This window comes from Limosilactobacillus caviae (assembly GCF_014635905.1).
GTDB lineage: Bacteria > Bacillota > Bacilli > Lactobacillales > Lactobacillaceae > Limosilactobacillus > Limosilactobacillus caviae.
Map to the genome: position 1 here is coordinate 1 of NZ_BMDS01000003.1, position 115,343 is coordinate 115,343.

General features: G+C 38.8%; 103 protein-coding genes, 1 tRNA gene, 1 other RNA gene, 3 pseudogenes and 1 other annotated feature (1 of these 109 running past the window's edge). Of the genes and pseudogenes, 86 read left to right on the forward strand and 22 right to left on the reverse strand.

The window, feature by feature from the left end; genetic code table 11:
• Window positions 1-522 (reverse strand): annotated as a pseudogene (locus tag IEU90_RS04825) (transposase family protein); the annotation flags it as partial.
• A 483-nt stretch (window positions 523-1,005) separates the two neighbouring features.
• Between IEU90_RS04825 and IEU90_RS04830 the strand changes: the two are divergent.
• The 4 genes and pseudogenes from IEU90_RS04830 to tsaD all read left to right on the forward strand — a co-directional run.
• Window positions 1,006-1,416: pseudogene (locus tag IEU90_RS04830) on the forward strand (TPM domain-containing protein); the annotation flags it as partial.
• Window positions 1,417-1,769: 353 nt separating this feature from the next.
• On the forward strand, window positions 1,770-2,495 hold the full coding sequence (gene tsaB, locus IEU90_RS04835; RefSeq protein ID WP_153710043.1) for a tRNA (adenosine(37)-N6)-threonylcarbamoyltransferase complex dimerization subunit type 1 TsaB: 726 nt from the start codon (window positions 1,770-1,772) through the stop codon (window positions 2,493-2,495).
• The gene (rimI, locus tag IEU90_RS04840; RefSeq protein ID WP_188357811.1) at window positions 2,479-3,033 is read left to right on the forward strand and encodes a ribosomal protein S18-alanine N-acetyltransferase; all 555 of its coding nucleotides are present in this window, start codon (window positions 2,479-2,481) and stop codon (window positions 3,031-3,033) included. Before tsaB ends, rimI begins: the two co-directional genes overlap by 17 nt.
• A gap of 18 nt (window positions 3,034-3,051) precedes the next feature.
• Window positions 3,052-4,086 carry a tRNA (adenosine(37)-N6)-threonylcarbamoyltransferase complex transferase subunit TsaD gene (gene tsaD, locus IEU90_RS04845; RefSeq protein ID WP_188357812.1) on the forward strand — a complete coding sequence of 345 codons (1,035 nt, stop codon included), beginning with the start codon at window positions 3,052-3,054 and terminating at the stop codon, window positions 4,084-4,086.
• Between the two features lie 71 nt (window positions 4,087-4,157).
• Here tsaD and proC read toward each other — a convergent pair whose 3' ends face one another.
• The 3 genes from proC to proB are packed head-to-tail and all read right to left on the reverse strand — an operon-like array spanning window position 4,158 to window position 6,994.
• Entirely contained in the window at window positions 4,158-4,931 is a 774-nt protein-coding gene (proC, locus tag IEU90_RS04850; RefSeq protein WP_153710046.1) for a pyrroline-5-carboxylate reductase, read from the reverse strand.
• Window positions 4,932-4,948: 17 nt separating this feature from the next.
• The gene (locus tag IEU90_RS04855) at window positions 4,949-6,193 is read right to left on the reverse strand and encodes a glutamate-5-semialdehyde dehydrogenase (RefSeq protein WP_153710047.1); all 1,245 of its coding nucleotides are present in this window, start codon (window positions 6,191-6,193) and stop codon (window positions 4,949-4,951) included.
• A gap of 12 nt (window positions 6,194-6,205) precedes the next feature.
• Entirely contained in the window at window positions 6,206-6,994 is a 789-nt protein-coding gene (proB, locus tag IEU90_RS04860; RefSeq protein WP_153710048.1) for a glutamate 5-kinase, read from the reverse strand.
• Window positions 6,995-7,311: 317 nt separating this feature from the next.
• Window positions 7,312-7,547 (forward strand) — a binding site (T-box leader).
• A gap of 38 nt (window positions 7,548-7,585) precedes the next feature.
• On the opposite strand from proB, the gene IEU90_RS04865 reads away from it, so the two are divergent.
• Genes IEU90_RS04865 through IEU90_RS04875 form a run of 3 tightly spaced genes read left to right on the forward strand, consistent with a single transcriptional unit; the run spans window position 7,586 to window position 10,546 of the window.
• Window positions 7,586-8,371, forward strand: coding sequence for a carbon-nitrogen family hydrolase (locus tag IEU90_RS04865; protein ID WP_188357813.1), 786 nt, complete (start codon window positions 7,586-7,588; stop codon window positions 8,369-8,371).
• 16 nt (window positions 8,372-8,387) lie between these two features.
• Complete coding sequence (locus tag IEU90_RS04870) at window positions 8,388-9,566, forward strand: pyridoxal phosphate-dependent aminotransferase (protein WP_153710050.1); 1,179 nt, start codon at window positions 8,388-8,390, stop codon at window positions 9,564-9,566.
• A gap of 14 nt (window positions 9,567-9,580) precedes the next feature.
• On the forward strand, window positions 9,581-10,546 hold the full coding sequence (locus IEU90_RS04875; protein WP_153710051.1) for a ketopantoate reductase family protein: 966 nt from the start codon (window positions 9,581-9,583) through the stop codon (window positions 10,544-10,546).
• Window positions 10,547-10,654: 108 nt separating this feature from the next.
• Here the strand turns inward: IEU90_RS04875 and IEU90_RS04880 are convergent, their stop codons facing one another.
• Window positions 10,655-12,592 (reverse strand): ABC-F family ATP-binding cassette domain-containing protein, encoded by a 1,938-nt coding sequence (locus tag IEU90_RS04880; protein ID WP_153710052.1) that lies wholly within the window; start codon window positions 12,590-12,592, stop codon window positions 10,655-10,657.
• 238 nt (window positions 12,593-12,830) lie between these two features.
• On the opposite strand from IEU90_RS04880, the gene IEU90_RS04885 reads away from it, so the two are divergent.
• The 9 genes from IEU90_RS04885 to IEU90_RS04925 all read left to right on the forward strand — a co-directional run bounded on the left by IEU90_RS04885 (window position 12,831) and on the right by IEU90_RS04925 (window position 22,183).
• Window positions 12,831-13,475 (forward strand): redox-sensing transcriptional repressor Rex, encoded by a 645-nt coding sequence (locus IEU90_RS04885; protein WP_153710053.1) that lies wholly within the window; start codon window positions 12,831-12,833, stop codon window positions 13,473-13,475.
• A 233-nt stretch (window positions 13,476-13,708) separates the two neighbouring features.
• Entirely contained in the window at window positions 13,709-13,993 is a 285-nt protein-coding gene (groES, locus tag IEU90_RS04890; RefSeq protein WP_163705040.1) for a co-chaperone GroES, read from the forward strand.
• 92 nt (window positions 13,994-14,085) lie between these two features.
• Complete coding sequence (groL, locus tag IEU90_RS04895) at window positions 14,086-15,714, forward strand: chaperonin GroEL (protein WP_153710054.1); 1,629 nt, start codon at window positions 14,086-14,088, stop codon at window positions 15,712-15,714.
• Window positions 15,715-15,812: 98 nt separating this feature from the next.
• Entirely contained in the window at window positions 15,813-16,301 is a 489-nt protein-coding gene (locus IEU90_RS04900; RefSeq protein ID WP_188357814.1) for a prolyl-tRNA synthetase associated domain-containing protein, read from the forward strand.
• A gap of 81 nt (window positions 16,302-16,382) precedes the next feature.
• Window positions 16,383-17,990, forward strand: coding sequence for an APC family permease (locus IEU90_RS04905; protein ID WP_153710056.1), 1,608 nt, complete (start codon window positions 16,383-16,385; stop codon window positions 17,988-17,990).
• 88 nt (window positions 17,991-18,078) lie between these two features.
• Window positions 18,079-19,917 (forward strand): potassium transporter KimA, encoded by a 1,839-nt coding sequence (gene kimA / locus IEU90_RS04910; protein WP_153710057.1) that lies wholly within the window; start codon window positions 18,079-18,081, stop codon window positions 19,915-19,917.
• A gap of 27 nt (window positions 19,918-19,944) precedes the next feature.
• On the forward strand, window positions 19,945-20,205 hold the full coding sequence (locus IEU90_RS04915) for a hypothetical protein (RefSeq protein WP_153710058.1): 261 nt from the start codon (window positions 19,945-19,947) through the stop codon (window positions 20,203-20,205).
• Between the two features lie 198 nt (window positions 20,206-20,403).
• On the forward strand, window positions 20,404-20,814 hold the full coding sequence (locus tag IEU90_RS04920) for a MarR family winged helix-turn-helix transcriptional regulator (protein WP_229723595.1): 411 nt from the start codon (window positions 20,404-20,406) through the stop codon (window positions 20,812-20,814).
• Window positions 20,807-22,183, forward strand: coding sequence for an MFS transporter (locus IEU90_RS04925; protein WP_153710060.1), 1,377 nt, complete (start codon window positions 20,807-20,809; stop codon window positions 22,181-22,183). Before IEU90_RS04920 ends, IEU90_RS04925 begins: the two co-directional genes overlap by 8 nt.
• Window positions 22,184-22,240: 57 nt before the next feature.
• Here IEU90_RS04925 and IEU90_RS04930 read toward each other — a convergent pair whose 3' ends face one another.
• Window positions 22,241-22,879 carry a YigZ family protein gene (locus tag IEU90_RS04930; protein WP_153710061.1) on the reverse strand — a complete coding sequence of 213 codons (639 nt, stop codon included), beginning with the start codon at window positions 22,877-22,879 and terminating at the stop codon, window positions 22,241-22,243.
• A 62-nt stretch (window positions 22,880-22,941) separates the two neighbouring features.
• Here IEU90_RS04930 and IEU90_RS04935 point away from each other — a divergent pair, with 62 nt between their 5' ends.
• The 11 genes from IEU90_RS04935 (at window position 22,942) to galU (ending at window position 33,956) form a co-directional block, all read left to right on the forward strand.
• The gene (locus tag IEU90_RS04935) at window positions 22,942-24,273 is read left to right on the forward strand and encodes an ATP-dependent helicase ComFA (protein ID WP_153710062.1); all 1,332 of its coding nucleotides are present in this window, start codon (window positions 22,942-22,944) and stop codon (window positions 24,271-24,273) included.
• Window positions 24,274-24,433: 160 nt separating this feature from the next.
• Window positions 24,434-24,937 carry a ComF family protein gene (locus tag IEU90_RS04940; RefSeq protein WP_225431291.1) on the forward strand — a complete coding sequence of 168 codons (504 nt, stop codon included), beginning with the start codon at window positions 24,434-24,436 and terminating at the stop codon, window positions 24,935-24,937.
• Window positions 24,938-25,068: 131 nt separating this feature from the next.
• The gene (gene hpf / locus IEU90_RS04945) at window positions 25,069-25,617 is read left to right on the forward strand and encodes a ribosome hibernation-promoting factor, HPF/YfiA family (RefSeq protein ID WP_153710064.1); all 549 of its coding nucleotides are present in this window, start codon (window positions 25,069-25,071) and stop codon (window positions 25,615-25,617) included.
• A gap of 221 nt (window positions 25,618-25,838) precedes the next feature.
• Window positions 25,839-28,202, forward strand: coding sequence for a preprotein translocase subunit SecA (secA, locus tag IEU90_RS04950; RefSeq protein WP_188357815.1), 2,364 nt, complete (start codon window positions 25,839-25,841; stop codon window positions 28,200-28,202).
• A gap of 83 nt (window positions 28,203-28,285) precedes the next feature.
• Window positions 28,286-29,402, forward strand: a protein-coding gene (prfB, locus tag IEU90_RS04955) for a peptide chain release factor 2 (RefSeq protein ID WP_188357816.1) whose coding sequence is annotated in 2 segments (ribosomal slippage) — window positions 28,286-28,357 and window positions 28,359-29,402 — 1,116 coding nt in all. Because the reading frame shifts where the segments join, the coding sequence is not laid out codon by codon here.
• A 33-nt stretch (window positions 29,403-29,435) separates the two neighbouring features.
• Window positions 29,436-29,771, forward strand: a complete 336-nt coding sequence (locus IEU90_RS04960; RefSeq protein ID WP_153710067.1) for a PspC domain-containing protein — start codon at window positions 29,436-29,438, stop codon at window positions 29,769-29,771.
• Entirely contained in the window at window positions 29,771-30,127 is a 357-nt protein-coding gene (locus IEU90_RS04965) for a phage holin family protein (protein ID WP_153710068.1), read from the forward strand. Before IEU90_RS04960 ends, IEU90_RS04965 begins: the two co-directional genes overlap by 1 nt.
• Before the next feature lie 14 nt (window positions 30,128-30,141).
• Complete coding sequence (gene hprK / locus IEU90_RS04970; protein WP_153710069.1) at window positions 30,142-31,104, forward strand: HPr(Ser) kinase/phosphatase; 963 nt, start codon at window positions 30,142-30,144, stop codon at window positions 31,102-31,104.
• Window positions 31,105-31,935: a prolipoprotein diacylglyceryl transferase gene (gene lgt / locus IEU90_RS04975; protein ID WP_153710070.1), complete on the forward strand. Its 831-nt coding sequence runs from the start codon at window positions 31,105-31,107 to the stop codon at window positions 31,933-31,935. It begins immediately after the preceding gene.
• Between the two features lie 24 nt (window positions 31,936-31,959).
• Window positions 31,960-32,976, forward strand: coding sequence for an NAD(P)H-dependent glycerol-3-phosphate dehydrogenase (locus IEU90_RS04980; protein WP_153710071.1), 1,017 nt, complete (start codon window positions 31,960-31,962; stop codon window positions 32,974-32,976).
• A gap of 65 nt (window positions 32,977-33,041) precedes the next feature.
• Window positions 33,042-33,956 (forward strand): UTP--glucose-1-phosphate uridylyltransferase GalU, encoded by a 915-nt coding sequence (gene galU / locus IEU90_RS04985; protein ID WP_153710072.1) that lies wholly within the window; start codon window positions 33,042-33,044, stop codon window positions 33,954-33,956.
• Window positions 33,957-34,011: 55 nt separating this feature from the next.
• Here the strand turns inward: galU and IEU90_RS04990 are convergent, their stop codons facing one another.
• From IEU90_RS04990 to IEU90_RS05000, 3 genes are read right to left on the reverse strand one after another with little or no spacing between them, the layout of a single operon-like run.
• Window positions 34,012-34,746 (reverse strand): LutC/YkgG family protein, encoded by a 735-nt coding sequence (locus tag IEU90_RS04990; RefSeq protein ID WP_153710073.1) that lies wholly within the window; start codon window positions 34,744-34,746, stop codon window positions 34,012-34,014.
• Window positions 34,739-36,226: a LutB/LldF family L-lactate oxidation iron-sulfur protein gene (locus IEU90_RS04995; protein ID WP_153710074.1), complete on the reverse strand. Its 1,488-nt coding sequence runs from the start codon at window positions 36,224-36,226 to the stop codon at window positions 34,739-34,741. Before IEU90_RS04995 ends, IEU90_RS04990 begins: the two co-directional genes overlap by 8 nt.
• Window positions 36,227-37,030, reverse strand: a complete 804-nt coding sequence (locus IEU90_RS05000; protein ID WP_182599214.1) for a (Fe-S)-binding protein — start codon at window positions 37,028-37,030, stop codon at window positions 36,227-36,229.
• A gap of 269 nt (window positions 37,031-37,299) precedes the next feature.
• Here IEU90_RS05000 and trxB point away from each other — a divergent pair, with 269 nt between their 5' ends.
• The 12 genes from trxB to clpP all read left to right on the forward strand — a co-directional run bounded on the left by trxB (window position 37,300) and on the right by clpP (window position 52,514).
• Complete coding sequence (gene trxB, locus IEU90_RS05005) at window positions 37,300-38,232, forward strand: thioredoxin-disulfide reductase (protein WP_153710076.1); 933 nt, start codon at window positions 37,300-37,302, stop codon at window positions 38,230-38,232.
• Window positions 38,233-38,497: 265 nt separating this feature from the next.
• Window positions 38,498-40,225 (forward strand): phospho-sugar mutase, encoded by a 1,728-nt coding sequence (locus tag IEU90_RS05010; RefSeq protein WP_188357817.1) that lies wholly within the window; start codon window positions 38,498-38,500, stop codon window positions 40,223-40,225.
• A 116-nt stretch (window positions 40,226-40,341) separates the two neighbouring features.
• Window positions 40,342-40,980 carry an HD domain-containing protein gene (locus tag IEU90_RS05015; protein ID WP_153710077.1) on the forward strand — a complete coding sequence of 213 codons (639 nt, stop codon included), beginning with the start codon at window positions 40,342-40,344 and terminating at the stop codon, window positions 40,978-40,980.
• A 104-nt stretch (window positions 40,981-41,084) separates the two neighbouring features.
• Window positions 41,085-41,357, forward strand: a complete 273-nt coding sequence (locus IEU90_RS05020) for a hypothetical protein (protein WP_153710078.1) — start codon at window positions 41,085-41,087, stop codon at window positions 41,355-41,357.
• Between the two features lie 217 nt (window positions 41,358-41,574).
• Window positions 41,575-43,590 (forward strand): excinuclease ABC subunit UvrB, encoded by a 2,016-nt coding sequence (gene uvrB, locus IEU90_RS05025; protein WP_188357818.1) that lies wholly within the window; start codon window positions 41,575-41,577, stop codon window positions 43,588-43,590.
• 14 nt (window positions 43,591-43,604) lie between these two features.
• Window positions 43,605-46,469 carry an excinuclease ABC subunit UvrA gene (uvrA, locus tag IEU90_RS05030; RefSeq protein ID WP_188357819.1) on the forward strand — a complete coding sequence of 955 codons (2,865 nt, stop codon included), beginning with the start codon at window positions 43,605-43,607 and terminating at the stop codon, window positions 46,467-46,469.
• Between the two features lie 278 nt (window positions 46,470-46,747).
• Entirely contained in the window at window positions 46,748-48,079 is a 1,332-nt protein-coding gene (locus tag IEU90_RS05035; protein WP_188357820.1) for an APC family permease, read from the forward strand.
• A 212-nt stretch (window positions 48,080-48,291) separates the two neighbouring features.
• Window positions 48,292-49,164, forward strand: a complete 873-nt coding sequence (gene rapZ, locus IEU90_RS05040) for an RNase adapter RapZ (protein WP_153710080.1) — start codon at window positions 48,292-48,294, stop codon at window positions 49,162-49,164.
• Between the two features lie 15 nt (window positions 49,165-49,179).
• The gene (mgfK, locus tag IEU90_RS05045) at window positions 49,180-50,166 is read left to right on the forward strand and encodes a gluconeogenesis morphogenetic factor MgfK (protein WP_153710081.1); all 987 of its coding nucleotides are present in this window, start codon (window positions 49,180-49,182) and stop codon (window positions 50,164-50,166) included.
• 18 nt (window positions 50,167-50,184) lie between these two features.
• Complete coding sequence (gene whiA, locus IEU90_RS05050; protein ID WP_182599221.1) at window positions 50,185-51,123, forward strand: DNA-binding protein WhiA; 939 nt, start codon at window positions 50,185-50,187, stop codon at window positions 51,121-51,123.
• A 504-nt stretch (window positions 51,124-51,627) separates the two neighbouring features.
• On the forward strand, window positions 51,628-51,759 hold the full coding sequence (locus tag IEU90_RS11410) for a hypothetical protein (protein ID WP_003666430.1): 132 nt from the start codon (window positions 51,628-51,630) through the stop codon (window positions 51,757-51,759).
• 161 nt (window positions 51,760-51,920) lie between these two features.
• Window positions 51,921-52,514 (forward strand): ATP-dependent Clp endopeptidase proteolytic subunit ClpP, encoded by a 594-nt coding sequence (gene clpP / locus IEU90_RS05055; protein ID WP_003666435.1) that lies wholly within the window; start codon window positions 51,921-51,923, stop codon window positions 52,512-52,514.
• 118 nt (window positions 52,515-52,632) lie between these two features.
• Here clpP and IEU90_RS05060 read toward each other — a convergent pair.
• A tRNA-Arg gene (locus tag IEU90_RS05060) sits at window positions 52,633-52,704 on the reverse strand.
• A gap of 267 nt (window positions 52,705-52,971) precedes the next feature.
• On the opposite strand from IEU90_RS05060, the gene gap reads away from it, so the two are divergent.
• The 10 genes from gap (at window position 52,972) to smpB (ending at window position 64,943) form a co-directional block, all read left to right on the forward strand.
• Window positions 52,972-53,979: a type I glyceraldehyde-3-phosphate dehydrogenase gene (gap, locus tag IEU90_RS05065; protein ID WP_153710082.1), complete on the forward strand. Its 1,008-nt coding sequence runs from the start codon at window positions 52,972-52,974 to the stop codon at window positions 53,977-53,979.
• An 86-nt stretch (window positions 53,980-54,065) separates the two neighbouring features.
• Entirely contained in the window at window positions 54,066-55,271 is a 1,206-nt protein-coding gene (locus IEU90_RS05070; RefSeq protein WP_153710083.1) for a phosphoglycerate kinase, read from the forward strand.
• Between the two features lie 81 nt (window positions 55,272-55,352).
• A complete protein-coding gene (gene tpiA / locus IEU90_RS05075; protein WP_153710084.1) occupies window positions 55,353-56,102 on the forward strand; it encodes a triose-phosphate isomerase in 750 nt (249 codons plus the stop codon).
• A 90-nt stretch (window positions 56,103-56,192) separates the two neighbouring features.
• On the forward strand, window positions 56,193-57,515 hold the full coding sequence (gene eno / locus IEU90_RS05080) for a phosphopyruvate hydratase (RefSeq protein WP_153710085.1): 1,323 nt from the start codon (window positions 56,193-56,195) through the stop codon (window positions 57,513-57,515).
• 314 nt (window positions 57,516-57,829) lie between these two features.
• Window positions 57,830-59,215, forward strand: a complete 1,386-nt coding sequence (locus IEU90_RS05085) for an amino acid permease (RefSeq protein ID WP_153710086.1) — start codon at window positions 57,830-57,832, stop codon at window positions 59,213-59,215.
• Between the two features lie 135 nt (window positions 59,216-59,350).
• Window positions 59,351-60,901 (forward strand): ClC family H(+)/Cl(-) exchange transporter, encoded by a 1,551-nt coding sequence (locus IEU90_RS05090; RefSeq protein ID WP_153710087.1) that lies wholly within the window; start codon window positions 59,351-59,353, stop codon window positions 60,899-60,901.
• Between the two features lie 66 nt (window positions 60,902-60,967).
• Window positions 60,968-61,207, forward strand: coding sequence for a preprotein translocase subunit SecG (secG, locus tag IEU90_RS05095; RefSeq protein ID WP_188357821.1), 240 nt, complete (start codon window positions 60,968-60,970; stop codon window positions 61,205-61,207).
• A 78-nt stretch (window positions 61,208-61,285) separates the two neighbouring features.
• Window positions 61,286-62,053: an alpha/beta hydrolase gene (locus tag IEU90_RS05100; protein ID WP_188357822.1), complete on the forward strand. Its 768-nt coding sequence runs from the start codon at window positions 61,286-61,288 to the stop codon at window positions 62,051-62,053.
• Entirely contained in the window at window positions 62,050-64,452 is a 2,403-nt protein-coding gene (gene rnr / locus IEU90_RS05105) for a ribonuclease R (protein WP_153710088.1), read from the forward strand. The genes IEU90_RS05100 and rnr overlap by 4 nt, the downstream gene beginning before the upstream one ends.
• Before the next feature lie 17 nt (window positions 64,453-64,469).
• Window positions 64,470-64,943, forward strand: coding sequence for an SsrA-binding protein SmpB (smpB, locus tag IEU90_RS05110; protein ID WP_153710089.1), 474 nt, complete (start codon window positions 64,470-64,472; stop codon window positions 64,941-64,943).
• Window positions 64,944-64,994: 51 nt separating this feature from the next.
• On the opposite strand, the gene IEU90_RS05115 is transcribed toward smpB, so the two are convergent.
• Window positions 64,995-65,579, reverse strand: coding sequence for an LURP-one-related/scramblase family protein (locus IEU90_RS05115; protein WP_188357823.1), 585 nt, complete (start codon window positions 65,577-65,579; stop codon window positions 64,995-64,997).
• A 150-nt stretch (window positions 65,580-65,729) separates the two neighbouring features.
• Here IEU90_RS05115 and IEU90_RS05120 point away from each other — a divergent pair, with 150 nt between their 5' ends.
• The 4 genes from IEU90_RS05120 (at window position 65,730) to IEU90_RS05135 (ending at window position 68,566) form a co-directional block, all read left to right on the forward strand.
• Window positions 65,730-66,419, forward strand: coding sequence for a uracil-DNA glycosylase (locus tag IEU90_RS05120; RefSeq protein ID WP_163705072.1), 690 nt, complete (start codon window positions 65,730-65,732; stop codon window positions 66,417-66,419).
• A 60-nt stretch (window positions 66,420-66,479) separates the two neighbouring features.
• Window positions 66,480-67,454, forward strand: a complete 975-nt coding sequence (pta, locus tag IEU90_RS05125; RefSeq protein WP_188357824.1) for a phosphate acetyltransferase — start codon at window positions 66,480-66,482, stop codon at window positions 67,452-67,454.
• A 156-nt stretch (window positions 67,455-67,610) separates the two neighbouring features.
• A complete protein-coding gene (tsaE, locus tag IEU90_RS05130) occupies window positions 67,611-68,069 on the forward strand; it encodes a tRNA (adenosine(37)-N6)-threonylcarbamoyltransferase complex ATPase subunit type 1 TsaE (RefSeq protein WP_153710092.1) in 459 nt (152 codons plus the stop codon).
• Window positions 68,069-68,566: a GNAT family N-acetyltransferase gene (locus tag IEU90_RS05135; protein ID WP_153710093.1), complete on the forward strand. Its 498-nt coding sequence runs from the start codon at window positions 68,069-68,071 to the stop codon at window positions 68,564-68,566. Before tsaE ends, IEU90_RS05135 begins: the two co-directional genes overlap by 1 nt.
• A gap of 65 nt (window positions 68,567-68,631) precedes the next feature.
• On the opposite strand, the gene IEU90_RS05140 is transcribed toward IEU90_RS05135, so the two are convergent.
• Together IEU90_RS05140 and IEU90_RS05145 are read right to left on the reverse strand one after the other, a co-directional pair.
• Complete coding sequence (locus IEU90_RS05140; protein ID WP_153710094.1) at window positions 68,632-69,054, reverse strand: PAS domain-containing protein; 423 nt, start codon at window positions 69,052-69,054, stop codon at window positions 68,632-68,634.
• Between the two features lie 14 nt (window positions 69,055-69,068).
• Entirely contained in the window at window positions 69,069-69,605 is a 537-nt protein-coding gene (locus IEU90_RS05145; protein WP_153710095.1) for a 3'-5' exonuclease, read from the reverse strand.
• 127 nt (window positions 69,606-69,732) lie between these two features.
• Between IEU90_RS05145 and murB the strand changes: the two genes are divergently transcribed.
• The 22 genes from murB to IEU90_RS05250 all read left to right on the forward strand — a co-directional run bounded on the left by murB (window position 69,733) and on the right by IEU90_RS05250 (window position 90,257).
• The gene (gene murB, locus IEU90_RS05150) at window positions 69,733-70,629 is read left to right on the forward strand and encodes a UDP-N-acetylmuramate dehydrogenase (RefSeq protein WP_153710096.1); all 897 of its coding nucleotides are present in this window, start codon (window positions 69,733-69,735) and stop codon (window positions 70,627-70,629) included.
• Window positions 70,630-70,976: 347 nt separating this feature from the next.
• The gene (gene rbsK / locus IEU90_RS05155; RefSeq protein WP_188357825.1) at window positions 70,977-71,900 is read left to right on the forward strand and encodes a ribokinase; all 924 of its coding nucleotides are present in this window, start codon (window positions 70,977-70,979) and stop codon (window positions 71,898-71,900) included.
• An 11-nt stretch (window positions 71,901-71,911) separates the two neighbouring features.
• Entirely contained in the window at window positions 71,912-72,307 is a 396-nt protein-coding gene (gene rbsD, locus IEU90_RS05160) for a D-ribose pyranase (RefSeq protein WP_003666460.1), read from the forward strand.
• An 18-nt stretch (window positions 72,308-72,325) separates the two neighbouring features.
• The gene (fucP, locus tag IEU90_RS05165) at window positions 72,326-73,681 is read left to right on the forward strand and encodes an L-fucose:H+ symporter permease (protein ID WP_153710098.1); all 1,356 of its coding nucleotides are present in this window, start codon (window positions 72,326-72,328) and stop codon (window positions 73,679-73,681) included.
• A gap of 221 nt (window positions 73,682-73,902) precedes the next feature.
• Window positions 73,903-74,754 (forward strand): diadenylate cyclase CdaA, encoded by an 852-nt coding sequence (gene cdaA / locus IEU90_RS05170; protein ID WP_153710099.1) that lies wholly within the window; start codon window positions 73,903-73,905, stop codon window positions 74,752-74,754.
• Window positions 74,738-75,628: a CdaR family protein gene (locus tag IEU90_RS05175; RefSeq protein WP_153710100.1), complete on the forward strand. Its 891-nt coding sequence runs from the start codon at window positions 74,738-74,740 to the stop codon at window positions 75,626-75,628. The genes cdaA and IEU90_RS05175 overlap by 17 nt, the downstream gene beginning before the upstream one ends.
• A 29-nt stretch (window positions 75,629-75,657) precedes the next feature.
• Entirely contained in the window at window positions 75,658-77,013 is a 1,356-nt protein-coding gene (gene glmM, locus IEU90_RS05180; protein ID WP_153710101.1) for a phosphoglucosamine mutase, read from the forward strand.
• A gap of 199 nt (window positions 77,014-77,212) precedes the next feature.
• Window positions 77,213-79,033 carry a glutamine--fructose-6-phosphate transaminase (isomerizing) gene (glmS, locus tag IEU90_RS05185; protein ID WP_153710102.1) on the forward strand — a complete coding sequence of 607 codons (1,821 nt, stop codon included), beginning with the start codon at window positions 77,213-77,215 and terminating at the stop codon, window positions 79,031-79,033.
• Window positions 79,034-79,303: 270 nt separating this feature from the next.
• Window positions 79,304-79,615, forward strand: a complete 312-nt coding sequence (locus IEU90_RS05190) for a hypothetical protein (protein WP_182599241.1) — start codon at window positions 79,304-79,306, stop codon at window positions 79,613-79,615.
• A gap of 89 nt (window positions 79,616-79,704) precedes the next feature.
• Window positions 79,705-81,567 carry an acyltransferase family protein gene (locus IEU90_RS05195; RefSeq protein ID WP_188357826.1) on the forward strand — a complete coding sequence of 621 codons (1,863 nt, stop codon included), beginning with the start codon at window positions 79,705-79,707 and terminating at the stop codon, window positions 81,565-81,567.
• A 13-nt stretch (window positions 81,568-81,580) separates the two neighbouring features.
• The gene (locus IEU90_RS05200; protein ID WP_153710104.1) at window positions 81,581-82,048 is read left to right on the forward strand and encodes a MarR family winged helix-turn-helix transcriptional regulator; all 468 of its coding nucleotides are present in this window, start codon (window positions 81,581-81,583) and stop codon (window positions 82,046-82,048) included.
• Window positions 82,041-82,847 (forward strand): Cof-type HAD-IIB family hydrolase, encoded by an 807-nt coding sequence (locus tag IEU90_RS05205; protein ID WP_153710105.1) that lies wholly within the window; start codon window positions 82,041-82,043, stop codon window positions 82,845-82,847. Before IEU90_RS05200 ends, IEU90_RS05205 begins: the two co-directional genes overlap by 8 nt.
• A gap of 310 nt (window positions 82,848-83,157) precedes the next feature.
• A complete protein-coding gene (gene apf, locus IEU90_RS05210; RefSeq protein WP_188357827.1) occupies window positions 83,158-83,775 on the forward strand; it encodes an aggregation-promoting factor in 618 nt (205 codons plus the stop codon).
• 101 nt (window positions 83,776-83,876) lie between these two features.
• Window positions 83,877-84,250: a transfer-messenger RNA gene (ssrA, locus tag IEU90_RS05215) on the forward strand.
• 342 nt (window positions 84,251-84,592) lie between these two features.
• Window positions 84,593-84,754, forward strand: a complete 162-nt coding sequence (locus tag IEU90_RS05220; RefSeq protein ID WP_371868159.1) for a damage-inducible protein J — start codon at window positions 84,593-84,595, stop codon at window positions 84,752-84,754.
• 316 nt (window positions 84,755-85,070) lie between these two features.
• On the forward strand, window positions 85,071-85,352 hold the full coding sequence (locus IEU90_RS05225) for a type II toxin-antitoxin system RelB/DinJ family antitoxin (protein WP_153710107.1): 282 nt from the start codon (window positions 85,071-85,073) through the stop codon (window positions 85,350-85,352).
• A complete protein-coding gene (locus tag IEU90_RS05230; RefSeq protein ID WP_153710108.1) occupies window positions 85,342-85,662 on the forward strand; it encodes a MazF family toxin-antitoxin system in 321 nt (106 codons plus the stop codon). Before IEU90_RS05225 ends, IEU90_RS05230 begins: the two co-directional genes overlap by 11 nt.
• Before the next feature lie 306 nt (window positions 85,663-85,968).
• Window positions 85,969-86,328, forward strand: a complete 360-nt coding sequence (locus IEU90_RS11290) for a hypothetical protein (RefSeq protein ID WP_229723599.1) — start codon at window positions 85,969-85,971, stop codon at window positions 86,326-86,328.
• Between the two features lie 9 nt (window positions 86,329-86,337).
• Window positions 86,338-86,883, forward strand: a complete 546-nt coding sequence (locus IEU90_RS11295) for a hypothetical protein (protein WP_229723601.1) — start codon at window positions 86,338-86,340, stop codon at window positions 86,881-86,883.
• A gap of 138 nt (window positions 86,884-87,021) precedes the next feature.
• Window positions 87,022-87,741 (forward strand): response regulator transcription factor, encoded by a 720-nt coding sequence (locus IEU90_RS05240; protein WP_153710110.1) that lies wholly within the window; start codon window positions 87,022-87,024, stop codon window positions 87,739-87,741.
• Window positions 87,741-89,228, forward strand: coding sequence for a sensor histidine kinase (locus IEU90_RS05245; RefSeq protein WP_153710111.1), 1,488 nt, complete (start codon window positions 87,741-87,743; stop codon window positions 89,226-89,228). Before IEU90_RS05240 ends, IEU90_RS05245 begins: the two co-directional genes overlap by 1 nt.
• Before the next feature lie 168 nt (window positions 89,229-89,396).
• Entirely contained in the window at window positions 89,397-90,257 is an 861-nt protein-coding gene (locus IEU90_RS05250) for a GRP family sugar transporter (protein WP_153710112.1), read from the forward strand.
• Window positions 90,258-90,294: 37 nt separating this feature from the next.
• On the opposite strand, the gene IEU90_RS05255 is transcribed toward IEU90_RS05250, so the two are convergent.
• Window positions 90,295-90,903, reverse strand: a complete 609-nt coding sequence (locus IEU90_RS05255) for a sugar O-acetyltransferase (protein WP_188357828.1) — start codon at window positions 90,901-90,903, stop codon at window positions 90,295-90,297.
• Between the two features lie 177 nt (window positions 90,904-91,080).
• Between IEU90_RS05255 and IEU90_RS05260 the strand changes: the two genes are divergently transcribed.
• The 3 genes from IEU90_RS05260 (at window position 91,081) to IEU90_RS05270 (ending at window position 93,995) form a co-directional block, all read left to right on the forward strand.
• The gene (locus IEU90_RS05260) at window positions 91,081-92,439 is read left to right on the forward strand and encodes a glucose-6-phosphate isomerase (protein ID WP_153710114.1); all 1,359 of its coding nucleotides are present in this window, start codon (window positions 91,081-91,083) and stop codon (window positions 92,437-92,439) included.
• A gap of 67 nt (window positions 92,440-92,506) precedes the next feature.
• Window positions 92,507-92,716, forward strand: coding sequence for a hypothetical protein (locus tag IEU90_RS05265; RefSeq protein WP_163705096.1), 210 nt, complete (start codon window positions 92,507-92,509; stop codon window positions 92,714-92,716).
• 97 nt (window positions 92,717-92,813) lie between these two features.
• Window positions 92,814-93,995 carry an ROK family transcriptional regulator gene (locus tag IEU90_RS05270; RefSeq protein WP_153710116.1) on the forward strand — a complete coding sequence of 394 codons (1,182 nt, stop codon included), beginning with the start codon at window positions 92,814-92,816 and terminating at the stop codon, window positions 93,993-93,995.
• A gap of 121 nt (window positions 93,996-94,116) precedes the next feature.
• On the opposite strand, the gene IEU90_RS05275 is transcribed toward IEU90_RS05270, so the two are convergent.
• Both IEU90_RS05275 and IEU90_RS05280 read right to left on the reverse strand, forming a co-directional pair.
• Complete coding sequence (locus tag IEU90_RS05275) at window positions 94,117-94,422, reverse strand: hypothetical protein (RefSeq protein WP_225431292.1); 306 nt, start codon at window positions 94,420-94,422, stop codon at window positions 94,117-94,119.
• Between the two features lie 98 nt (window positions 94,423-94,520).
• On the reverse strand, window positions 94,521-95,918 hold the full coding sequence (locus IEU90_RS05280; RefSeq protein WP_153710117.1) for a sugar porter family MFS transporter: 1,398 nt from the start codon (window positions 95,916-95,918) through the stop codon (window positions 94,521-94,523).
• A gap of 298 nt (window positions 95,919-96,216) precedes the next feature.
• Here IEU90_RS05280 and IEU90_RS05285 point away from each other — a divergent pair, with 298 nt between their 5' ends.
• The 6 genes and pseudogenes from IEU90_RS05285 (at window position 96,217) to IEU90_RS05315 (ending at window position 105,988) form a co-directional block, all read left to right on the forward strand.
• On the forward strand, window positions 96,217-97,125 hold the full coding sequence (locus tag IEU90_RS05285; RefSeq protein ID WP_188357829.1) for an AraC family transcriptional regulator: 909 nt from the start codon (window positions 96,217-96,219) through the stop codon (window positions 97,123-97,125).
• A 183-nt stretch (window positions 97,126-97,308) separates the two neighbouring features.
• Window positions 97,309-99,336 carry an alpha-glucuronidase gene (locus tag IEU90_RS05290; protein WP_153710118.1) on the forward strand — a complete coding sequence of 676 codons (2,028 nt, stop codon included), beginning with the start codon at window positions 97,309-97,311 and terminating at the stop codon, window positions 99,334-99,336.
• Between the two features lie 30 nt (window positions 99,337-99,366).
• Window positions 99,367-101,265, forward strand: a complete 1,899-nt coding sequence (locus tag IEU90_RS05295) for a sialate O-acetylesterase (protein ID WP_188357830.1) — start codon at window positions 99,367-99,369, stop codon at window positions 101,263-101,265.
• A gap of 30 nt (window positions 101,266-101,295) precedes the next feature.
• Entirely contained in the window at window positions 101,296-102,849 is a 1,554-nt protein-coding gene (locus IEU90_RS05300) for an MFS transporter (RefSeq protein WP_153710121.1), read from the forward strand.
• Window positions 102,839-104,476: a glycoside hydrolase family 43 protein gene (locus tag IEU90_RS05305; RefSeq protein WP_153710122.1), complete on the forward strand. Its 1,638-nt coding sequence runs from the start codon at window positions 102,839-102,841 to the stop codon at window positions 104,474-104,476. The genes IEU90_RS05300 and IEU90_RS05305 overlap by 11 nt, the downstream gene beginning before the upstream one ends.
• 66 nt (window positions 104,477-104,542) lie before the next feature.
• A pseudogene (locus IEU90_RS05315) lies at window positions 104,543-105,988 on the forward strand (GH39 family glycosyl hydrolase).
• Window positions 105,989-106,403: 415 nt separating this feature from the next.
• Here IEU90_RS05315 and IEU90_RS05320 read toward each other — a convergent pair.
• A complete protein-coding gene (locus IEU90_RS05320; RefSeq protein ID WP_229723603.1) occupies window positions 106,404-107,105 on the reverse strand; it encodes an Rpn family recombination-promoting nuclease/putative transposase in 702 nt (233 codons plus the stop codon).
• 275 nt (window positions 107,106-107,380) lie between these two features.
• Between IEU90_RS05320 and xylA the strand changes: the two genes are divergently transcribed.
• Both xylA and xylB read left to right on the forward strand, forming a co-directional pair.
• Complete coding sequence (gene xylA / locus IEU90_RS05325) at window positions 107,381-108,730, forward strand: xylose isomerase (protein WP_188357832.1); 1,350 nt, start codon at window positions 107,381-107,383, stop codon at window positions 108,728-108,730.
• Window positions 108,731-108,853: 123 nt separating this feature from the next.
• The gene (gene xylB, locus IEU90_RS05330) at window positions 108,854-110,362 is read left to right on the forward strand and encodes a xylulokinase (protein WP_153710126.1); all 1,509 of its coding nucleotides are present in this window, start codon (window positions 108,854-108,856) and stop codon (window positions 110,360-110,362) included.
• A 92-nt stretch (window positions 110,363-110,454) separates the two neighbouring features.
• Here the strand turns inward: xylB and IEU90_RS05335 are convergent, their stop codons facing one another.
• The 5 genes in view from IEU90_RS05335 to IEU90_RS05355 are tightly spaced (at most 10 nt apart) and all read right to left on the reverse strand, a layout consistent with a single transcriptional unit that may run on beyond the window.
• Entirely contained in the window at window positions 110,455-111,216 is a 762-nt protein-coding gene (locus IEU90_RS05335; protein ID WP_153710127.1) for an ABC transporter ATP-binding protein, read from the reverse strand.
• Window positions 111,203-112,150 (reverse strand): FecCD family ABC transporter permease, encoded by a 948-nt coding sequence (locus IEU90_RS05340; RefSeq protein WP_153710128.1) that lies wholly within the window; start codon window positions 112,148-112,150, stop codon window positions 111,203-111,205. Before IEU90_RS05340 ends, IEU90_RS05335 begins: the two co-directional genes overlap by 14 nt.
• 2 nt (window positions 112,151-112,152) lie before the next feature.
• On the reverse strand, window positions 112,153-113,037 hold the full coding sequence (gene isdE, locus IEU90_RS05345; RefSeq protein WP_153710129.1) for a heme ABC transporter substrate-binding protein IsdE: 885 nt from the start codon (window positions 113,035-113,037) through the stop codon (window positions 112,153-112,155).
• A 10-nt stretch (window positions 113,038-113,047) separates the two neighbouring features.
• Window positions 113,048-113,833 carry an NEAT domain-containing protein gene (locus IEU90_RS05350; RefSeq protein ID WP_153710130.1) on the reverse strand — a complete coding sequence of 262 codons (786 nt, stop codon included), beginning with the start codon at window positions 113,831-113,833 and terminating at the stop codon, window positions 113,048-113,050.
• Window positions 113,820-115,343, reverse strand: the 3' portion of a protein-coding gene (locus IEU90_RS05355) for an NEAT domain-containing protein (protein WP_188357833.1). 285 nt of this gene lie beyond the right edge of the window; the window shows 1,524 of its 1,809 coding nt (coding positions 286-1,809); its start codon lies off the right edge, out of view; its stop codon occupies window positions 113,820-113,822. The genes IEU90_RS05350 and IEU90_RS05355 overlap by 14 nt, the downstream gene beginning before the upstream one ends.

The window sequence follows — 115,343 nt, forward strand, 5'->3', positions numbered from 1 at the left end:
TGTGGATTTAACCGAACGAAATTCATCAAAGCACAGGTTGTGCGGCAGCTTAGCCATTCGATAATGCGGTTTGACGCGTTCTTTAATCGTACGGCGAACACTGCTTGGTGAGCAGTGACAGACGCGGGCAATTAGTTTACCGTTTAAGCCTTCTTTGGCAAATTCCATGATTTGGTTTTTCAATTGACCGGATAAGGTTTGATTATTAGCAGTTAAATTGGTTGTAGCGCCAAAAGTAGTCTGACATTGGCGACAATAGTAACGCTGTTTCCACAATTCAAGTTCATAGTGAATACCATTTAAACTTGGAAGGCGAACATAGGCTTTACGGAAGCCGTTTTTAACAACCGCCGCAAATCCACAATGTCTGCATTGCTTAATAGGATAAGAAAGCTGAGCTTTAATCAACTTAGTATGTTCTTGATCTGCCGGACTAGAGGCTGGCAAGTCAATCACATCAATTATTCGAATATTAGGGCCTTTAATTTCAAGGAGACTTAAGATAAAATTGTTTTGGGACATCTACATAACCTTCTTTACATGATTTTTGTGGTGAATTGATTGTAAAACATAAGGGCAGCAGTTGTCCTTTTTGCGTATAGAAAAGCTGGCATTGATTTTATATTAATACTAGAAAGTGTATACCCATATTTTTAAAAGTTTAGATGGATAATTATACTTACTGTGACTATTTATTAAAGAATAAATTAACAAAATGTATTGATTAGTGAATTACTGGCATGGCATAGTTAGAAAAAGAGCTTGACGTATTAACGAAAAAAGCAGAAAATACTAGTAATTGAAATAACACATCGGGGGATGTACTAACAGAGAATATTCTGTTAGTACATCCTTTTTGCGTGGGAGGAAAAAATGAAAATATACCATTTAGTAAAGAAACTATTGTTAGCTACAGTAGTTTTAATAGTAGGTTGGGTAGCTTTTACTGCTAGTAGTACAGCAAGTGCTGCTATGTGAAATCAAGGCCAAAATGTTGATGACCAGGCTGATGTTTTATCACAGAAAACGATTGATCGGATAAATAATAAAAATCACCATTTGAAGCAAGGCCGAATCTTTGTTTTGACGATTGATACGACTGATGGCAAGTCGATCGGTTCGGTTGCTCACCGCTACTACGCTAACCATCGTTTTCGAACTAAAACAGTCTTGTTAGTAATTGCTGTTGATGATCGGAAGGTTCGGTTACAGACTGGCTCTAGTTTAAAAACTATCTTTCCCCGAGGATATTTAGATACAATTTTAACTACTGATGTTAAAAACAATTTCCGTGATGAGGACTTTGATACTGGAGTCATGGCAATGGTATCGTCAATGAGTAATAAATTGAATAATAGTACAGGGCAAAAAAGCAAAGCACAAGATCGTATATCATATATGCAATTATCGGTATAGTAATTGCCCTAATTTTAATTTTTATCAGCATTAGGATTGCACAAAATGATGAATCTAAAGCGCAAGCAGTTAAGCTTTTAAAGCGGACTGGTAAAATTTTATTAGGCATTCTATTTGCATTAGTTGCAATTTTAGCTTTCTTTGGCAATAACGATGATTCAGATGGTGACAGTTATGATGGTGGTGATAGCGGTGAAAACGGGAGCTGGTAAGCTAAATACATTGCGGGACGTATTGGCAGGGAATATCTGCTAATGCGTCTTTTTATTTTTAGAATAGCAAAATAAAAGCAAAAAGCAGTCATAACGTACCTAGTATGATAAGATGTAAGATGATTGAAAGGATTGATTGAAATGAAGATACTTGCCATTGATACATCTAACCACCCGATGAGCGTGGCGTTGGTTGAGGATAAGCAGTTACTGGCAACAACAACGCTAAACATGGTTCGAAATCACAGTATTTATTTGATGCCGGCAATTAGTAAGCTATTTAAATTAGTTCAATGGCAGCCAACGGATATTGACCGAGTAGTGGTCGCACAGGGGCCTGGTTCTTATACTGGAGTACGGATTGCAGTTACGACTGCCAAGGTGTTGGCTGATACAGAAGAAATTGACTTAGTTGGGGTGTCGAGTTTAGCAGTGTTAGCACGTAATGTTGTTCCGACATCCACAGCTATTATTGTTCCTTTCTTTGATGCACGGCGAGGAAATGTGTTTGCTGGTACTTACCAATGGGAGAATGGCAAGCTAGTAAATAAAATAGAAGATCAGCACTTGGGAATTGATGTTTTACTTGACCAACTTGCCCAGTTAAATCAGCAGATTGTTTTAGTTGGTCACATGACTGATAAAATTCGAGCAAAGTATGATCAATTACCGCCAAATGTGACTTTATTACCACGTCCTTATAGTATTCCATCAACTTACCAATTAGCTCTTGCAGGTCAACTAGAAGAACCGGTTAAAGAAATTGATCCGTTTGTTCCTCATTATTTGCGGATTACCGAAGCAGAAGCTAATTGGCAGAAACTTCATCCTGGAGAAACAAGAAAGAATTATGTTCGAGAAGTTTAAAGAATGGTTTGTCAATACGACGAACCCTAATAAGCGGCCAATCCTTGACTTTACACGCCGGGTTGTAATGGTATCTGGTCATCAGTATGTAGTGCGAATGGCATCGGAACCTGATATACAGTCCTTAGTGGAGATAGAGGAAAAAATATACGGCAAGGCTCCTTGGAGTTATGCTGCTTTTCGGATTGAGCTGCAACGTCCGTGTGATCGGCTTTATTTAGTAATTGAGGATGACCAGCGAATTGTTGGTTTTATTGGCACGGCCGTTGATTGGTATCATTATGACCTTCATATTACTAATATTGGTATCACACCGAGTTATCAAAATAAGGGGATCGGCACGTACCTTATTTTGACTGCAAAAAATTATGCCCGCCATCTAAAACTGCATTCGATGAGCCTTGAAGTGCGGGTAAATAATATCTCGGCTCGTCGTTTATATGAAAATTTAGGATTTTGCAACCAGCACATTAAACCGCGTTATTACCTGGATAACCATGAAGATGCAGTTGATATGCAAGCAAATTTACTTAGGTAGAGGAGAAAGTAATTTATTATGACTGAACGCACATTAATCTTAGCGTTTGAATCAAGCTGTGATGAAACAAGTGTTGCAGTAATTGAAAACGGCACGAAAATTCTTTCAAATATTGTAGCAACGCAAATTGATAGCCACCAGCGTTTTGGCGGAGTAGTACCTGAAGTAGCTAGTCGCTATCATATTGAGCAGATTACCAAGTGTACAGATGAAGCCTTGGAACAGGCAGCTGTAGACTATGATGACTTAGACGCTGTTGCAGTAACGTATGGTCCGGGATTAGTCGGCTCATTGTTAATTGGTGTGACGGCAGCTAAGGTAATTGCGTGGGCTCATGACTTACCGTTAGTTCCGGTTAACCATATGGCAGGACATATTTATGCTGCTCGGTATGTTGGTGAATTTAAATATCCACAAATGGCCTTACTGGTTTCTGGTGGGCATACGGAACTAGTTTATATGCCAGCAGAACACGAATACCAAATCATTGGCGAGACGCGCGATGATGCGGCTGGTGAAGCTTATGATAAGATTGGCCGTGTACTAGGCGTCAATTATCCAGCAGGAAAAACAATTGACGAATGGGCAGCGAAAGGTGAGGACAGCTTCCATTTTCCACGTGCAATGGAAAAAGAGGAAAACTATGACTTTAGTTTTAGCGGGCTGAAAAGTGCTTTTATCAATACGGTTCATAATGCTGATCAACGCGGTGAAGAGTTAAATAAATATGATCTTGCTGCTAGTTTTCAACAAAGCGTAATCGATGTTCTTGCTGAAAAGACGATGCGGGCATTGGATGATTATCCAGTAAAACAACTGATTCTAGCGGGGGGAGTAGCCGCAAATCATGGACTGCGGGCCCGTTTAGACCATGATATGAAAAAGTATCATCCTGATGTAACGATGCTCCAAGCACCGCTAAAATTGTGTGGTGACAATGCGGCGATGATTGGGGCCGCTGGTTATGTTAACTATCAACATGGCGATCGCGCGGGATTAGACCTAAATGCAGTACCAGGTTTGATGTTTGAACGGATTAACGATAATAATTAAACAGTTTTTTTTACAAAAATAGGAGAGAAATAATAGGTCCCAAGTTGGCTTTTATTTCTCTCCTAAATTTTTTATTTTTCACTGTTTGCTTTATTTACAGCATCCATAATGGCATAACGGAAACCATGTTTTTCTAAGGCTTCGACACCCTTGATTGTTGTTCCTGCTGGTGATGTTACCTGGTCACGTAAGAGGGATGGGGCAATTTTACTATCATAAGCAAGTGCTCCAGTTCCTTTTACCATACTAGCGATAACTTGATATGCCGTTTGGCGGTCAAGACCGTGCTTTACGGCCGCATCACTCATCGCATCCATCATGACATCAACAAATGCTGGGCCACAACCACCGACAACTCCGATTATATCTAGTTGCCGTTCTGGAACCTCAATTACATCGCCAAGGCTATCTAAAACGGTCATAACCTTTGAAAGTGCCTCAGTTGGAATCTCGGCAGGCAAAGCAAGACCAATTGTTCCGGCATTAACTTCGACTGGCGTATTAGGGATGATATTAGCAATTACTTTATTAGGAAGTGCCTTTGCTAGTGTTTCGTGAGTGATACCAGCCGCAGCAGAGATAAAGATAGTATCGTCATTAAGAACGGCTAAGTCTTTTGCGACGGCTGCTGTGACTGGCGCAGGCGTTGTTAGAATCACAACATCAGGTGAGAGGTTAACAACTTCACTACTCGTATTGACAAGTTTAAAATTAAGCGTTTCTGCAAGTCTAGTAACACGTGGGTTAACCGGATTCATTGCACTAAGAGTAAAACTTTGAGTGTGGGTTAATCCCTTAATAATTGCGCTTCCCATGTTGCCAACGCCAATGATTGTAACTTTCATTATAAAAACCTCCAAAATTATTTGCGGACTTGACCGGTACCGGTAATCTCATATTTAATTGTTGTCAATTGTTGCAGCCCCATTGGTCCCCGTGCATGAAGCTTTTGCGTGCTAATGCCAATTTCAGCGCCAAAGCCAAATTCACCACCATCAGTAAAACGAGTAGAAGCATTGACATAAACGCAGGCAGAGTTAATCGCTTGCTGGAAGTAACGTCCCCGAGTGATGTCATTGGTGATAATCGCCTCGGAATGGTGGGTACTATAGTGATTAATATGGTTAATTGCATCGTTAAGCGAATCAACAATTTTAACCGTCATGATCAAGTCATTATATTCCGTTGCCCAATCCTCATCAGTTGCGGGATGAATAGCCGGTACTAATTTGCAAGCGTCGGTATCTCCCCGTAATTGTACTCCGTGATCAATTAAAGCTTGGGCAATAGTAGGCAGAAATTTAGCTGCAACGTCGCGGTGAATGAGCAACTTTTCGGCGGCATTGCAAACAGAGGGACGCTGCACTTTTGCATTGACGGTAATATCGGTTGCCATTGTTAAATCAGCATCTTTATCAATATAGATATGACAGTTACCCGCCCCGGTTTCGATAACTGGAACGGTCGCAGTTGTTACGACCCGTTGAATCAGATTACGACCACCCCGCGGAATTAAAACATCAATGTAGTCGGTAAGTTTCATCATCTCATCAGCAACCGCATGACTGGTATCGGTAATAAGCTGTACGGCATCAACCGGTAATGCTTGTTTTTGTAAAGACTCGCGAAGAATTTTTATTAAGGCCGTATTAGTCTGTAAAGCTTCTTTTCCGCCACGCAAAATAACAGCATTACCGCTTTTAAATGTTAATCCGGTGGAATCTACGGTTACATTTGGCCGTGCTTCAAAGATAATCCCGATTACACCTAATGGTACCCGGCGTTGAAGAATTTGTAAGCCATCCTTGGTAACCCAGCCCTTATCAATTTGTGCAGTTGGGTCGTTTAAGTCCGCAATTGAGCGAAGACCGTTAGCCATGTCTTCAATCCGCTTGGCATTGACCATTAAACGATCGGTAAATTTAGCAGGCATTGTTGTAGCATTAGCTAGGTCCTGCTGGTTTGCGGCAATGACCGTATCCTTATTTTTGATTAAGTCATCAGCAAGTTGGAGCAATGCTTTATTCTTTGTCGCTGTGTCCATTAAAGCTAGTTTATTTGCTGCATTTTGGGCTTTTTTTCCAATAGTAATTAAATTCTGATTCATTATAATGACCTCCTATTTGCCAAAACAGGTTCCGATAGTCTGTCCGTCAAAGATATCAAAGAGAATTTTCGGGTCGCGACCGTTGCACAAAATCATTTGTTTGCCTGCTTTCATCATCGTCGCTGCTGCCCGTAATTTAGTTACCATTCCACCTGTGCCGAATCTGGTACTGCTTCCGCTTGCGGCACTTTTAATTTCTGGGGTTAGGATAGGAACCCTATTGATAATTTTAGCATCACTAAATTTATGTGGATCTTTATCATAGAGGGCGTCGATATCGGAAAGAACAATTAACCGGTCCGCGTCAATTGCAACGGCTACCTGTGAAGAAAGCTCATCGTTATCACTAAAGGTAGTATGGTGGTCAAGCTCATCAACCGAAACGGGGTCGTTTTCATTGACGATTGGAATAACATTTTGCTTAAGCAGGGTAGTGATTGTATTAAGCGTATGTTGACGGCTAACAGGATAAGCAAGGACGTCGCGGGTAAGGAGAAGCTGTGCCACATGAGTTTGATAATCTAAAAATCGTTGTGAGTAGATTCTCATTAAAGCTGCTTGACCGATAGATGCTAGGGCCTGTTGTTCTTCTATTGCTGCAGGGCGTTCTTTTAATCCTAAACTGGCGAGACCGACCCCGATTGCCCCTGAAGAAACAAGGATAAGTTGGTAACCCTGGTTGTTGAGGGTCGCGAGGGTAAATGAAAGTTGATCAATCGTTCGAAGGTTAATTTTTCCGTTGGGAAGGACAAGGCTGCTGGTCCCAATTTTGACAACTACTTTTTGAATTTTATGAGTCATGGCAAACTCCTTTCAGAAAACAAAAAGCGTCCTTAACCGAGACACCAATTATGGCGGTACCATTCTCGTTTAAAGACGCACTTTACACTTTTAAATTATTTTATTATTAGAAATTATTAAAGTCGTAGCAGGGCTTCGGTACTGGCGATAGCTTGCAGTCGATGGCTATCGTTCCTGGACTGACCTACTTTTATCTACAACTAAAATTTTAAGCGGGAGAATGAGCTTTTGTCAAGTCCAATTAATTTTTATTGCTAATTAAAAAACGATTGACAAATAATTAAAATTAAATTAGAATACGAACAACAGTTAAATATAAATCGTTTAAGATGAGTAAAAGTAATGGCGTATTAAGAGAGTTTTCGGCTGGTGTGAGAAAATTACAAAATGCTTTGAAGATGGTCTTAAAAAATACAGTAATCGTGAGGGATAACTAAGCGGTTAGCGGCTGATATCCGTTATCAAGTATCGAAGTTTGACATGAACTTCCTGAGGCTATCCATGTGAGTGGGTAGTAAATTAAGGTGGCACCGCGAAAATACTCGTCCTTATTTTGTTAAGGATGGGTATTTTTTTATGGAGGTGAAAGTGATGAAGCGAAAAGTTGCGTTGGCGCAGATGGATATTCAATTAGGATTACCAGAAGCAAATTATCAAAAAACTGCGCGAGCGATTAAAGCAGCTGCTGATCACCACGCAGATATTATTGTCTTACCGGAGATGTGGAATACCGGTTACGCATTAAATAAATTAAAAGATATTGCCGACAATAACGGTCAAAAGACGCAGCAGTTTCTTAGCAAGTTAGCGCTTGAGAATAAAATTAATATTGTTGGCGGGTCAGTAGCGATTAGGCGTGGAACTTCTTTTTATAATACGAGTTATATTTATGACCAAACCGGACAGTTAATCGGTACCTATGACAAGGTTCATTTATTTGGCTTAATGGATGAAAATCAATATTTGAAGGCAGGGGTAAAGGAAAGCCACTTTGCGTTAGCTGGAATTCCTAGTGCGAGTTTTATTTGCTATGACCTGCGCTTTCCGGAATGGGTCCGCACGACTGCCCGTCACGGTGCTGATATTTTATATTTTCCAGCAGAATGGCCTAGCAGTCGGATTAAGCAATGGAAGATAATGCTTCAATCCCGTGCAATTGAGAACCAGGCCTTTGTTGTTGCGGTTAATCGGGTCGGCACAGATTTAGATAATGACTTTAATGGACACTCATTAGTTATCGATCCTCTTGGAAATATTATCAGTGATGCGGGAGAAGAAGAACGAGTAAGTTATGCTGAAGTTGACTTAGAAAAGCTGGCAGAAGTCCGCGGACCAATCCCGGTATTTAAAGATCGGCGTCCAGAACTTTATCATTAGGAAGGAAATGAGAAAAATGAATTTTGAACAATCTAAATTACTAGATACACTGCCTAAACAATTTTTTGCAAATTTAGTTGCGAAGGTTAATAAAAAAGTATCAGAAGGCATGGATGTCATTAATCTTGGTCAGGGTAATCCCGATAAACCGACACCAGACTATATTGTCAAGAGTACGCAAAAATGGGTTGCCGATCCCCAGACACATAAGTATTCGCTCTTTCGTGGCCTGCCGGCTTTTAAGGAAGCAGCGGCTAAGTTTTATCATGAAAAGTATGGTGCTAGTTTTGACCCGGAAAAGGAAGTAGCAATCTTGGGCGGTTCAAAGATCGGCTTAGTGGAGTTGCCATGGGCATTGATGAATCCTGGCGATACCCTGCTTCTTCCGGATCCGGGTTATCCAGATTATCTATCAGGAGCGGCTTTAGGAAAGGTTAAGTTTGCGACTGTCCCCTTGCTAGCAGAAAATAATTTTTTACCAGATTTGGATGCGATTCCGGACGAAGTTGCCCAACGAGCTAAGTTCTTTTACCTTAACTATCCTAATAATCCAACAGGGGCAGTTGCAACGCCTGCGTTTTACCAAAAGTTAGTGGCCTGGGCGAAAAAGTACCATGTGGGAATCATTAGTGATTTTGCATATGGTGCCATCGGGTTTGACGGTCAGACTCCTGTTAGTTTTATGGAAACACCGGGTGCTAAAGATGTGGGAATCGAATTTTATACCTTTTCTAAGACTTTTAACATGGCTGGCTGGCGGATTGCTTTTGCAGTCGGTAATGAGGATATTATTGAAGCATTAAATCTTATCCAAGATCATTTATTTGTTAGTCTTTTTCCCGCCTTACAAAAAGCGGCCATTGATGCCCTGACACTACCGGCACGAGATGCGGCAATTACAGAAATTGTTGCTCGCTATGAAGAGAGGCGGAATGCGTTCATTAATGCTGCAGAAAAAATTGGCTGGCATGCATTTGTTCCCCAAGGTACATTCTATGCTTGGATGCCGGTTCCAACCGGTTATACCAGCGAAAGCTTTGCAGATCTGTTATTAGATAAAGCCGGGGTTGCAGTGGCGCCAGGTAATGGCTTTGGAACACACGGTGAAGGCTACGTACGGATCGGACTGTTGATTGAACCAGAACGATTAGTTGAAGCTGTTGAGCGAATTGCTAAGTTGAATCTTTTTAATTAGAAGGAGGAAAAATTATGGCATTAAAATATACTGTTTTAGGTGCAGGTGCAATGGGATTGCGCTTTGGTGTGCTGCTTCAAGAACTTGCGGGTGCGAAGGTTGATTTTGTTGATAACTGGGCCCCGCAGGTTGAAACGATTAAGGAACAAGGGGGCGTGTATGTTTCTCGCGATCATGAGAACCGTCACCTTGTACCGATTAGTATTTATTCACCTGAAGAGTACGATGGCGACCCAGATGTATTTATTGTCTTTGCAAAACAAATGACGCTTAGTGACCTGCTGAACCGCAGCGCACATTTCTTTCACCCTGACCATCAATATGTCTTTTCTGGAATGAATGGAATGGGGCATATTGAAAAGATTAACCAATACTTTCCTAAAGAACACGTAGTTGCCGGTACTTGTTTAATCGGAACGGTCCTCAATAAGGCAGGGGATGTTGATTTTATTGGGAAACCAGGTGCCGGTTCAATTAACTTAGCGCCCCAAGTTGGCGAACCTGATGCCCGTGTAAAGGAAATTGTCGCTGATTTTACAACAGCTAATATTAATCCGCATCTTAATGATAATTTTGCCGGCACTTTGCTGACAAAGGTAGTCTTCAATTCAGTTATTAATACTATTTGTACCCTTTTTGAAATTCAAATGGGGCAGTTCATTGATTATGATGGCGCAGAAAAACTTGGCAAACAATTAATTAATGAAGCATTTGATGTTGCAGAACGTGCAGGTGTTCAGCTATTAAGTACCCGTGAGGAAGAATGGCAAACAATTAAGTATGTCAGTGAAGTTACTAATCCGCTCCATTATCCATCAATGTATCAAGACATGAGTAAAAACCGCCCCACGGAAGTTGACTATATTAATGGATATATTTATGAATTAGGTAAAAAGTATAACTACGAGGCTTCAACTCATGATTTCTTACGTAACCTTGTTCATTTGGCGGAAAATACCCGTAAGTTTAGACAAAAATAGAATAGAGATTGAAAATTAATTCGGCTTCTCTCAATACAATTCTTGCAGGAGTTTAAAAAAGACCAAAATCAGCTTTTTAGCCAATTTTGGTCTTTTTTAGTCCTTATTTTAATTTTCTTTATCAAATTCCTCTAGCTTTTCTGCAGCTTCAGTCCATGCTAATTCTACTTCTTCTGATTTTGCTGATAACTCATCAAGCTGCTTTTGCAAGTCCGTTAATTTTCCGATATCAGTAGCAACTTCTGGCTGGCTCATTTGTTCCTGAATAGTGGTTTGTTCCTCTTCTAATTTTGCCATCTGCTGTTCTAAATCATCAACCTGACGCTGGATCTTCCGTCGGGCACGCTGCTGCTCTTTGCTTTGCTGGTAAGATTGCTTGCCAGCTGGCGCCTTGCCGGTGTTGGCAGCGCTAGCAGGAGCGACATCATTTGCCCCTTCTTTTTCTTTGGCAATTAAGTAATCGTCATAGTTGCCCTCATAATGTTTAATACCATCATGCTCCATTGCCAAAATATCAGTTGCAACCTGGTTAATAAAGTAACGGTCATGTGAAATAAATAGAACAGTGCCGCTAAATTCGTTAATTGCGTTTTCTAAGACTTCCCGACTGTCGATATCAAGGTGGTTAGTCGGTTCGTCAAGAATAAGAAAATTAATCGCTTTAAATGATAATTTGGTTAACTCTAGGCGCGCCTTTTCACCACCCGATAGGTCATGAACGACTTTGTAAACGTCATCCCCGACAAAGAGAAAACTACCTAATAGGGAACGGATATCCTTTTCTGGTACCTCTGGGTGGTCATCCCATACTTCCTCAAGCACCGTTTTATTAGGGTGTAATTGCTGCTGCTCCTGATCGTAGTAACCAATATCAAGATTAGCACCAAGTTTAATGGTACCGCTAATTAAAGGAATCTTATGGAGAATTGACTTGAGTAAAGTCGATTTACCAATACCATTTGGACCAATGATACCAACTCGTTGCGGCTTCCGAACATTAAATGACAGTGGGCCGGCAAGCACTTGTTCATTGTAGCCGACTTTTGCCTGCTCTACATCAAGAACTTCATTTCCGCTATCTTTTTCAGAATGGAATTGAAAGTGGATCGACTTATCATCAGTTTCGGGCCGGTCAAGCCGTTCCATCTTTTCTAATTGCTTTCGCCGCGCCTGTGCCCGCTTGGTGGTGGAAGCACGGACGATATTTCGATTGACAAAGTCTTCTAGCTTAGCAATCTTTTTTTGTTGCTGATCATAGTGTTTCCATTCTGCTTGCAATCTTTCCTGTTTATGCTTAACGAATTGCGTATAGTTACCGGTATAGTGCGTTAAGGTTTTATTATCGAGATCATAGACATCGCTAACAACCCGATCTAAGAAATAACGGTCGTGAGAAACAATTAGCAATGCACCTTGATAACTCTTGAGATAATCCTCTAGCCATGAGAGGACATTCATATCAAGGTGGTTAGTTGGTTCGTCCAAAATTAATAGCCCTGGTGCCTGTAAGAGAATTTTAGCAAGGGCTAGTTTAGTTTTTTGTCCTCCTGAAAGGGAATTGATCGGGGTGGTATAGCTATCTTCACCAAAGCCAAAGCCATGCAGGATTCCGCGCATTCGAGATTCATATTCAAACCCGCCTTGCTTTTTAAAGGTTGTTTGTAGATTATCATACGTAGAAAGAATTTGTTGATAATTACTATCGGAACTATCAAGGTCAGCGAGTTGCTGCTCTAAGTCATGAATCTGTTTTTCCATCTTATGTAAAGGGGCAAAAACAGTATCTAGTTCTGTCCAGATACTATTTTGACTATCCAGCCCTTGATCCTGGGCAAGGTAACCGATTGTCAGGTCTTTGACTTTAGTAATAGTTCCTTCATCCGGTTCTGTGATTCCGGCAATCATTTTTAATAAGGTTGTTTTACCGGCACCGTTACGACCAACAAGGGCAGTCCGGCCATGCTCTTGGATTTGCATGTTCATATTGTGAAATAAAACGTCCGCGCCAAACCGGCGTACAACGTCATTTGTCTGTAAAAGTAACATATTGAAACCTCATTTAATTACTTGAATTTGATACAGTTTTATTTTAGCAGATTTTAATTTTAAATAAAAAGTTGAAAATATTTTTGTATTTTAGTTCACAAAAAAAGGTTTAATTGCTAGAATATACTCAGACTTAAATTTCACAAAGTAAAGATTGGTAATGTCGTCCTTATTAAAGCCTGGTAGTTAGTTGGCAGCTTAGGCTATAAAGGACTAATTTAGGAGGAACAAAAGTAGAATGGCAAATAAAAAGATTCCGCGCGCAACTGCGAAACGGTTGCCGATATATTTCCGTTATTTAAATGTATTAAAGGATGCAAATAAGCAACGGGTATCATCAACCGAACTTTCAGAAGCGGTTCAAGTTGATTCAGCAACTATTCGTCGTGATTTTTCATATTTTGGTGAATTAGGTAAGCGGGGATACGGCTATGATGTTGAGAGCTTATTAAAGTTTTTCAAGGGGATTTTACATCAAGACTCATTAGTTAGTGTTGCCTTAGTAGGGGTTGGTAGTTTGGGAAGTGCTTTGTTAAACTTTAACTTCCATCAAGATACTAATTTACGGATTAGTGCTGCTTTCGATACTAAGCCAGAATATGCAAATACTGTTAAGAGCGGTATTCCTATCTACCCATCTGAGGATATGGTAAAGCAGTTAAAAGAACAGCAAATTGATGTTGTTATTTTAACGGTTCCTGGTATTAAAGCTCAGCATGTTGCCGACCAATTAGTTGAAGCCGGTGTAAAAGGTATCCTTAACTTTACGCCAGTTCGTTTATCTGTTCCAAAGAATGTTCAAGTTCAAAATATTGATTTAACAAACGAACTTCAAACGTTGATCTACTTTATTAAAAACTATACTGAAGACTCAGTTGAATAAAATTATCAAGCATTGGTTTACTAAAAGCGGTAAACTAATGCTTTTTATCTACTATTTTGTTAATAGTTATACATTTAAAAAACTTTTATCTTATTATTTTTAATAGATGGTCAAAAAAAGTCAAAGTGTTTCTGTTGCATTTTGGGGAGAACATGTTATATTTAAACATGTGGTTAGCACTTAAGGGTTTTGAGTGCTAAAAATAAAATTATTAACAAGATGGAGGGATTAACGTGTTAAAGCCATTAGGAGATCGCGTTGTTCTAAAAGCTGAAACTGAAGAAGAAAAGACAGTTGGTGGAATTGTCCTTGCTTCCAATGTAAAGGAAAAGCCAACTACTGGAAAGGTTATTGCCGTTGGAGAAGGTCGTACTTTAGAAAACGGACAAAAGCTTGCTCCAGCTGTTAAGGAAGGCGACCGCGTATTATTTGACAAGTACGCAGGTAACGAAGTCGAATATGATGGTGAAAAGTACTTAGTTGTTCATGCTAAGGACTTAGTAGCAATTGTTGAATAGTTAAATATACAAATTAAAAGTTTGAGACAAAAGGATATAGTTCTTTCATCGTCTCTTTTAAATAAATTGAATTTAATTTTGAGGTGACATAAATGGCAAAAGAAATTAAGTTTTCTGAAGACGCACGGAGCGCAATGCTCAGTGGTGTTGACAAATTAGCAGATACTGTTAAGACAACAATGGGTCCAAAGGGACGGAATGTTGTTTTGGAACAAAGCTATGGTACACCTACTATTACTAATGATGGTGTTACAATCGCTAAGAGCATTGAATTAGAAGACCACTTTGAAAATATGGGTGCAAAGCTTGTTTCCGAAGTTGCTTCAAAGACTAACGATATCGCTGGTGACGGTACTACTACTGCTACTGTTTTAACGCAAGCAATTGTAAATGCCGGAATGAAGAACGTTACATCAGGTGCAAACCCGGTTGGTATTCGTCGTGGTATTGACAAGGCTACTGAGACTGCTGTTGAAGCATTAAAGAAGATGTCTCATGATGTAAAGACTAAGGATGATATCGAACAAATCGCTTCTATTTCAGCTGCTAATCCCGAAGTTGGTAAGTTAATTGCTGATGCGATGGAAAAGGTTGGTAATGATGGTGTTATTACCATTGAAGACTCTCGTGGGGTTGATACCAGCGTTGACGTTGTTGAAGGAATGAGCTTTGATCGTGGTTACATGTCACAATACATGGTAACTGATAACGACAAGATGGAAGCAGACCTTGACAACCCATACATTTTGATCACTGACAAGAAGATCAGTAACATTCAAGATATTTTGCCATTGCTTCAATCAGTTGTTCAAGAAGGCCGTGCTCTCTTGATTATTGCTGATGACATTACTGGTGAAGCATTGCCAACACTTGTTTTGAACAAGATCCGTGGTACCTTTAATGTTGTTTCTGTTAAGGCTCCAGGCTTTGGTGACCGTCGTAAGGCCCAACTTCAAGACATTGCCGTATTAACAGGCGGTACTGTTATTTCTGATGACCTTGGTATGAGTCTTAAGGACGCTACTGTTGATCAATTAGGTCAAGCAAACAAGGTTACAGTTACTAAGGACGCTACCACAATTGTTGACGGTGCCGGCTCAAAGGAAGCTATCCAAGAACGGGTAGACCAAATTAAGCAAGAAATCGCTAAGTCTACTTCTGACTTTGACAAGGAAAAGCTCCAAGAACGTCTTGCAAAGCTTTCTGGTGGTGTTGCAGTTGTTAAGGTTGGTGCCGCAACTGAAACCGAATTAAAGGAAAAGAAGTACCGGATTGAAGATGCCTTAAACGCTACTCGTGCTGCCGTTCAAGAAGGATTTGTTCCTGGTGGTGGTACTGCCTTGATCAACGTTATTCCTGCTCTTGACAAGATTAACGCTGAAGGTGACGAATTAACTGGCATTAATATTGTTAAGGCTGCTCTTGAAGCTCCAGTTCGTCAAATCGCAGAAAACGCTGGTGTTGAAGGTTCAGTTATTGTTAATGAATTAAAGAACGAAAAAGAAGGCATTGGATACAACGCTGCAGACGGTAAGTTTGAAGACATGATTAAGGCTGGTATCGTTGACCCAACAATGGTTACACGGTCTGCTCTTCAAAATGCTGCTTCTGTATCAGCATTGCTTCTTACTACTGAAGCAGTTGTAGCTGACAAGCCAGATCCAAATGCTAATAACCAAGCCCCTGCAGCTCCACAAGGCGGCATGGGCGGCATGATGTAATTCATCTCAGCTGGTTAAATTTTAATTTTGTGGGCAGAAAGGTTCTAACGTTTGAACTCATTCAGATGTTAGAATCTTTTTTTATTTTAGGAGGAAAAATGAGCACACAGGCAACAACTATTTATACTTATTTGGATAATGAGGGAATCGATTATCAAACCATTAACCATCCGCCAGTTTATACAGCGAAAGAAGCTGATAAGTACGTGCAAAACTACCAATTTATTCGCACGAAAAACCTGTTCTTAAAAAATAAAACCGGGTACTATTTGGTGGCGCTGTTAGAAAATAAGCGTCTCGATATGAAAAAGTTAAAGCAGCGTTTGACAACTAGTCGTTTTTCGTTTGCCCGCCCAGAAGAATTAAAGGCTAAATTGCAAATTACTAGCGGGGCAGTTTCTCCATTCAACCTGATGAATGATGAAGAGCACCAGGTTACTTTTGTTGTTGACGCCGATATTCTTAGGCCTGGGCAGAAAATTGGCTGTCATCCAAATGATAATACCGCTACTGTAGTTCTTGCGGTAACAGATTTACTTCAAATAGTAAAGAAATATGGCAATCCGGTGAAAGTTATTGAACTATAAAACTAATCTAAAAATCTTAAATTGTGGTAAAGTAAATGAGTATTAATTTTTAATAAAACTATAATTGAAAGGAACTAAAAAATGGAAAAAATGAAATTCCAGAAGATAACGCTATTTTCTGGAGTAATGCTTGCTCTAAATTCCTTGATTGGTTCAGGATGGCTTTTTGGTGCAGGAACCGCTGCAAAGGTTGCGGGACCAGCAGCAATCATTTCATGGATCCTAGGAGCAATAATTATTATCAGCATCGCTCTTACTTATGTTGAATTAGGGGCAATGTTTCCAGAAAGCGGGGGGATGAGTCGTTACGCTCAGTATAGCCACGGTCCTTTATTAGGATTTGTTGCTGCGTGGGCGAATTGGATTTCATTAATAACTTTAGTCCCGATGGAAGCTGTGGCATCAGTCCAATACATGAGTTCTTGGCCGTGGACATGGGCAAATTGGACTCATCATTTTATGAAAAATGGTAATATCACGACACCAGGATTATTAGTGGTATTTATTTTTATGCTTGTGTTTACACTGATTAATTTTTGGTCAGTGAAGTTAATGACGCGTTTTACTAATTTAATTTCAATTTTTAAAGTCCTGTTGCCGACACTGACAGTTGCCATGCTAATCTTCGCTGGCTTTCATCCAGGAAATTTTGGTCATAGTGTAAATACATTTATGCCTTATGGTAGTCGTTCAATCTTTGAGGCAGCTGCTGTATCGGGAATTATCATGTCATATGATGCGTTTCAGACGATAATTAATATGGGAGGAGAAATGATTCATCCCCACAAAAATATCGTTCGCGGTGTTTTGATATCAATGATAATTACAGCAGTGATTTACGTTATGTTACAGGTTGCCTTTATTGGCGCAATTGATCCTAATTTGTTGGCACAAAAAGGATGGCACGGGATTAATTACACTTCACCGTTTGCAGATATTGCCATTCTGCTTGGGATGAACTGGTTAGCTATTTTATTATATATGGATGCCTTTGTGTCCCCATTTGGAACCGGAGTCGCCTTTGTTGCTACTGCATCTCGGGCACTAGCTGCAATGACCCACACCGGCCACTTGCCACAGTGGTTAGGGCGATTAGAACGGCGCTATATGATTCCTCGCTTTGCAATGGTTGTTGACTTAATTCTGGCGGTTATCATGGTGAGCTTGTTTAGAAATTGGAGCCTGCTAGCAACGGTAATTACTGGTTCGACATTAATTGCCTATCTTACTGGCCCCGTAACCGTTATTTCATTGCGTAAAATGGATGCCAATTTAAAACGGCCATTTCATCCCCAATTTATGACTTGGCTGGCCCCGTTCGCGTTTGTCTTGACGAGTCTTGCAATTTATTGGACAATGTGGCCAACTACCATTCAAGTGATTGGCGTAATTTTACTGGGATTGCCGATTTACCTCTATTATGAGATTAAATATCGTCACGCATCTGGGTTATGTGATCTTCGCAATAGCTACTGGATGCTTGCTTACCTTGTCTTTATTTCAATTATCTCTTTCATTGGAAGCGAAGGTTTTGGCGGTAGAGATTGGCTAAAGTATCCATGGGATTTTGTTGTAATTATTATTTTTTCGTTGGCCTTTTATCGCTGGGCAGTTGCAAGTCGAATGAAAAAAGTCGATCCGGTTGCGGAAAAAGTAAATGCCAAAGTAAAAATGCCAGAGAAAGACTAATAAACAGATTTGTAGGTTGCAAATTCAGTTAATAAATTGTAGTATTGTCACCTATTTAAAAAGTGTAAAAAATTAAAGGAGAAATAGTATGTGGCGCTATTTGAAACGTGTTTTAATCGGGAAACCGTTAAAGACCCTTGATGAAGGGCAGACACACTTAACCAAATTTAAGGCATTAGCAATGCTTTCATCTGACGCGATATCGTCAGTTGCATATGGGCCGGAACAAATTACGACTGTTCTGGTAACATTATCTGCAGCGGCAATTTGGTATTCGATTCCAATTGCGGCAATTGTGCTGATCCTCCTGTTAGCAATCACGTTATCATATCAGCAAATCATTCATGCTTATCCTAGTGGTGGAGGCGCCTATGTGGTTGCTACTCGTAACTGGGGAAGTAACGGGGGATTATTTGCTGGTGGTTCATTATTAGTTGATTATATGCTGACGGTTGCCGTTTCAACGACATCAGGAGTTGAAGCTATTACTTCAGCAATTCCAGCATTATACAAATTTTCGATTCCCCTTGGAATTATCATTGTCTTATTAATTATGTTTATGAACTTACGGGGAATGAGTGAGAGTGCAAACTTTTTAACTATTCCTGTTTACTTCTTCGTTATCATGATGATTATTATGGTAATTTGGGGTGGATACAATATTGTGACCGGTCATATTCATTATCGGGCAATTGTTGATTACGGTACCCCTGTTTCTGGAATGTCATTTGTCTTACTGATTCGGGCTTTTTCAGCGGGTTCTTCATCGTTGACTGGGGTTGAAGCAGTAAGTAATGCCGTTCCAAACTTTAATAAGCCAAAAGAGAAAAATGCGTCGACAACGTTAGCAATTATGAGTGCTATCTTAGCCTTCTTCTTTATCGCAGTTATCTTCTTTAGCTTTTATCTTGGTGTAGTACCAAACTCACGGACGACAATTCTCTCACAGATGGCTGCCCAGATTTTTGGTGGACATGGCTTAGGCTTTTATCTTTTACAGCTTTCAACAGCGATGATTTTAGCTGTGGCTGCTAATACTGGGTTCTCTGCTTTCCCAATTCTTGCTTTTAATATGGCGAAGGATAAGTACATGCCACATGCATTTATGGATCGGGGAGACCGGTTAGGCTACTCTAATGGAATTATTTCATTAGCCGTTGGGGCAATTATCCTAATCTTGATTTTCCATGGTCAAACTAATATGTTAATCCCATTATATGCTGTTGGGGTATTTGTTCCATTTACGTTGTCACAATCAGGAATGATTATCCATTGGTTCCGAGAACGGGAAGGATTCTGGCTAGGAAAAGCATTCATTAACTTAGTTGGAGCATTGATTTCCTTTGTTCTTGTTGTTTGCCTTTTTTGGCAGCACTTTGCAAATGTTTGGCCATACCTAATTATCATGCCGCTTCTTCTTTGGATGTTCCATGCTGTTCACCGTCACTATGTAAAGGTGGCTGCGCAGTTACGAGTGGCTGAAAAGACAAAAGTTCAATTGCACGATTATGATGGTGCAACGGTCATTGTGCTAGTTGGTAACGTGACGCGGGTAACGCGTGGTGCAATTAACTATGCACGGTCAATCGGTGATTATGTCATTGCAATGCACGTTTCCTTTGATGAGAATCCGGGGAAGGAACATAAGACGGCAAATGAATTTAAGGCAGAATATCCAGATGTCCGTTTCGTAGATATTCATTCTTCATATCGGTCAATTGCTAAACCAACATTACGGTTTGTGGATGTAATTGCTAAACGAGCCGAGGCAAGAAATTATTCTACCACTGTCCTCGTGCCGCAGTTTATCCCTAAGCACCCATGGCAGTTAGCATTGCATAACCAGACGAGTGTTCGTCTGCGCGCATTATTAAATTCCCGGGAAAATATTATTGTTGCCAGTTATAACTACCATCTTCAAGAATAGTGATTTGAAAGAGAAAGTACTGATTTAATGAATAAGAAACAGATTTTATGGGGATTTCTATTTGCAGCCGGCCTTTTCATGGCAGCAAGCTACTCTATTGATAATCGTGGCTTTCACTCTGGAATATATGGCATTATTGGCTGTATCTTTATCTTAGTTGCATATACAGGGATGAATTGGCAAAAACTGCAAGCGCATGACCAGCATACGAGGAAGATCTTATTGCTTTTAAGCAGTATTCTTGGAATTATCGTTATCCTTGATATTGCTGAGATAATATTGGCATAACTAAATAGAATAGAATCAACGTGGGGGCATGGCACTGTCCTCCACGAGTACAATTAGGCCTCTAAAGTTCGGTATTATCGGACTTCAGAGGCCATTTTTGTGGTTGGGACCTTACTTGGTATTGACCAGGGATTAGAAGTGCTTTACAATTTATGTTAGTCGACTAACAAGGCTGATAAGGAGCGAAAGAGTATGTTAATGGGACGCTTAATAAAGCAAGCTAACAATACGATAAATCAACGAATGAACGCATTTGCACAACAGTATAGATTAACGGGTACACAAATGTCAGTTATTAATTTTTTAGACCATTTCCCGGGAAATACTTGTGCTCAGCGGGAAATTGAAAGGGAATTTGACATCAAAAGATCGACAACTACTGTTCTGCTACAACGGATGGAGAAAAAAGGCCTAGTTACAAGACAAACTTCACCGACAAACCAGCAATCCAAGTTAGTTTCGTTAACCAGTAGCGGGGAAAAGCTGATCCCAATTGTAAATGATTATATTGAGCAAAGTGAAATACGTTTAATTGATGGTCTTGATGGAGACAGTATTAAGAAAATTAAGCAATTTTTACGGGAGGTTAGTGAGCGGTTAAATGGATGACGAAAAAATACCAACAAAAGTAGTTGCTGCGATTATTGCTACGGGGTTAATGTCATTTTGCGGGGTAATTGTTGAAACCGCGATGAATATTACATTTCCGATTTTGATGCGGGAGTTTGCGATTACAACCAATACAGTCCAGTGGATGACTTCAATATACTTGTTATTGGTGGCAATTATTGTACCGTTATCGGCAATCTTAAAAAGTTCAGTTAGAACAAAAACATTGTTTACGACTGCAAATCTTTTATTTATTACTGGGGTTGTTATTGATGCCTTTGCACCGACCTTTAGTCTGTTGCTATTGGGACGGGCAATTCAGGGAATTGGAACCGGAATTGCACTACCACTGATGTTTAATATTATTATGGAGCAGGTACCACAAAAGAAAGTTGGCCTTATGATGGGAATCGGTAACCTTATTACTGGGATTGCCCCTGCTATCGGACCAACATTTGGCGGAATTGTTGCCAGTCAGCTTAATTGGCGGTGGGTCTTTTATTTGTTACTCCCATTATTGTTCCTCTCGCTTATTTTAGGAGAATGGGGGGTTGTGCAAAAGTCAGTTATTAACCGACAGCGGGTGGACTTGTTTAGTATGCTAATGATTATTTGTTTATTCACCGGTTTGGTAACAGGATTTAGCAATCTTGGTAGTCAGAACTTTATTAGCATTAAGGTTGGTGGTGCGCTTTTAATTGGTGCATTAGGAATGATTGGCTTGAGCTGGCGTTCCCTCACGATTAGTCAGCCGATCTTACAATTACGGTTATTTACAAATCACTTATTTACTGGACATGTGATCGGCTTCTTCTTAACTCAGATAATTTCGCTTGGCTTTGCATTTTTATTGCCTAATTATATTCAATTAGTAAATGGAAATACAGCGATGGTTGCAGGACTGGTTGTTTTACCCGCTGGATTTGCTGGGGCAGTATTTGCACCATTAGGCGGGCAGATTTTAGATCGTTTCGGTGCTCGCCGGCCGATTATATTTGGAATCACCCTATGCTTAATATCATTGGTAATTTTTACCCTAATGGCTCGTCATTTGAGCAATATTGTTATTGCCTGTATATATATCCTTTATATGGCTGGCATGGGAATGTGTATGGGGAGTGTAATGACCAATGCATTAACGGTAATTGGAAAAGAAAATGTACCACAAGGAAACGCAATTTTAAATACGTTGCAACAGTTTGCTGGTGCAATTGGTACTTCCGTTGTCGCGATGATTGTTGCAAGCAGTCAGGCTAACTTGCATGTTAACCGTAATATTGCAACAGCGATAGGAACACAACATGCATTTATCCTATTAACCGTTTTCGCAATAATTGTTTGGGTAAGCTATTATCGATCAGTTAAATAATTAAAAATAAAAGGTTCATTAGAACTCAAGAGTAAATTGCTTGAGCGTAATGACCTTCTATTTTGTATATGGAATTTCATTAAAGCGGTGCGGTCCTTCGGTAATTTGTAATTGGTCATTAAAACGATCAGTCAGACTTTTCTTGACCATTGTTAGCTCGTCTTCGTTAACATAAATGCTGGTAACAACATTTACGCCATATTCTTCACCAGCTACTTCAAGTTGGTTTTCTTTTAAGTAGTATAAAAGGGGATCGTGCTGGGAATAAGATACTGTTATTTTGAGAGTTGCCTGTTTGACCCGTTGAATAAGGCCGGCTTGATGGATTGCTCCAGTAGTAGTGTTGCTATAAGCCCGAATTAGGCCGCCAGCACCGAGTTTAATCCCACCAAAATAGCGCGTAACGACTGCTACAACGTCATGAATTTTGGCTAGCTTAAGGGATTCGAGCATTGGTACACCAGCAGTACCGCTTGGCTCACCATTATCACTTTCGCGTTGAATTTGGTCATTATCACCGAGCATGTAGGCATAACAATTATGATTTGCCTTTTTATTTGCTGCTTGAACGCTAGCGATGATAGCTTGAGCGTCTTCTTCCGATGAGATACGAGCGATAGTACATATAAACCTAGATTTTTTGATTACCTGTTCATATGAAGTGTTTTTAGCAATTGTAAGGTATGGTTCTGTCATTTTAAACTTCCTTCATGTTATTTTGAATTTTTTACGTATATATAACTATAGGGAGGGATTAGATGGATTTAAGCGATTATTATGGCCGCCGTATTTTAGAACGTCGAGTAGGACAAGTGCCGGCTGGAGTACAGACGTTTCCTACTATTGAGATCGGGGCCAATACCATTAGATGTTACCGTTGCAATCATATAACACCTAAAATGAAGGCAGCGTTACCAGAGAATGAGTATTATTGTCCGCATTGTATTAACCTCGGCCGTGTTTCAACATTAACTAGATTTTATCATGTTCCAGAGCCAAATCAATTTAAGATAAACTATCCGGTTTTAACATGGAGCGGGAAACTATCGGCCTTACAACAAAGGGTTTCCGAAAAAGTTTGTCGAGGAATGACCGCCCATTTGCACCAGCTACTATGGGCGGTAACGGGAGCAGGTAAAACAGAAATGATGTTTGCGGGGATTGCAGCTGCTATTGAACGAGGTGAGCGGATTGGGATTGCGTCACCACGGGTAGATGTGTGCCTAGAATTATTTCCGCGGTTGAAAGCTGCTTTTGCTAATTGTGATATTGCCCTTTTGCATGGTCGTCAAGAATTGCCATATCATTATGCCCAGGTAACAGTTTGTACAACGCATCAATTGCTGAAGTTTTACCATGCGTTTGATAATTTAATTATTGATGAAGTTGATGCCTTTCCCTATGCGGCAAACGATGCATTACTATATGCAACAAGGCAATCATTAAAAGAAAATGGTGGTTGTCTTTACCTGACTGCAACGCCGGGTGATGTTTTATTGCGGGAGATTAAACGGCAGCGGCTTACAGTCAGCTACCTGCCTCTACGATACCATGGATACTTGTTGCCCCGAATAATTGTCAGGTTAATGTTTGAATGGCGTAAGTACTTGAAAAAGGATTGCCTTCCTCCTGCGGTTATTCGTCAATTGCAAAGGTCATTAGAAAGTCACCACCGCTTTTTGCTTTTTATTCCGCACGTCACCGATTTAAAAAGTGTTGAATTAGCAATTCGACATTCATTCGCGGAGCAACGGTTTGCAACTGTCCATGCTAATGATTCGGAAAGATTACTTAAAGTACAAAAAATGAGGGATGGTGAATATGATTTTTTGATTACAACTTCTATCCTTGAACGCGGCGTAACCTTCCCGGAAATTGATGTATATGTATTAGGGGCAGATGATCCGGTTTTTTCCTCATCTGCATTGGTCCAGATTGCTGGACGTGCCGGTCGAGCAAAAAGCCGCCCAGATGGAACCGTTATTTTTTGGGTTAATAGTAATAGTCACCGTGTCAAACAGGCGGTCCGCCAAGTAAATTACTTAAATAAAAAGGGACAAAAGTTGAAAAATGAGCTGTCTTTTGTGTAGTAGAGAAATACCGTATCAGATAACGCTGAAAGATATTTTTAGCTTTGACGAGATTCCCACACCTGTAATTTGTGATTCTTGTAAAAACACTTTTACTCATTGGGATAGTGATAATCAATGTAAGGGATGCGGTAATGGGAAAGCAGAAGGCCGGCCGCAGTTGTGTAAAGAATGCCAGCGTTGGCAACAACTCTATGGCTGGCATTTATGTCATCGCGGACTTTATCACTATAATGATGCGATGAAAAATTATATGCAGCGGTATAAATTTAATGGTGATTATCGTTTGCGGTTAGTATTTCAACGAGAATTTAGCAGGGTGGTTAACCAAAGCAAAGCAGATATTATTGTGCCGATCCCAGTAGCGACTGCAACAATGCAAACACGGGGCTTTAATCAGGTAGTTGGTCTATTGCGAGAAGTTCAGTATCAGACCGTTTTACAAGTTATCGTAGAAGATAAGGACACCCAATCCAGCAAAAGCAGAAAAGAGCGTTTAAAAACAGCACAACCATTTGGCTTGATTTCACCAGAAAAAGTTGTTAATAAAAGAGTGTTGTTGGTTGATGATGTTTACACGACCGGACGGACTTTGTACCATGCGGCAAGCCTCCTTAAGCAAGCGGGCAGCCAATGGATTGGTAGCGTTTCATTAGCACGTTAAATTCTTTTTAAGATATATTAATAAAGTTTGTTAATTAACAAGAACTAATCTATAATAAAGATAGGATATGAGAAGAGTGGTCCTTCTGATATCAGATCAAGCAGATGCTTGGCTGAAAGGAGAGAAGTACAATGTTAAAGTTCAATATTCGTGGTGAAAATGTCGAAGTTACTGAGTCAATTCGTGATTATGTGGTAAAACGAATCAGTAAGCTTCAAAAGTTCTTTGAAGATAGCGTTGAAGCTACCGCCCACGTGAACTTAAAAGTTTATCCAAACCGGACGTACAAAGTGGAAGTTACTATTCCGCTTCCATACTTAACGTTACGGGCAGAAGAGACTTCTAATGATATGTACGGAAGCATTGATTTAGTTACAGATAAGCTTGAACGGCAAATTCGGAAGTACAAGACAAAGGTTAACCGTAAGTCACGTGAAAAGGGCTTAAAGAACCTTGAATTTATTCCATCTGATAATGACAGTGCAGAAAGTCATGATGATGAATTAAAGATTGTACGGACAAAGCAAGTTTCATTGAAGCCAATGGATCCTGAAGAAGCTGTACTTCAAATGGATATGCTTGGACATGATTTCTTTATCTTCCAAGATGCTGAAACAAATGGCACAAGCATTGTTTACCGTCGTAACGATGGTCGCTATGGCTTAATTGAAGCGGAATAGTCAATGCCAAATACTTACTAGGAGCGCGGATGAGAAATCATTGGCGCTTTTTATATCGCAGAAAAGGACCGCTATCTTAATCTTAAACATTTATGCCAATAATTTTTATTTATGTGTTGAACGTGGTAAAATATTATGGTTAGAATAAAAAATATAATTGGCTTGAGTAGTACTTTTTTATTAATTTTGGACTTAAGCCAGAAAGTAGGAAGGACGCTTTTATGGCCAATATTCTAAAAAAATGGATTGAAAGCGATCGTCGAGAATTACGGCGAATTAATAAAATAGCAAATAAAGTAGAGAGTTATGCTAAACAGATATCTGAATTGACTGATGAGCAGCTTCAAGCAAAAACTGACGAATTTCGGGAACGTTATAAAAAGGGTGAATCCCTAGATCATATGTTGCCAGAAGCATTTGCAGTTTCTCGGGAAGGAGCCAAGCGGGTTCTTGGTTTATACCCATTCCACGTTCAAATTATGGGTGGGATTGTTCTTCACGAAGGTAACATTGCCGAAATGCGGACTGGTGAAGGTAAGACTTTAACCGCCACAATGCCGGTATATCTTAATGCCATTTCCGGTAAGGGTGTGCATGTTATTACGGTTAATGAATACTTATCTAAACGGGACGCTACCGAAATGGGACAGCTTTACAATTGGCTTGGTTGTTCTGTTGGTGTTAATAATTCTGAAATGAGTCCTGACCAAAAGCGGGAAGCATACAAAGCGGATATTATGTACTCGACCAACAGTGAGATTGGTTTTGACTACCTTCGTGATAATATGGCCGTTTATAAAGAGGACCAGGTTCAACGTGGTCTAAACTATGCCCTAGTTGATGAGGTGGATTCAATCTTGATTGATGAAGCACGGACACCATTGATCATTTCAGGACCCGGAACCGGAACTTCAAAATTGTATAAGCAAACGGATCGTTTTGTTAAGCAATTAAAGAAAGACGTTGATTATAAAGTCGATCTTGAATCAAAGACAGTTTCGTTAACTGATGAAGGAATTAAAAAGGCTGAGAAATACTTCAACTTAAGAAACCTTTATGATCCTGAAAATACAGCACTGACTCACCACTTAGATCAGGCTTTACGAGCCAACTACATTATGTTCTTGGATAAGGATTATGTTGTTCAAGATGGTGAAGTATTGATTGTTGATTCCTTTACTGGCCGGGTAATGGAAGGTCGGCGTTTCTCAGATGGTCTTCACCAGGCTATTGAAGCTAAGGAAGGCGTAGAGATTCAAGAAGAAAATAAGACAATGGCTAACATCACGTATCAGAACCTATTCCGGATGTACAACAAACTCTCGGGGATGACTGGTACTGCTAAGACTGAGCAAGAAGAATTCCGTGAAATTTACAACATGGAAACAATCACAATTCCAACAAACCGACCAGTTCAACGAAAAGATGAACCGGATTTACTTTACCCAACACTCCAAAGTAAGTTTGCAGCGGTTGTTGATCGGATTAAGAAGCTTCATGCCAAGGGGCAGCCAATCTTGGTCGGAACAGTTGCTGTTGAGACTTCTGAATATCTATCACACCTTTTAGATAAGGAAAACATTCCGCACGTTGTTTTAAATGCCAAGAACCACGCTAAAGAAGCTGAAATCGTTAAAAATGCCGGTCAAAAAGGTGCCGTAACTATCGCCACCAACATGGCTGGACGGGGAACCGATATTAAATTAGGCCCTGGTGTCCGTGAGATTGGCGGACTTGCAGTTATTGGGACTGAACGACATGAGTCACGACGGATTGATAATCAGCTTCGTGGACGTTCTGGACGTCAAGGGGATCCAGGTTTATCACAGTTCTACTTATCCCTAGAAGATGACTTGATGAAGCGATTCGGTGGTGACCGGATTAAGGCCTTCTTGGAACGAATGAAGGTTAATGATGACGACGCTGTTATTAAGAGTCGTTTCTTAACTCACCAGGTTGAATCAGCGCAAAAACGGGTTGAAGGTAACAACTATGACTCACGGAAAAACGTTTTGCAATATGATGATGTAATGCGTGAACAGCGTGAAATCATCTATAAAGAGCGTCAACAAATTATTACAGAAGATAAGTCATTGAAGTGGGTCTTGATGCCGATATTTAAGCGGACGATTCAGCGTGAAGTTGATCAACATACTCTTGGTGACAAAAAAGATTGGGACTTGCAAGGAATAGTTGACTTTGCTGAAGAAGTCTTAATCAAGCCGGATACTATTACTGTAAAGGACCTTGAAGGCAAATCACCTGCAGAAATGGTTGATTACTTGATGACATTTGCAGAAGGAGTCTATAAAGAAAAGCAAAAGCAGCTTTATGATCCAGCACAAATGCTTGAATTTGAAAAGGTTGTTATCTTACGGGTTGTTGACTCTCATTGGACTGATCACATTGATGTAATGGATCAATTCCGGCAATCTGTTGGGTTGCGGGGCTATGGACAATTAAATCCGTTGGTTGAATACCAGACAGCTGGATACCATATGTTTGAGCAGATGATTGCTGATATTGAATACGAGACAACACGGCTCTTCATGAAGTCTGAAATTCGACAAAATGTAACACGATAATTATTTAAATTACTACTAGGTACGGCAGTAAGGTAACCCATGGCGGTACCGCTGCCGTATTGTTGTATAACGGAGGTTTGATTGTGGAATTAAGTGAAGCAAAAAAACAAGTAGAATCAATGCAAAAAGAAGTTACGCACTTCGGGAGGTCTCTTTGACCTTGACGCGTTAGATGAACGCATTGCTGAAATTGAACAGGAAATGGCTCAGCCTGATTTCTGGAACGATAACGAAAAGGCCCAAAAAGTTATTGCTGAAAATAATTCTTTAAAAGATAAGCGGGATACTTTTATTAACCTGCGTGATCAAATTAGTGATTTAGAAACATCAATTGAATTATTAACAGTTGAACCAGATGCTGATTTACAAGCTGAGTTTGAATCATCCTTTGCAAAAACGCAAAAATCGTTAGAACAGTATCGTTTAACCCAGTTACTTGATGGTGAATATGATGCCAAAAATGCTATTCTTGAAATTCATCCTGGTGCAGGAGGAACAGAAGCGCAAGACTGGGGTGAAATGCTTTTACGGATGTATGTCCGCTGGGGTGAGCAGCATGGCTTTACAGTTGAGACGGCAAGTTATGAAGCGGGCGATGAGGCTGGAATTAAAAGTGTCACGCTTTTAGTGAAAGGACACAATGCTTTTGGTTACCTTCGTAGTGAAAAGGGGGTCCACCGTCTTGTTCGTATCTCACCGTTTGATGCAGCCGGCCGTCGTCATACCTCATTCGCATCTGTGGACGTAATGCCAGAACTGGATGATAGTGTTGAAGTTGATATTGATCCATCTGACTTACGAGTTGATACATTCCGGTCAAGCGGGGCTGGAGGACAGCATATCAATAAGACAGAATCTGCCGTCCGAATTACCCATATTCCAACTGGGATTGTAACCTCTTCACAAGCTGAGCGGTCACAATTACAGAACCGTGTAACAGCGATGAACATGTTAAAATCAAAATTATACGAGTTGGAAGAGGAAAAGAAGGCAAAGAAACGGGCTGAAATTGAAGGTGAACAGCTTGATATTGGTTGGGGATCACAAATACGTTCGTACGTTTTTCATCCGTATACTTTAGTTAAAGATAATCGTAGCGGATATGAGACCCATAATGGACAAGCGGTAATGGACGGTGACCTCGATCCGTTTATCGATGCTTTCTTGCAATGGAAACTTAGTCAAAAGAATCCACAGTAGGTACAACGTCCTGCTAGAAGGGAAGTGAGTGAAATGCGTGAAAGTCAACATAAAAGATTAACGCGCTCAGGATCAGATCGGATGGTCGCTGGTGTATTTGGAGGAATCGGTAAATACTTTAGGATTCAACCGAATATTTTAAGAATTTTATATGTTTTACTAACTATCTTTACCGGTTTTGTTCCTGGAATTATCATTTATCTAATTTTAGTGATAATTATGCCCGCTGATCCGCAGAACCCGGATTTGCTAAGTTTTATAAAGTCATTTAGCGAATCACAAGGGAAATCTCAGCAGTCACAACAACGTTCTCGACGGACATTAACAGACGTTGAGGAAAAAGACATTAAAAGAAACGGAAGATCATAATGAAATTTTGGAAACGAGTATTGATTGATACAATTCTTTTTATTGCCCTTGCCGGTTTATTTGCTGGAACAGGGATGTTTTATATCACAAGTGCTTGGATTGCACCTTTAGCAAGTTTTATTTTGGCGATATTAAATGTCTCAATAAAGCCGATCCTTGTGATATTATCGTTGCCGATCAATATTTTGACCCTCGGCCTTTTTAGTGTTGTAATTAATGGAATAATGTTGCAGCTGACATCATTACTTGTCGGACCAGCAAACTTTCATTTTTCGTCATTCGGTGCTGCAATGCTGATTGCAATTATTATGGCAATCTTTAATACAGTTATTACGAGTCACGAGGAAAGATTGTAAAGGAGTGGAGAAAAATGCCAAACAGCGTGACGGTTCAAGAATTAGTTGACAAAGTTCGATTAAAAGTTTTACAGGGTGAAGATTACCTGCAACGAAAAATAACAACTAGTGATATTTCACGACCAGCTCTGGAATTTGCCGGATATTTTAAGCACTATCCAGCAGTGCGTATTCAGTTATTAGGAATTACGGAAACTTCATTTGCTAAGGACTTAACTCATGAGCAGCGTGAAGAATATATGACAAAGATGTGTATGCCGCAAACGCCATGTTTTGTCATATCAACTAATTTGCCAATTCCCAAAGAGCTAAAGAAGGCGGCTGAAGATGCAAAAATTCCTATTTTAGGAACGCACTTAACTTCTTCACAGATCTTAAGTAACATGACCTCCTATTTATTGGAGCGGTTGGCACCACGAAAATCACTCCATGGTGTGTTAGTTGATATTAGCGGGGTTGGTGTGCTCATTACAGGTGATTCCGGTGTGGGAAAGAGTGAAACCGCACTTGAACTTGTTCGGCGTGGACACCGGTTGATTGCCGATGACCGGGTTGAGGTTTATGCTCGTGATGAACAGACATTAGTCGGTACTGCTCCGCAAATCTTAAAACATTTAATGGAAATCCGTGGAATTGGAATCATTGATGTTTCGACTCTTTATGGAACAGGGGCAATTATGCCTTCAGACCAAATTAGTTTAATTGTTCATCTTGAGACTTGGACGCCCGATGTACAATTTGACCGGCTTGGTGACCGGGGTGATACGCAAACAATTCAAGGAGTTATTGTCCCCAAGGTTTCTGTGCCGGTTAAGACTGGTCGTAATTTGGCAATTATTATCGAATCCGCGGCAATGAATTATCGGGCTGAGACGATGGGCTACGATGCTACCGAAACGTTTGATCGTAATCTCAACCAGCTAATTAAACAAAATTCAGAGCGTGATAGTAAGAATAATAAGGGGTCGGCAAACTAGATGATTAACCTAGGAATTAAAGCGGCCTTAAATCCGATTGCCTTTCAAGGAGGACCGTTTACTATTCATTGGTACGGGGTCATTATCGCTACTGGGGTTGTCCTTGCTCTCTTGTTAGCTGTTCGTGAAGGAAAACGGCAGGGAATCCCAGAAGACGATTTTTATGACTACCTCTTATGGGCGCTCCCGGTTGCAATAATCTGTGCGCGAATATATTATGTGGTATTCCAGTGGGGATATTACTCTCAGCACCCAAGTGAAATTGTTGCAATTTGGGATGGCGGAATTGCCATCTATGGTGCAATCCTTGGTGGCTTTGGGGTATTACTTGCTTTTTGTTATTACCGTCACCTTTCATGCTGGCTGATGATGGACATAATTGCACCGCCTCTTATCATGGCTCAAGGAATTGGGCGTTGGGGTAATTTTATGAATCAGGAAGCATTTGGTGCGGTTACTACGTATGCTCATTTGGTTAGTCAGCATCTTCCAAATTGGATAATAAATCAGATGTATATTGGTGGTCACTATCGGATGCCAACATTTCTGTACGAGTCATTGTGGGATTTGACAGGCTTTGTACTATTAATGCTATTTCGTCATCGAAAACATTTATTTCGGCGTGGTGAGGTTTTCTTGGCTTATGTAATGTGGTACGCATTTGGACGCTTCATCATTGAAGGAATGCGGACGGATAGCTTAATGCTTGGTAATATTCGTATCTCACAATTGCTTTCGGTAGTGTTTTTCATCAGTGCAGTAGTAATATTGATAATTCGTCGTCGCCAACAAAATATTCCATGGTATGATAGCGGCATAAGTAAAGACTAAGTGATTGAATTAAGGAGAAAAATTATGGCAGAAAAAATCGCTGTTTTAGGCGCAGGTTCGTGGGGTAGCGTTTTAGCAAATATGCTTACAGAAAATGGGCATAATGTTATATTATGGTCAAGAAATAAGGGACAAGTTGAACAACTGAACAACGAACATCTAAATCCACGCTACATGAAGGATTTTGTATATTCGGCAAAGTTAAAAGCAACAACTGATATGAAGGCGGCTGTTGAAGGGGCCAATGTAGTATTAATTGTGATTCCTACTAAGGGGTTGCGAGAAGTTGCTAAGAAGTTAAACACGATTTTAACGGAATTACATCAAAAGCCATTAATTATTCACGCAACAAAAGGCCTCGAACAAAATACCTATAAGCGTCCTTCTGAAATGTTGAGTGAAGATATTTCTCCAGAAAATAGGCAGGCAATTGTTGTCCTTTCTGGGCCAAGTCATGCTGAAGACGTGGCAATTAAAGATATGACTGCCGTAACAGCGGCTTGTGAAGATATTAATAGTGCTAAACAGGCTCAAAAACTGTTTAGTAATTCTTATTTCCGGGTCTATACTAACGATGATGTTATTGGCGCTGAATTTGGCGCAGCTTTGAAAAATATTATCGCAATTGGCGCCGGTGCTATTCAGGGCCTTGGCTACCATGATAATGCACGAGCTGCTCTTATCACCCGAGGACTTGCTGAAATTCGCCGGTTAGGGGTTGCGTTTGGTGCTAATCCGATGACTTTTATTGGTCTATCTGGAGTTGGTGACCTTGTTGTTACTGCGACAAGTAAAAATTCACGAAACTGGCGGGCAGGTTACCAATTAGGCCAGGGCAAAAACCTTCAAGATGTCATTGCAAATATGGGAATGGTTATTGAAGGAGTTTATACTACTAAGGCTGCCTATGAATTGAGTCGTAAACGACAGGTTCAAATGCCAATTACAGAGGCTCTTTACCACGTTTTGTATGAGGGTGAAGACATTAAAACAGCAATTTCTCAATTAATGGATCGAGATCTTACGTCAGAAAACGAATAAGTATGGTAAAATGCTAAAGGATGGATATTGAGAGAAATTGAAAACATGGAAAGGGTTTTACAATTATGAAACGTGTTAGAAAAGCCATTATTCCTGCGGCGGGGTTAGGAACTCGTTTTCTTCCTGCAACAAAGGCTTTGGCAAAAGAAATGTTACCAATTGTTGATAAGCCAACAATTCAATTTATTGTTGAAGAAGCTCGGAAATCAGGAATTGAAGATATTGTTGTTGTTGACGGAAAGAACAAGCGCTCAATCGAAGACCACTTTGATTCCAACCCAGAATTGGAAGACAACCTTCGTTCAAAGCACAAGGACGAAATGTTAAAGATGGTTGAAGAAACGACTGATGTTAACATCTACTTTATCCGGCAATCACACCCACGCGGTTTAGGGGATGCAGTTTTAACTGCCCGTGATTTCATTGGTGATGAACCATTTGTTGTTATGCTTGGTGATGACCTTAATAACATTAATAATAAAAATGAAGCTTTAACCAAGCAATTAATTGAAAGTTATAATCAAACCGGGGCATCAACACTTGCCGTTATGCGGGTACCTCACGAAGACACTGCCAAGTACGGTGTGATTAACCCAAGCAAGGAAGTTACTCCTGGTTTATACAATGTAACAAGCTTTGTTGAAAAGCCTGCGCCTAAAGATGCTCCTAGTGACCTTGCTATTATTGGCCGGTATGTCTTTACTCCAGAAATCTTTGATGTATTGGCAAAGACTAAGCCTGGCAAGGGTGGCGAAATTCAATTAACTGATGCTATTGATACTTTAAACCAAACACAACGGGTCTTTGCTCGTGAGTACAAGGGCGATCGCTATGATGTTGGTAATAAGTTTGGCTGGGTTAAGACCAACATTGAATATGGATTAGAACATCCACAAGTTAAAGAAGAATTACGTGAATACATTAAAGAATTAGGCGCAAAGTTAGCTGCAGAAGATAAGCAAAAAGGCGCTAAAAAATAATATGATTTGTCTCTGAAAACAAAAAAGCGATTGGATTTTCCAACCGCTTTTTTGTTTACATATCTTCAACAACTACATATTCCATATCAAGAGGACCATGGACACCAACAATCAAGACCATTTCAATATCACCAGAGTTTGATGGTCCGGTAATAAAGTTAATATTAGATGTCTTTAAGCTTCCTTCTTGAATTGCCTTTTGGTAGTAATCCATTGCCTGTCGTGACCGTGGTAAGATTTTACTCTTAGGAATAATTGCTAGATAGTGAGTAGGCAGGAAGTGGAACATCCGCCCTTGTTGGGGGTAGGTAGCAATAGTAATCGTACCGGATTCAGCTAATAAGAAATCAGCAAATCCAATTGCAGCATCACTAGCGTTGGCATTAACAATGTTTTGACGGCCTTGGCTAGGTTCCCAGTAGTAAATAGGGTCTAATTGAAGGCTTTCCTGCCATTTTCCAAGTGAATAATCATTCCACTTTTGTTCGTCAAATGATGGAAGCATTAAACTCTTTACTTCTTTTTCAGCAATAAAGTTATTAAGAGTAATTCCGAGATCAGCAGCTTTTACTACTTGAAAATTAACATGGACATTTTCGCTATTCTTTTTTGCGATTGTAAGCAGCTCATCTTGTGTCTTTCCGGCAAGAGTTGTTTCTGGCAGGTCATTAACCGGTACTAATGGATCATCCTTGAGGGTATGACGAGGACGGTCAGCAGCTGCAGCGATTCGGTTTAAGAAGTCTTCTTGATTTTGCGGGTTATTTGCTTCTTTTAGGTAATCAGTCATTGTTGTGTTCCTCCTCTTCTGCATAGTGATGGTACCAGTGACGGAAGTTCTGATGGTACTTTGGCGGAACAGCAAGATCACGGACATCTACCCACCCATGAGCAAGCTTTGGTGCCACTGCTGGCAAGTGATTGATTTTGCCTTCAGGGTAGAGGTTTTTAATATCTTCAGGGGTCGTCTTTTTGCCAAATGGTTCAAGGGCGACATGTGCAAACCGCATTGCATCGTTAAATAATAATGGTGATGCAGTACCTTTACCGACTGCCTTAAGCATAGTGTTTGTCATACTATGGTCAAGGTGGAGTTTATCCATTTCCACATACCGGTGTTTCCGAATTAGCTGTTGAAGCGGAATCTTAACTGGGCAGGTTTCGGTGCAGGCGTCACAAAGACTACATGCATATGGTAAATCCTGGAATTCTTTGTAGCCGCCTAAAATTGGTGAAAGGACAGCGCCCATTGGTCCAGGATAGATTGAACCATATCCTTTTCCGCCAACTTGCCGGTAAACAGGACAAACATTTAAGCAAGACCCACAACGAATACATTGCAGCATTGGCTCAAAGTCGGTATTAAGCATTTGCCAACGCCCGTTATCAACGACTACAACATAAAAATCATCAGGACCGTCTGCTTCATCCGCTTCTTTACCCTTTGAGAATGAGCAATAACTAGTCAGTTTTTGCCCAACCGCGCTACGGCAAAGCACATTATCAAGAGTTTCCGCTTCTTTTAGGCTTGGTACGATTCGTTCCATTCCCATGACAACAACCTGTGTTTTGGGAATCGCCATTGTGATATCGGCATTTCCTTCGTTTGTAACAAGATTAATCATTCCGTTGTTGGCAATCGCAAAGTTACATCCAGTAATTCCAAAGTCTGTTTTCATAAAGTAGTTACGGAGGTAGTGACGAACAAATTTAGCCATGTGTTCTGGAACATTGTCGCCTTTATAACCAATTTTTTCAAAAACCTTTTGAATCTGGTTACGGTTTTTATGGAGAGTAGGGAAAACAATATGTGTTGGCTCGTCCCAATCGTCTTCTTGGAGGATAAATTCCGCAAGGTCGGTCTCCATTAATGATAAGCCAGGGATAGTCAACAGTTCTTTATCTAGACCGATTTCAGTTGTTACCATTGACTTAGACTTAACAACGTTTTTAGCCTTTTTCTTGATTGCCAATTGTTTAATAAATGCACTGGCCTCGTCACCATCTTTAGCAAAGAAAATGTGTCCACCGTTTTTTTGGACATTTTCACTAAACTCTTCAAGGTAGTCTGGAAGGTGCTTAATAACATGCTGCCGAATTTGTGCAGAAAGATCACGCCAGCCTTCCCAATTTCCTAATTGACGTCGAGCCTCAGTTCGCTTAGTAAATTGCGCATCCTGAGCTTTAGCAACGGATGCCCGCATAAATTTATCGGCTTCAGCTTCTTTTACCCGGTCAAGAAATGGCTTATCACTTGTTGCTATTCCCATCTAAAACACCCCGTTTCCGTTTGCTGGAACCATTACGTGGTCGGTATCTTTAACATAGGTAATCCGACTAGTATCAACATTATGGTTTAGTACTTCTGCAATATGCATAATTTTGATGTGCTGGCCTTCTTTACGACGGTTAATGCGGCCACCGATATTCATTAAACAGGTCTGCTCACAACCAATTAAAATATGTGCTTTTGTCTTAAGCACATTATTAGCCTTATCATCAACCATTGCTTCTGACAGTAATGGTTCCTTTGCTGAGAAAGTTCCCCCAAAGCCACAGCATAATTGGATATTATGAAGCGGGATAAGGTTTAACCCCTTAACATGTTCGAGGAGTACGAGGGGAGCAGTTCGTTCACCGAGCAGCCGGGTCATATGACATGAACGGTGGAATGTAGCCGTATCATCTAGTTCAGCTCCACAATCAAGGATACCAAGAACCCGGTAGATGAATTGGGTGAGTTCAAATGATTTATCATAAAGAACCTGCGCCTTTTTAGCATATTCAGGGTCATCTTTAAGGATATCCTTATATTCATGGAGCATGGCAACACAAGAACCGGTTGGACCAACGATATAATCAGCGTCAATACTTAGAAGTGCGTCAAGTTGATTCTTAAAGGTCGCAATTGTTTCTTTGTCATAGCCACTGTTATATGTTGGCTGCCCACAACAAATTTGCTTTTCAGGGAAAACAGTTTCACAGCCAAACCGATGTAATAATTCAACCATTGCTTTACCAACATCTGGATAAAGCAGGTCGACTATACAGGAAGAAAAAATACAGACTTTCATATAAGTGTGCATTAATTGAATGCACTTCGCCTCCTTTAAATTTAGCAAAATAAAATAGTGACCTTAATTACTTATCAATATAAGTATAACTCAAATGCTGGTATTATAGTGTTGAAATCGTTTTAATTATTATTTTCACATATATAATATAATAATATTCTTTATAGTCCGATAATAATATTACTTTTAAAAAGTAAGCTAAATGATAGACAAACGGATTTAAAGTAGGTATCATATTGTGTAAGAAATTATTTGAGGAGGTCAATGTAATGGCTGATATTAAACAATATGACGTTATTGTGATTGGGGCAGGTCCCGGTGGAATGACTGCTGCTATGTATGCTTCACGGGCGAACCTATCAGTTCTAATGCTTGATCGCGGTATTTATGGTGGAAATTTAAATAATACGGCAGAAATTGCCAACTATACTGGATTTAAGAGTATTAAAGGGCCAGAACTTGCCCAACAAATGTATGATGGGGCGACACAGTTTGGTGCTGAATATGCATACGGTACTGTAACAAAAGTAGAATTAGTTGATAATATGAAGAAAATCACAACCGATATGGACGAGACCTATCTCGCTAAGGCAGTCGTGATTGCAACTGGTTCTGATCAGCGGCACCTAAATGTTCCGGGAGAAGAAGAGTTCGGCGGACGAGGTGTATCCTACTGTGCAGTATGTGACGGTGCCTTTTTCAAGAACAAGCACTTAATTGTAGTTGGTGGTGGTGATGCGGCTGTTGAAGAGGGTGTCTACCTTACCCAACTGGCTTCTAAGGTAACAGTTCTTGTTCGCCGTGATGAACTTCGCGCTGAGCCAATCATTCAAGCAGAGGCAATGAACAATGATAAGCTAGAATTTGTTTTTAATACTAGTGTAACTGAAATTGTTGGGGATGATGTTAAAGTAACCGGTGTTAAAACTCATAATAATAAGACTGGTGAAGATGGTGAAATGGCTGCTGACGGTGTATTCATCTATGTCGGGAACTTCCCGATGACATCTGCTTTTAAGAATTTAAGTATTCTTGATGATCAAGGATGGGTAAAAACAGATGAGCGGATGCGCACTTCTGAACCTGGTATTTTTGCAATCGGTGATGTACGTGATACGCCGTTGCGGCAAGTAGCGACAGCGGTAGGTGATGGTGCAATTGCTGGGCAGCAGGTTTACCAATATATTAAGTCAATGGATTAAAACGGTGAAAATACCGAGTTATCAGCATTTGAACTGCAAGTCAGCTACTGCGCTGTTGCATTACTATCTTTAAAATAGTTAAGAGGTTGAGTTAATTCTCAGCCTCGCTTTTTTGAATAAGAGATATTTTGCTGAATATTTCAATTATAAAATCGGGATAAGATTTTCTTTGGTAAAACTTTAGTAAAAATTTAAGTAAAAAGCGACAGATAACATTTTATGCGGTATACTAAACAACAGAGTATGACGTAAAGGAGACATTATTGTGAGCTGGAAAGATACTTATAAGGTTTGGCAAGAACGGACAGATCTTGAACCAGACTTAAAGCAAGAATTAGCTGCAATGAACGATGATAAAGAAATTGAGGATGCCTTTTATGGCCCATTGTCATTTGGAACTGCTGGAATGCGGGGATTAATGGGTCCAGGAATTAACCGGATGAATGTTTACACGGTTCGTCAAGCAACTGAAGGATTGGCAACCTTAATGGATTCATTAGGGGACGATATCAAAAAGCGCGGAGTTGCTATTGGTTACGATTCTCGTCACAACTCCCGCAAATTTGCTCATGATGCCGCACGTGTTTTAGGTGCACATGGGATTAAAGTTTATATCTATGATAATTTACGACCAACACCTGAATTATCATTTGCGGTTCGTCACATGGGAACTTATGCCGGGATTATGATCACTGCTAGTCATAATCCTAAAGAATATAATGGTTACAAGATCTACGGTGAAGATGGCGGACAGATGCCGCCTAAGGAATCGGACATGATGACCGGTTATATTCGGAAGATTGATGATATTTTTGATATTGCTTTAGCTGACGAACAAGAAATGCTTGATAATGGCTTAGAAACAATCATGGGTGAAGATGTTGATGCCGCCTACCTTGCAAATGCCAAGAGCGTAACTGTAAACCCAGAATTGGCTAAAGAATACGGTAAAGATATGAAATTCGTCTTTACGCCACTATGCGGAACTGGGAAAATGCTTGGCGAACGGGCATTGCGGCAAGCAGGTTTTACTAACTATGAGATGGAACCAACTGAGGCGCAGCCAAATGGTGACTTCCCTGGCTTGGAACACCCTAATCCAGAATTCCCAGAGGCGTTTGTTCGTTCGATTGCCCTTGGAAAGAAAGTCGGAGCAGATGTATTAATTGCTACAGACCCAGATGCTGACCGTCTTGGTTGTGCTGTTCGACAACCTGATGGCGAGTATCAATTGCTTACTGGAAATCAGATTGCTTCAATTATGCTTGCTTATATTTTAGAAGCTCACAAACAAGCTGGGACTTTGCCAGATAATGCTGCCGCTGTAAAATCAATTGTTTCTACTAACTTTGCTGCTAAGATTGCAGAGAGTTACGGTGTTGATATGATTAATGTTTTAACTGGTTTTAAGTGGATTGCTGATCAAATCCATCAATATGAAACTGGCAAAGTTGATCATACATTCATGTTTGGTTTTGAAGAAAGTTATGGTTATCTTATTAAGCCATTTGTCCGTGACAAGGATGCTATCCAATCTTTAACCTTGCTTGCTGAAGTTGCAGCTTATTACCGTAGTCGTAATATGACGCTTTATGATGGCTTGCAAGAATTATTTAAGAAGTATGGATACTTCCGTGAAAAGACTATTTCTAATACTTATGCTGGTGTTGATGGTCCGGATAAGATTAAGGGCTTAATGAAGAAATTCCGTGAAGAGGCGCCAACTCATTTTGCGGGGCACCAAGTAGCAGTTACCGAAGACTTTTCTAAGGGCACTAAGACAACTGCTGATGGCAAAGTAAGTGAACTAGGTATTCCTGAGTCAAATGTATTACGTTACGTGCTTGATGATGATACTTGGATTGCTATTCGCCCATCAGGAACGGAACCAAAGCTTAAGTTCTACATTGGTACAAGTGATGATACTTTAGAAAAAGCAAATGCTAAGTTAGCCGATTTTGAAAAAGCCTTACAAGAATTTGCTGAAGAATAATTAAGTAGTTGAAGAAGACTGGGGAAATTATTTCTCGGTCTTTTTTCAATATTTCTTGAATTTTTGGCAAAAAAATGTATGATTGTAAAAATTAATTATTTTGGGAGGAATTCGTCATGGGAATGCATGAATATTTAAAAAGTTTAAGTGACCTTGAAATGATCAATCGGGCTCCTGGATATTTTAAGTTTGAGGAACATAACGTGGCTGCTCATTCATTTAAGGTGACTCAAGCAGCACAAATGCTTGGTGATATTGAAGAACAAGCAGGAAATGAAATTGATTGGCGTTCCCTATATGAAAAAGCCCTTAATCATGACTACACAGAACGTTTTATTGGCGATATTAAGACACCGGTAAAATATGCGACTCCAGAATTGCGGTCAATGCTTGCACGTGTTGATAAATCTTTAACAGAAAACTTTATTCAATCTGAAATACCAGCAGAATTCCGTGAGGCTTATGAACGACGATTTGCAGAGGGAAAAGATGATACGTTAGAAGGGAAAATTTTAGCGGTTGCCGATAAAATTGATTTAATGTACGAGTCATTTGGTGAAATTCAAAAGGGAAATCCAGAGCCGGTTTACATGGATATTTACAAATCAAGTTTGACCGCAATCATGGACTTTCGGGATATGGCAAGCGTGCAATATTTTCTTAAAAAGATTTTGCCTGAGTTATTGAAAGATAATGCTGATGGTAACGCTAAGAACCAGTTAGCAATTGTGACTACCCAAATTATTCAGCAATAAGTGATTAAAACTGCCTGTTTTTGCTTACTAGTTGATTTTTGCAAACGCTTTCTTATAATAGAAGTAGAAGGTAAAAGTTATCAAAGTAAAAGGAGGCGGCAAAAATGACACCTAGTATGTTTACGGGTACGTTTGCAATCTTGGTATTATGGTTAGTAGTCGATATTTTTTGGGAATTAAGTCGGCCAAGGGATATTGTAATGCGGCGAATCTGTGCTTGGTTGAACCTAATTGCAATTATTGGCGGATTTACCGTATTTTATGGTGTAACTCATTTTGGGAATGACGGCATTGTCCCGTGGTTCATTTGCTTAAATTGGATTAACGTCATTGCCGCAGGTTTACAATTCTACTTTGGATATGCTCGTCGCGGATAAATATAAAATTGATCTATTTAAGTGGGAAATAATCGCTTTACGGAGAAGGTTATTTTCCACTTTCTTTTTTGTAGTAATTTATAGACGAATACATGTTTGGGTGATAAACTAATATCAGTAAATAATAGATAAATAACTATAAGTGGGACGCGGTGACTTTAAGGCTCGTGATTCCACTTTCTTTTGCTTAAGTCTAGTGTAAGGGAGGAACTTTTTTGTGATTTACCGGCAACCAGATAAAAAATTTGAATTAGTATCAGACTATCAGCCAACTGGTGACCAACCCCAAGCGATTAGCCAGCTGACAAAGGGAATAGAGGATGGCGAAAAAGCTCAAATTTTGTTAGGAGCGACTGGAACAGGGAAAACATTTACGATTTCAAATGTTATTGCTAATGTTAATAAACCCACGCTGATCCTTTCACATAACAAGACGCTAGCGGGACAGCTTTATGGAGAAATGAAAAAGTTCTTCCCCCATAATGCGGTTGAATATTTTGTTTCATATTATGACTATTATCAGCCAGAAGCATATGTTCCTTCGAGTGATACATATATTGAAAAGGATGCTTCAATTAATGACGAAATTGATAAACTGCGGCACTCTGCTACTACATCTTTACTAGAACGTAATGATGTGATTGTTGTTGCTTCGGTTTCAAGCATCTTTGGTTTGGGTGATCCGCGAGAATATCAAAATAGTGTTCTTTCGTTACGGGTTGGTCAGGAAATTGAACGTGACCGACTTTTAACGGACCTTGTTAATATTCAGTTTGACCGTAATGATATTGATTTCCAGCGGGGAAGGTTTCGTGTTCGCGGGGATGTTGTGGAGATTTTCCCAGCATCACGTGATGAGCGGGCACTGAGAATCGAATTTTTTGGTGATGAAATTGATCGGATTCGTGAAGTAGATGCCCTTACCGGAGAGGTAATTGGAGATCGTGACCATGTTTCTATCTTCCCAGCAACACACTTTATGACCAATGAAGAAGTAATGGACAGGGCATTGCCGCAAATTGAAGCCGACATGAAAAAACAGGTTAAAATGTTTACGGATAAAGGAAAACTACTGGAAGCAGAGCGGATTCAACAACGGACAACTTATGACATTGAAATGATGCGCGAAATGGGCTACACCAATGGAATTGAAAACTATTCCCGATATATGGACGGTCGTAAGCCAGGAGAACCGCCTTATACCTTACTAGATTTCTTTCCCAAAGATTTCTTGCTAGTGGTCGACGAGTCTCACCAAACAATGCCCCAAGTGCGCGGAATGTATAATGGGGACCGTGCACGAAAACAAATGTTAATTGATTATGGGTTCCGTCTACCAAGTGCCCTTGATAATCGGCCTTTAAAATTACCGGAGTTTGAAAAGCATGTTAATCAAGTTGTATATATGTCGGCAACCCCCGGTCCATATGAAATGGAACAGACTGATCATGTTGCTCAACAGATTATTCGACCGACAGGCTTGCTTGACCCGACTGTAGAGGTACGGCCGGTTATGGGACAAATCGATGACTTAGTTGGTGAAATTAATAAACGGATTGAGAAGAATGAACGGGTCTTTGTAACAACATTAACCAAGAAGATGTCAGAAGATTTGACAGATTATTTGAAAGATATGGGCTTGAAAGTTAAATACCTTCATAGTGATATTAAGACCCTTGAGCGGACCCAAATAATTCGTGATCTTCGTCTTGGTAAATTTGACGTGCTTGTTGGAATTAATCTTTTGCGGGAAGGGCTAGATGTACCTGAAGTATCGTTAGTTGCAATTCTTGATGCGGATAAGGAAGGGTTCTTGCGAAATGAACGCTCACTTATTCAGACGATAGGTCGGGCGGCTCGTAACGAAAATGGGGCCGTAATTATGTATGCCGATACTGTCACTGATTCGATGCAAAAAGCGATTGATGAGACTAAACGGCGGCGGACGATCCAGATGAAATATAATGAAGAGCATCATGTTACACCGCGGACGATTATTAAGCCAATTCAAGAAGCGATTACGGTTACTAAGAAAGCAACTGATGAAACGGAAACAGATAATAGCGCTGAATTTACCGATAAGGATTTTGCAAAGCTAGACAAAGAAGCGCAAAGTAAGATGTTGGATGAATTAACCGAACAAATGCGGTCTGCGGCTAAACGGCTTGACTTTGAGCAAGCGGCAACATTGCGGGATACGATTATGGAGTTAAAAACGAAATTAAAGAAATAAGGAGGGATTAATTCGTGGCAAATGATAAGATTGTAATTCATGGCGCACGGGCACATAACCTAAAAAATATTGATATAACGATTCCAAAAAATAAATTAGTAATTGTTACTGGGCTGTCTGGATCAGGTAAAAGCTCCCTAGCTTTTGATACTTTATATGCTGAAGGACAGCGGCGCTATGTTGAGAGTTTGTCCGCATATGCCCGCCAGTTTTTGGGACAGATGGATAAACCGGATGTTGATTCGATTGATGGACTATCGCCGGCTATTTCGATTGACCAAAAAACAACGTCGCATAACCCGCGTTCAACTGTCGGAACAGTGACCGAAATTAATGACTTTTTACGGTTATTGTGGGCACGAGTAGGAACGCCGATTTGTCCCAATGATAATATTCCCATTACTAGTCAGTCACCAGAACAGATGGTGGATAGGGTGCTTAAGTTGCCTGAACGAACTCGTTTACAGATTCTTTCGCCTGTTGTGCGGGATAAAAAAGGAACACAGAAGAAAGTCTTTGAGACGATTAAACGAGAAGGATTTGTTCGTGTCCAAGTTGATGGCGAAACCTACGACCTTGATTCAGTCCCAGAACTTGATAAAAATAAAAAGCACACAATTAATGTGGTGATTGATCGGATTATTATCAAGGAAGGTATTCGTTCGCGGTTATTTGATTCGTTTGAAGCAGCATTGCGGTTAAGTAACGGGTATGCGATTGCTGACGTAATTGGCGGTGACCCCATCCCATTTTCTGAACAATATGCATGTCCAATCTGTGGTTTTACGGTTGGTGAATTGGAACCCCGGTTGTTTTCGTTCAATGCCCCAACTGGCGCTTGCCCGGAATGTGAGGGATTAGGGTTAAAGTTAGAAGTAGATATCGACTTAGTAGTACCTGATCCAACAAAGACCTTAAAAGACGGGGCGATTGTGCCGTGGAACCCAATTTCTTCTCAATACTACCCGCAATTGCTTGAACAATTCTGCAAATCGGTTGGTATTGATATGGATACGCCATTCAATAAGCTGCCTAGAAAACAACAGCAGCAAGTCCTGTATGGCAACGGTGACACGCCATTCCACTTCCATTATGAAAATGACTTTGGCGGGATTAGGGATGTCGACGTTCCGTTTGAAGGGGTTATTAACAACATTAGCCGTCGTTACCGAGAAACTAATTCTGACTTCACAAGAGAACAGATGAGAAAATACATGACAGAACTGCCTTGTCCGGTTTGTCATGGTTATCGGTTAAATCAGCGGGCACTAGCAGTTAAGATCGATGGTCAAAATATTGGAGAAGTTTCTGACTTGCCGATTAGTGAATCACTTGAATTCTTTAAGAATGTTAAGCTTTCCGATCAAAACGCTAAGATTGCCCAGCCAATTCTGAAAGAAATTATTGACCGTCTTACGTTCATGAAGAATGTGGGAGTTGAATACCTGACGCTTAGCCGCTCTGCAAGAACCCTTTCTGGTGGGGAGGCTCAGCGGATTCGGCTAGCTACTCAAATCGGTTCAAATTTATCTGGGGTAATGTATGTTTTAGATGAGCCATCAATCGGTCTTCATCAACGTGACAATGACCGACTTATTGCATCCCTAAAATCGATGCGGGATCTTGGAAATACACTGATTGTGGTTGAACACGATGAAGATACAATGCGGGCAGCTGACTATATTATTGATATTGGACCAGGGGCCGGCGAAAATGGCGGGCAGGTAATGGCAGCTGGAACTCCTAAGCAAATTATGCGTTCACGGAAATCCTTGACTGGCCAATATTTATCTGGCAAAAAGTTTATTCCAGTACCGCAAGAACGCCGAACTGGTAATGGTAAAAAAATTACTATAAAGGGAGCAGCTGCAAATAATCTAAAGAATATTACAGTTGATTTCCCGCTTGGCGAATTTATTTGTGTGACGGGAGTTTCTGGATCTGGAAAATCAACGTTAGTAAACATGATTTTAAAACGAGTGTTAGCCCAGAAATTAAATAATAATTCTGCAAAGCCCGGTAAGTATAAGTCAATCAGCGGGGTTGAGAATATTGAAAAGGTTATTAATATTGACCAATCCCCAATCGGACGGACTCCACGAAGTAATCCGGCTACTTATACCGGCGTATTTGATGATATACGCGAATTATTTGCGCAAACTAACCAGGCCAAAATGCGCGGCTATACAAAGGGAAGATTCAGTTTTAACGTAAAGGGTGGTCGCTGTGAGGCGTGTCATGGTGATGGAATCCTTAAGATTGAGATGAACTTCTTACCAGACGTATATGTACCGTGTGAAGTTTGTCATGGCACGCGGTACAATTCAGAAACCCTTGAAGTGGAATACAAGGGTAAGAATATTGCAGAAGTCCTTAATATGACTGTCTCCGAGGCGCTTGAATTTTTTAACGCGATTCCTAAAATTAAGCGCAAGTTACAAACCATTGAAGATGTCGGCCTTGGTTATGTTCATCTTGGGCAACCAGCAACAACGCTTTCGGGTGGTGAAGCGCAGCGAATGAAATTAGCCGCTGAGCTTCATCGTCAGTCTCATGGTAAGAGCTTCTATATTTTAGATGAGCCGACAACAGGATTGCACATGGATGACATTAAACGACTATTAGCTGTCCTCCAGCGGTTAGTTGATGCTGGAAATACTGTTTTAGTGATTGAACACGATTTAGATGTTGTAAAGTCAGCAGACTGGTTAATTGACCTTGGTCCTGAGGGAGGGGCTAACGGTGGTAATATTGTGGCGACCGGAACTCCTGAAAAGGTAGCTGAAGTAAAGGGCAGCTATACTGGTAAATACCTAAAAGAGATGTTGGACCGTGATCAAAAATGGGCAGAAGAACGAGCAACTAAAAAGAAAAAATAAAAAAGTAGTTGCAATCAAAAAGTTCTAATGGTATTCTAATAAAAATCAAAGTACACGAAATGAGGGAAATATAATGTTACGATTTAATAAACAAAATCAACAACTTTCTTCCTCCTCAGCCTCTAACTCTATTAAGGCTGAGTGATTTTGGTGTACCCAATCAATAGGTGTTAAACAAACTCGGGTTCTCTATTAATCATTTGGCATGTCCGAAGTGTATTAATAGTTGAAATTCCGGGTTTTTTATTTTGCCTAATATTAAGAATGGAGGAATGATGATGAATCAACAACCAGCGGATGAATTAAAAAGGGCGCTTGGATTTTGGTCTGCCATTTCAATTGTGGTGGGGACCATTATTGGGTCGGGAATATTCTTTAAGCAAGGCTCTGTTCTTGATAGTGCTGGAACATCGACTCTTGCAATCGCTGCTTGGGTTTTCGGGGGAATTATTACCCTGACTGGTGGGCTAACAGTTGCCGAAATCGGAGCTCAGATGCCATATACCGGTGGGCTTTACGTATATATTGAAAATATTTATGGCCGGATTCTCGGCTTCCTGGCTGGGTGGATGCAGGTAATTGTATACGGTCCCGCGATTATTGCTTCGGTTGCCGGTTTTATGAGTATTTTAATGGCTAACTTTTTTGGCCTGGGAGCACAATGGCGAATACCATTGGCAGTAATTACAGTTGTTGCAATCGGAATAATGAATTTATTTGAAAATAAAGTCGGTGCAATTTTTTCAATTATCACAACAGCAGGTAAAATGATTCCGATTGCTGCTATTATCATTTTTGGCCTTTTCTGGGGTCAGCAAGACGCTTTTGGACAAACTGTTACAGAAATTCATCAATCAACTGGTGGCTTTGGGGTAGCGGTTTTAGCAACATTATTTGGTTATGATGGCTGGATTTTAATTGCTAACCTTGGTGGTGAAATGAAGAATCCGCAAAAGCTGCTTCCTCGCGCTATTATCTTAGGAATTACTGCGGTATTAATTATCTATACCTTAATTACTATTGGAATCCTTAAATTTCTTCCTGTTAATACAATTCATCGATTAGGTGAAAATGCAACAGCCTATCTAGCTGTTAAAGCCTTTGGGGCAATCGGCGGTAAGTTATTATCAGCTGGTATTATTATTTCGATGATGGGGACATTAAACGGGAAAATGATTACGTTCCCGCGGATTGTCTATGCCATGGCTCGTCGACGCGACTTACCATTCTCACGATATCTCTCGTACATTACACCTAAAGGAAAGTCACCGGTTGTTGCAACAATGTTTATTATTGTGTTAGCAACAATCATGATGTGCTTCTTTGATCCTGATCATTTATCAGATTTATGTGTGTTTACTGTATATTGTTTCTATTTACTAGCATTTTTTGGTATCTTCATTTTAAGACGAAAGAATAAGGAACCGCGACCATTTAGCACGCCGCTTTACCCCCTTGTCCCGATTATTGCGATTGCGGGTGGGATTTTTATCCTCGTAAGTGAAGTTATGAATGATCCGGCTGGTGTAATTCTTTTTATAGGGATTGTTATTGTCGGATTGCCAATTCTATACATTGTTAAGCGGATGGATCAACGGCGGATGCATTAGTATTCGAGGAGGGAGCTTGACCGAAATATCCCCTCCGCAATAGGCTTCTAGAGTTCGGTAAAACTGAACGCTAGAGGCCTTTTTATGTATCGTATGTTCATTTTTGATACCAATTAATAGTGGCTCCGTAGCTTTTTCTTGCTCGAATAAGACACGCCCGGCTTGATGTGATAAAATGGGTGAGTAGCTGTAAGGAAGAAAGGAAACTATTAATGGCAGATGAAAAACTAAAAGTAGTAATAATCACAGGGATGAGCGGGGCAGGTAAAACTGTTGCCGTTCATAGCTTAGAAGATTTAGGATACTTTGTAATTGATAATATGCTTCCGGGATTAGCAGAACGGTTTGTAGATGTAATTGAAGAGTCCGATGAATTCAATAAAATCGCTATGGTGATGGATATGCGTTCGCGGGGCTTTTACGATGAAGTCTTACCGAACTTTGAAAAGCTAAAGCAACGTTCTGATTTAGATGTTAAGTTATTGTTTCTTGATGCAAATGATGTTACGTTAATTTCCCGTTATAAGGAAACTCGTCGGTCACATCCATTGTCACCACATGGTCGAATTTTAGATGGGGTTGAATTAGAACGAAAGCTATCTGCTGATCTCAAGAGTCAAGCTGATATTGTAATTGATACGACGAATATAACGCCTCGTAACTTGAAATTACGGTTAAATAAGCTTTTTGGACATGGTGAAGGCAGTGACTTTTACGTTGAGGTAATGTCATTTGGCTTTAAGTACGGGTTACCGCTTGATGCTGATATTGTAATGGATGTCCGCTTTTTGCCTAACCCATTTTATATTCCAGAATTAAAGCACCTAACCGGGAATGATAAGGCGGTTCAAGAATATGTAATGCAGAGTCCGCTTGCTAAAGAATTTTATCAACACTTGCGATCACTTTTAGAAATATCTCTACCGGGGTATATTCGTGAAGGTAAGAGTAGTTTAACAATTGCAATTGGGTGTACTGGTGGTCAACATCGATCAGTAACAATTGCTAATAAAATATCTGCTGATTTAAAAACCGATGGGTATAAGGTTAATACTTACCATCGGGATGTTGAAAAGGCAAAGTAAAGAGGAGTTTTGATTATGTTGCATAAACCAAAGATTGTAGTAATCGGTGGTGGAACTGGGCTCCCAGTCGTTTTGCGCGGATTACGAGATCAAGACGCTGATGTTACAGCGGTTGTGACCGTTGCTGACGATGGTGGTTCATCAGGAATATTACGTAATTATATTAATGTTGTGCCACCTGGTGATATTCGGAATGTTTTAGTTGCACTATCGGAATTACCGGATCTTGAACTTGATATTTTCCAATACCGCTTTAAGAGTAGTGATCAATTTTTTGCCGGCCATGCAATTGGTAATTTGATTATTTCAGCTTTATCTGAAATGAAAGGCGGTATTTTTACAGCAGTTCAAGAACTATCTGAAATGATGAAAATTAATGGTCACATTTATCCAGTCGCTAATGAACCGTTAACGTTAAATGCTGAATTTACGGATGGAACAAAACTAAGCGGCGAGTCAGAGATAACGGCAGCTCATAAACAGATTAAACGAGTATGGGTAACCCCTTCTGCTGATAATGATGGTCATCCGGCACGACCGGTCTCTGAGGTTTTGACTGCAATTAAAAATGCTGACCAAATTGTTATCGGTCCTGGTAGTTTATTTACAAGCATTCTTCCCAACCTTATGATTTCTGAGGTAGGGCAAGCGGTTTGTGAGAGCAAGGCTGAAGTAATATATATTTGTAATATTATGACGCAGAAAGGTGAAACTGATAATTTTACTGATGCTGATCATGTCCGTGTTCTGAATCAACATCTTGGGAAAAACTTCATTGATACGGTCTTAGTCAATATTCAACCAGTTCCCGCTAACTATCTTGACTTCCAAGAATGGAACGAAATTTCTCAACCGGTTAAGCATGATTTTCGCGGATTACGTGCACAAGGCTGCCGGGTAATTAGTTCTAATTTCTTACGGCTTAAAGATAATGGGGCATTTCATGATCGGGATAAGGTAGTAGCAGAATTAATGAACCGACTTCATCAAGTCCATGATTAATAAGGAGGCAGATGCTAAGTGTCATACGCGAGCGAAGTAAAAAAAGAATTAACAGGAATAAAAGTTCATCGTGACAATGCGAAAGCTGAGCTAATGGCGCTTATTCGGATGAATGGGTCAATTGGGATTGCTGATCGGCAATTGATACTTAACGTGCAGACTGAAAATCCTGCTATTGCACGTCGAATCTATTCGCTACTAAAACAGTTTTACGGGGTAGAAAGTGAAATTGTAGTACGGCGAAAGATGAAATTAAAGAAAAATAATCAGTATATTGTCCGTTTGCGTTACCATGCCCAGCATGTTTTAGATGATTTAGGAATTCTACAAAACTTCCAGATTAAAGAACAGGTGCCAGTCGAGCTGCTTAAAGATGAATGGATGGTGCGGTCTTATTTGCGGGGGGCTTTTCTCGCGGGAGGTTCGGTTAATAATCCTGAAACTTCACGTTACCATTTGGAAATCTATTCTTTATATGAAGAACACAACGAAATGATTGCCCAAATGATAAATAAATTTGGCTTAAATGCGCAGACAACGGCACGACGAAGCGGGTTCATTGTTTATCTGAAAGAAGCAGAAAAAATTGCAAATTTTATGTCACTAATTGGTGCAACAAATTCCATGCTGCAATTTGAAAATGTGCGAATTGTACGCGATATGCGAAACTCTGTTAATCGATTAGTGAACTGTGAAAATGCTAACCTAAATAAAATTGCCAATGCTTCTACCCGGCAGATTGAAAATATTGAATTTATTGATTCACGTGTCGGACTTAGCAGTTTGCCTGATAAATTACGAGAAATAGCTGAAACGCGACTTGCCCATCAAGAAGTAAGCTTAAAAGAACTAGGCGAATTAGTACCAGGAGGGCCAATTTCAAAATCGGGGGTTAATCATCGTTTACGCAAATTAAATGCATATGCTGATGAATTGCGTGCCTCACAAGTAAAATAATAAAAGCCTTTAGCATATCTTCGTCCTTGATCGACAGGGTATGCTAAAGGCCTTTTTGTAAAAAAAGAAAACCTATTTTTTATTAATGCTTTCGCTAATCAATGCTAATTCTGTAGCGGCACATTCTTGATCTAATTCATTCCAATTTGTAGTAACGTTAAAAATGTTTAAGGTATTTACTGACATAGTTATATCCTCCTCGGTCTTACACCATTACTTTATTTCTCATGTCTATACTCTGTATCATACTCTAATTGGTCTAAAATGTAAATCTTTTAGTTGTAACGTTTGATGGACGCTTGATAAAATTGGTATAGTTAAATCAGCTAAAAAGCTAAGGTAATAGTAAAGATAATCGTTTAACAATTTCAAGAAAATATTTCTTAATTTTTTCTTGGGAGGATTTATTTTTTGAAATTTAGAGAGACTTGCTTTTTAAAACGATGCCCGGTATAATTGGAACGTTAATTAATTTACGTTTAATATAAAAGGAGGCAAATACACATGCGTAAAGCACACCCATACGGCGTACAAGGCCGTCGCCCAATCGCTTCAAAGTACAAGCGAGCATTAAAAGAAAAGAAGATTGAAGCTATTCGTAAGTGGGCTAAGGAAAAGCCAGCTGAAGAAAAGTAATTCATAAAAAAGATCATGCAGCTTAATGCATGGTCTTTATTTTTACAAAAATATTAAATAAAGGTTAAAACATTTGACCTTTTTTGACCAATCGAGTATAGTATTATTATCCGTTAGCATACAAGACTAACGAGTGCTAATTAACTTAAGGAGGCCATATTATGAATTTAGTTCCTACTGTCATTGAGCAATCATCACGTGGTGAACGTGCTTATGACATTTACTCACGGCTTCTGAAGGACCGCATTATTATGCTTTCCGGTCCAATTGAAGACGAAATGGCAAATTCAATTGTTGCGCAGCTTCTATTCCTTGATGCGCAAGATTCAACTAAAGACATTTATTTATACATTAATTCACCTGGTGGAGTTGTTACCTCAGGAATGGCAATTTACGACACCATGAACTTTATTAAGGCTGATGTTCAAACTATCGTCATCGGAATGGCTGCTTCTATGGCCAGTGTGTTAGTATCATCTGGTGCTAAGGGGAAGCGTTTTGGGTTACCGCACTCACAAGTTCTGATTCACCAGCCATCTGGTGGAGCACAAGGTCAGCAAACTGAAATTGAAATTGCTGCTACTGAAATTTTGAAGACTAGAAAGATGCTTAATGGCATTTTAGCTAAGAATTCTGGTCAGCCGATTGAAAAGATTCAGGCTGATACTGAACGTGACCATTATTTAACAGCGCAGGAAGCGGTAGATTACGGCTTGCTTGATGGCGTAATGGAAAATAATTCAAAATTAAAGTAATACTTAATAAGTTTAATTAAACATAAATCCCTATATTTAGGCTTTTTCCTAGATATAGGGATTATTTTTATATATAAAAATTTAAAATAAAAAAAGAGGCTATAGTAGCCTCACAGGATGCGCCCCCCGAGAGTCGAACTCGGATCTCGAGAACCGGAATCTCACGTGCGATCCATTACACTAAGGGCGCGTCAACAAATATTATACTATCTTAAATTATAATGGATTGCAAGGATTATTTGAAAAATTTAATCAAAATAACGCTTACATCAGAAAAATGTTGTGATTGAATAGACAATTTTTTTGAAGATGGTATGATAAGTATCGTAGGAGTTGTATATTGCTTAGACCTTACCACTGCGTCACTTACAATGGTTGACAGTTGCGATGCTGATGTAATGTGATAAACTAAGCAAGTACACTAATTTATGTTTTTCCTAAAGGAGGAATTTGCAGTATGACTGTAAAAATTGGTATTAACGGTTTTGGCCGTATTGGTCGTTTAGCATTTCGTCGGATTCACGAACTCAACACAGATGATATTGAAGTTGTTGCAATCAACGATTTGACTACTCCTTCCATGTTGGCATACTTACTTAAGTATGACTCAACTCATGGTAAGTTCCCTGGTGAAGTTTCAGCTACTGATACTGGTATTGTTGTTGATGGTAAGGAATACCCTGTATATGCTGAACGTGATGCTCGTAACATTCCTTGGGTAAAGAACGATGGCGTTGACTTTGTCCTTGAATGTACTGGTTTCTACACTTCTGCTGAAAAGTCACAAGCACACATCGATGCTGGTGCAAAGCGTGTATTGATTTCAGCACCTGCTGGTAACATCCCAACTGTTGTTCCTGGTGTTAACCTTGACACCTTGACTAAGGATGATGTTATCGTTTCAGCTGGTTCATGTACTACTAGCTGTTTAGCACCAATGGCTAAGGTTTTGAATGACGAATTTGGTGTTAAGGTTGGTACTATGACTACTATTCACGCATTCACTTCAACTCAAGCTATCCTTGACGGCCCTCGTGGTAAGAAGATGCGTAACAACCGTACTGCAAGTGTTAACACTATTCCTCACTCAAGTGGTGCTGCTAAGGCTATCGGCTTAGTTATCCCTGAATTAAACGGTAAGCTTTCAGGTCACGCACAACGTGTTGGTGTTGTTGATGGTTCATTAACTGAACTTGTTTCAATCTTGAACAAGAAGGTTACTGTTGACCAAATCAACGATGCTATGAAGAAGGCTACTAGTCCAGCATTTGGTTACACTGAAGACGAAATTGTTTCAACTGATATTATCGGTTCAACATATGGTTCAGTATTTGATCCTTCCCAAACTGAAATTATGGAAGGTGACGATGGTTCACAATTAGTTAAGACTGTTGCTTGGTACGACAACGAATACGGTTTCACTAGCAACATGATCCGTACTTTACTTCACTTTGCTACTCTTTAATTTGAAGTAAAATTAAACTAATTGATTAAGGTGGGAGGAGGAGAACTCCGCTCACCTTTTTTGATAAAAGAGGAGGAAAAATATACATGGCTAAATTAACTGTTGAAGACCTTCCTTTAGAAGGTAAAAAAGTATTAATGCGTGTCGACTTTAATGTGCCAATTAAAGACGGCGTAGTTGGTGATGACAACCGAATCGTTGCCGCTTTACCAACTATTAAGTATGTAATTGATAATGGTGGCCGGGCAATCTTATTCTCACACCTTGGCCGGATTAAGAAAGAAGAAGATAAGCCAGGTCTTTCTCTTCGTCCAGTTGCTGAACGCCTTTCAAACTTGCTTAATAAGCCAGTAACATTTGTTCCGGTTACTGAAGGCAAGCAATTAGAAGATGCCATTGATAACATGAAGAACGGTGATGTTTTGCTTGTTCAAAACACTCGTTACGAAGATGTTAAGGATGGCGAATATGTAAAGCGTGAATCTGGTAATGATCCAGAGTTAGGCAAGTACTGGGCATCACTCGGCGATGTATTCGTAAATGATGCTTTTGGTACTGCACACCGTAAACATGCATCAAATGTTGGAATTGCTACAAACATGCCAGGTAAGGCTGCTGCTGGTTACTTAATGGAAAAGGAAATTAAGTTCTTAGGTGACGCTGTGGATAACCCTGAACGACCATTTGTTGCTATCCTTGGTGGTGCTAAAGTTTCTGACAAGATTGGTGTTATTGACAACCTTCTTGATAAGGCAGATAAGATTATCATTGGTGGTGGAATGGCTTATACATTCTACGCTGCTAAAGGAATCAAAGTTGGTAACTCTCTTGTTGAAAAAGACAAGATTGATGTTGCTAAGCAAATCCTAGACAAGGCTGGCGACAAGTTAGTATTGCCAATTGATAACGTAGTGGCTGATAAGTTTAACAACGATGCTGACACTAAGGTAGTTGAAGGCGACATTGACGATGGCTGGATGGCTCTTGATATCGGTCCTAAGTCTGTAAAGGAATTTGCGAACGTATTAAAAGATGCTAAGACTGTTGTTTGGAATGGACCAATGGGTGTATTTGAAATGCCTAACTTTGCTAAGGGTACGCTTGAAATTGGTAAGTTCCTTGGTACTTTAACAGATGCTACAACAATTGTCGGTGGTGGTGACTCAACTGCTGCTGTTAAGGAATTGGGTGTTGCTGATAAGCTTACTCATATCTCAACTGGTGGTGGAGCATCATTAACATACCTTGAAGGTAAAGAATTACCTGGAATTGCTGCAATTTCTGATAAGTAATTCGTTACTATTCATGATTAGGGGGCTGAGAAAAATTCATGTTTTTCTCAGCCCTTTTATCCTTTATTGGGGGTGCACGAAATGAGAGTACCAATTATTGCAGGAAACTGGAAAATGAATAAGGATGTTCAAGAGGCAGTTTCTTTTGTGAAACAAGTAAAAGATGAGCTGCCACCAGCTAACCAGCTTGAAACGGCGATTGCGGGACCAACGCTTTGTTTAGTGCCAATGGTAAAAGAGGCTGGCAAGTCGCCCTTAAAAATAATGGCTGAAAACTGTTACTATAAGGATGATGGTGCATATACCGGTGAAACAAGCCCATATGCCTTATATCAAGCAGGAATTCACCATGTAATCTTAGGACATTCTGAGCGGCGAACATACTTTAATGAAAGTGACGACATGATTAATAAAAAAGTTAAAGCTGCTTTGAAAAACGGATTGTGTCCAATTGTTTGTTGTGATGATACAATGGGTCGCCGTGTTACAGGGAAAAAGGTTCATTGGGTCGTAAGCAGGATTCTAGCTGATGTGCATGGCCTTACTGATGACGAAATCTGTCATGTTACTATTGCTTATGAACCAAGTTGGGCAATTGGAACTGGTGAAAGTGCCGATCCAGATCAAGCGGCAGAGGGGTGTTACTTGATCCGTCAAACAATTAGTGATATGTACGGTGATAATGTTGCTAATGATGTTCGTATTCTCTATGGCGGAAGTGTTACGACCGCTAATATTAATGCGTTGATGGAGAAACAAGACATTGACGGAGTGTTGGTTGGTGCTGCTAGTTTAAATCCCGCAACATTTTTACAATTAGTTCACCATTAACCTGTTAAATGCTTGTTTTTAATTGTGTAAAATAATACAATGTTAAGTGGAATTGCTTTCCAAATAAATGACAGAGGAGAGATTCATCAAATGTCACTCATTACAGATATTTATGCACGTGAAGTCCTTGATTCACGTGGTAACCCAACAGTTGAAGCAGAAGTTTACACAGAAGCTGGCGGTGTAGGCCGCGGTATTGTTCCTTCTGGTGCTTCAACTGGTGAACACGAAGCTGTTGAATTACGTGACGGCGACAAGAACCGTTTTGGCGGTAAGGGTGTTTTAAAGGCTGTTTCAAACGTAAACAACATTATTGCTAAAGAAATCGTAGGGATGGAAGTTACTGACCAAATCGCTATCGACAAGGCAATGATTAAGTTAGACGGTACTCCAAACAAGGGTAAGTTAGGTGCTAACGCTATTTTAGCTGTTTCATTAGCTGCTGCTCGGGCTGCTGCTGACGAATTACAAGTACCTCTTTACAACTACCTTGGTGGTTTTAACGCTCACGTATTGCCAACACCAATGATGAACGTTATTAACGGTGGTGCTCACTCAGATAACAAGGTTGATTTCCAAGAATTTATGATCATGCCAGTTGGTGCACCAACTGTTCGTGAAGCTATTCGTTGGGGCTCAGAAACTTTCCACGCTTTGAAGAAAGAATTGGAAGCTGCTGGTAAGGTAACCTCTGTTGGTGACGAAGGTGGATTTGCTCCTGACTTTGCTAACAACGAAGAACCATTCGAATACTTAATCAAGGCTATTGAAGATGCTGGTTACAAGCCAGGTAAAGACATTGCAATTGCCTTTGACGTTGCTGCTTCAGAATTATGGAATGATGAAGACAAGAAGTACAAGCTTCGTTGGTCAACTGGTGAAGAATACACTACTGAAGAATGGATTAATTACTTATCCGGTATTATTGAAAAGTACCCAGTAGTATCTGTTGAAGACCCAATTGATGAAAACAACTGGGATGACTGGGTAACTATTACTAATAAGTTAGGTAAGAAAGTTCAACTTGTTGGTGATGACTTCTTTGTAACTAATACTGATTACTTGAAGAAGGGTATCCAAATGGGTGCTGCTAACTCAATCTTAATCAAGCTTAACCAAATCGGTACTTTAACTGAAACTGTTGAAGCTATCGAAATGGCTAAGGAAGCTGGTTACACTGCTATCGTTTCACACCGTTCTGGTGAAACTGAAGATACTACTATTGCCGACTTAGTTGTTGCTACAAACGCCGGACAAATCAAGACTGGTTCAATGAGCCGGACTGACCGTCTTGCTAAGTACAACCAATTAATGCGGATTGAAGATCAACTTGGTGATGTTGCTCAATACAAGGGTATTCACTCATTCTACAACTTGAGCCAACAAGCTCGCCAAGACATCGAAAACCGTTAATTTGCGGGATTAATAAAAACGGAAGATGAGCGTGACATAAGCTGTTTATAGTTTTATCATTATGCTTCATCGGCCTAATAAAAATATAAGTAGGGTTCCAAGGTTCGATTTTTACCGAGCATTGGAACCCTATTTGTGTACTGTACAGTTTGTCTTTTATCTAGGCAAGATCCTTTATTGAAAATCTATTTAACTAGGCTTGAAAATGGTTATATTGATTCTATTAAAAAATAATGAGAAAGAAATATTGGAATTTTTTGTGAAATATAATATAATTTTTAAGAGTTAAATTCAATGAAAGGATAATGATACAAATGAAAAAATCAGCACCGGAGCTTAACCGTTCGATGACTGCTGGTCAGATGGAAATGATCTCTCTTGGTGGAGCAATTGGGGTCGGTCTGTTTATGGGATCGACGTCAACCATTAAGTGGACGGGTCCATCGGTAATTCTTGCATATGCATTTGTTGGTTTAATTTTATATATTGTAATGAGGGCCTTGGGAGAGATGATCTATATTAATCCCGGCACCGGTTCTTTCGCAGATTATGCAACAGAATATGTTCATCCAGTAGCCGGATACCTTGCTAAATGGGCTAACGTATTTGAATATATCGTTGTTGGGATGTCTGAAGTGGTTGCTGCCACTGAATATCTTAAATATTGGTGGCCGCATATGCATACGTGGGTGGCTGGAATTGTAATTATAATTTTCCTAGTATTAGCCAATTTAGCGAGTGCGAAGGCATATGGGTCACTTGAATTTTGGTTTGCGATGATTAAAGTCATTACTATTATTTTCATGATCCTACTTGGATTTATGATTATCTTCTTTGGATTTGGTAATGGTGGTCACCCAACCGGCTTTAACAATCTGTGGTCCCATGGTGGATTCTTCACTGGCGGTTGGAGCGGTTTCTTCTTCTCAATGTCAATTATCGTTGGTTCTTATGAGGGAATTGAATTGCTAGGGATTTCCGCTGGTGAAGTTGCAAATCCGCAAAAAGCAATTGTTAAATCAGTTAAGTCCGTCCTATTCCGGATTTTGATCTTCTATGTTGGAGCAATTTTTGTAATTGTAACGATTTATCCTTGGAATGAATTAAGTAGTGTCGGTTCGCCGTTTGTTTCTACATTTGCTAAGGTTGGAATTACGGCAGCAGCGTCAATTATTAACTTTGTTGTTTTGACGGCAGCATTATCAGGCGCTAATTCTGGTATTTATAGTTCAAGCCGAATGCTATTTAAGTTATCTCATGAGGGGGATGCGCCTAAGATTTTTGGACGCCTCTCAAAACGAATTGTTCCCGATGCAGCGATTCTTGGTATCTCTGGTGGTATTTTAATTGGCTTCATTATTGATATGATTTCCACAATTTATAGCCACTCGACAGCCGATATGTTTGTGGTTGTCTTTAGTTCATCGGTTCTACCCGGAATGATTCCATGGTTTGTAATTTTATTAGCAGAATTGCGATTCCGTCGTAACAATAAAGATTTAATGACTGACCATCCCTTTAAGCTGCCGCTGTACCCATTCTCAAATTACTTCGCATTCATTATGCTGATTGTGATCGTCATCTTCATGTTTATTAATCCTGATACGCGAATTTCGGTCATTGTTGGTGCAGCAGTATTAATTCTGGCAGTTGTTATATACATTATTCGTCATGGCCTTAGTAAAGAAAAAGCATCGTAATCTTTTTGCGGGAGTTGGCAGAGCTAGATAAGCTAGTTCTGGTTAACTCCTATTTTTATTTTAAAATTAATTTCGCCTTGCTAAACTCATGTAGTAAAATGGCATGTAGACTTTTAATAAATTGGAGAATAGATAATGGAAAGCAGAAAAGAGGCATTTCACCGATATAATCAGCTTAATCAAATAGTTCGCGCGATTATTATCGGAATATTAACCGGGCTGGTAGTAAGTTTATTTCGCCTTATCATTCAGTGCTTTTTACAACTAGTAACAACATGCTTTGGATACTTTCACTCCCATCCATTGTGGTTAGTACCGTGGACGATTGGATCAATCATCTTGGCGTTATTATTAGGGTGGCTGGCTCAGACCTATCCAGATATAAAAGGATCAGGAATTCCGCAGGTTGAGGGGCAATTGACTAACCAGTTTGATGAAAAGTGGTGGCCGGTATTATGGCGGAAGTTTCTCGGTGGAATATTTGCAATTGGTTCGGGGTTATATTTAGGACGAGAAGGACCATCAATTCAACTTGGTGCGACAATCGGTCAAGGGGTTGAAGAAACGGCAAAATTAGGTCAGCTTAACCGACAAATCGGAATTGCGAGTGGTGCGGCCGCTGGGTTAGCCGCTGCCTTTAATGCACCAATTGCTGCTACTATTTTTATTTTGGAAGAAGTGTATCATAATTTCTCGCCGGTAATTTGGTTAGCGACGTTTGTCAGTTCGCTATGTTCTAATATGGTATCGATGCAATTTTTTGGATTACGGCCGGTATTAAACGTTCCGTACAATCATATGCTGCCTAATAACCTTTATTGGCATTTAATTGCGTTGGGAATTTTATTAGGTGTTTTAGGTCGGTTTTATCAGGTTATTATTTTACGCTTGAATGGTTGGACAGCAAGACTTCCTAAGTTATCCCCAATTGCTTATCCGATTATTCCGTTTTTACTAGTGATCCCGATTGCTTGGTATTTTCCAATTACACTTGGGGGCGGGAATGAGCTAATTATTGTTTTGCGTTCCTTGCCGGTTTCTTTAGCGTTATTTATAGGTCTCTTTGTTCTTCGCTTTGTATTTTCGATGATCAGCTATGGTTCGCAATTACCAGGGGGAATTTTTTTACCGATCTTAACTCTTGGTGCTATCCTAGGCGCAGTTTATTGTGCTTTAATGGTTAGATTAGGACTGATGCCGGTTCGTTATCTGCCTAATTTTATTATTTATGGAATGGCGGGTTATTTTGCATGTATCAGTAAGGCACCTTTTACTGCTATCTTGTTAATTACGGAAATGGTTGGATCGCTTGCTCATTTAATGCCTCTAGCGTTAGTGGCAGTGGTTGCCTACCTAGTTGTAGATGCATTACATGGTGAGCCGGTATATACGGCAATGTTTAATGCTTTTATTGGCAATAATCCACAATCCGCCCGGCGTAAAGAAGACGTTACGATGTCGATTACTATTTACGCTGGAGCACGATTAGCTGGTTGTAAGGTAAAAGATTATCCGTGGCCGACTGATTGTATTGTAATGGTTATTTATAGGGGAGAAGAAAAAATTATCCCGAATGGTCAAACAGAGTTACAAGCAGGTGATACATTGATTTTACGTGCTAACTCCGCTACGACGCGGCAAGCGTATCATGAGATAAGTCGAGCAGCTCATTATGCGCAAGGATAGCAATAGAATAATAAATATGATATGATAGTTAAGATAAAAGCGTGAAAGTATTAGGAGGAAAATTCCTTGTATAACACATTAATGACTTTATTCTTAATTGATTGCGTTGTATTAATTGCTTGTGTAATGATGCAGCCAGCAAAAAATGATAATGATGCGATGTCAGCTTTAACTGGTGGTGCTGGCGACTTATTCTCACGTCGTAAATCGCGGGGATTTGAAGCTGTTATGCAGATTGTTACAACAATTTGTGGAGCACTCTTCTTTATTCTGGCATTAGCTATGATTTATGTTTCGTCACATTAAATTTAAAGTGCCTCCTGAAATTATTGTGGTTCCAGGAGGCTTTTTTGTCACTACTGTTAAAGTGTAGGGGATGATTTAGTGAAAACGTATACTGGTGACTCTTTTTTCTTTCCCCATAGTGGACGGCGTGGAGTTATCTTACTCCATGCATACACAGGAAATACAAATGATGTTCGAATGTTGGGACGCCAGCTTAATTGGCAGGGATATACGGTTTTCGCTCCGCTCTTAAGTGGTCATGGCGGCGATCCGAAAAAAGTGTTAGAAAGCAATGGACCAGATGATTGGTGGGATGATACGCGGATGGCGATTTTTCGTTTGCGAGACGCTGGAATTGATCAGATTGCTATTTTTGGCTTGTCGTTAGGAGGCTTATTAGCAACAAGGGCTCTTGAAAATGACCCGCGATTATTAGGCGGTGGTGTTTTTGCATCCCCGATTACTACTTGGGGGCAGTCCAATGTTCCAGAATACTTCCCTAAAATTGCTGCAAAATATTATCGTCAGCAGAAGTTGAATCCATTAATCACTAAAGAAAAAGTAGCTAAGTTAACAGAACGGCTCCCTAAGCAATTGACCCAAATTCAAAATATGGCGCACCAGCTTTGTGACCACTTAGACCAGATTCACCAACCTTTTTTCATTGCCCAAGGTGGTGCTGATGAAATGATTGATCCTGCTTCAGGTCTTCAATTAGAAAAACGGTTACAAGAAAATGGGGTCGCAGTTGATTATCATTATTACCCTACTGCTACACATCTTCTAACAGTTAATACCGCCCATCGACAATTATTTACTGATGTAGGAAAATATCTACAAATTTTATTCGAGGTGTCTTCTAAATGACAACAAATGATTTAAAAGAAAAAATATTAACACATTTAACTGATAATGCAGGTATTAGTTATTCTGCAGAAAAACTTGCCCACCAATTAGGGATGGATGATGCTAATCAATTTACACCGATCGTTCAGTCACTTGCCCAGTTGGAACGTGAGAAAAAAGTTCAGGTAACTGATCGTGGCGAATTTGAAGCGGTTATTAAGCAGCAACCACTTATTGGTACATTCCATGGTAATGATAAAGGATTCGGGTTTGTCGACTATGATCCGGACCTTCCAGATATGTATATCAATCCTGACCATACCCGCTATGCGCTAAACGGGGACCAAGTAGAGGTTAAAGTGTTGCGGCCTGCAAAACCAGGTAGCGATCAAGGTCCAGAAGGGCAAGTAACGCGAATTGTTGAACACAAATATGAACAAGTAGTTGGCGAATTTAAGCAAGAAACTGTTGGTAATTATATTGGTGAAATCTTACTTAAAGATAAAAAATTATCGCGGTATCATTTTTACGTAACTGATAAGGGCTTAAAACCGCTTGATGGTCAAGTCGTAACGGCCACCGTTGAAACTTATCCGAGTGATGAGGCACCGGAAGTATTAACAGGAGCAGTTACTGAAGTTATTGGTGACAAAGATGAACCGGGCATTGATATTATGTCAGTAATTTATGCCCACGATGTTCCTCATGAATTTCCTAAAGAAGTGATGGAACAGGCTAATAAGATTCCGCTTAAGGTTCTTCCTGAAGAAAAAAAGGGTCGTAAAGATATTACAGACCAACCACTTGTTACAATCGATGCAATTGAATCAAAAGACTTAGATGATGCGGTTGTAGCATGGAAAATGGATAACGGTCACTACCACCTGGGGGTTCACATTGCTGATGTTTCTCACTATGTAAAACCAGGAACGCCTCTTGATCAGGAAGCATTTAAGCGCGGAACATCTGTCTACTTAACAGACCGAGTAGTGCCAATGCTTCCTAAACGCCTTTCTAATGGGATTTGTTCCTTGAATCCAGGTGAAGAACGGCTAGCAATGAGTTGTGAAATGGAAATTGATGAACAGGGGAAAATCGTTAACCACCGCATCTTCCAAAGTGTAATGAAATCTCATGCTCGGATGACTTATAAGGCGGTTAATAAAATTCTTGAGTCTCATGACGCCAAAACGATAAAGCAATACGAAGACTTAGTTCCAATGTTTGAAACAATGAGTGAAATTCACAAATTATTGCTTAAAAACCGGAAGAAACGTGGAGCAATTGACTTTGAAGCGCCTGAAGCAAAGATTATTGTGGATGAAAAGGGACATCCGACAGACATTCAGTTACGGGATCGGGGCCTTTCTGAGCGAATGATTGAATCGTTTATGCTGGCAGCAAATGAAACAGTTGCTGAACATTACTTTAAGGAGCATGTGCCATTTCTTTATCGGATCCACGAAACACCGGATAGTGACCGAATTAAAGCTTTTGCGGAGTTCTTAAGCGTATTCGGTATTGATGTTCATGGCGATATTAAAAATGTTAAGCCGCGGATGCTTCAACAAGTATTAAAAGATGTTGCCGGTACTCCAGAAGAGCAGATGGTTCAAGTTATGATGTTGCGTAGTATGCAACAAGCCAAATATTCAGATGAAGAACTTGGCCATTTTGGCTTGGGTGCAAAATACTATACTCACTTTACTTCACCAATTCGTCGATACCCTGATGATACAGTGCACCGTTTAATCAAATGGTATGAAAAGCACGGAAAGAATGAACCAGCTAAGGACCATTGGCGTGATAAGCTTCCAGAAATTGCCGAGCATACGTCTGTTACAGAACGGCGCGGAATTGATACAGAACGTGATGTTGACAGCATGAAGAAGGCGGAATACATGGAAGACCATGTTGGGGAAACTTTCGATGCAGTTGTTAGTTCAGTAATGAAGTTTGGTTTATTTGTAGAATTACCAAATACGGTTGAAGGATTAGTTCATATTAGCGTCATGAATGATGACTATTATGAATATTCAGAAAAACATATGGCCCTAATTGGCCGAAAGTCGCACCGGATCTTCCAAATGGGACAGCCGATTAAGGTTAAGCTAGTACGAGCAGATAAAGATCTTCGTGAAGTAGACTTTGAAATTGTTAATCCTGAAGAGGCACCAAAGACAAAGATTCGGGTTCCGCATAATGATCAATACCATGGTCGTGGCCGTGGTCGGAAAGGCCGTACTAACAATAAGTCTCAGCGCGAGAACAATAATGGCAGTCACTATCGGAATACGCAAGGAAAATGGCGGCGGAGTAACCAAGAAAATGGCCGACAAAATAATCGTCAAATAAATCGTGGACAAACTCGTCACCACAACAATTCACGCGATCATGAAAGTGTTCGTCGTCACCATTAAAAGCGGGGAGGGATATTATGGCAAAAAAATCCCATCAAGAAAATAACGACAATTTAATTGCACAAAACAAAAAAGCTCGTCATGACTATTTTGTAACAGATACGGTTGAGGCTGGATTAGTTTTAACGGGGACTGAGATTAAATCGGTTCGTGCTCACCGTGTTAATTTGAAGGATGGATTTGCGCAGGTCCGTAATGGTGAAGCTTGGTTAATGAATGTGCACATTAGTGAATATGACAACGGGACTTACTTTAATCAAGATCCGTTAAGAAATCGAAAATTATTGTTGCATAAAAAAGAAATTAATAAGCTTGCAGGAGCCTTACAAGATAAGGGAGTTACGCTTGTTCCATTAAAGATGTACATTAAACATGGTTATGCAAAAGTATTATTAGGCCTAGCTAAAGGTAAGCACCAATACGATAAGCGTGAAGCAATTAAACGTCGTGAACAAAACCGTGAGATCGAACGGGTTATGAAACATTACTAAATATAAAGGAAGAGGTCAAGAAATCATGTTTCTCGGCCTCTTCCTTTTACATTACTTGTTTTTATGGCTTTTACAGGTAAGATTTAACTGATTACTGATAGAAAATGACATGCTAGTACTTAGCTTAGGAGAACGTTTCATCAACCGGGCTAATAGTGGTTCTTGTTCGCTTCTTCGTGCCCAGTGGTTAAGAATGCTAGCAATCAGGATTGCTAAGGGTTCATCTTCCTTTTTGTTTACTTTTAGTTCATGACAATATCCACTCGAAAGTTTAACTGGCTGAATTGAAAAGACTAAGTGACTACCTGAAAAGACACGGTAACGACTAGTTAATGGGGAACCAACGATGATCCAGTTAATTCCGCGGATATAAATAACCTGTTGAACAAAACCAAACCCTTTACCGATTGTACCGACTCGTTGACGATTGACGTATAATGCAAACTTCGGTAATAATCCAAGGGTTAACTGCTTTACTTCAGCTAATAAAGCTCCATCAATTGCATACAATGATAGGGCATCGTACCTCATTCCCCATTTACCGACAAGAAGATAGCACGATTTACCGTTCTTATCGCGAATGACGGTCGTTCCATGTAAATCAGTTGAACGATCGCGAATAAATAATTGTCGCACTTTGCCACCACCATTCTTTGATAATCTATCTTTTATTTTACCAGCTTCTTGGAAAAATTGGTGAAGAAACTTCCTAGATAAAAAACGCTTCCAATTTATCCCATTATGATGTTTAATTATGCTAAAATAATAGGCGAGGTGCTAATAATCGTGAAACAGTTAATTCATAACGACTGGTGGGAAGTCTTAAAGCCCCAGTTTGAGAGTACATATTATGCTCAATTGCATAATTTCCTAAAAGAAGAATATACCCATCAAACGATCTACCCAGAAATGCATCATATTTTTGAAGCATTTGAATGGACGCCTTTTAGTAAGGTTAAGGTTGTTATTCTTGGTCAAGATCCTTATCATGGACCTAATCAAGCGCATGGGTGCAGTTTTTCAGTACTGCCTGGGGTACCGGTCCCGCCTTCATTACAGAACATTTATAAAGAATTGCAGAGTGATTTGGGTTGTACGCCGGTAAATCATGGCTATTTGAAAAAATGGGCTGATCAAGGCGTCCTTTTATTAAATTCAGTTTTAACAGTACGTGCGGGACAAGCATATTCACACCGTGGACACGGTTGGGAACAGTTAACAGATGCGGCAATTCACGCTTTATCTGAACGTCCTAAACCAGTTGTATTTATTCTGTGGGGACGTGCTGCACGCAACAAAAAACAATTGATTAATACAAATACGAATATAGTCCTTGAGTCAGCCCACCCAAGTCCATTATCTGCTAATCGCGGGTTCTTTGGCTCACGACCATTTTCTAAAACCAACGAAGCACTTCAGGCGATGGGAGAACAGCCAATTGATTGGCAGCTTCCTGCCGAACCAAATTATCGTTAAAGATGTGATCATCAGTCACAACTTTAAAATGTTTAGTAACCATAAGGAGGTACTTGCATTATGGAATTATTTGATGAGATTGCTGCAAAGATTAAAGGACAAAACAAGACAATTGTTTTTCCTGAAGGTGAGGATAAGCGGATTTTAGGAGCTGCTGTTCGCTTAAAGAAAGATGACTTAGTAGACCCAATCCTGCTTGGGGATAAAGAGGCAATTAAAAAAGTTGCCAGTGAAAATAACTTTGACCTTACTGATCTTCAAATCATTGATCCAGCAACTTATCCAGAAGACGATAAGCAAGCAATGTTTGACTCATTAATGGAACGGCGAAAGGGAAAGAACACCCCTGAAGAAATTCAAAAGATGCTTGAAGATGTTAGTTACTTTGGGACAATGCTTGTCTACATGGGAAAGGCTGACGGAATGGTTTCTGGTGCTGTTCACTCAACCGGCTCAACAGTTCGCCCTGCATTGCAAATCATTAAGACTAAGCCAGGTGCTCACCGGATCAGTGGAGCCTTTCTTATGATTAAAGGCGATCAACGTTATATTTTTGCCGATTGTGCAATTAATATTGAATTAGATGCACCAACGATGGCTGAAGTTGCAATTCAAAGTGCTGAAACGGCCCGCCTTTTTGAAATTGATCCGAAGGTGGCATTGCTTAGCTTTTCAACTAAGGGTTCAGCTAAGGGCGACATGGTTACGAAAGTTGCGGACGCTGCTAAGTTAGTTCATGATTTAGATCCTGACTTACCAGCTGATGGTGAACTACAATTTGATGCGGCAGTTGTACCATCAGTAGGTGAACTTAAGGCCCCTGATTCTAAAGTTGCTGGTCATGCCAATGTCTTCATTTTCCCAAGCCTTGAAGCAGGTAATATTGGTTACAAGATTGCCCAACGATTTGGCGGATTTACTGCAGTTGGTCCTATTCTTCAAGGACTCAATGCCCCAATCGCTGACCTTTCACGGGGATGCAGCGAAGACGATGCTTATAAGGTAGCAATGATCACCGCTGCCCAATCATTATAAGATTAGTTTAATAAACTAGCTAAAAGAGAGTACAAATATGAAGCTGTGTTGGTATGCTCCTATTAGAGGGTATGATGCTTCTAAAGTACTCTTTTTGCTTTTTAAAAAAGACATATGTACAATAAGACTAGTTATTTTAGAGTAGGAGAGAGTGCTATGGAAAGCTTAACTTTGACGAACCGTGATGCAACGATTAATCTCGGAAAAGTAATTGGTCAACAACTAGCGGCGGGGGATGTCCTTGTCCTAGATGGTGACTTAGGAGCCGGTAAAACGACTTTCACTAAGGGCCTTGCTGTTGGTTTAGAAATTCCAGACATTATTAAGAGTCCTACGTTTACAATCATCCACGAGTATCAAGACGGGCGGTTACCCCTCTACCATATGGATGCATATCGGCTTGAAAATGGTGGAGCAGCTGATTTAGGCCTTGAAGAATATTTTGATGGCGATGGAGTCTCTGTTGTCGAATGGGCTAAATTTGTAGAAGATGAACTTCCAGCTAATTTTTTGGCAATTCATTTTAAGCGTACAGACGATGATGAGACAAGAATCCTTGAATTTGAACCCCATGGCGAACATTTTGAACAAATTGTTAGAAATGTGGTGAAATAATGGCAGACGAAATCTCTGTAAAACTTGCGACTAGTGATGATGCTGAAAAGGTTTTAAGTTTTTTACGGGCAACCGCTACAGAAAGCAATGCTGTTTTAGTTCCGCACCTAAATGAAATTAGTGAAAAAACGGAAGCTAAAAATATTGACATGATTAACCAATTTGATGATTGCGTGATTTTATTGGCAATGCTGGGAGAAGAAGTTGTTGGAATGGTAACCGTAATGGTATTAGAGCATCAACCGACGACAGGAGAATTGGGAGTGGTAGTCCGTAAAAAATATTGGCGGAATGGTATTGGCCGCCTTCTAGTTGATGAGGCTGAGTATTGGTTTAATACATACAGCAGCTTGGAGAATTTAGTCCTGACCGTTTTTGAAGATAATTTTCCAGCAATTAGTTTATATCAACAATTAGATTTCGTTAAAACAGGGACAGCTATTGAACAAGGACGCAAGGTTATTCAAATGAAGTATTCACCAAAAGAAACAAAATAAAGGAGCAGGATAGGAAGTACCGTAAATAACTTCTATCTTGCTCCTTATTTATACATGTAAGGATATTATTTTTTATGAAATATTTGTTTGATGTTGCGCCAAACAGATCCTCGCTGTTGGTGATTGCTAACTTCTTGAGTAACCTCTACACAGCCTATATATTTACCATTCTCATCACGCAACGCATAAAAGGCAATGTTTACTGGTTGATCATGATGCTTAATCATAATATTGATTGAATCGCGGTCACCGCTGTGCATATCGTGAAGGACTTGTTTGACATGGCCCTGACTATGACCGGGGTGGACTTCTAAAACGTGTTTGCCCAAATCATCGTCAGTTCGTTTGAATAAGCGGTGACGGTTGGCAGATGACCAACGTACGATATCATTTTCATCGATAAAGTCAAATTCAACGGGGATTGTTGAAAAAATAGCATTAAGCTGTTCAAGAGTTAAGTTGCCGCCATTAAGGTTAATATTAGTCATAGTAGAATTCTCCTTTAGCCAATTAGTTTGATAAATGGTTGAATTTGTTGTGGGGTAAAATGTTGACTTTGGTACAGCAAGATATTAGCACAGGCTTGAGCATCGTCAAGAGCATTATGGTGGTGATGCAGGTCAATATTCAAGGCGTCACAAACAGTATTTAGCTTATAATTTGTTAATCCAGGTATTAATTGACGACTGCTTGCGAGCGTATCCAGCGTTTGGTATGCAGGAGGTTCAATTTGATAATGCTCTAACGTATTTTTTAAGACATTATTATCAAAGCGGTTATTATGAGCAATCACTAGCTTATCAGGGGTATAAAATTGCTTGATATGATCCCATACTTCAGGAAAGTCTGGTGCATTTTGAACGTCACGTTCGTGGATTCCATGAATCTGTGTATTACGCCAGAAAAACTTGGTGTGGGGATTAATTAAAGTATAAAATTCATCAGCAATCTGATTATCACGGACGATTGTAAGAGCTAATGAACAAGCACTATAGCGTTTGCCACTGGCTGTTTCAAAGTCCATCGCAATAAAATTCATTTAGCATCCTCCTTGCAAAAGTCGATAATTTTATTTTACAATCAACTAATCATTTTTCAAAACTTTTAATTTTGAAAAATGATACAATAGCATTTGTAAGTATATGCAAAAAAGGAAGAAATAAAGAATGGCTAATTTGATGAATGAATTTCCTAATATTGAGATTAAACAAGATGAACCATTAATGAACTATACCTATACCCATACAGGCGGTCCTGCTGATTGGCTGGCCTTTCCTGAAACGATTGATCAGGTAAGAGAGTTAGTCAACTATGTTCATGAACATAAAATGTCATTAACCGTTTTAGGTAATGCCAGTAATTTAATTGTTGGTGATGGCGGAATTGATGATTTAACAATTATTCTGACCCGTCTTAATAAGGTTGAAGTCCACGACAATAAAGTTACTGCACAAGCGGGGGCATCGTATGTTGAAACTACTAAAGCAGCTCGTGACAATAAATTAACTGGTCTAGAGTTTGCTGCGGGGATTCCCGGAAGTATTGGCGGAGCAATTTTCATGAATGCTGGTGCTTATGGCGGTGAAACCAAAAATGTTGTTTCTGAGGCGACCGTGATGTTACCAGATGGCACAATCACACACCTTTCAAATGAAGAATTAGATTTTGGCTATCGGCATAGTAGCGTTCAAGACAATAATGGAATTGTACTTGATGCTACCTTTACCCTTGAACCAGGAAATTATGATGAAATTAAAGCAAAAATGGATGATTTGAATGAGCGCCGTGCAGCTAAACAACCACTTGATCTGCCATCTTGTGGTAGTGTATTTAAGCGTCCCGCGGGCTATTATGCTGGAAAATTGATTCATGATGCGGGCTTACAAGGTTATACTTATGGTGGTGCACAAGTATCAACAAAGCATGCAGGATTTATCGTTAATATTGACCATGGGACCGCGGCAGATTATGTCAATGTTATTCACCATGTTCAAAAAACAGTAAAAGAAAAATTTGGTGTTACCTTAGAAACAGAAGTTAGAATTATTGGTCGCCAAGATTAATATTATGAAGTGTAGATTTGTTAAAAGACTGTTAATAAATCTGCGCTTTTATTATTTTAAAGATTGTGAAATGATTTTAGAACCTAATAAGTAACACCATCTATTGCGTTGTAGCACTCGACCTGTGATGAGTTGAGGATAATTCTTACTATTTTATTTGTAAATTATGAAAGAATCTCACAAATTGCTCATTGAAAAATTATTTTGCTGGCTGAAAAGCGATTTCAAGGGTTTCTTAAGTATATCGGTACACTGAATGGTAAAAGTAATTTTGTAATCACTTTCAAAATATGATAGGATAGCTAGGTCTCATTCTTGAAAAAATTCACAAAGTAAGGAGTATAGTTATGAGCAATAATGTAGTTGTTTTAGGAAGTATCAACGTCGATACTACTTATCACGTTGATCGTTTTCCACAGCCTGGTGAAACAATTTCAGCAGTAAGTAAAAGTTCTGCGCCAGGTGGTAAAGGCGCTAACCAAGCAGTTGCTGCGGCACGTTCTGGTGCAAAGACTGCTTTTATTGGTGCTGTCGGTTCTGACAAAGAAGGAGCCTACATGCTTGAATCATTAGCTGATGATCACATTGATACTCGCCACATCATGACTGATAAGTTGCATGGTACTGGAAGTGCAGCAATTACTTTAGATGCTAATGGTCAAAATGACATCATTGTATACGGTGGTGCTAATCAGTCAATGACCACGGATGTTCTTGCAGGAATTGATGATGTCTTAAAAGATGCGGACTTTTTAATTAGTCAATTTGAAACACCACAAGAAGTTGCACTGGCTGCATTTAAGCAGGCTAAGGAACACGGTGTTACAACATTGTTAAATCCGGCACCTGCTCATGAAATTTTACCCGAATTATTAAAGTACACCGATGTTATCACTCCTAATGAGAGCGAGTGTACGTTGTTAACCGGTATTGAGATCACTGATGAGGCTTCAATGTTAAAGAGTGCTGAGTATTTCCGTGAACGCGGCGTTAAGCACCTCCTGATTACATTGGGATCAAAAGGAGTATTTTACGCTACTCCAACATCTCATGGATTAGTACCGGCATTTAAGGTAAAAGCTGTTGATACAACTGCTGCCGGTGATACATTCCTTGGTGCATTGAGTTCACAGTTGGAAAAGGACTTGTCAAATGTTGATAAGGCGCTTGTTTACGCGCAACGGGCATCTAGTTTAACCGTTCAACAAATGGGGGCAATGCCTTCAATTCCAGATCATGATGCAGTTATGAAAGCATTAGCAGAAAATTAAGGGGAATTATCATGAAGAAAACAGGGATTATTAATTCAGAAGTTTCAGCTGTTGTTGCTAATATGGGTCATATGGATTGGTTATCAATTGGTGATGCAGGAATGCCGGTTCCATTTGGTACTAAGAAGATTGATTTGGCCGTGGACAAAGAACTGCCAAGTTTTATGGACGTGTTAAATAATGTTCTTAAAGAAATGAAAGTTCAAAAGATTTACTTGGCTGAAGAAATTAAAGACCAAAATCCAGAACAGCTAGAAAACATAAAAAAGGCATTACCTGATGTTGAAGTTGCATTCATGCCTCACAGCGAATTAAAGAAGAGTCTTGCTAAGACCCACGCATTTATTCGGACAGGGGAAATGACGCCGTACTCAAACATCATTTTGGAATCAGGAGTTACATTCTAATATTTAGGAGTTTAAATTATGGATAGTAAAGTAAAAAAAGATCGGGAACAGAGTTGGGTCCAGCTTCCTGACGGCTACCTTAGCCGGACGCCAATGTTCCAGTTTGTTATTCTATGTTTGATTTTTCCATTATGGGGAGCTGCTGCGAGTCTTAATGATATTTTAATTACACAGTTTAAGACCGTCTTTACCTTAAACGACACAGCAACCGCCTTTGTGCAAAGCGCGTTTTACGGTGGCTATTTCTTAATGGCGATTCCAGCATCGATTCTTATTAAAAAGACATCATATAAGTTAGCAATTCTTATTGGGCTATTATTTTATATTATTGGTTGTGGATTATTCTTCCCAGCTTCACATGTTGCTACTTATAGTATGTTTTTAGTGGCTATTTTTGCCATTGCAATTGGGTTAAGTTTTCTTGAAACCAGTTGTGATACTTATGCCACAATGTTTGGCCCTAAAGATACTGCGAATAAGCGATTAAATGTCGCAAATGTATTGATTCCGCTTGGTGACATTATGGGAATCGTACTTGGTAAGTACCTTATCTTTGGTGAAGGCGGAAATATTGCTGATAAAGTTGCGAAGATGTCTAAAGCCGAAGCCGAGGTGTATAACCAACACTTACTTCAATTAACTTTGCGGCCTTACAAGTACATTTTAATTGTTTTAATTATTATCTTTATTGTTTTAGCAATAACTAAGATGCCCCGTGCAAAAGCATTTTCAACCGCATCTGAGTCAAAAGAAGCTCAACCATCTCTTGGAGAAACTTTCAATTACCTATTCCACAATAAGCGGTACATGAAAGGGGTGCTTTGCCAGTTTATCTACGCTGGTATGCAAACCACTGTATGGTCATTTACTATTCGGTTGGCACTACGGTTAGATTCACATATTTCTGATGCTGCTGCTTCAACTTTTATGATCTACAGTTATATTGCCTGGTTCTTTGGTAAGCTGGTTGCTAACTGGTTCCTTGACCGGTATTCAATCACCAAGGTTTTAACCTGGTTCTCATTACTAGGAACAATTTCATTAGTGATTACATTTACTGTGCCAAATATTGTTGCTGTTATTGCGGCAATTGCTACTAGTTTCTTCTTTGGTCCTGAATGGCCGACTATTTATGCTCATACTCTTGATCAAATTCACGAAAAGAAATACACCGAAACCGGTGGAGCATTTATTGTTATGTCGTTGATTGGTGGGGCAATTGTCCCAACTATCCAGGGACGGGTGTCTGACTTAACTGGTTCAATGCAATTATCATTTATCGTTCCAGCAATTTGTTTTGCCCTTATTACCCTTTACTTCTGGACTGAACACCGCTGGGAAAAAGCACACCCAGATGAAGTTCAGGAACACTAAAATTTCCCAGGAAATAATTTGAAATTAATTTGGAGAGGACAAAATAAAAATTATTTACTTCTCTATAGAATAAAGTGGCTCCCGGCATTCGGTTTAGCTGAATTTTGGGAGCTATTTTGTATTATTTCCGTAGAAAACTTTGCAGTATTTCCTTTTTGAATTGAGCGAAATATAAAATGAAATGATATAATATGAACGTGATTTAGAGGATGGTGAATGCGATGCAGTTTATAATTTCGCTTTTAACATGGCAAAATCTGATTCACTTAATAGATATCTTAGTAATTTGGTTTTTGATTTACGAATTGCTAATGTTGATTCGTGGGACACGGGCTGTTCAGTTATTCCGCGGAATCTTAATTATTATTTTAGTTAAGATTGTTAGCTGGTATGTTGGTTTAAGCACTGTGTCATGGGTAATGGATCAAATTATCAACTGGGGTGTTATTGCAATTGTTATTATATTCCAGCCAGAGATTCGGCGGGGATTGGAACACCTTGGTCGCGGAACATTCTTTACCCATAATCAAACAGCTAATGAAAAAGAAGAAGATACGATTAAGCAATTGGATCAGGCAATTCAATACATGTCAAAGCGAAGAATTGGTGCTTTAATGAGTATCCAAATGAAAACAGGACTAGAAGAATATATCGAAACTGGTATTCCGTTAGATGCAGATATATCGGGTGCATTACTCATAAACACGTTTATTCCTAATACTCCTTTACATGATGGTGCAGTAATTATTAAGGACAACCGAATTGCTGTTGCGGCGGCTTACTTACCTCTTTCTGATAGCAAGTTGATCCCAAAAGAATTAGGGACGCGGCACCGGGCAGCTGTTGGAATTAGTGAAGTGACTGATGCGTTAACAATTGTCATTTCTGAAGAGACTGGGGAAGTTTCAATTACAAAGGATAATGAATTAATTAGGAATATGTCACGTGATGAGTATCTCAAATTCTTGCGTGCCCAGTTATATACGCATGAACCTCAACACGAGAACTTAGTTACAGAACTATATGCTAAGTTTCAACGTAAAGGAGGTGGTCGCCATGGGCAAAGACACTAAAGGATTCTTTCGTCGGAAATGGTTTTTAAGGGTTATCTCGTTAATTCTTGCTCTTTTCCTTTTTATGTATGTTAATGGGAGTAAGAGCGGTTTCCTTCGTCAAAATACGCGAAACAATAATCAAAGCAGTGCATTAATGTCTGACAAGTCAGCGACGATTAAGATGCCTCTTGATGTGACGATTGATAATTCTAAATATATTGTTAGCGGATATCCACAATACGTCAAAGTAAGGGTAACCGGACCATCTGCCTTGGTGACAACGACATCAAATACGCAAAATTTTAAGATTTATGCGGATCTCTCTGATTTAACACCAGGGAGACATCGGGTAAAATTAAAAACAAGTGGTCTGAATTCGGAATTAACATCGAAAATTGAGCCAAATTATATCAACGTTAATATCCAACCACGAAAAACGATTACAATGAAAGTTACTATCCGGTTGAGTAATAAAGATTTGGATAATGGATATAAGCTTGGACGACCGCATAGTGATATTCAAACAGTTCAAGTAACTGGTTCAAAAAATGAAGTAAATCAGGTCGATAAGATTGTTGCTTTTGTTGCCATTCCGCATAACGCTAAAGACAATATTAGTCGACAAGTAACTTTGCAAGCACTTGATCGTAATGGTCAAACGCTTAATGTGGTTATTTCGCCAACGACCACTAATGTCTCAATTCCAATTTCTGCTGGAGCGGAGAGCAGTAGTTCAAACAGCAGTTTATCCAGTAGTGAAAGTAAAGATGATACAAGTAGTAGTGCAAGGGGAACATCTAAAAGTACCTCTTCTGAATCATCTGTTGAGACATCGCAATCTTCAAGTAGTATAAATAGTAGTGAAGATTCAAGCTCAAGCAATGCAAATTAATACTTTTAATATAATAGAGGAGAAGTGAAATGAAGTTAAAATATTTTGGAACTGATGGTGTTCGCGGTGTTGCAAATCAGGATTTAAGCCCTGAATTAGCTTTTCGTGTTGGACGGGCTGGCGGATATGTCCTTACTCGTCATTCAGAGCGAAAACAGCCACAAGTATTAGTTTCACGTGATACGCGAATTTCTGGACAGATGTTAGAAAATGCGTTAATTGCAGGATTATTATCAGTAGGAATTGAAGTTTTGCGGCTCGGCGTTGTTACTACTCCGGGAGTTGCTTACCTTGTTCGTGCACAAGAGGCTGATGCCGGGGTAATGATAACCGCTAGTCATAATCCGATTAAGTATAATGGGATTAAGTATTTTGGTGGAAATGGATTTAAACTATCTGATGAGCTTGAGTACGAAATTGAACAGCTGCTTGATGCAGAAGAAGATACGTTACCACGTCCATCCGATGCAGGTTTAGGAACTGTTGCAGACTATCATGAAGGTGCATTAAAATACACTTCTTTCCTTGAACAGACCGTTTCTAATGATCTGGAGGGATTAAAAGTAGTCGTTGATGCTGCTAATGGTGCTACTAGTGGTTTTGTTTCTAACTTATTTGCTGATATGAATGTTGAGTTTATCCCGATTAATGATCAACCAGATGGACTAAACACAAACCTTAACTGCGGCTCGACCCATCCAGAGAGCCTTCAAAAGGCGGTAGTTGAAAACAACGCTGACTTAGGTGTCGCTTTTGATGGTGACGGTGACCGTTGTATTGCTGTTGATAATGAGGGTAATATTGTCGATGGCGATAAGATTATGTATATTTGTGGTAAGTACATGGATAAAAAGGGCTTACTTAAAAAAGATACTGTGGTAACTACAGTAATGAGTAATCTTGGAATGTATAAGGCGCTTGAAGCTCACAACTTAAAGAGTGTTAAGACCAAGGTTGGTGACCGTTACGTTGTTGAAGAAATGCTTAAGAATGGTTATAACCTCGGTGGAGAACAATCTGGTCATATCATTTTCTTAGATCATAATACAACCGGTGATGGGATGCTGACTGCGCTTCAACTCCTGTCTGTTGTTAAAGATTCTGGAAAGACGCTTGCAGAACTTGCAAACGATGTCACTACTTATCCACAAGAATTGCTAAATATCAAAGTTGCGGATAAAGCAAGTGCAATGGAAAATGAAAAATTAAAGGAAGTCATTGCTGAAGTTGAAAAAGAAATGAACGGTGATGGCCGCGTATTGGTACGTCCTAGTGGTACAGAACCACTATTACGAATTATGGCTGAAGCTGCTACACCAGAGTTAGTTCATGAATATGTTGAACGAATCGGTGATGTAGCACGAGCTGAATTAGAAGTAGAATAATTAAAATGAAAGGGCTAGGGGATTTAATATTCCTTGGTCCTTTTTGATAATCCTGTTAGTAAATTCAAGCTATATAGACCAATCTTATAAAATAATTGACAAGATAACCTAAAAACTGTACTATACAATACAGTTGATTAGAGCTAGTAGTAGTTACTAGTTATCTATACCAATTTTATTTAAAGGATGGAATTTAATTATGTGTGGAATTGTTGGAGTTACTGGAACTGACAAGAGTTTGTCAATTCTAATTGATGGATTAAAGCGTCTTGAATATCGTGGATATGACTCTGCCGGTGTTTATGTTAATGATCAGCAGGGACATGATTACCTAGTTAAGCGTCCAGGTCGGATTGCCAATTTAGAGGCTGCACTTGGCGATGAAGTACACGGTTTAGCAGGTATCGGTCATACACGGTGGGCTACTCATGGTGAACCAAATGAGGCTAATGCTCACCCACAGTATTCACAAGACGAGCGATTCTACTTAGTTCACAACGGTGTAATTGAAAATTATGCTGATTTAAAGAAAGAATACTTATCCGATGTAAAATTTGTTAGTCAAACTGATACAGAAGTAATTGTTCAGTTAGTTGATAAATTTGTTGTTGAATCTGGAATGACTACCGAAGCCGCTTTGCTTAAGGTATTACGTTTAATTAGTCCTGATTCATCATATGCATTTGTATTAATGGATAAGGAACAACCAGATACATTATTTGTTGCTAAAAATAAGAGTCCATTGTTGGTCGGTATTGCTGACGGTTATAATATGGTCGGTTCAGATGCAATGTCGATGATCAAGGAAACTAATACTTTCATGGAAATTGGCGATCATGAACTAGTAATCGTTAAGCCGGATCATGTTACTGTTAAAGATTTTGATGGCAATGAGATCGAGCGGCCAACATTTAAGGTTGATATGGATGCTAATGCAGCGGATAAAGGTACCTACCCATACTACATGCTTAAGGAAATCGATGAACAACCAGCTGTTATGCGGAAATTAGTTCAAGAGTACTTTGGTGATAATGATGTAGCAAAAATTGATGAAAAGATGCTTAAGGACATGGCCGAAGCTGACCACTTATACATTGTCGGCGCAGGGACGAGTTATCATGCAGGACTTGTTGGTGCGCGGATCTTTGAAAAGCTTTGCGGTATTCCTACTTCTGTTCATATTTCATCAGAGTTTGCTTATGAACAACCACTTCTTTCTAAGAAGCCATTCTTTATCTTCTTAAGCCAAAGTGGTGAAACAGCAGATAGTCGTGAAGTACTTGTTAACGTAAATAAGCATAATTGGCCAAGTCTAACTATTACTAACGTTGATAAATCAACACTTTCTCGTGAAGCAACTTATACTGAATTGCTTTACGCAGGCCCAGAAATCGCCGTGGCTTCAACTAAGGCGTATACTGCACAAATTGCGGTTGAAGCAATTCTTGCACAAGCATTAGGAGTATACATGGGCAAGCAAGCTGCGAAGGACTTTGATGTTAAACATCAATTAGGATTAGTGGCTAATGGTATGCAATCAATCACTGATAGCAAGAAGAAGATTGAAGAAATTGCTTCCCGTTATCTTTCAAAGGTACCTAATGCCTTCTACATTGGTCGTGGAATGGATTGGTCAGTTTCACTCGAAGCAGCGTTGAAGTTAAAGGAAATTTCATATGTTCAAGCTGAAGGATTTGCTTCTGGAGAATTAAAGCATGGAACAATTGCATTAATTGAAGACCATACTCCGGTTATTGCTATTATTACTCAAGATCGGACTGCAGGGTTGACTCGTAGCAATCTTGAAGAAACACAAGCTCGTGGTGCAAGTGCTATTACAATTGTTTCTCGGCACCTTGCACAAGAAGATGATACTTTCGTTCTTCCAGATGTTGATGAAGTGCTGACCCCATTATTGAGTGTTATTCCTGCACAATTATTAGCTTACTATACTAGTCTTGGCAAAGGCCTTGATGTTGATAAGCCACGTAACTTAGCTAAGTCTGTTACAGTTCAATAAAAAATTATAGGTGAGTGGAAGATAATCAGAGAATTATTACCACTTGCTTTTTTTATCCATAATTTACAAGTAATTTGATATATTTTTGGCAATTGTTCATTATAAGGGGTTGACTTATATTGTTGAAACCGCTATCATAATAAGTGCAAGGTATTAAGTAATTACCTTCTAATCAATTCTCTTTCTCTCTTATGCCAATCATCGTCGTTTAGACGGTGATTTTTTTGTTTAAACTCGCTATAATGGTAGGGTTGAAAGGGGAAGAAGAACGTGGAAGAGCAACACGAAACGTTAACATTAATTGAGGAAATTACCCGTAATGATGGCTCAAAATATTATGAAATTGGTAATATGGTGCAAAACGGACGGGCAGAGTTAGCAGCTGAGCGTCACTTTATTAAAGAAGTACGAATTCTAGAGTTAAATATTCCTCATTCAAAAAATGTTATTAAATACGAACACTTTATAAACACCCATTACAAGATGCAGGACGAATCAATGGATCATTGGGAAGAGTGGAAACGACCACCCGAAATTGAGGAAATTGTTCAGGTAATCTTAAAAGAAAATCATGTTGGATAATAGACTAAATCTTGAGACTGAGAGGCTAGTCTTAGGTTCTTTAATTTTTGAGCGATGCTTTGGTATGAATAAATAGTGGAGGTTAGGCAATGAAGCCGAATTTTAATCCATCGCAGGGAATGCAGACGCACTATTTTGTGACAGGAATAGATGGGCTAAGAACATTAGCTGTTTTGGGAGTTATTGTTTATCACCTATTGCCCAATGTTTTAACAGGTGGATACCTCGGAGTTCCGCTTTTCTTATTAGTTTCAGGATACTTTGTGACGTACCAGTTTAGTCGACAGCTTAAGTATGGTTACCGAATAAATCTTGGTCACTTTTACCTTAAACGCTTTCGGCGATTATACCCGACACTGATTGCAATGCTGTTACTAACAACAGCGTATATTACATTGTTTGCTCATGAATTGCTTCATAATATTCGCGCAACAATTATTACAAATTTAACTTGGGTCTATAATTGGTGGGAAATTGGTCATGGTCAATCGTACTTTGATCAGTTTGGCGGCGTATCGCCCTTTACCCATCTTTGGACCTTAGGTGTTGAAGCACAATTTTACCTCCTATGGCCGCTAATTATTACGCTGCTCTTTAGGGTTTTTAAAGACTTAAAGAGTGTACGGCGAGTAGTTTTCGGCTTGGCAATTTTATCAGCAATTGAAATGGCTGTCTTGTACGACCCTGCAAATATCAATCGGGTATATTACGGGACAGATACCCGTGCCTTCTCGCTTTTCCTTGGTTCATGGTTAGGATTAGCGTGGCCGTTGAATCGTTTGCGGCCTAATTTACAGGCAAATAGTCGAAATCTGCTTAATGTTATTGGTATTTTAATGACCGTTTTAACCATTGTTGGCTTTTGTTCGTTAAATGGTCAGTCAGCTTTTACTTATCGTGGCGGCATGTTTCTTTACAGCCTTGTCGGGATGCTTCTTATGGCGACAATCCTGCATCCTGGTGCAAGCATGAATAAATGGTTTTCTAACCCTGTTTTTCACTGGGTTGGTCAGCGTTCATACGGGATCTATGTTTACCAATATCCGATAATGATCTTTTATGAACGAGTAATCAACGTGGGGAATCATCCGCTAATTAATGCCTTAATTGAAATTACAATTATTTTGGCAATAAGTGAAATTTCATATCGGTTAATTGAGCAACCAATTGCGCATTATCAATGGTCTAAGCTGCCAGCAGACTTACAACATGTAATAGAAACACACCAGTTTAGCTGGCAGAGCGGGTCTAAGTTATTAGCAAGCGTGTTGGTCTTTATCATTGCTTTTATTGGTTTTTGCCAACCTAATCGTGCTCCTAAAAAGACTGCGGTTCAACAGCGAATTGAACAAAACCATCAAGCGGCTGAGGAACACAATAAAAAAATTGCTAAAGGAGAAAATGTTGCTGAGGCGAGTGGCAATACCTCTAAACTGCAAAAACAGTATGATTTAACTCCCGCACAGGTAAAAGCAGCACAAAAACTAAAAGTAACGGCGATTGGTGATTCCGTTATGGCTGATGCGGCTGATAGTATTCAAAAGTTAATGCCAAATGCTTATGTTGATGCGCAAGTGGGAAGACAAGGATCAGCAGCACCGGGAGTAATTAAACAATTAAAAGCTGATGGCCATTTGAATAAGATTGTAGTCCTAAATCTTGGTACTAACGGTCCGATGACACAGGATACGCTTGATAATATCCTAAGTGCGATTGGGCCAGGTCATCAAATCTATTGGGTTACAGCACATGTTCCAACCAAGCCATGGCAGCAAACGGTTAATAATGAAATTAAAGATATGGCAAAGAAACATAAGAACATTCATGTAGTAGATTGGTACAAAGCTAGTCAAGGGCACACTGAATGGTTTGCAAATGATAATGTTCATATGGGGCCAAGCGGTAATGATCATTTTGCACGATTAATTGCGAAAACGATACTGACTAAATAATTAGGGGGATATGATGGCAAATGAAGACCAGCTGTTGGATAAAGCAATAAACATCTATTTAACCGGCTTAAAGGGATTGGAAAGTTTTATTTCCGAACCGGCGAGTGAATATAATTTATCCTTTGAACAATTTTTAATTCTAAGAACAATTATCAATCACCCTAATATTAAGCTGATGGATATTGCTGAGCAGCGGCAAGTGACAAGAAGTGCTGTTTCCCGGCAGCTGAGAGTTCTGTTTCAGCAGAAATATGTTGAACAAAAAGCTGACCCAGCGGATCGTCGTCGAATGTTTCTCGTTGCAACCAGTAAGGGAAAAGACGTTGAGACAAAGATATGGCAGAAAATTAATCAGCGATTTGCAAAGTGGGTGCAAATATATGGAGAGAGACGTGCCAGTCAATTTTTAGCACTTTTTGAAGACTTTAACCAACAAATAATTCAAGGAAATATTAGGAAGAAGGAAAGAGAAAATGATTAAAATGATTGCCCTCGACCTCGATAATACGTTGCTAAATAGTGATAAAGAGATTAGTAAGCGTAATGAACAGGTTTTAAAGCAATTACACGAACAAGGAATTCGGGTAGTGCTATGCACAGGACGACCAATCAATGCAATCTGGCCATACATTGAACAACTTGGTTTAACTCAAGATGAGGATTATACCATCACATTTAACGGTGGTTTAGTTATTAACAACAATTCGCGCGAGCATCTCTTTGAATTAGGAATGAAGAAAAGTGATTTATCGCACTTATTTGCTTACGTTAGAAGTGAAAAGATTCCATTAGACGTTTTAGATTTTGAACGAGTTTATGAGCTGAATGACTATCCTGGATCCATCTATCGTACTGTTTTAAGAAATATTGAATTTAATGATCTAGCAATGAATGATTTGCCGGAAACTACCTATAGTAAGGCAGTAATGGCAATTGAACCAGAAAAGCTGACTAAAATAATTAGTAACCTTCCTGCTGACCTTAAAGCTCATTATCATGCTGTGCAGTCGCAACCAATGATAATGGAGTTTTTGCCTAAGAAGTTAAACAAGGCAGTTGGACTAAAGGCATTATTGGACCATTTTGGTGATGACTTTAGTAATTTAATGTCATTTGGGGATGCAGATAATGACCTTGAAATGATTAAGGCGGCTGCGCAAGGAATCGTAATGGAAAATGGGTTGCCAAATGTAAAAGCAGCTGCCACAGCAATTACTGATACTAATGATAATGATGGTGTCGCAAAGTATTGTGAACGTTATTTTGCAACACTTTTGTAATAAAGATAGTTATAAACGGAAAATAAAGGGCGGTTTTGGAGCAAATATGAAATTTTTGCGAAGAAATCAGCTTTTTTTATTTATTTTTTTATAAATCATCTGTAAAAGTTATGCAAACCGAAAACGCAACCCGCACAAGGAATTAGCCGATTATGACTATAATATTTTAAAAGCTATATTACAAAAAGCAAACGGAGAGTAGTAAATAGAAATGGTGCTGTTACAGCTTTGTAATATTAAGAGTGTAGTATATAGGGTGTTGAAACGGAAAAGATAATTTGCTAAATAATAAAGGATGGTTATTTAATTTATGATTTCTAAGAAAAACTTTGCTAAAGTATCTGCTACTCTTGGTGCAGTGGCCTTAGGTGTTAGTGCAACGGCTACTGCTGCTAATGCTGACACTATCTACACCGTACAAAGTGGTGACACACTTTCAGGTATTTCTTACAAATTTGCTAAAGACAACAGTATGATCAATGATCTTGCTAAGAAGAACAATATTCAAGATATTAACAAGATTTTTGTTGGTCAAAAGTTAATCATCAAGAGCGATGGTGAAATTCAAGAATACAATGCTCAAAATGCAGCTAATGCAAATGTAGCAAACAACAATACTCAAGCTACACAACAACAAACTGCTCAAGCACAACCTCAACAAGCACAAAGCCAAGCTAACCAAAGCTACACTTCAAATGCTTCAGGTTCAGAAGCTGCTGCTAAAGCTTGGATTGCCGGTCGTGAATCAGGTGGTAACTACAACGCCACAAACGGTCAATACATTGGTAAGTACCAATTATCTGCATCATACCTTGGTGGTGACTACTCACCAGCTAACCAAGAACGCGTTGCTGACCAATACGTTGCAAGTCGTTACGGTTCTTGGACTGCTGCCCAACAATTCTGGCAAGCAAACGGTTGGTACTAAAATAAATAAGATTAATCAATTTTATTGCGAGACTGATGGAATATTATTTCCTTCTGTCTCGCTTTTTTGGGCTAATATGTTATAATGGTAGTACTTCTTATGGGGATGTTTATGGATTCGACAGGTATAGGTCGAGTTTCAACTGCGTTTCGAAGGTTGCGTCTTCGTAAAAACGCTCAGTTTTAAATTATAACTGCAAACAATAATTCAAACGCATACGCATACGCTGCCTAACAAGTAGCGCGCGTAGATCCATTCCGGGTTCGTCCATGATGCGGTAATGGGTTTTATACTTAGTGGACTACGCTTATTACTCCCGTTTGAAGTAATAAGAAGAGATTAATCAAACTAGCTAATCATGGTTGCCCTGATCAACGGCGTTTTGGTTAGCGAAGTTTAAATAGTTGAGATATGAACGTAGAGGTTGAAATGGCGATATGCTTGGACACGGGTTCGACTCCCGTCATCTCCATTATGAGTTTGCGGCTAATTGCAAACAGTGTTAAAAGCCCGAGATAATGGGATTTAGGGAAATACAAAATTTAATGAAAAGCATTGAATTGCATTTAAATGTTGTATAGAATTTGAATATTATTTGGGCATGACCATCACAGTAAAATGTGGTGGTTTTTCTTTGCTGTTATTAGGATAATTTTGCATCGATGAGACCAAATTTTGAAATACAATAGGTAAGGATTAACTTGTACTATTATAATTTCTTTCAACCCTTCCTGATAGTAGGGTACCAGTTGATGTTAAGTAAAGAGCTAGCAAAGAGTTAGCGGCACACGGATTATCTATTTCTAGTTTTATTCGCATGATGTTATCATCTGTAGCAAATGATGGACTTTCTAAGTGTTGGGGGATTCCGAACGCTGAAACGATGTCATCAATTGATGAAGCTATTGATGCTATGAAAAAGCCACATTTAAAAGGTGCTTCTTCATATGATGAATTGGAGAAGTTGCTAGATGAGTAAAATAATTCCTACAGGTCGATTCAAGAAACAACGGAAAAAGGTTAAGAAAAATCCCTGTTAGCATAATATTTTCTATGATTAAGAACACCCAACCAAGTAAATAGAATGTAAATGTGCAGAAAGATAAAGTGCGGTAGCTTTATCAATTGCCATTAAAGAAGACCTTCCCTAATCTGGAAAGGCCTTTGTTTTTAGAGTGTCAACTATAAAGGACATATTGGACGGTAAATAAGATAATGATAATTACAAAAGATTCAGTACTTAAAATTGATGTATAATCTTGTTAGGATTATAATGTGATTATGAGGTGATTATAATGATGAATACAATCGCACGGAAAAATAAAAAAGTTCAGGTAAATGTTGAACGCAATTTAGCAAATGAAGCAGAAGATATTATGAATGAAATCGGGCTTAACCCCACCGTTGTTATCAATGCTCTTTACAAGGAAATCGTTGCAACGGGACGAATTCCACTCAGTTTTAGCCTAACTCCAGAACAACAAACTGCTTTAAGAATACGTCTGTTGTCAAAAGATAAGCCGGAAAAAGAAATCAATAGTGAAGAAGAAATGAAGGAGTTCTTTGATGAAGACTAATGATATTTCAATAGCTTATATTTCTTGGAATGGCGGTGGGAAAAAAAGACCAATTTATATTATTTCTGATAGTGATAATAAGGTTCGCTTCTATAAAATTACCTCCAAATATGAAAATAAATCATTTGAGATTAGGAAAAATTACTTCAAAATAGACTATTGGAAAGAGGCGGGTCTTAATAAGCAGTCTTATATTGATACAATAACTGTAGGTAAAATTGATAAGCGAAAATTTAACTTGAGGATTATCGGTAGATTGAGTAAACAAGATGCTGAGAAATTAGTAATGTTTTTAAATAATCAAAATTAACAAAGAATAATGTACAATTTAATAATTAAGTCGCTTAGCAAAAATCAACATTGCTAAAGATAACGATCCGGCTAATATAAAAACTTGGAACTAGATCATTGAGCAATTACAACGAATTTATCGATTGGGCGCGGCCATCACAGTAAAATGTGGTGGCTTTTTTATTGACTCATTTTAATCTAAAAGCAATAAAAGCTTTTATCTACTGCTAACTAATTGTTGAATTAAGATTTTAATTTAAATTAAAAAGATACTATGATACTATGTGAAGCTGGGGGTATTTTATTTATAGGAGGATAATTGCAAATGGCGAAGGAAGAAAATGGTCCCAACAAAGCAGTAAAGGAAAATAGTTCACAGTCATGGTTTGATTCCCATAAGACTCTTTCAATTATTGGCGGAGTTATTATCATATTGGTGGTAATTGCTGGCATTTGGGGAGTCATTCATCCACGAGTTTATGGTACATATTATGGTTATATTGATGGTAAAAAGAACGTTAAGCTAGTTATCGATAAAGATGGTAAAAACAAAAAGCTTGGTTATATTCAATTTGTATCATCATCTGATACTGGAAAGGCAATGAAAGACTTTACAACCGCCTTTGATAAGAATGAACGTTCAATTAAGGAGTTTGCAGAGTACGATAAATCCGTTTCTGAATAAAAAAAACTAATGGACAGTAGTCTTTATAAAAATTACCTCAGTGAGGCTAAGGTTCCGGTACAGGTAGTTAAGCACAATGACAATTGGTATCTTCAATATCGATCACAACTATATGAAGATGCAGGCTACTCGAGAAGTGATCTCAAAGATCTTACTACAGATCTTTTTGGAGAAAAAACCTATACTAAGGATAATAAAGTTACATATGGCTTTAAGAAATTTATTGTAGGGCCTAAAGACAAGAATCTGCTTTTCTATCGGGGAGATAAAAAGCCAAATGATCCGGAAGACTGGGCTTCAAAGAGTGAGCAAAAGAAACTAGTCAAAGAGCTAAATGAAGCTACTGATGAATTGAATGACTTTGCAGATATGATGAAGACAATGAAAAATTTGAGTAATCTTGATGCAATTATCGATGCGATGGACAACGGGACAGCTTCTGAAGACTCAATGTCAGATGACAGCAATGATAATAGTGATGATCTTGAAGATGCAAGCACGGAAGATGTTAGTTTTAACCCGGTGACGATGAAGGATCAACTTGTTTTTGAATAATTACTAAGGTTTGGGAATGATTGTTCTCAAACTTTTTTATTTTGGCTGAGAAATGATATTATTAAGTGAACATTGTGAATATGTTAAAATTAAGCGAGACAATACTAAATCAGATTTGATATTAGGGGAATGACAAAAATGCAAATTTTAATGATTGAAGATAACCATTCCGTCTGTGAAATGATGGCAATGTTTTTTAAAAAAGAAAAATGGCAATATGATTTTGCATACGATGGAATAGAGGCAGAGGAAAAATTTAATGCTGATCCACATAAATGGGATATTATTTTATTGGACCTCAACCTCCCTAAGAAGGACGGGATGCAGGTAGCAGCTGATATTCGGCGGGTATCACCAACCGTCCCATTGATAATGCTGACTGCCCGCGATACAGAAAGTGATCAGGTTTTAGGGCTTGAGATTGGGGCAGATGATTATGTAACAAAACCATTTAGTACAATTACCTTAATTGCCCGAATCAAAGCTTTATATCGGCGAACTCATTTGAACAAATTAGAAGATGTTCATGATGCTGAAAATGATGATACATTTGATATTCAAACAAAGCATTTCAAGATGAATACTAAGACAAGGGAAGTATTCTTATATGATAAGCCGGTGAATGATTTAACGCCTAAAGAATTTGACCTGTTAAAGACCTTAGCATCAAAGCCTCGTCAAGTTTTTACGCGGTCTCAGTTATTACAACTGGTTTGGGACTACGAGTATTACGGCGATGAGCGGACAGTCGATGCACATATTAAAAAGTTACGGCAAAAGCTTGAAGATATCGGGCCACAGGTTATTAAAACCGTCTGGGGTGTTGGATATAAATTCGATGATGAAGGTAACGACTAATGAAATTAATGTATCGGCTAATGCTGTCATTTTTTGCAGTGATTATGATTTTGATGGCGATTGTTAGTATTTCATTTATTAATGTTACTAATAACACCCTATACCATAATACTTGGCAACAGCTGAAAAGTTATTCTGATAGTTTAATTCAAGATTCGATTCGTTATAATATGGCGACGCAGAGTTTTGAAGGATTTGCTACTGAGTCATTGAATAGCAATGCTAACTTGTTAACCCGTCAAAATGTCCATTTTGCGATTTATGATACAACTCATCGTAAGATTTTTGCTAGTAATGGTTTTACTCCTAATATGAGTAAAGATGATTGGAAAAAGTTAAAAAAAGGAGAAACGGTCTATACAAAGTTAATTACTCCCAAAATCAATGCACGGGTTTCTAATGGAACATCACCGCGGATGACAGAAGTATCACGTCCATACTTTTATAAAGGGAAAATGATCGCAGTAGTATCGATTGCAACATTTGTATCAACGATTGAGCAAAATATGCATCAGATAAAAACTAATTTGATAATGGCGCTGCTTACTGCCAGCCTTGTTACATTAGCCGTTAGTTACTTCCTAGCGCGGTCAATTACTAAGCGGATTGATCGGCTGCGTTTGGCAACCCACCAGATTGCGCGTGGAAACTATAACGTTGAGGTTGATGATGATGGCCGTGATGAAGTTGCTGATTTGGGGCGTAGTTTCAATCAGATGACGGCATCATTACGTGAATCACAACAAGAGATTCGGCGACAGGAAGAACGACGACGGCAGTTTATGGCTGATGCGGCTCATGAGATGCGGACACCGTTGACAACGATCAATGGAATCTTAGAGGGGTTACAGTATGATGCAATTCCTGAAGAAGATAAGAAGCATAGTATTCAACTAATGCAAAATGACACGCGTCGGTTAATTAGGCTGGTAAATGATAATTTAGACTATGAAAAGATCCGCACTAACCAAATCGCAATGGAACGAAAAGTATTTGATGCATCAGCTGTTCTTGAAAATCTAAAGGAACAGCTATCTAAGAAGGCTAAAGAAAAGAAAGACACGTTGCGGTTAGATGTTGAAAAAGATTTACGCGTTTACGCCGACTATGACCGCTTTGTCCAGATTATGTTTAATATTATTCAAAACGCAATTCAATTTACTGACCAAGGAATAATTGATATTCGCGGGTATCGGGTTGAAAAAGGGAGTCAATTTGAAGTCCAGGATAATGGAATTGGAATGACCCCGGAACAGTTAGACAACATTTGGGAACGTTATTATAAAGCAGATCGTTCAAGAATGAGTACTAAGTATGGCGAATCTGGACTTGGACTGGCAATTGTACACCAATTAGTTTTACTACATGGTGGTAAGATTGATGTGAAAAGCCAACACGGAAAGGGGACCACTTTTACAATTTTCTTCCCTGACCGTGATTATGCACCCCATAATAATCAACAAACAAATAATAAAGATAAAAAGTAAGCCAATTTATTACGTATAACGCTTTAACCTTGTAGTTAAGGCGTTTTTGTTTTTATAGACCAATTCATTTGCGGTGGAAAATTTAAAGAAAGCGCTTGTGTAAGCGTTTACCTTGTGATAAACTTATACCCTGTAATCATATAACGGATTGATAGGAGAGAATTTTTAATGAATTATTTACTTGCTTTAATCCCAGCGATTGGTTGGGGACTTATGCCACTAATTACTGGTAAGATTGGTGGATCAACGATTAATCAAATGTTTGGAATCGGTGCCGGTGCAACAATTGTCGGCTTAGTTGCATTTATTTTTGGTCACCCAACGGTAAGTATGGCTGGCTTCTGGTTCTCAGTACTATGTGGTGCTTTATGGACGATTGGTCAAATTGGTCAATTTATTTCATTCAAGCGAATGGGTGTTTCAAATACAATTCCACTATCAACAGTGTTCCAGTTAATTGGTAACTCTTTGATTGGGGTTATTATCTTTGGCGAATGGCATAGTGCTCACGCTCTTACAGTAGGATTCATCGCATTGGCAATTGTTATTGTTGGGGCATTGATGACATCAGTATCTGATGAGAGCACCGGAAAGAAAGTTACTGTTCAAAACTTCTTCTTCCTTCTTATTACAACTATTGGTTACTGGGTATACTCAGCATTCCCTAAGATGCCAATGATTGCTAATGACAGTTCACTTGGAATCTTCCTTCCAGAAATGCTTGGTATTTTACTTGGATCAGTTATCTATGCGATTTGTTCAGGAAACATTGACTCATTTAAGCAAAAGAAACAATACCTTAATATCTGGGGAGGAATCTCCTGGGGTATCGCAGCGCTTGCCTACATCTTTGCAGGACGGGCACTCGGAATCAATGTTGCCTTTGTCTTCACGCAGATGAATGTTATTATCGCAACTATTGGTGGTGTGCTTATCCTTCATGAGCACAAGACCCGTCGAGAAATGTCATTCACAATTGCCGGGATTATCTTTATTGTTGCCGGAAGTATTTTAACAATTTTTGCCTAAAAAATAGGCGCCTGCATGATGCAAGCGTCTTTTATTTTTAGTAAGGATAGTTTGCTAAACGATCTTTTTCAGTGATGGTGCGGACAACTTTGCCTGGGACACCAAGGACGAGCGAATTGTCAGGAATATCTTTAGTAACTACGGCACCCGCGCCAATAACACAGCCATTGCCAATTGTTACGCCAGGGCAAATAGTTACATTGCTTGCAAACCAACAATTATTACCGATTGTAACGGGTTTGCCATATTCAATATCATCAAATTGTCCATCAGCCTGTTTGCGGATATTTCGTTGCTGGTGCATAAGGGGATGCATTGCCGTAATAATAGAAACATTTGGTCCGCACATTGCATTATCGCCAATTGTAACTGGGCATGTGTCGAGAACAGTAAAATTAGCGTAGAAATTCTTGCCAAGTTTGGTAAAACGACCATAATCAATATGAATAGGCCCTTGAAGATAAATCCCATCGGCGTGCTCCGGAAATAGGCGGTCAATAATCGCTTTTCGTTCAATCGTATCTTCATCTGCTGTTAAATTATAATCACGACAAAGACGATGTGCGAGCTGTGAGAATTTATTAAGTTCAGGAGTACCAGGGCGGTAAGGTTTTCCTGCAAGCATATTTTTTGTATTTTGGTCCATAATTATTTTCCTTTCTGTGATGTAAGCGGATACTTACTATGTTCAAAGTATGCCTAATTATATTTGAATTTTCAATTCTGTATTTATAAGAAAAATTTTTTAGTTCTGATTGAAACCGACTTCATTATCCGCTATGATTTAAATGTCTAAAAAATAAAAAAGAAAGAAGCTATTGGAATGACACACATTAAATTTGACAGTAGCGCATTAAAGCAATTTGTTCACGATAACGAATTAGGTGAAATGCAAGCAATGGTTAACGCCGCTAATGATGAATTACGGAATGGAACAGGCGCTGGCGCCGACTTCCGTGATTGGCTGCATTTACCAACTGAATATGATAAAGAAGAATTTTCACGGATTAAGAAAGCCGCTGATAAGATTCAACGTGATTCTGATGTTTTAGTAGTCATTGGAATTGGGGGTTCCTACTTGGGAGCACAAATGGCGATTGACTTCTTACATAACACTTTCTACCAAGCACAAAAGGCTAAGGATCGTCAAGCACCACTAGTAGTTTTTGCTGGTAATTCCTTAAGTTCGACTTATGTTCATGACTTGATTCAATTAATTGGGGATAAGGACTTCTCAATTAATGTTGTTTCAAAGTCAGGAACAACAACTGAGCCATCAATTGCTTTCCGGATTTTCAAGGATCTCCTAATTAAGAAGTATGGTGAAACGGAAGCAAATAAGCGGATCTATGCGACAACCGATAAGGAAAAGGGTGCTTTAAAGACCGAAGCTGATGCTAATGGATACGAGACCTTTGTTATTCCTGACGGGGTTGGCGGACGCTACTCGGTTCTTTCTGCTGTTGGTCTTTTACCAATCGCTGCATCCGGTGCCGACATTGATAAACTGATGGAAGGGGCAGCTCAAGCGGAAAAAGACTATGTTGACCCTGATTTGACTAAGAATGAAGCTTACCAATATGCGGCATATCGGAACATCCTTTACCGTAAAGGTTATGAAACAGAGCTATTGGAAAACTACGAACCAAATATGCGGATGTTTGCGGAATGGTGGAAACAATTAGCTGGTGAATCAGAAGGTAAGGATCAAAAGGGCATTTACCCATCATCTGCTAACTTCACCACGGACCTGCACTCTCTTGGTCAATACATCCAAGAAGGCCGTCGTTTCTTGATGGAAACAGTTGTTAAGCTTGATAAGCCAAACTATGACATGGAGATCCCGACTGAACCGGATAATCTCGATGGCTTAGGCTACTTAGAAGGCAAGACAATGGATTACGTTAACACCAAGGCCTACGAAGCGGTTGTTGCTGCTCATACTGATGGCGGTGTTCCGGTTATGACGGTTCATATCCCTGAAGAAGACGAGTACACCTTAGGCTACTTGATTTACTTCTTTGAGGTAGCTATGGGGATTTCTGGTTACTTAAATGGCATTAACCCGTTTAACCAACCAGGAGTAGAAGCCTACAAGACAAATATGTTTGGTTTGCTTGGTAAGCCTGGCTATGAAGAAATCGGCAAAGCATTACGGGATAAGATGGCAAAGAACGATTAATTAGCTCATTAAGAGGGTGAAGGGGTAACTTACTCATTTCAGCCCTCTTTTTGTATGGAGAATGATTATGAAAAAAGATGAACTAATTGAACACCGTGACCGAGTTAAAGATCACTTAGTAGTATGGATTGTTTTAACAATTTGTCTGCAAATCCTCACTGTATTTCATATTTTAGCTTTTTTGAAATATGTAGTCTGGCTTTCGGCTGCTTACAGCGTACTGTTAATTATTTTATGGTGTTATTTAGAAATTAAACTATTGCGACTAAAACGCTAAACTAGTTCAGCCTTCTTTCGTGCTATAATAAAGCTAATTGTGCTGTATTAAAGGCATTACCGATATAAAATATTTTATTAATCAGAGGTAGCTAAAAATGATAAATGACCACCGTAATCTTTCACGAATACAAAATAAAAAACTCGTTTTGCAACAGCTATTTAATAATACTGAAACGTCACGAGCAGAGATAGCACGGCAGCTAAACTTAAATAAATCAACGGTTTCGTCAATATATGATGAATTAAATGAAGAAGGCTTTATTGAGGGGATTCGTCAGGGAGAATCGACTAGTAGTGGTGGTCGAAAACCACATCTTGTTAGTTTGAACCATAACTATGGGTATGTTGCAAGTTTTAATATTGGAACAACATATATGGCAGCGATGTTTAATTATCTCAATGGAGAAATTATTCAATATAGCCGTGAACCAATTGAAAAGTTTGATATTTTAAGCATTATGCAAATGATAAAAAAGGAGATAACAAAACTTCAACGTGTTGATTCAACCCAACATGGTTTACTAGCAATTGCATTTTCAATTCATGGGATTGTATATGATAATAAGGTAGTTGACTCACCATTTCTTGAATTGCAGGGTATTGACCTTGAAGAATATTTTAGTAAGGAATTTGACGTCCCGGTTGTTTTAGAAAATGAAGCTAATTTATCGGCAGTTTTTGAGCAAGACTTTGGTGTAAACCAAGATATTCGTGATTTAATAACTATTAGTATCCATCGGGGAATCGGTGTTGGTATTATTACAAATCATAGTTTATATCGTGGCTATCGCGGAATGGCTGGTGAAATTGGTAGGAGTTTAATGTCTAATGACTTAGATAGCGGATCACGGCAGCTTGTAAAAGTTGAATCCTTATGTTCTGAAGAGGCAATTATGCGCCAGATAATGGATGCTAAGAACTTAACCGCATTAACAAGTACCGAATTAGTTAAACTTTATCGTGAAGATGAGCAGGTGCAACAGATTTTAAATCATGCCGCTAATCTAATTGCAGAGGTTTCCTATAATGCAGTTGTGTCGTATGGACCAGAAAAAGTCTATTTTAATTCAACCTTGTTTGAAGATCTACCAGAAATATATGCAATGGTGCGGGATCGACTAGTAGAATTAGGGATATTTTCACCCATTCAGATGATTAAAGGATCACGAATGACATCACTATTAGGAGCAAGTTCGTTGGCGATTCACCGCGCTTTAGGATTAGATGATTATTTATTACATTTCAAATGGCCTAAAGAAGTAAAAAATGTCGATTAGAGACTAAAGATTAACACGGTCTCATTACTATTTTAAATATAAAGCAGCCTCTAGTGTTCAGATGTGCCGAATACTAGAGGCTTTTTCATTCTGTGTTAGAAAATTGTTATGTCAGTAATTATTAGATGAGACCGAAGCGGTTTTTAACAGCAGTATTAATGCAGTTAGCTAGCTTTTCTTTTACCATTTTCTCTGTTTCTGGGTCATCTACTTTATCCTTTTGATAGGCATCGATTACGATTGAAGCCATTATATGCTTAGGTTCGGAAAGAATCTTAACATTCATGTAATCAGAATTTTCGGCAGGAACATCGCTAAAAGTGAGAACGATTTTCTTATCGTTGACAGTAATTGTTAGATTACCGCCTTTACCAATCGTGTAATCTAGCTCGTCAGGAGTACAATCTTTATATGATATCATTGCCATTCTCCTTCCTATTGCTTATAACGACTTCATTATATCATAATTTGATTTATATTCGATTCAAAAAGCCGGCTTTGCAGTGTCGGCTAAATATTATAAATTTAATTTTCTTTTTGGACAGTAGTAGTTTCAGAAGATACGCCCTTTTGCTTCTTTGTTGCTTGATCGCGTAACCATTGTTCGATTGATTCAAGTGATTTACCTTGTGTTTCAAATACCTTTGAATGAACAAACCAAATAGCAAGAAGGCAGAAGACTCCGTAACCGATGAACAGTGTACCCTTACCGAAGAAACTAAGTAGGGGCGGGAAAGTTAATGAAACAATTGCATTTGCAGTCCAGTTGACACCAGCAGCAAAAGAATTTCCAAGGCCCCGAATGTTAAGCGGGAACATTTCACCAATCATTGTCCACATAATAGGACCCCAAGTACCAGAAAATGAAGCAATATAAATAACCATTGAAATAACAGCAATATCAGCAGCAAATTTTGAGTCGCTGGAATGCATTAATCCCCAACACATAATGAAGAGGGTAATGCCCATTAGCCAGCCACCAACGATTAACATTTTGCGCCGGCTAACTTTGTTCATAAGGTAGATTCCAATGAAAGTTACGATGACATTAAAGATACCGATCCAAATATGTGAAAGTAAGGCAAAGTGAACACCAAAACCGGCATCAGTAAAAATGGTTGGTGCATAATAAAGAACCGTATTACAGCCCATTACCTGTTGGAAAATAGCTAAACCAACCGCAGCGATTAATGCGGGACGAACCATTAGACCAAATAATTCTTTCCAACCGCCGGAAACGATTTCTGCTTGTTTTTTAATTTTAGCGATATCGCCATTAACAATGTCTTCATCATTATTGTTCATTGTCATTAAGACTTCGCGAGCAACGTTTTCTTTATCATTACGAATCAAGTAACGTGGCGATTCTGGAAGAATAATTGCACCAATAAATAAAATTGCAGCAGGTAAAGCCGCAAAACCAAGCATCCAGCGCCATCCAGTATAGATTCCTTGGAGGTAATAGTTAAGAATATAAGCTAAGAGCAAACCAGACATAATCATAAGCTGAAACATCCCGGACATCATTCCGCGCTTGGCAACCGGCGCTAATTCAGCTAAATAGGTAGGAATTAAAGATGAAGCGGCCCCAACAGCTAATCCAAGAATAATTCGTGTAAAAATTAAGGTCCAAAATTCAGGAGCTAACCCAGAACCTAAAGCCCCGATAAAAAAGAGAACAGATGTTAATAATAGCAGCTTTCGACGACCAAAGCGATCTGAGAAAGGCCCAATCGTAATAGCACCAATAATAGCACCGACAAGAACTGCTGAAACAACCCATCCTTGTTGCCAGGAACTTAATGCTAATTGCTTTTCAATAAAAAGAATGGCTCCCGAAATTGATCCGGTATCATATCCGAAGAGTAATCCGCCTAAGGCAGCAAAGAAATATATCCACCCTGATGATAATTTATGTTTCATGTTAAGTCTCCTAACTTATATACAAACAGTAATAAAAAAGTGTAAGTTAGTTGTTTGTATTAGTTAGTTTAGATAAATGACTAACTTTCGTGATAAAGTATAGCACTTTTTTTGCTTTTTTTGAAAGCGGTTCCTTAAAATGAATATAATAAATTATGGTCAGAATATAACAAATACTTAGATAAAAGATAAGTTACGAATTAACAAATTTAGGTTATAAATAGACCTAAACACGCAGTACTTTTTGACAGATAATATTAATGATGGGACAAAAAGTTAAAAGAAAGGAGTAATAAAGGTGCAAAACTTCATATCATTTCCGACAATTGAATCAGGATTATATATGTTTGGTGGTCATAAGCATACGGTAAATGGCGGGTGGACTTTTTTTGAACAGAGCCATCAAGTAATTGAATTAATGATTGTGACAAAAGGGCATCAACTTACGGAGATTAAGGACTCACGTGTAATTGATCTTGGACCAGGAGATGCTATTTTAATTGCACCGGGTACGTTGCATACAAATAGGAATGCAGATGATTATAAAAAGATGACGTATATGTGTTTGCATTTTGATTTTGAAGATGTTGAATTACGTTCAAAAATTATAGGCCTTTTAGCTAATAAATTGATACCAGCACATTCGGACTTAGCGCATATATCTGGGGAAATATTGAATGATATTGTTAATTTATGTAAGGATAAAGCTCGTCGAAATGACTTTGAAGTTCAAGTAGATATTGAAATTATACTCTTACAATATCTAAAGCAATTAAGTATTTTAGTACAGAAAATAAAAGGATATAATCTGCCATTTACCGATAAGGAAGCTAAAGTTGGACGAGATATTTCAGTCACAATTGAAGATTGGGTTAATAATGATGATGTGAATTCAGCTTTTACTTTTAGTGATATTTGTTCAAGTTTGCATATAAGTAGTGGATATGGTCACCGAGTTTTTAAGAAAGTTTATGGAATAACACCATTAAGGTTTATTGATAAGGAAAAGTATCGAAAAGCACAAAGACTCCTTGAATATTCAGGAAACTCAATTGAGGAGATTGCATATATGACTGGAGCTGCAAATATTTCGATTTTTAGTAAACAGTTTAAAAAATGGTCGGGATATTCACCAAGTGAGTATAGAAAACAAGTTTTGCACAAACGTACAGTTTATTCAAAAAATCAGACAGGGTATTTTGAATAGAATTTAATAAATGTTCATTATAGATGAGATCACAAATTGACAAATAATTGTCAGTTTATGATCTTTTTGCTTTTTGTGAAAACGGATACAATAAAAATGCAGATAAAGGTTGACTAAACTTTATCAGTTTAAACAACTAACTTTAAAGATTATTACTTAATAACTATAAAAGGGGTGGACTAATTGGATAGTGCATGGCTTAACAATAATAGAATACGTGAGCAATTAAAAAACGATGTATTTACACTATTGCCTAACCGAATAGCAGAAAATGATGTAGTAAAAAAGCAACTTTATACCGAAATTGTTGAGTGGCTAAAGTTACCTGTAACTTTTGATAAAGAAAATGCAAGTATTGTTCTGATAGAGGAGAATAATAAATATGATAATGATGAATCGTTTGATGTGCAGGAAAAGAATGGACAAATAATTATTATTGGGAATAACAGTAAAGCTCTTTTGTATGGCTTTTACTCTTTGATTCGAATGAAGTTAACTGGGAAATTAAAAACTGGAATTCATACACCTTCTCAAAGCTTAAGAATGATCAATCATTGGGACCAGACAGACGGTAGTATTGAACGTGGATATTCAGGAGCTTCAATTTTCTTTGGAAATTTTAACAAGCTAGATAATCCAGACAAAGGCAATTTTAATGTAAAACTTATAAATGGTGATATCTTCAGACATGATACTAAGAGATTAGTATATTACGCACGTATGTTAGCTTCAGTTGGGATTAATTCAATTTCAATAAATAATGTAAATGTTAGAGGACAGGGGATTGAATTAATAACAAATAAATATCTAAATGGTGTTCAAGAAATCGCTGATATTTTTCGGAAATTTGGTATTAAGCTTTTCTTATCAATAAATTGGGCAGCTCCTAAATTAATTGGCGGATTAGAGACTTCAAATCCGCTTGATGATAAAGTCAAAAAATTTTGGCGGGATATTTGTAAGAATATCTATTCGTATATTCCTGATTTTGGAGGCTTTGTTGTTAAAGCAGATAGTGAAGGAGAACCAGGACCGTATCAATATGGCTGTGATCATGCACAAGGAGCTAATATGTTAGCAGATGCTATAAAGCCTTTTGACGGATTAATTATTTGGCGGGCATTCGTTTATAATTCGCACCAAGATTGGCGTAATAGGAAAAACGATCGGGCAAAAGCAGCATTTGAAAATTTTGCGTCATTGGATGGAAAATTTTCAAGTAATGTTATTTTGCAGATGAAATTTGGGCCTATTGATTTTCAAACTGCTGAACCTTTACAACCATTATTTGGAAAGCTGAGAAATACAAATCAAATGATGGAATTTGAAATAACAGCAGAATATTTAGGGCATCAAATTGATATTAATTATGTTCTTCCACAATGGTGTAAGATGATTAATTTTAATACTGAGTATGAAGATCTGCCTGATCCAAAAGCGGGAGCAATACTAAGAGAAACAGCAGTAGATTCAAATAATACTGGAATTGCAGCTGTAGGGAATGTTGGAATGAGTGAACATTGGACTGGAAATCCATTAGCCCAATCTAATTTATATGGATATGGTCGGCTTTGCTGGGATAATCAACTATCTGCTGAAGAAATTCTTAAAGAATGGATAATACAAATGTTTCCGTCAATAAAGAAGGAGTCAAAAGATAAGATTTATTCAATAATGATTACATCTAATAAAACATATGTAGATTATTGTGCTCCATTAGGCGTGGGATTTATGGTAGTTCCTCATTACCACTATGGACCATCTGTTAATGGCTATGAGTATGATCGATGGGGAACCTATCATTTTGCAGATCGTAATGGTGTTGGTGTAGATCGGACGATAAAAACTGGTTCAGGTTTTGTAAGTATGTATTCTAAGAAGTTAGCAAATAAATTTGAAAATCCAGATACAACGCCGATGGATGTAATGCTATTTTTCCACCATTTAAACTACGATTTTATTCTCCCTAATAATAAGACTTTAATTCAAACGATTTATGACCTGCACTTTAGAGGTTATGAGAATGTGAAAAAGTATGTAAAACAATGGAATTGCTTAAAGCATGATATTGAAGAATCTATTTATGATACCGTACAAGTCTGTTTAAATGAACAGCTTAAAAACGCATTGGAGTGGCGCGATCAAGTTAATACTTATTTCTATCGAATGTCGGGAGTAAAAGATAGTTTGGGAAGAAAAATATATTCTTAAAAGTATTTAGTTAGAAAGAAGAAACAAAAAATGGAGGAGAGTCCAAGGTTAAAACTTTCATCATTACTTAGTGATGGGGCTATATTACAAAGAAACAAAATCAATACATTGTGGGGAAACTTTAAGAGGAACGCATTAGTGACTATAAAATTTGAAGATAAAGTATTATCTACAATATGTGATGCTAACGGAAAATTTAAATTAGACTTACCGGCTCATGAAGCAGGAGGCCCTTTTGAACTAATTATTACATCGTTAAATGAAAAGGTCGTTATTAAAAAAGTATATTTTGGAGATGTATGGCTACTGGCAGGACAGTCTAACATGCAATTAATGTTTAATCGTTTGTTGGAAAAGTATCCAAAAGAACTCAGTAAAGCTAAAGACAAGTTAATTCATTACTTCAAAGTTCCAGAACATTATCAATTTAATGAACCAATGACTGACATTTATGAAGGAAAGTGGTTTGACGCAATAAAAAATAATTTATTAAATGTATCAGGTATTGGATATTTTTTTGCAAAATATTTGCGAAAGTATTCCAATGTACCAATTGGAATTGTTCAAACAGCAGTAGGAGGAACATCAATTAGATCTTGGGTAAGTGAGGAAGTACTCAAGACTATAGGTGAAATGCCACATGATTATGATACGCTAAAAAATCAAGATTTAGTTAATCATTTTGTTAAGGAAAGTAATGTTTACCAAGATCAATATGAAGATGATAGAAATATGTTTGATTATGGACTGAAAGGAAGTTGGGCTAAAAATTCGATAGATTCTACTTGGCAAAGTATTGATATTAATAAGGATTTTCCTGAGAAATTTAAAACTTCAGGTGTTGTATGGCTAAAAACAACTATTGAGGTTCCTGAAAATATGGTTAATCAAGATGCTATCTTACATTTAGGAACTTTGATTGATGCTGATGAAACTTTTGTTAATGGAAAAAAGATAGGAGAAGTTAGTTATCAGTATCCACCTCGCCATTATAAAATTGGAAAAATTAAACGAAAAGTTGAAATAACCATTCGTCTAAAAATAGATCAAAAAATAGGTGGATTTAGAAAAGGAAAGAATCGTTATATTCAAATTAATAATAATATTCTAGATTTGAATAAATGTAATTGGTTTGCAAAGAGAGGATGTTCAATGCCTAGTCGCAAACAATGGTTTTTTCCACAATACCTACCTTCAGGACTTTTTAATGGCATGATTTATCCGCTAAGAAATTTTTCATTTAATGGAATTATATGGTACCAAGGAGAAAGTGATACTCATGAGCCTGTAAATTATGGGAAAGTATTTATCAAGCTGATTCAAGAATGGAGAAAAATATTTAGCAATGTCAACCTACCCTTTTTATTTGTTCAGTTACCAAACTGTGGCATTGAACCAAACCATAATTGGGGAAGATTAAGAAGCGAACAGGAAAAGGCATTGGTTTTGGATAATACAGGAATGGCAGTAACTATTGGTGATGGTGAAGATAACGACTTACATCCCTTAGATAAGAAAGTAGTTGCAAAAAAACTTTTTGAATTAAGTGAGAGAATCAAAAAGTGGACGCATGGATGTGCATCAGGACCAATAGCTGATCAAGCATATTTAAATAACGATGGAGTAGTTATTAAATTCAATACATTTGGTAGGAAATTAGTAATAGATGAAAGATTAATATTTAAATTATCACAATGTGGAACTCTGTATACTTTAAACAAGTTTCAAGTTAATGATGAAAATATAGTAGTAAAAATTCCTGAAGATATAAAGATTAAAGATGATGCAGTTATTAGTTATGCACAAGAAAATACTGCTCATCCCAACTTATTTGATACTGATAGGAATTGTGCCGCACCGTTTAAACTAAAAATTAATAATTACTATCATATTCCAAGTGTTCTGACACACGTTTTAGAAGAAATGTAAGCGCTTTTATAAGGACGGAGTGAAAAAATAATGAATGAGATAAAAAACGGACAGTCTAGTGGACGAAAAGTTGGTATGGGGACGTCAATTGCTTTTGGGTGTACTGATATGATGGGTGGCGGATACGGTGCTCTAGTTGGTGCATATTTAATGTTCTTCTTTACGACATTTTGTAATTTATCAGCATTAGAAGCTGGATCGATTATAGGACTAGCTAAGGCCGTAGATTCAATTACATCTATTATTATGGGAAGATTATCAGATACATTTTGGAGAACGAAGCTCGGTGCTAAATTTGGTCGGCGTCACTTCTTTATCTTAATAGGTTCTCCACTAATTTTAATTACCTATACCCTACTTTGGATACCTGGTGGTGGATATTGGTATTATTTAATTGTTTATTGTTTAGTAGAGGTAGTAGTTACCATGGTCTTGATTCCTTATGAAACATTACCCTCTGAAATGACTACAGACTTCAATTCGCGTTCAAAAATGTCAACAACTCGAATGTTTTTCTCTGGTGCAATCACATCAGTTGTTACTTTAGTTGGTGGATTCTATATTCAATTATTAGGACAGCATAATCCATATGCTTATACAGCGACAGGTGTTACATTTGCTGTGCTTTTCTCAATTGCTTGTTTAATTACTTGGAAATTTACATGGGAGCGGCCTTTAAATGAGATTAAGGCAACTGCAGATCCGAGTGAGGCTCATCAAAATTTAGCGCAATTTTTCTGGACTGCTTTGAAGTCATATTTATCAACTCTCAAGGTAAAGGCATTTCGGCAACATATGTATTTATACTTATTGGGAGTTACTGCGCAAGATTTATTCTCAGGAGCTTTTATTTACTTTATTGTGTTTGGTTATGGGTTATCAACTTCAACAGCATCTTATCTACTTTCCTTAGGTATTATTGGACTACCTTTAACGCCAGTAAACTATTGGTTATTTACACGATTAGGTGCTAAAAAATGCTATGTACTTTATTTTGGATTAGTAATTGCTGGCTTAGCAGCATACTACATTATGTATCTTATGAACTTAACTCATAATACATTAATCGTTGCGTTAATTATTGTTTCTACAATTTACTTATTCTTTAAGGGTGGTGCCTATTCAATTCCTTGGAATGTCTTTCCATTTATTCCTGATGTTGATGAAATTATGACTGGAAAACGTCGGGAAGGTGAATTTGCAGCAATGATGTCATTTATCCGTAAATTAACTTCAGGATTAGCAGCAGTATTTTTAGGCTGGGTGCTTTCTGCAAATGGATTTAAGAGTGGGGCGGCAGTGCAATCTCTACAGGCAACTCATGCGGTTGTATATACTTTGATTTTTGGTACAGGAATTTTAACACTTCTTGCAATGGCTATTGCGGTAACATTTAATCTTGACGCTAAAACTCATAAAGTGTTGATTGATGAAATAGAGCGATTAAAAGCTGGTGGAAAGAAAGCAAATGTTTCACCGAAAGCCAAGGCAGTATGTGAGAACCTTACTGGTGAAAAGTATTCCGATTTATGGCCGGTTTCAAACAATAAGGTAGAAAAGAAGGAAACAAGCAATGAAAATTAAAAATCCTGTTTTACGAGGCTTCAATCCCGATCCTAGTATACTTCGTGTAGGTGACATGTATTATATTGCGAACTCAACATTTGAATGGTTTCCAGGAGTTAGATTACATTCATCTAAAGATCTGGTTCACTGGAAGATGTTACCTTCGATTTTAGATAGTAAAGAATTAATCGATATGACTGGTGATCCTTCATCTGGAGGAGTATGGGCGCCTGATTTATCATATGCTGATGGGAAATTTTGGCTAGTATTTTCTGACGTAAAAACTGTGAATGGTCCTTTTAAAGACTGCATTAACTATTTAACAACAGCAAATAATATTGAAGGGCCATGGTCAAAGCCAATAAAATTAGATGCAACAGGATTTGACGCCTCTTTATTTCATGATACTGATGGGAAAAAGTACTTGGTTCAACAGACATGGGATCAACGTGAATATAAGAATACATTCAATGGAATAACATTGACGGAGTTCGACCCCTTATCTCAACGATTGTTGCCACAAACAAGAAAAGTTATATATAGGGGAACTGATGTAAAAGTTCTTGAAGGCCCGCATGTGTATAAAATAAATGGCTATTATTACTTATTTGCAGCGCAGGGAGGAACTGGCTGGTCTCATCAAGAAATTGTAGCTCGATCCAAAAGTTTAGTACTAGGTACGTTTATAACGGAACCAGATGGGCCTTTTATTACGAACTTCGATACGCCTGACTTTGAGCTTCAAAAGCAGGGGCATGGTTCACTAGTAAATACACTTGATGGTGAATGGTATTATGCGTCACTCTGTAGTCGTCCATGGCACCATAAAAATGAGTCTGCTTGGGACCCTCGAGGCTGGTGTACTTTAGGAAGAGAAACTTCTATTCAGAAAGTAGAATGGGATTCAGATGGATGGCCTAGAGTTGTTGGGGGACATGGGGGACTTATTAGTGTTCCAGGTCCCCATGCTGACAAAAAATATTTAACTAGTAAGCCAAATAATTCAAGGCACGATGAATTTTTATCGTCAAAATTAGACAATGATTGGCAAACTTTACGTCAGCCATTTACTAAAAAATTAGGATATATAAAAAATAAAAAACTAGTGCTAAAAGGAAATCAATCACTTTCGTCGCTGTTTGATGTTTCATTGTTAGCATCTAGATGGCAAGCATTTAATTTTGATGCAACTACAAAGATTAAATATGAGCCATACAGTTATCAGCAGATGGCAGGATTAGTTAATTTCTATAATGATAAACATTATTCATGGGTATTTATTACCTATAATGAAGTAACTAAACATAGGGTTATTGAAGTGGCGCAAAATAACAATAATATATACACTTCATTCTTAAAGGATAATGCTGTTGAAATTCCTAATGAGATTAAAGAGGTATGGTTAAAGACATGTATTAGAAAGGATTATTACTACTACATGTATTCGTTTGATGGAAAAGATTGGAATAGGATATCTATTGATTTAGATGCAGCCATTTTGTCGGATGACTATGTTATGCAAACGTCGGGCGGATTTTTTACAGGAGCAATGGTAGGGTTAGCATCTGTTGATTGTACTGGCTTTGAACTTCCAGCAGAATTTGATTATTTTGATTATAAAGAATTAGATGAAAATTTGCTGTAGAGTGTGATTAAAAATACACCTTATCCAGTATGGGTAGGGTGTATTTTATACAAGGGGATGAATTTTATGAGCGAGTTTATAAATAATGCGTTTCGATGCATTGGTACAGGCAGACTAAGCCTTGCTTTAAGAAAAGAATATATTAATGAATTAAGGTATATTCAACGAACCATTGGCTTTAAGTATATAAGAGGACATGGTTTGTTTTCAGACGATATCGGAATTTATCAAGAAAGAGAAGAAAATGGTAAGTACATTATTGAATATAATTTTAATTACTTAGATCAAATAATGGATTCTTTTAAAACATTAAACATAAAACCCTTTCTTGAACTAGATTTCATGCCAAAAAAGTTAGCTTCAGGTAAAGAAACCGTATTTTATTGGAAGGGAAACATAACACCACCAAAGAATAACAATGAATGGGTTAAATTGGTTCAAAATACATTGAAGCATTTGTTGAAAAGGTATGGTAATGATGTATTAGAATGACCGATAGAAATATGGAATGAACCCAATTTGACTAACTTCTGGAAAAATGCAGACAAACAAGCGTACTTTAATTTTTTTGAAGAAACCTTTAATGCGATAAAAAGGGTAAATAAGCACCTTAAGGTCGGAGGACCTGCAATATGTGGGGTTAAAGATGAAGAATGGCTACAAGATTTCATTAGCTTTTGTGAGAGTGAAAAACTTGACATCGACTTTGTAACTCGTCACTTTTATACAGTAAATGTAGTACCAACAGAAGGACACTATCGATATCCTAATCTAAGGAAATTGAAAGATTCACTAAAAGAGTTAGAAAAATCACGTAAGATAATTGATAGATCTAAATATAAAAATTTACCAATGTATATTACTGAATTTAATACATCTTATAGTCCTGATGCACCACTTCATGATACAGTTCATAATGCCGCTTATACTGCTGATATGCTATCTAAATTAGGTGATACTTCTGAATTATATTCATATTGGACTTTTGGCGATGTTTTTGAAGAAAAAGGAATACCATTTACTAATTTTTACGGTGGCTTTGGTTTACTGGCTGAGCATAGTATTTGCAAACCCACATATTGGACATTCTATTTCTATAATCAACTATATCAATATCTTGTTGAAAAAACTGATAATTGGATTATTACTAAAAACGGAGACGGTGAGTATACCGGAATCATTTGGAATTATAAAAATGAAGAAGGCTATGGTCAAGATATTAATGTTTCCATTCCACAAGTTAATGGTAAATACAGTTTAGTACTGGAAAAAGTTGATGAAAAGCATGGTAATCCACTATTAATATGGCATGGGTTAGGAGAGCCTGCGTCATTGACAAAAGAAGAAGTAAAAGTATTAAAGGATTCTGCAGTTCCTGAAATAACAGCGAAAATGGTATCTAATTTGAAAAATGCAAAAATCAAAGTATGTCCAGATTCGGTTGAATACTTTAAGATGAAAAAGATATGTGGAAGCCAGGACACTGGTTATAGTTATTCAAAATTAATTTAACAGGGAATGAAAAATTGTATCTATAGTAGTGACAAAATACCATGTAGCACTTGAATTTAAGTGCCACATGGTATTTTTATATTATGCTTAATCTTTTAAATACTTTTTAATCTCAGTGTCGGTTAACCTATATTGTGTTTGTATTTCTTTAGCAATAGTTACTGAATCAATGTTTAAATGTTGAAGAGAATTAATTAAATTTTTAATTCCCTTTTCACGTTCAGTATTAATAGACTCTTTGATTTGCTGTTCTGTCTTTTCAACTTCTTCAGCTATTTTCGTAATGTTTTCAGCTTTTTTCTTAAGCTTAATACTTTGCCTCTTAATCTCGGCATCTCGTTTCTTAATCTCAGTAGTCTGTTTCTTAATTTCAGCAGTTTGTTTCTTAATCTCCGACTCTTGTTTCCTAAGTTCCTCAGCCTTTTTCCTTTATCTCTTCTTCGTGCCGCTTTTGATCCATTTCGTACAATGAGAGTCGCATATACTCCGCCCTCCATTTCCGATTGTGCTTAACGTACTTCATCCTTTTCTTTAATTTTACGACAAGCTCATCAGTGGATTCAACATTGCGTTGGGCAATCATGTCCAAGAAATTTTGCATCTTTGGACTCACATCGTGCCGCTTAGATCGAATGTCAAATAAAATATCGGTCTCACCATCATCAATAACTTTGTCAGTCATTCCGGTAATCTGTTTTTTTAATATATACTGCTGGCGATTAAACCCAAACGGATCAAAATTGCAGAAGAAAATGACATAGGAATCATCAACATTATCATAAGGTTCACCTTTATTGTAGGATTCCATCGTGCTAGCGGTCTGATAGTAGCGAATCCGCTTCGCCAAGTTGTCCGCCCTGGCGACCTGCATTTCAATATCATAGTGATTGTTATTTTCGTCTGTTGTGTAAATATCAAAACGAATTGAATGAGCATCTGGGGCAAAAGAAATCTCCTGCTGGGCATTTGGAAATTCAATCCCCTTAATCTCCAGCTGTGGTAAGATTCGTCGCAGCACTTCTAAACAAATATCATGATCAATCATCACCTTGCTAAAGATATAATCGTCCGTTAAATCGGCATCTTCCCACTTTTTACGCAATATAATTTTGTCCATTATTTCACGGCTCCTCATTAATTTTTAGGAGACTCTTTTCCAGCCCCACTAACTTATATATACGTAAAAAATTATCTTTTACACTTTTTGATTTAATTGTTTACTTAGTATACTAACTACAAAAAACTTAATAGTAATTCTAAACAATGTGTCCTATATAAATTGATCTTTTTATATAAAATTTAAGAAAGGGTTTACAAAGCAATTCAAAGGGTATATATTAAGAATTGTAAGTTAGTTGTTTATACAAACTAAATGAATAGGAGGCCGTAAACATGGCTGATTTATGGAAAGATATTAATAAGATTGAATACGAGGGACCACATAAGGATATTAAGTCTGGATTGTTCTACCAGTACTACAATCCAGAAGAAGTTATTTTAGGAAAGAAAATGAAAGACTGGCTTCGTTTTGCTGTTGCATATTGGCACACGTTTGATCAGCGCTTAGTTGATCCGTTTGGTGATGGAACCGCCCAACGGCCATATGACAAGTACAGTGACCCAATGGATTGCGCTTTAGCTAAGGTTGACTATGCTTTTGAATTCTACAACAAGTTAGGTGTTAACTTCCTTTGTTTCCATGACCGAGATCTTGCTCCAGAAGGCGATACGCTTCGTGAAACTAACAAGAATCTGGATAAGGTTGTTGATAAGATTGTTGAATATCAAAAAGCAACTGGCATGAAGGTTCTATGGAACACTTCAAACCTCTTTACAAATCCACGTTTCTTAGAAGGTGCGGGTACTGCTCCATCAGCTGAAATTTATGCTTATGCAGCTGCACAATTAAAGCACAGTCTTGAAATCGGTAAGCGGGTAGGTTCTGAAAACTATGTATTCTGGGGCGGTCGTGAAGGTTACGAATCACTTTGGAACACTGATATGAAGCGTGAGCAATCACACATTGCTAAGTTCTTCCACATGGCTAAGGACTACGCTAATGAAATCGGCTTTGATGCTCAGATGCTTCTTGAACCAAAGCCAAAGGAACCAACTACTCACCAATATGACTTTGATGCTGCAACAACAATCAACTTTATGCGTGAGTACGGCCTTGATAAAGACTTCAAACTTAACCTTGAAGGAAACCATGCTAACTTAGCCGGTCACACTTACCAACACGAAATTCGGGTTGCTCGTGAAGCTGGATTATTAGGTTCACTTGATGCTAACCAAGGTGATAAGTTAATTGGTTGGGATATTGATGAATACCCATCAAACTTATATGAAACTACTGCAGCTATGTGGGAAGTTATTGAAAATGGTAGTATTGGACCTCGTGGTGGACTGAACTTTGATGCCAAGCCACGGCGGACTTCATTTACACCAAAGGATCTTTTCTATGGTCATATTGTTGGTATGGATAGCTTTGCTGCAGGTCTTCGCGTTGCTGCTGCAATGAAGGAAGACGGCTTCTTAGATGATATTGTTAAGAAACGTTACGCTACATGGGATGAAGGTCTAGGAAAGAGCATTGAAGATGGCAACGAAAACTTTGCTAGTCTTGAAGAAAAAGTTATTGATACGCCACAAAGTGAATTAATTGCTGCTACTCACTCCGACCACCTTGAAGAAATCAAAGATACAATTAATCATTACATTATTGAAACGCTTGCTAAATAATTAACATTACCTATCAATCCACACATAACAAGCGCTCACTCAATACGGTAAAAAGTTATAATAAAAGGGCCGAGGCAATCAACTTTGCTCCGACCCTTTTACTAACAGAAGGGAATGAAAGAAATGAATGAGTATGTAATCGGCGTCGATTTGGGAACAAGTGCTGTAAAAGTTTCAGCAATGGATCATGATGGAAAAATTATTGCTCAGCAAAGCTACGGCTATGACCTTCATCAGCCACACCCTGGTTATAGTGAACAGGACCCTCGTGATTGGTTATACGGAACAACAATTGCGATTGACCGTCTGATTTTAAGAGATGGGATTAAAGCTGAGGAAATCAAAGGAATATCTTTCTCTGGACAAATGCACGGGCTAGTATTACTAGATGCAGATGGACAAGTATTACGTCCTGCAATGTTATGGAACGATACGCGGACCACTAAGCAGTGTGAAGAAATAAAGACAGCGATGGGGGATAAGTTCATTGATATCACTGGTAACCGTGCATTAGAGGGATTTACGCTTCCTAAATTATTATGGGTAAAAGAAAATGAACCCGAAATCTGGGCGAAGGCAAAGAGCTTTCTTTTGCCTAAAGACTATGTTCGCTATGTAATGACTGGTAAACAGGCAATTGATTACTCGGATGCAACGGGGACGGTTTTATTTGATATTAAAAAGAATGCGTGGAGTAAGGAAATTTGTGATACGTTTGATATTCCAGAATCAATGTGTCCGTCTTTAATTCGGTCAATCGATGAGGCAGGGACGATTACGGATTCATATGCAATGTTTTCAGGGCTCAAGACGACTACTAAGGTCTTTGGCGGTGGTGGTGATAATGCTTGTGGAGCCGTGGGAGCAGGAATCCTAAAACCTAATATGGTGATGAGCAGCATTGGAACATCTGGGGTAATTTTGAAATATGAACCGGATGCTAATGTTGACTATCATGGTGCATTACAGTATGAATGTCATGCTATTCCTGATACTTATTATTCTATGGGGGTTACACTTGCTGCGGGACATTCTCTGAATTGGTTTAAGCATACTTTTGCTAAGGATGAAGACTTTACAGAAATGGTAAATAGAGCCGCTAAACGACCGCTTGGGGCAAACGGATTGATCTTTACACCGTATATAGTTGGTGAACGGACACCCTATGCCGATGCGGATATTCGTGGGAGCTTTATTGGCGTTGATAGTATGCAGAATAAGTATGATTTTGTTCGTGCTGTAATTGAAGGAATAACCTTTAGCTTCCGTGATATTTTGAATATCTATGATCAGCATGGTCAAGACTTTGATACGGTTGTTGCTATCGGGGGAGGAGCTAAAAGTGACTTCTGGTTGCAACTACAAGCAGATATCTTTAATAAAAAAGTAGTGTCCCTGACTAATGAACAGGGTCCTGGCCTGGGTGCTGCTATGCTTGCTGCTGTTGGCCTTGGTTGGTTTAATTCATTACAGGATTGTGCAAAGAAGTTTGTTCATTTTGGCAAGGCATATGAACCGCAACCTGAAACAGTAAAGAAGTATGATGAATTGTACAAAATTTATCATCAAATTTATGACCAAACAAAAGGCCTTAGTCATCAGATAATGAAACTGCGAAATAGTTGGGATTAGAGAAAAATTGACTGTTACATAAGCATCATTTTTGACATAAAAAGTGACCTCTAAAGTTCGGTAAAGCTGAACTCTAGAGGTCATTTTGTTTCCTAATATTGGTATAAAATGGGTCCATCCGCAGTCTGAATCTTTTTACAGTTAACCTTAAAGTGTTCTTCAATACGTTTGGGGGTTAATACTTCTTCGGGCTTGCCCTCTGCAATGATTTTTCCATGGTTAAAGAATAGACAATAGTCGCTATATTGAAGCGCTTGGTTAAGATCATGAACAATCATAATAATTGTTAAGTGTTCATCGGCGTTTAATTGGTGAAGGAGTTTGAGAAATTCAATTTGATAGTGTAAATCAAGATAGGTAGTAGGCTCATCGAGAAACAGATAAGATGGTTGCTGATTGAGGGCAAGAGCAAGCCAAACTCGTTGTTGCTGTCCGCCTGAAAGGCTATGAACATAACTATCCTTTAAGTCTGTAAGCCCAAATTGATTAAGTAATAGTTCAGTATTATGACTTTCTTCTGGTAAGTCACTTAGAAGAGACTGGTAAGGCAAGTGTCCAAACCGGACTAGGTCTGTGACAGTTAAATCATCATATAAATCATGGTGTTGGTGCACAACTGCAATTTGTTTAGCGACTTCTTTTCCTGTTAACTGCCAAATGTCACGATTATTTAGCAAAACTTTCCCCGCCATGGGCTGAATAGCACGTGTAAGAAGCTTAAATAGTGTTGACTTGCCGGAACCATTGGGACCAACGATCGATGTGATTTGGTGGTCAGGGATGGTTAGAGAAAGCCTCGTGATTAAGGGTACAGAGGCTGAATACTGATAGCTTAAATCTTTAGCTTGTAGCATTAGTTGAATCTCCTTGTGGCTGTTTGGATAAGATGAAAATTAAGAATGGTCCGCCGATAATTATTAAAATGGTAGCTGCTGGGATCTCACTTGGTTGGATAATTAGCCGGCCAAGGGTATCTGCAAAGAGGAGCATCCACCCGCCAGCGAGGATTGAGAAAGGAATTAAGTGCCGATAATCGTGGTCGAGTAGCCAGCGGCCGATATGAGGGATAATAATTCCAATAAAAAGGATTACGCCCGCGCTTACTGTAACGGTGGTCGCAAGGAAAACAGCAACGGCGAGGAGACCGCTTCGTAAGCGAGAAGCAGATATTCCAAGTGAACCTAATTGTGCATCATTGACTTTAAGGTAGTTGCACCATGGCGTAATTATAATGGCAGCCATTAAACCGATAAGTCCCAGAATAACGAGCCAAAATGTGCTTGTCCACGTTATGGTGCTTAATGAAATATTGCTTCTTCCCTGACTAACAGGAAATACTTCCTGGATTCCCGTAAAAGTGGCATTGAGGGCAACCCCAATCAAGATAAGACGGTAAGGATTCATTCGCGGTTGGAAGTGGATAAGAATAAAAAGCGCTAGAAAGCCGCCGATAAAGGCCATGAGGAATTGACCGGTTAGAAAGCTTGGCAATATTAAAGCACCAATAAATTGAAATAGGGAGGCACCGGCAGAAATACCCATAAATCCCGGATCAGCAATCGGATTACGGAGTGCCCCTTGAAAAAAAGCCCCGCTAACGGACAGCGCGGCTCCAGCGATAAAGGCTGCGATTATTCTTGGTAACCGGATATTAAAGATAGTATTTAATTGTGTTGCGTTCATTTTGAAAATACTAAAGTGGCTTGCACCATTCGTTAATGCCACCCAGAAAGTAATAAAGATAAGAGTTACTAAGGTTACGTAGGTAATAATATTTCGTTTTTTCATGGTTATTTAGTTGGGTAAAGCCATTTGCTTACTTGGCGAATAGCTTGTGGTTCGTTCATGTTAGCAGAGGCATTGAAGGTCGGCTGTTGTAAGTCATATACCCGCTTGTCCTTAACTGCTGGCATAGTTTTCCATACTGGATTTTGGGCGAATTCTTTTTCAAATTGTGGTTTAGTAACATTCGGCAAGGCGTGCTCTAAACGGAGAATGACATCTGGATGTTTAGTAGCAAGCGAGTCGTTACTAGGATGGATGTATGCTTGTCCTTTGGCAGAATATACATTTTCTCCACCGGCAATTTTTACAAGGTCACCAACATATGAGTGGTCAGTCGCAATCATATAACCGGCACCCGGCATCCCCATCAATACTAATACTCGTGGCTTTCGACCATGAATTCGTTCTTTAACGTCGGTAGTTGCCTGGTCAATTTTTTTAATTTCGGCATTGGCCTGGCGTGTCCGATAGTATTGTTTGCCCAGTGATTGAAGAGTACCTTTAAGCTGGCTAACAGTATCTAATTTAAGGTATACAACGTGGATGCTTTGTTCTTTAAATGATTGGTTGTACTGATCTTTCAGTGTTGATACCGCATAAACAGTAGTAGGGTTAAGGGAGGCAATCTTCTCAACGCTTGGTGACATGGGACTACCGATTTTTGGAACATTTTTATATCTGGCGGGTAGTTTTGCCTGCGTTGTTGGAACACCGACTAGTGGAAGGTCTAGCTTGGCAAATATTTCAGTGGTTGCGGCACTAGTAGTAACAATTCGTTGATTTTTAACTGCTTGCCGGTCAAGAAAATATTTTGTTCCTACTCCAACCCCGACAGCAAGAATTAGAAATAAGCCCAGAGCAATTAAAATTAATTTTTTTGAACGGTTCATATAATCCTCCCTAATGACGTGGAATATGTTTTGATGCGCTGCGAACAAAGTAGATTGCAGCAGCAAGAATAATTATGATCCCAATAATTCCACCGACAATGACAAAGTAGAATAAACGCTGGTTGCGGGCATTAGTTGCTTGGACTTCCGCATTTTGCCTAAGTGTTTGTCGAGCAAGCTGACTTTCTTTCTTCTTCGCTTGGGAAGACTGAGCAGCTGCCTGCGCATTGAGTTTATTTAATTTGCTTTTAAGGTTTGGGTCGTTCACGCCGCTTGCTATGTTATTAGTATTACTTGGCGAGGTAGCAGTATTAGTATCGCTTGCTTTTGTTTCGTTACCGGCTGCGCCCTGTTTTCCATTAAGCGCTGGCAACCCGCTAGTATCAAATTTGAAACTAATATTGTGATTAGCTTTATATACTCCTGGCACATCAATTGCAATTGAACTGCTAATTGTTCTATTAAGATTCTTGGTCGTAAAGGAGTAGGTGTAGTCATAACCGTTCCCGTGTGATTTTGATACGTTTTGCGGTGATTGTCCATCGATGGTTAGGACTGTTACTGGCCATGCACCGAGATCTTCACCAGTATGAATGGTCATAGTTACAACGTATTGATTTCCGCTAACATTTACTTGGGCAGGACGGGCGTAGTAGCCATCTGCCATTGAAGTTTGGCTAGTACCGTATTTAAATGTCTGATAGTTAATGTTTTGTGCTTTCGCGGTCGCTCCTCCGCTAAATAGACCGATTAGCGTAATTACTGTGATTAATAATAATTGCTTACTTATCTTCATGATAGTTTCCCCTTACTTTTTTAATGAGCTGGTGGTGCCAAATACTTGCTCCGCCGATAATGATAAATGCTGTTCCTATAAAACCAAGAAGTGCTGCTAAAATTGGGTAATCGACTTGGCTATTGTGGACTAGGTGTTTAAGGGTAGGGTTAACCTGGTATTTGGCAAGCTGCTTTTTGGCTGCTTTTAGGTCGAAGGGATGATTAGTGGGCGGAACAGTATTTAATGCTGTTTGTACTAAACTGCCATTTCCCGGGTTACTGCCTATTGGTGAATTGATAGCACTGCTGTTAGCAGGATCGCTATTTGCAAGAATATTATCGCCAGTGCCGCCATTCATTGCTGCCAAGGCATTAGGACCGCCAGTTGAGGTCTTGCCAAAGATGAACCAAACGTTAAACGTCTGATTATTGATGTTTGCAATGGGGACGCTTATCCGAATTGACCCAGCAACAGGGTTATCAAGTGCGGTGTAATCGTTGATGTGAAAAGTATAGTGCCATTCGTCAAGTCCGTTGCTTTGAGCCGCACTCACTCCTGTAATCGGTCCTGCTGCCATCCTTAGTGGAGTAAAACTTACTAACCCATGCTTAACACTAACTGTTAATGTTACATCGTAGCCATTATTACCGGTTTTTACAACGTGGGCAGTGTGGGTATAGTAGTTATTTGCTTCTGAATTTCCAGAGCGCTGACTATTGAGTACGGTATATTTGACGTCTTGAATAACTTTATTTGGATCAATTGCATGTTGGCCGGTAACTGCCGGTGTGCTAGCAACGGATGGTGTCGTTGAAATAGCTGGTGGGGTTGTGATTGTTGTTGGATGCTGGGGAGTTGTAAATAAAGCAATTGCTTCTTCATTCATGTTGCCCATTGGAGTGCTAAGAGCAAAGTACAGCTTTCCTTGTCCAGCTTTGATAACATTTGAACTAACACGATAGCTATAATTGACCTGGTCGCCGTTTCGACTGATCTTGTCAGGCAACTGGTTATTAAATTTCATTTCTTTGATAAAATTACTGCCGTTTGTTAAATGGAAAGTAAGCAGGTAATCGTTTCCCAATGGATTAATTGAAACGTGGGAAGAAAAGAATTTCTGAGCAGCTGATTCTTCCTGGGGATTTGATGCTTTTACAATTTTTAGTGAATATTCATCATTATCCGTTGAGGCCTTTATTGGCTGCTGAGGCTGTTTTACGGGAGTACTATCCTGATGTTCGTTATTAGTGCGACTGTTTGAATCGCTATTTTTGGGGGGATCCGTTGGTGTTTGATTATTATTGGTTGTTGGTTGAGTAGGCTTATCGTTGGTTGAATGCTTTTTTAGCTTTGATAGGTCAAGGAGAAGATTAGCCTTTTGATTCATTTCCCCCATTGGCGTGTCTAACTGCATATCAACAATGTATTTTCCGCTGTTATTCGGTAAAGATACAGTAATATCGGCCTGCTGACCATTTTTTTGGATATTAGCGGGCTTGTCGTTTCCCTCTATCTGAATCTGCTTGAG

Excerpts from the sequence above, each read along its gene's own strand:
- IEU90_RS04905 (WP_153710056.1), top strand. The coding sequence starts at position 16,383 with ATGGAAAAAATGAAATTCCAGAAGATAACGCTATTTTCTGGAGTAATG.
- hprK (WP_153710069.1), top strand. The coding sequence starts at position 30,142 with ATGCCAAACAGCGTGACGGTTCAAGAATTAGTTGACAAAGTTCGATTA.
- clpP (WP_003666435.1), top strand. The coding sequence starts at position 51,921 with ATGAATTTAGTTCCTACTGTCATTGAGCAATCATCACGTGGTGAACGT.
- IEU90_RS05035 (WP_188357820.1), top strand. The coding sequence starts at position 46,748 with ATGAATCAACAACCAGCGGATGAATTAAAAAGGGCGCTTGGATTTTGG.
- IEU90_RS05245 (WP_153710111.1), top strand. The coding sequence starts at position 87,741 with ATGAAATTAATGTATCGGCTAATGCTGTCATTTTTTGCAGTGATTATG.
- IEU90_RS05090 (WP_153710087.1), top strand. The coding sequence starts at position 59,351 with ATGGAAAGCAGAAAAGAGGCATTTCACCGATATAATCAGCTTAATCAA.
- IEU90_RS05340 (WP_153710128.1), bottom strand. The coding sequence starts at position 112,150 with ATGAAAAAACGAAATATTATTACCTACGTAACCTTAGTAACTCTTATC.
- isdE (WP_153710129.1), bottom strand. The coding sequence starts at position 113,037 with ATGAACCGTTCAAAAAAATTAATTTTAATTGCTCTGGGCTTATTTCTA.
- IEU90_RS05300 (WP_153710121.1), top strand. The coding sequence starts at position 101,296 with ATGAATGAGATAAAAAACGGACAGTCTAGTGGACGAAAAGTTGGTATG.
- IEU90_RS04880 (WP_153710052.1), bottom strand. The coding sequence starts at position 12,592 with ATGTTACTTTTACAGACAAATGACGTTGTACGCCGGTTTGGCGCGGAC.
- IEU90_RS05320 (WP_229723603.1), bottom strand. The coding sequence starts at position 107,105 with ATGGACAAAATTATATTGCGTAAAAAGTGGGAAGATGCCGATTTAACG.
- IEU90_RS04930 (WP_153710061.1), bottom strand. The coding sequence starts at position 22,879 with ATGACAGAACCATACCTTACAATTGCTAAAAACACTTCATATGAACAG.
- IEU90_RS04920 (WP_229723595.1), top strand. The coding sequence starts at position 20,404 with ATGGGACGCTTAATAAAGCAAGCTAACAATACGATAAATCAACGAATG.
- rbsK (WP_188357825.1), top strand. The coding sequence starts at position 70,977 with ATGAGCAATAATGTAGTTGTTTTAGGAAGTATCAACGTCGATACTACT.
- proC (WP_153710046.1), bottom strand. The coding sequence starts at position 4,931 with ATGAAAGTTACAATCATTGGCGTTGGCAACATGGGAAGCGCAATTATT.
- IEU90_RS11410 (WP_003666430.1), top strand. The coding sequence starts at position 51,628 with ATGCGTAAAGCACACCCATACGGCGTACAAGGCCGTCGCCCAATCGCT.
- IEU90_RS05000 (WP_182599214.1), bottom strand. The coding sequence starts at position 37,030 with ATGAAAGTCTGTATTTTTTCTTCCTGTATAGTCGACCTGCTTTATCCA.
- IEU90_RS05260 (WP_153710114.1), top strand. The coding sequence starts at position 91,081 with ATGACACACATTAAATTTGACAGTAGCGCATTAAAGCAATTTGTTCAC.
- pta (WP_188357824.1), top strand. The coding sequence starts at position 66,480 with ATGGAATTATTTGATGAGATTGCTGCAAAGATTAAAGGACAAAACAAG.
- IEU90_RS05250 (WP_153710112.1), top strand. The coding sequence starts at position 89,397 with ATGAATTATTTACTTGCTTTAATCCCAGCGATTGGTTGGGGACTTATG.
- galU (WP_153710072.1), top strand. The coding sequence starts at position 33,042 with ATGAAACGTGTTAGAAAAGCCATTATTCCTGCGGCGGGGTTAGGAACT.
- IEU90_RS05070 (WP_153710083.1), top strand. The coding sequence starts at position 54,066 with ATGGCTAAATTAACTGTTGAAGACCTTCCTTTAGAAGGTAAAAAAGTA.
- murB (WP_153710096.1), top strand. The coding sequence starts at position 69,733 with ATGGCTAATTTGATGAATGAATTTCCTAATATTGAGATTAAACAAGAT.
- glmS (WP_153710102.1), top strand. The coding sequence starts at position 77,213 with ATGTGTGGAATTGTTGGAGTTACTGGAACTGACAAGAGTTTGTCAATT.
- IEU90_RS04875 (WP_153710051.1), top strand. The coding sequence starts at position 9,581 with ATGGCATTAAAATATACTGTTTTAGGTGCAGGTGCAATGGGATTGCGC.
- rnr (WP_153710088.1), top strand. The coding sequence starts at position 62,050 with ATGACAACAAATGATTTAAAAGAAAAAATATTAACACATTTAACTGAT.
- IEU90_RS11290 (WP_229723599.1), top strand. The coding sequence starts at position 85,969 with ATGGCGAAGGAAGAAAATGGTCCCAACAAAGCAGTAAAGGAAAATAGT.
- IEU90_RS05200 (WP_153710104.1), top strand. The coding sequence starts at position 81,581 with ATGGCAAATGAAGACCAGCTGTTGGATAAAGCAATAAACATCTATTTA.
- IEU90_RS04980 (WP_153710071.1), top strand. The coding sequence starts at position 31,960 with ATGGCAGAAAAAATCGCTGTTTTAGGCGCAGGTTCGTGGGGTAGCGTT.
- IEU90_RS05240 (WP_153710110.1), top strand. The coding sequence starts at position 87,022 with ATGCAAATTTTAATGATTGAAGATAACCATTCCGTCTGTGAAATGATG.
- trxB (WP_153710076.1), top strand. The coding sequence starts at position 37,300 with ATGGCTGATATTAAACAATATGACGTTATTGTGATTGGGGCAGGTCCC.
- eno (WP_153710085.1), top strand. The coding sequence starts at position 56,193 with ATGTCACTCATTACAGATATTTATGCACGTGAAGTCCTTGATTCACGT.
- IEU90_RS05220 (WP_371868159.1), top strand. The coding sequence starts at position 84,593 with ATGATGTTATCATCTGTAGCAAATGATGGACTTTCTAAGTGTTGGGGG.
- tsaB (WP_153710043.1), top strand. The coding sequence starts at position 1,770 with ATGAAGATACTTGCCATTGATACATCTAACCACCCGATGAGCGTGGCG.
- mgfK (WP_153710081.1), top strand. The coding sequence starts at position 49,180 with ATGTTGCATAAACCAAAGATTGTAGTAATCGGTGGTGGAACTGGGCTC.
- lgt (WP_153710070.1), top strand. The coding sequence starts at position 31,105 with ATGATTAACCTAGGAATTAAAGCGGCCTTAAATCCGATTGCCTTTCAA.
- IEU90_RS05175 (WP_153710100.1), top strand. The coding sequence starts at position 74,738 with ATGGGCAAAGACACTAAAGGATTCTTTCGTCGGAAATGGTTTTTAAGG.
- IEU90_RS04965 (WP_153710068.1), top strand. The coding sequence starts at position 29,771 with ATGAAATTTTGGAAACGAGTATTGATTGATACAATTCTTTTTATTGCC.
- IEU90_RS04855 (WP_153710047.1), bottom strand. The coding sequence starts at position 6,193 with ATGAATCAGAATTTAATTACTATTGGAAAAAAAGCCCAAAATGCAGCA.
- cdaA (WP_153710099.1), top strand. The coding sequence starts at position 73,903 with ATGCAGTTTATAATTTCGCTTTTAACATGGCAAAATCTGATTCACTTA.
- rimI (WP_188357811.1), top strand. The coding sequence starts at position 2,479 with ATGTTCGAGAAGTTTAAAGAATGGTTTGTCAATACGACGAACCCTAAT.
- proB (WP_153710048.1), bottom strand. The coding sequence starts at position 6,994 with ATGACTCATAAAATTCAAAAAGTAGTTGTCAAAATTGGGACCAGCAGC.
- IEU90_RS05280 (WP_153710117.1), bottom strand. The coding sequence starts at position 95,918 with ATGAAACATAAATTATCATCAGGGTGGATATATTTCTTTGCTGCCTTA.
- IEU90_RS05255 (WP_188357828.1), bottom strand. The coding sequence starts at position 90,903 with ATGGACCAAAATACAAAAAATATGCTTGCAGGAAAACCTTACCGCCCT.
- IEU90_RS04995 (WP_153710074.1), bottom strand. The coding sequence starts at position 36,226 with ATGGGAATAGCAACAAGTGATAAGCCATTTCTTGACCGGGTAAAAGAA.
- IEU90_RS05295 (WP_188357830.1), top strand. The coding sequence starts at position 99,367 with ATGGAGGAGAGTCCAAGGTTAAAACTTTCATCATTACTTAGTGATGGG.
- IEU90_RS04935 (WP_153710062.1), top strand. The coding sequence starts at position 22,942 with ATGGATTTAAGCGATTATTATGGCCGCCGTATTTTAGAACGTCGAGTA.
- tsaD (WP_188357812.1), top strand. The coding sequence starts at position 3,052 with ATGACTGAACGCACATTAATCTTAGCGTTTGAATCAAGCTGTGATGAA.
- rbsD (WP_003666460.1), top strand. The coding sequence starts at position 71,912 with ATGAAGAAAACAGGGATTATTAATTCAGAAGTTTCAGCTGTTGTTGCT.
- fucP (WP_153710098.1), top strand. The coding sequence starts at position 72,326 with ATGGATAGTAAAGTAAAAAAAGATCGGGAACAGAGTTGGGTCCAGCTT.
- IEU90_RS05230 (WP_153710108.1), top strand. The coding sequence starts at position 85,342 with ATGAAGACTAATGATATTTCAATAGCTTATATTTCTTGGAATGGCGGT.
- IEU90_RS04990 (WP_153710073.1), bottom strand. The coding sequence starts at position 34,746 with ATGACTGATTACCTAAAAGAAGCAAATAACCCGCAAAATCAAGAAGAC.
- IEU90_RS05085 (WP_153710086.1), top strand. The coding sequence starts at position 57,830 with ATGAAAAAATCAGCACCGGAGCTTAACCGTTCGATGACTGCTGGTCAG.
- IEU90_RS04960 (WP_153710067.1), top strand. The coding sequence starts at position 29,436 with ATGCGTGAAAGTCAACATAAAAGATTAACGCGCTCAGGATCAGATCGG.
- IEU90_RS05135 (WP_153710093.1), top strand. The coding sequence starts at position 68,069 with ATGGCAGACGAAATCTCTGTAAAACTTGCGACTAGTGATGATGCTGAA.
- groL (WP_153710054.1), top strand. The coding sequence starts at position 14,086 with ATGGCAAAAGAAATTAAGTTTTCTGAAGACGCACGGAGCGCAATGCTC.
- IEU90_RS05020 (WP_153710078.1), top strand. The coding sequence starts at position 41,085 with ATGACACCTAGTATGTTTACGGGTACGTTTGCAATCTTGGTATTATGG.
- IEU90_RS04925 (WP_153710060.1), top strand. The coding sequence starts at position 20,807 with ATGGATGACGAAAAAATACCAACAAAAGTAGTTGCTGCGATTATTGCT.
- tpiA (WP_153710084.1), top strand. The coding sequence starts at position 55,353 with ATGAGAGTACCAATTATTGCAGGAAACTGGAAAATGAATAAGGATGTT.
- IEU90_RS04885 (WP_153710053.1), top strand. The coding sequence starts at position 12,831 with ATGGCAAATAAAAAGATTCCGCGCGCAACTGCGAAACGGTTGCCGATA.
- IEU90_RS05225 (WP_153710107.1), top strand. The coding sequence starts at position 85,071 with ATGATGAATACAATCGCACGGAAAAATAAAAAAGTTCAGGTAAATGTT.
- IEU90_RS05270 (WP_153710116.1), top strand. The coding sequence starts at position 92,814 with ATGATAAATGACCACCGTAATCTTTCACGAATACAAAATAAAAAACTC.
- IEU90_RS04900 (WP_188357814.1), top strand. The coding sequence starts at position 15,813 with ATGAGCACACAGGCAACAACTATTTATACTTATTTGGATAATGAGGGA.
- IEU90_RS05275 (WP_225431292.1), bottom strand. The coding sequence starts at position 94,422 with ATGGCAATGATATCATATAAAGATTGTACTCCTGACGAGCTAGATTAC.
- IEU90_RS11295 (WP_229723601.1), top strand. The coding sequence starts at position 86,338 with ATGGACAGTAGTCTTTATAAAAATTACCTCAGTGAGGCTAAGGTTCCG.
- xylB (WP_153710126.1), top strand. The coding sequence starts at position 108,854 with ATGAATGAGTATGTAATCGGCGTCGATTTGGGAACAAGTGCTGTAAAA.
- IEU90_RS05205 (WP_153710105.1), top strand. The coding sequence starts at position 82,041 with ATGATTAAAATGATTGCCCTCGACCTCGATAATACGTTGCTAAATAGT.
- IEU90_RS04865 (WP_188357813.1), top strand. The coding sequence starts at position 7,586 with ATGAAGCGAAAAGTTGCGTTGGCGCAGATGGATATTCAATTAGGATTA.
- IEU90_RS05145 (WP_153710095.1), bottom strand. The coding sequence starts at position 69,605 with ATGAATTTTATTGCGATGGACTTTGAAACAGCCAGTGGCAAACGCTAT.
- IEU90_RS05335 (WP_153710127.1), bottom strand. The coding sequence starts at position 111,216 with ATGCTACAAGCTAAAGATTTAAGCTATCAGTATTCAGCCTCTGTACCC.
- IEU90_RS05265 (WP_163705096.1), top strand. The coding sequence starts at position 92,507 with ATGAAAAAAGATGAACTAATTGAACACCGTGACCGAGTTAAAGATCAC.
- gap (WP_153710082.1), top strand. The coding sequence starts at position 52,972 with ATGACTGTAAAAATTGGTATTAACGGTTTTGGCCGTATTGGTCGTTTA.
- IEU90_RS05305 (WP_153710122.1), top strand. The coding sequence starts at position 102,839 with ATGAAAATTAAAAATCCTGTTTTACGAGGCTTCAATCCCGATCCTAGT.
- rapZ (WP_153710080.1), top strand. The coding sequence starts at position 48,292 with ATGGCAGATGAAAAACTAAAAGTAGTAATAATCACAGGGATGAGCGGG.
- glmM (WP_153710101.1), top strand. The coding sequence starts at position 75,658 with ATGAAGTTAAAATATTTTGGAACTGATGGTGTTCGCGGTGTTGCAAAT.
- xylA (WP_188357832.1), top strand. The coding sequence starts at position 107,381 with ATGGCTGATTTATGGAAAGATATTAATAAGATTGAATACGAGGGACCA.
- IEU90_RS05140 (WP_153710094.1), bottom strand. The coding sequence starts at position 69,054 with ATGACTAATATTAACCTTAATGGCGGCAACTTAACTCTTGAACAGCTT.
- IEU90_RS04915 (WP_153710058.1), top strand. The coding sequence starts at position 19,945 with ATGAATAAGAAACAGATTTTATGGGGATTTCTATTTGCAGCCGGCCTT.
- smpB (WP_153710089.1), top strand. The coding sequence starts at position 64,470 with ATGGCAAAAAAATCCCATCAAGAAAATAACGACAATTTAATTGCACAA.
- IEU90_RS05015 (WP_153710077.1), top strand. The coding sequence starts at position 40,342 with ATGGGAATGCATGAATATTTAAAAAGTTTAAGTGACCTTGAAATGATC.
- kimA (WP_153710057.1), top strand. The coding sequence starts at position 18,079 with ATGTGGCGCTATTTGAAACGTGTTTTAATCGGGAAACCGTTAAAGACC.
- IEU90_RS04870 (WP_153710050.1), top strand. The coding sequence starts at position 8,388 with ATGAATTTTGAACAATCTAAATTACTAGATACACTGCCTAAACAATTT.
- secA (WP_188357815.1), top strand. The coding sequence starts at position 25,839 with ATGGCCAATATTCTAAAAAAATGGATTGAAAGCGATCGTCGAGAATTA.
- IEU90_RS05195 (WP_188357826.1), top strand. The coding sequence starts at position 79,705 with ATGAAGCCGAATTTTAATCCATCGCAGGGAATGCAGACGCACTATTTT.
- hpf (WP_153710064.1), top strand. The coding sequence starts at position 25,069 with ATGTTAAAGTTCAATATTCGTGGTGAAAATGTCGAAGTTACTGAGTCA.
- apf (WP_188357827.1), top strand. The coding sequence starts at position 83,158 with ATGATTTCTAAGAAAAACTTTGCTAAAGTATCTGCTACTCTTGGTGCA.
- IEU90_RS05350 (WP_153710130.1), bottom strand. The coding sequence starts at position 113,833 with ATGAAGATAAGTAAGCAATTATTATTAATCACAGTAATTACGCTAATC.
- tsaE (WP_153710092.1), top strand. The coding sequence starts at position 67,611 with ATGGAAAGCTTAACTTTGACGAACCGTGATGCAACGATTAATCTCGGA.